The organism is Mycobacterium sp. OTB74, from assembly GCF_029892685.1.
In the GTDB taxonomy this organism is placed as follows: Bacteria; Actinomycetota; Actinomycetes; order Mycobacteriales; family Mycobacteriaceae; genus Mycobacterium.
On record NZ_JARXVD010000015.1, the window covers coordinates 57,672 to 158,524 of the forward strand.

At 65.4% G+C, this 100,853-nt stretch carries 108 protein-coding genes and 1 pseudogene; 31 read left to right on the forward strand and 78 right to left on the reverse strand.

All coding sequences use genetic code 11. The features are described 5' to 3' along the window. The first annotated feature begins 45 nt into the window (after window positions 1-45). From M2432_RS19360 to M2432_RS19370, 3 genes are all read left to right on the forward strand, one after another. Window positions 46-360: a DUF3349 domain-containing protein gene (locus tag M2432_RS19360; protein ID WP_280828451.1), complete on the forward strand. Its 315-nt coding sequence runs from the start codon at window positions 46-48 to the stop codon at window positions 358-360. Window positions 361-407: 47 nt separating this feature from the next. Further along, window positions 408-1,502, forward strand: a complete 1,095-nt coding sequence (menE, locus tag M2432_RS19365; RefSeq protein ID WP_280828550.1) for an o-succinylbenzoate--CoA ligase — start codon at window positions 408-410, stop codon at window positions 1,500-1,502. 96 nt (window positions 1,503-1,598) lie between these two features. Further along, a complete protein-coding gene (locus M2432_RS19370; RefSeq protein ID WP_280828452.1) occupies window positions 1,599-3,131 on the forward strand; it encodes a DUF4407 domain-containing protein in 1,533 nt (510 codons plus the stop codon). 57 nt (window positions 3,132-3,188) lie between these two features. On the opposite strand, the gene M2432_RS19375 is transcribed toward M2432_RS19370, so the two are convergent. The 3 genes from M2432_RS19375 to M2432_RS19385 form a co-directional block, all read right to left on the reverse strand. After that, window positions 3,189-4,310, reverse strand: a complete 1,122-nt coding sequence (locus M2432_RS19375) for a nitronate monooxygenase (protein WP_280828453.1) — start codon at window positions 4,308-4,310, stop codon at window positions 3,189-3,191. 65 nt (window positions 4,311-4,375) lie between these two features. Then, on the reverse strand, window positions 4,376-5,152 hold the full coding sequence (locus M2432_RS19380; RefSeq protein ID WP_280828454.1) for an S-methyl-5'-thioadenosine phosphorylase: 777 nt from the start codon (window positions 5,150-5,152) through the stop codon (window positions 4,376-4,378). 3 nt (window positions 5,153-5,155) lie between these two features. Next, a complete protein-coding gene (locus M2432_RS19385; protein WP_280828455.1) occupies window positions 5,156-5,416 on the reverse strand; it encodes a hypothetical protein in 261 nt (86 codons plus the stop codon). 127 nt (window positions 5,417-5,543) lie between these two features. On the opposite strand from M2432_RS19385, the gene M2432_RS19390 reads away from it, so the two are divergent. Continuing rightward, on the forward strand, window positions 5,544-6,416 hold the full coding sequence (locus M2432_RS19390; protein ID WP_280828456.1) for a 1,4-dihydroxy-2-naphthoate polyprenyltransferase: 873 nt from the start codon (window positions 5,544-5,546) through the stop codon (window positions 6,414-6,416). Window positions 6,417-6,429: 13 nt separating this feature from the next. On the opposite strand, the gene M2432_RS19395 is transcribed toward M2432_RS19390, so the two are convergent. Then, window positions 6,430-6,735, reverse strand: coding sequence for a DUF4229 domain-containing protein (locus M2432_RS19395; RefSeq protein ID WP_280828457.1), 306 nt, complete (start codon window positions 6,733-6,735; stop codon window positions 6,430-6,432). A gap of 47 nt (window positions 6,736-6,782) precedes the next feature. Between M2432_RS19395 and M2432_RS19400 the strand changes: the two genes are divergently transcribed. After that, the gene (locus M2432_RS19400; RefSeq protein WP_280828458.1) at window positions 6,783-6,929 is read left to right on the forward strand and encodes a hypothetical protein; all 147 of its coding nucleotides are present in this window, start codon (window positions 6,783-6,785) and stop codon (window positions 6,927-6,929) included. Window positions 6,930-6,949: 20 nt separating this feature from the next. Here M2432_RS19400 and M2432_RS19405 read toward each other — a convergent pair whose 3' ends face one another. The 9 genes from M2432_RS19405 to M2432_RS19445 form a co-directional block, all read right to left on the reverse strand. Then, window positions 6,950-8,008 carry a MinD/ParA family protein gene (locus M2432_RS19405; protein WP_280828551.1) on the reverse strand — a complete coding sequence of 353 codons (1,059 nt, stop codon included), beginning with the start codon at window positions 8,006-8,008 and terminating at the stop codon, window positions 6,950-6,952. Window positions 8,009-8,118: 110 nt separating this feature from the next. Next, a complete protein-coding gene (gene ccsB / locus M2432_RS19410) occupies window positions 8,119-9,123 on the reverse strand; it encodes a c-type cytochrome biogenesis protein CcsB (protein ID WP_280828459.1) in 1,005 nt (334 codons plus the stop codon). Beyond that, complete coding sequence (locus tag M2432_RS19415) at window positions 9,123-10,622, reverse strand: cytochrome c biogenesis protein ResB (RefSeq protein WP_280828552.1); 1,500 nt, start codon at window positions 10,620-10,622, stop codon at window positions 9,123-9,125. Before M2432_RS19415 ends, ccsB begins: the two co-directional genes overlap by 1 nt. Before the next feature lie 107 nt (window positions 10,623-10,729). Next, the gene (locus M2432_RS19420; RefSeq protein ID WP_280828460.1) at window positions 10,730-11,494 is read right to left on the reverse strand and encodes a cytochrome c biogenesis CcdA family protein; all 765 of its coding nucleotides are present in this window, start codon (window positions 11,492-11,494) and stop codon (window positions 10,730-10,732) included. Further along, window positions 11,491-12,081 (reverse strand): TlpA disulfide reductase family protein, encoded by a 591-nt coding sequence (locus M2432_RS19425; RefSeq protein WP_280828461.1) that lies wholly within the window; start codon window positions 12,079-12,081, stop codon window positions 11,491-11,493. The genes M2432_RS19420 and M2432_RS19425 overlap by 4 nt, the downstream gene beginning before the upstream one ends. Continuing rightward, entirely contained in the window at window positions 12,078-12,686 is a 609-nt protein-coding gene (locus M2432_RS19430) for a histidine phosphatase family protein (protein ID WP_280828462.1), read from the reverse strand. Before M2432_RS19430 ends, M2432_RS19425 begins: the two co-directional genes overlap by 4 nt. Next, window positions 12,683-13,987, reverse strand: coding sequence for a glutamate-1-semialdehyde 2,1-aminomutase (gene hemL / locus M2432_RS19435; protein ID WP_280828463.1), 1,305 nt, complete (start codon window positions 13,985-13,987; stop codon window positions 12,683-12,685). The genes M2432_RS19430 and hemL overlap by 4 nt, the downstream gene beginning before the upstream one ends. Window positions 13,988-14,200: 213 nt before the next feature. Then, a complete protein-coding gene (locus M2432_RS19440) occupies window positions 14,201-14,587 on the reverse strand; it encodes a nitroreductase/quinone reductase family protein (protein ID WP_280828464.1) in 387 nt (128 codons plus the stop codon). A gap of 2 nt (window positions 14,588-14,589) precedes the next feature. Further along, window positions 14,590-15,918: an aspartate aminotransferase family protein gene (locus M2432_RS19445; protein WP_280828465.1), complete on the reverse strand. Its 1,329-nt coding sequence runs from the start codon at window positions 15,916-15,918 to the stop codon at window positions 14,590-14,592. Window positions 15,919-16,043: 125 nt separating this feature from the next. On the opposite strand from M2432_RS19445, the gene M2432_RS19450 reads away from it, so the two are divergent. Then, complete coding sequence (locus M2432_RS19450) at window positions 16,044-16,424, forward strand: nitroreductase family deazaflavin-dependent oxidoreductase (protein WP_280828466.1); 381 nt, start codon at window positions 16,044-16,046, stop codon at window positions 16,422-16,424. Here the strand turns inward: M2432_RS19450 and M2432_RS19455 are convergent. The 15 genes from M2432_RS19455 to M2432_RS19525 all read right to left on the reverse strand — a co-directional run bounded on the left by M2432_RS19455 (window position 16,407) and on the right by M2432_RS19525 (window position 27,769). Next, window positions 16,407-17,036, reverse strand: a complete 630-nt coding sequence (locus M2432_RS19455; RefSeq protein WP_348536322.1) for a maleylpyruvate isomerase family mycothiol-dependent enzyme — start codon at window positions 17,034-17,036, stop codon at window positions 16,407-16,409. The two genes, M2432_RS19450 and M2432_RS19455, sit on opposite strands and share 18 nt — an antisense overlap. Window positions 17,037-17,041: 5 nt before the next feature. Continuing rightward, window positions 17,042-17,518 carry an SRPBCC family protein gene (locus tag M2432_RS19460; RefSeq protein ID WP_280828468.1) on the reverse strand — a complete coding sequence of 159 codons (477 nt, stop codon included), beginning with the start codon at window positions 17,516-17,518 and terminating at the stop codon, window positions 17,042-17,044. Beyond that, window positions 17,508-17,870 (reverse strand): metalloregulator ArsR/SmtB family transcription factor, encoded by a 363-nt coding sequence (locus M2432_RS19465; RefSeq protein ID WP_280828469.1) that lies wholly within the window; start codon window positions 17,868-17,870, stop codon window positions 17,508-17,510. The genes M2432_RS19460 and M2432_RS19465 overlap by 11 nt, the downstream gene beginning before the upstream one ends. Window positions 17,871-17,926: 56 nt before the next feature. Next, complete coding sequence (locus tag M2432_RS19470; protein WP_280828470.1) at window positions 17,927-18,538, reverse strand: helix-turn-helix domain-containing protein; 612 nt, start codon at window positions 18,536-18,538, stop codon at window positions 17,927-17,929. Further along, the gene (locus M2432_RS19475) at window positions 18,522-19,391 is read right to left on the reverse strand and encodes an oxygenase MpaB family protein (protein WP_280828471.1); all 870 of its coding nucleotides are present in this window, start codon (window positions 19,389-19,391) and stop codon (window positions 18,522-18,524) included. The genes M2432_RS19470 and M2432_RS19475 overlap by 17 nt, the downstream gene beginning before the upstream one ends. Before the next feature lie 137 nt (window positions 19,392-19,528). Continuing rightward, window positions 19,529-20,740 (reverse strand): acyl-CoA dehydrogenase family protein, encoded by a 1,212-nt coding sequence (locus M2432_RS19480; RefSeq protein WP_280828472.1) that lies wholly within the window; start codon window positions 20,738-20,740, stop codon window positions 19,529-19,531. 10 nt (window positions 20,741-20,750) lie between these two features. Continuing rightward, on the reverse strand, window positions 20,751-21,002 hold the full coding sequence (locus M2432_RS19485; protein ID WP_280828473.1) for a hypothetical protein: 252 nt from the start codon (window positions 21,000-21,002) through the stop codon (window positions 20,751-20,753). Continuing rightward, the gene (locus M2432_RS19490) at window positions 20,999-21,496 is read right to left on the reverse strand and encodes a DUF3093 domain-containing protein (RefSeq protein WP_280828474.1); all 498 of its coding nucleotides are present in this window, start codon (window positions 21,494-21,496) and stop codon (window positions 20,999-21,001) included. The genes M2432_RS19485 and M2432_RS19490 overlap by 4 nt, the downstream gene beginning before the upstream one ends. Then, the gene (locus M2432_RS19495; protein ID WP_280828475.1) at window positions 21,493-21,897 is read right to left on the reverse strand and encodes a hypothetical protein; all 405 of its coding nucleotides are present in this window, start codon (window positions 21,895-21,897) and stop codon (window positions 21,493-21,495) included. The genes M2432_RS19490 and M2432_RS19495 overlap by 4 nt, the downstream gene beginning before the upstream one ends. Window positions 21,898-21,908: 11 nt before the next feature. Beyond that, the gene (locus tag M2432_RS19500; protein ID WP_280828476.1) at window positions 21,909-22,343 is read right to left on the reverse strand and encodes a hypothetical protein; all 435 of its coding nucleotides are present in this window, start codon (window positions 22,341-22,343) and stop codon (window positions 21,909-21,911) included. Further along, entirely contained in the window at window positions 22,340-23,320 is a 981-nt protein-coding gene (gene hemB / locus M2432_RS19505; RefSeq protein ID WP_280828477.1) for a porphobilinogen synthase, read from the reverse strand. The genes M2432_RS19500 and hemB overlap by 4 nt, the downstream gene beginning before the upstream one ends. A 31-nt stretch (window positions 23,321-23,351) precedes the next feature. Beyond that, complete coding sequence (locus tag M2432_RS19510) at window positions 23,352-25,049, reverse strand: bifunctional uroporphyrinogen-III C-methyltransferase/uroporphyrinogen-III synthase (RefSeq protein WP_280828478.1); 1,698 nt, start codon at window positions 25,047-25,049, stop codon at window positions 23,352-23,354. A 3-nt stretch (window positions 25,050-25,052) separates the two neighbouring features. Continuing rightward, on the reverse strand, window positions 25,053-25,988 hold the full coding sequence (gene hemC / locus M2432_RS19515; RefSeq protein ID WP_280828553.1) for a hydroxymethylbilane synthase: 936 nt from the start codon (window positions 25,986-25,988) through the stop codon (window positions 25,053-25,055). A 37-nt stretch (window positions 25,989-26,025) separates the two neighbouring features. Beyond that, the gene (locus tag M2432_RS19520) at window positions 26,026-27,396 is read right to left on the reverse strand and encodes a glutamyl-tRNA reductase (protein ID WP_280828479.1); all 1,371 of its coding nucleotides are present in this window, start codon (window positions 27,394-27,396) and stop codon (window positions 26,026-26,028) included. 130 nt (window positions 27,397-27,526) lie between these two features. After that, window positions 27,527-27,769, reverse strand: a complete 243-nt coding sequence (locus tag M2432_RS19525; RefSeq protein WP_280828480.1) for a glutaredoxin family protein — start codon at window positions 27,767-27,769, stop codon at window positions 27,527-27,529. Between the two features lie 93 nt (window positions 27,770-27,862). On the opposite strand from M2432_RS19525, the gene M2432_RS19530 reads away from it, so the two are divergent. Together M2432_RS19530 and M2432_RS19535 are read left to right on the forward strand one after the other, a co-directional pair. Next, a complete protein-coding gene (locus tag M2432_RS19530) occupies window positions 27,863-28,687 on the forward strand; it encodes an HAD-IB family hydrolase (protein ID WP_280828554.1) in 825 nt (274 codons plus the stop codon). Between the two features lie 151 nt (window positions 28,688-28,838). Further along, window positions 28,839-29,369 carry a MaoC family dehydratase N-terminal domain-containing protein gene (locus tag M2432_RS19535; RefSeq protein ID WP_280828481.1) on the forward strand — a complete coding sequence of 177 codons (531 nt, stop codon included), beginning with the start codon at window positions 28,839-28,841 and terminating at the stop codon, window positions 29,367-29,369. 95 nt (window positions 29,370-29,464) lie between these two features. On the opposite strand, the gene M2432_RS19540 is transcribed toward M2432_RS19535, so the two are convergent. The 9 genes from M2432_RS19540 to M2432_RS19580 form a co-directional block, all read right to left on the reverse strand. Next, entirely contained in the window at window positions 29,465-30,529 is a 1,065-nt protein-coding gene (locus M2432_RS19540; protein ID WP_280828482.1) for a lysophospholipid acyltransferase family protein, read from the reverse strand. A gap of 33 nt (window positions 30,530-30,562) precedes the next feature. Beyond that, window positions 30,563-31,684: an SDR family oxidoreductase gene (locus M2432_RS19545; RefSeq protein ID WP_280828483.1), complete on the reverse strand. Its 1,122-nt coding sequence runs from the start codon at window positions 31,682-31,684 to the stop codon at window positions 30,563-30,565. 39 nt (window positions 31,685-31,723) lie between these two features. After that, window positions 31,724-31,825 carry an AURKAIP1/COX24 domain-containing protein gene (locus M2432_RS19550; RefSeq protein ID WP_003402602.1) on the reverse strand — a complete coding sequence of 34 codons (102 nt, stop codon included), beginning with the start codon at window positions 31,823-31,825 and terminating at the stop codon, window positions 31,724-31,726. A 229-nt stretch (window positions 31,826-32,054) separates the two neighbouring features. Beyond that, the gene (locus tag M2432_RS19555) at window positions 32,055-32,306 is read right to left on the reverse strand and encodes a helix-turn-helix domain-containing protein (protein WP_280828484.1); all 252 of its coding nucleotides are present in this window, start codon (window positions 32,304-32,306) and stop codon (window positions 32,055-32,057) included. Window positions 32,307-32,445: 139 nt separating this feature from the next. After that, window positions 32,446-33,309 (reverse strand): pyrroline-5-carboxylate reductase, encoded by an 864-nt coding sequence (gene proC / locus M2432_RS19560; protein WP_280828485.1) that lies wholly within the window; start codon window positions 33,307-33,309, stop codon window positions 32,446-32,448. A gap of 9 nt (window positions 33,310-33,318) precedes the next feature. Further along, window positions 33,319-34,155, reverse strand: a complete 837-nt coding sequence (locus M2432_RS19565; protein WP_280828486.1) for a thioesterase family protein — start codon at window positions 34,153-34,155, stop codon at window positions 33,319-33,321. Between the two features lie 29 nt (window positions 34,156-34,184). After that, window positions 34,185-35,030 carry a sugar phosphate isomerase/epimerase gene (locus M2432_RS19570; protein ID WP_280828487.1) on the reverse strand — a complete coding sequence of 282 codons (846 nt, stop codon included), beginning with the start codon at window positions 35,028-35,030 and terminating at the stop codon, window positions 34,185-34,187. A 6-nt stretch (window positions 35,031-35,036) separates the two neighbouring features. Next, a complete protein-coding gene (locus M2432_RS19575) occupies window positions 35,037-36,149 on the reverse strand; it encodes an FUSC family protein (protein WP_280828488.1) in 1,113 nt (370 codons plus the stop codon). Beyond that, window positions 36,146-37,132: a Ppx/GppA phosphatase family protein gene (locus M2432_RS19580; protein ID WP_280828489.1), complete on the reverse strand. Its 987-nt coding sequence runs from the start codon at window positions 37,130-37,132 to the stop codon at window positions 36,146-36,148. The genes M2432_RS19575 and M2432_RS19580 overlap by 4 nt, the downstream gene beginning before the upstream one ends. Window positions 37,133-37,166: 34 nt before the next feature. On the opposite strand from M2432_RS19580, the gene M2432_RS19585 reads away from it, so the two are divergent. Beyond that, window positions 37,167-37,973 carry a hypothetical protein gene (locus M2432_RS19585; protein WP_280828490.1) on the forward strand — a complete coding sequence of 269 codons (807 nt, stop codon included), beginning with the start codon at window positions 37,167-37,169 and terminating at the stop codon, window positions 37,971-37,973. An 18-nt stretch (window positions 37,974-37,991) separates the two neighbouring features. Here the strand turns inward: M2432_RS19585 and regX are convergent, their stop codons facing one another. The 6 genes from regX to M2432_RS19615 form a co-directional block, all read right to left on the reverse strand. Then, the gene (regX, locus tag M2432_RS19590) at window positions 37,992-38,678 is read right to left on the reverse strand and encodes a two-component sensory transduction protein RegX (RefSeq protein WP_280828491.1); all 687 of its coding nucleotides are present in this window, start codon (window positions 38,676-38,678) and stop codon (window positions 37,992-37,994) included. Further along, window positions 38,675-39,889: an ATP-binding protein gene (locus tag M2432_RS19595; RefSeq protein ID WP_280828492.1), complete on the reverse strand. Its 1,215-nt coding sequence runs from the start codon at window positions 39,887-39,889 to the stop codon at window positions 38,675-38,677. The genes regX and M2432_RS19595 overlap by 4 nt, the downstream gene beginning before the upstream one ends. Window positions 39,890-40,013: 124 nt before the next feature. Next, window positions 40,014-40,757, reverse strand: a complete 744-nt coding sequence (locus M2432_RS19600; protein ID WP_280828493.1) for a phosphoglyceromutase — start codon at window positions 40,755-40,757, stop codon at window positions 40,014-40,016. Window positions 40,758-40,971: 214 nt separating this feature from the next. Next, window positions 40,972-41,478: a YbjN domain-containing protein gene (locus M2432_RS19605; RefSeq protein WP_280828494.1), complete on the reverse strand. Its 507-nt coding sequence runs from the start codon at window positions 41,476-41,478 to the stop codon at window positions 40,972-40,974. Window positions 41,479-41,509: 31 nt separating this feature from the next. Next, the gene (mshA, locus tag M2432_RS19610) at window positions 41,510-42,784 is read right to left on the reverse strand and encodes a D-inositol-3-phosphate glycosyltransferase (protein ID WP_280828495.1); all 1,275 of its coding nucleotides are present in this window, start codon (window positions 42,782-42,784) and stop codon (window positions 41,510-41,512) included. A gap of 58 nt (window positions 42,785-42,842) precedes the next feature. Further along, window positions 42,843-44,135, reverse strand: a complete 1,293-nt coding sequence (locus M2432_RS19615) for an ROK family protein (protein ID WP_280828496.1) — start codon at window positions 44,133-44,135, stop codon at window positions 42,843-42,845. Window positions 44,136-44,389: 254 nt separating this feature from the next. Between M2432_RS19615 and M2432_RS19620 the strand changes: the two genes are divergently transcribed. Continuing rightward, on the forward strand, window positions 44,390-45,157 hold the full coding sequence (locus M2432_RS19620) for an SDR family oxidoreductase (protein ID WP_280828497.1): 768 nt from the start codon (window positions 44,390-44,392) through the stop codon (window positions 45,155-45,157). Here the strand turns inward: M2432_RS19620 and M2432_RS19625 are convergent. Together M2432_RS19625 and M2432_RS19630 are read right to left on the reverse strand one after the other, a co-directional pair. Beyond that, window positions 45,132-46,442, reverse strand: coding sequence for an Ig-like domain-containing protein (locus M2432_RS19625; RefSeq protein ID WP_280828555.1), 1,311 nt, complete (start codon window positions 46,440-46,442; stop codon window positions 45,132-45,134). The genes M2432_RS19620 and M2432_RS19625 overlap by 26 nt on opposite strands. A gap of 48 nt (window positions 46,443-46,490) precedes the next feature. Next, the gene (locus M2432_RS19630; protein ID WP_280828498.1) at window positions 46,491-47,546 is read right to left on the reverse strand and encodes a UDP-N-acetylmuramate dehydrogenase; all 1,056 of its coding nucleotides are present in this window, start codon (window positions 47,544-47,546) and stop codon (window positions 46,491-46,493) included. 26 nt (window positions 47,547-47,572) lie between these two features. Between M2432_RS19630 and M2432_RS19635 the strand changes: the two genes are divergently transcribed. The 4 genes from M2432_RS19635 to M2432_RS19650 all read left to right on the forward strand — a co-directional run bounded on the left by M2432_RS19635 (window position 47,573) and on the right by M2432_RS19650 (window position 50,952). Next, the gene (locus M2432_RS19635; protein WP_280828499.1) at window positions 47,573-48,079 is read left to right on the forward strand and encodes a DUF2505 domain-containing protein; all 507 of its coding nucleotides are present in this window, start codon (window positions 47,573-47,575) and stop codon (window positions 48,077-48,079) included. A 195-nt stretch (window positions 48,080-48,274) separates the two neighbouring features. Further along, on the forward strand, window positions 48,275-49,129 hold the full coding sequence (locus M2432_RS19640; RefSeq protein ID WP_280828500.1) for a class I SAM-dependent methyltransferase: 855 nt from the start codon (window positions 48,275-48,277) through the stop codon (window positions 49,127-49,129). A 39-nt stretch (window positions 49,130-49,168) separates the two neighbouring features. Next, window positions 49,169-49,978, forward strand: coding sequence for a carbon-nitrogen hydrolase family protein (locus M2432_RS19645; RefSeq protein WP_280828501.1), 810 nt, complete (start codon window positions 49,169-49,171; stop codon window positions 49,976-49,978). Then, the gene (locus M2432_RS19650) at window positions 49,975-50,952 is read left to right on the forward strand and encodes a DUF2993 domain-containing protein (protein WP_280828502.1); all 978 of its coding nucleotides are present in this window, start codon (window positions 49,975-49,977) and stop codon (window positions 50,950-50,952) included. Before M2432_RS19645 ends, M2432_RS19650 begins: the two co-directional genes overlap by 4 nt. 70 nt (window positions 50,953-51,022) lie before the next feature. Here M2432_RS19650 and deoC read toward each other — a convergent pair whose 3' ends face one another. The 6 genes from deoC to M2432_RS19680 all read right to left on the reverse strand — a co-directional run bounded on the left by deoC (window position 51,023) and on the right by M2432_RS19680 (window position 55,021). Then, the gene (gene deoC / locus M2432_RS19655) at window positions 51,023-51,694 is read right to left on the reverse strand and encodes a deoxyribose-phosphate aldolase (protein WP_280828503.1); all 672 of its coding nucleotides are present in this window, start codon (window positions 51,692-51,694) and stop codon (window positions 51,023-51,025) included. Next, window positions 51,695-52,141 carry a DUF2599 domain-containing protein gene (locus M2432_RS19660; protein WP_280828504.1) on the reverse strand — a complete coding sequence of 149 codons (447 nt, stop codon included), beginning with the start codon at window positions 52,139-52,141 and terminating at the stop codon, window positions 51,695-51,697. Window positions 52,142-52,144: 3 nt separating this feature from the next. Beyond that, entirely contained in the window at window positions 52,145-52,429 is a 285-nt protein-coding gene (locus M2432_RS19665; RefSeq protein ID WP_280828505.1) for a DUF2516 family protein, read from the reverse strand. Between the two features lie 43 nt (window positions 52,430-52,472). Beyond that, window positions 52,473-53,102, reverse strand: a complete 630-nt coding sequence (locus tag M2432_RS19670; RefSeq protein ID WP_280828506.1) for a heparin-binding hemagglutinin — start codon at window positions 53,100-53,102, stop codon at window positions 52,473-52,475. A 48-nt stretch (window positions 53,103-53,150) separates the two neighbouring features. Beyond that, window positions 53,151-53,648 (reverse strand): helix-turn-helix transcriptional regulator, encoded by a 498-nt coding sequence (locus M2432_RS19675; protein ID WP_280828507.1) that lies wholly within the window; start codon window positions 53,646-53,648, stop codon window positions 53,151-53,153. A gap of 101 nt (window positions 53,649-53,749) precedes the next feature. Then, the gene (locus tag M2432_RS19680) at window positions 53,750-55,021 is read right to left on the reverse strand and encodes a DUF445 domain-containing protein (RefSeq protein WP_280828556.1); all 1,272 of its coding nucleotides are present in this window, start codon (window positions 55,019-55,021) and stop codon (window positions 53,750-53,752) included. 149 nt (window positions 55,022-55,170) lie between these two features. Between M2432_RS19680 and M2432_RS19685 the strand changes: the two genes are divergently transcribed. Then, entirely contained in the window at window positions 55,171-55,902 is a 732-nt protein-coding gene (locus M2432_RS19685; RefSeq protein WP_280828557.1) for a TetR/AcrR family transcriptional regulator, read from the forward strand. Further along, window positions 55,892-56,752, forward strand: a complete 861-nt coding sequence (locus M2432_RS19690; protein WP_280828508.1) for a polyphosphate kinase 2 family protein — start codon at window positions 55,892-55,894, stop codon at window positions 56,750-56,752. The genes M2432_RS19685 and M2432_RS19690 overlap by 11 nt, the downstream gene beginning before the upstream one ends. 53 nt (window positions 56,753-56,805) lie before the next feature. Here the strand turns inward: M2432_RS19690 and M2432_RS19695 are convergent, their stop codons facing one another. The 4 genes from M2432_RS19695 to M2432_RS19710 form a co-directional block, all read right to left on the reverse strand. Then, window positions 56,806-57,678, reverse strand: coding sequence for a cyclopropane mycolic acid synthase family methyltransferase (locus M2432_RS19695; protein ID WP_280828509.1), 873 nt, complete (start codon window positions 57,676-57,678; stop codon window positions 56,806-56,808). A 164-nt stretch (window positions 57,679-57,842) separates the two neighbouring features. Next, a complete protein-coding gene (locus M2432_RS19700) occupies window positions 57,843-58,703 on the reverse strand; it encodes a 3-hydroxybutyryl-CoA dehydrogenase (protein WP_280828510.1) in 861 nt (286 codons plus the stop codon). Window positions 58,704-58,834: 131 nt separating this feature from the next. Next, complete coding sequence (gene aceA / locus M2432_RS19705; protein ID WP_280828511.1) at window positions 58,835-60,127, reverse strand: isocitrate lyase; 1,293 nt, start codon at window positions 60,125-60,127, stop codon at window positions 58,835-58,837. Between the two features lie 279 nt (window positions 60,128-60,406). After that, the gene (locus M2432_RS19710) at window positions 60,407-61,183 is read right to left on the reverse strand and encodes an acyl-[acyl-carrier-protein] thioesterase (RefSeq protein WP_280828558.1); all 777 of its coding nucleotides are present in this window, start codon (window positions 61,181-61,183) and stop codon (window positions 60,407-60,409) included. A gap of 122 nt (window positions 61,184-61,305) precedes the next feature. Here M2432_RS19710 and ramB point away from each other — a divergent pair, with 122 nt between their 5' ends. The 6 genes from ramB to M2432_RS19740 all read left to right on the forward strand — a co-directional run bounded on the left by ramB (window position 61,306) and on the right by M2432_RS19740 (window position 67,261). Continuing rightward, a complete protein-coding gene (ramB, locus tag M2432_RS19715; RefSeq protein ID WP_280828512.1) occupies window positions 61,306-62,721 on the forward strand; it encodes an acetate metabolism transcriptional regulator RamB in 1,416 nt (471 codons plus the stop codon). A 39-nt stretch (window positions 62,722-62,760) separates the two neighbouring features. After that, window positions 62,761-63,975: a DUF4185 domain-containing protein gene (locus tag M2432_RS19720; protein ID WP_280828513.1), complete on the forward strand. Its 1,215-nt coding sequence runs from the start codon at window positions 62,761-62,763 to the stop codon at window positions 63,973-63,975. Window positions 63,976-64,089: 114 nt separating this feature from the next. Next, on the forward strand, window positions 64,090-64,383 hold the full coding sequence (locus M2432_RS19725) for a type VII secretion target (RefSeq protein ID WP_280828514.1): 294 nt from the start codon (window positions 64,090-64,092) through the stop codon (window positions 64,381-64,383). Between the two features lie 4 nt (window positions 64,384-64,387). After that, window positions 64,388-65,992 (forward strand): DUF4185 domain-containing protein, encoded by a 1,605-nt coding sequence (locus M2432_RS19730; protein WP_280828515.1) that lies wholly within the window; start codon window positions 64,388-64,390, stop codon window positions 65,990-65,992. 44 nt (window positions 65,993-66,036) lie between these two features. Beyond that, on the forward strand, window positions 66,037-66,531 hold the full coding sequence (locus M2432_RS19735) for a hypothetical protein (RefSeq protein WP_280828516.1): 495 nt from the start codon (window positions 66,037-66,039) through the stop codon (window positions 66,529-66,531). A gap of 181 nt (window positions 66,532-66,712) precedes the next feature. Next, window positions 66,713-67,261, forward strand: coding sequence for a carboxymuconolactone decarboxylase family protein (locus M2432_RS19740; protein WP_280828517.1), 549 nt, complete (start codon window positions 66,713-66,715; stop codon window positions 67,259-67,261). Between the two features lie 78 nt (window positions 67,262-67,339). Here the strand turns inward: M2432_RS19740 and M2432_RS19745 are convergent, their stop codons facing one another. Genes M2432_RS19745 through M2432_RS19755 form a run of 3 tightly spaced genes read right to left on the reverse strand, consistent with a single transcriptional unit; the run spans window position 67,340 to window position 69,542 of the window. Then, window positions 67,340-67,612 carry a hypothetical protein gene (locus tag M2432_RS19745; RefSeq protein ID WP_280828518.1) on the reverse strand — a complete coding sequence of 91 codons (273 nt, stop codon included), beginning with the start codon at window positions 67,610-67,612 and terminating at the stop codon, window positions 67,340-67,342. 4 nt (window positions 67,613-67,616) lie between these two features. Next, window positions 67,617-69,011: a dihydrolipoyl dehydrogenase gene (gene lpdA / locus M2432_RS19750; RefSeq protein WP_280828519.1), complete on the reverse strand. Its 1,395-nt coding sequence runs from the start codon at window positions 69,009-69,011 to the stop codon at window positions 67,617-67,619. Window positions 69,012-69,020: 9 nt separating this feature from the next. Beyond that, window positions 69,021-69,542 (reverse strand): DUF779 domain-containing protein, encoded by a 522-nt coding sequence (locus tag M2432_RS19755; RefSeq protein WP_280828520.1) that lies wholly within the window; start codon window positions 69,540-69,542, stop codon window positions 69,021-69,023. 62 nt (window positions 69,543-69,604) lie between these two features. On the opposite strand from M2432_RS19755, the gene M2432_RS19760 reads away from it, so the two are divergent. Beyond that, a complete protein-coding gene (locus tag M2432_RS19760) occupies window positions 69,605-71,629 on the forward strand; it encodes a prolyl oligopeptidase family serine peptidase (protein WP_280828521.1) in 2,025 nt (674 codons plus the stop codon). Window positions 71,630-71,697: 68 nt separating this feature from the next. Here the strand turns inward: M2432_RS19760 and M2432_RS19765 are convergent, their stop codons facing one another. From M2432_RS19765 to M2432_RS19830, 14 genes are all read right to left on the reverse strand, one after another. Next, on the reverse strand, window positions 71,698-73,158 hold the full coding sequence (locus M2432_RS19765; protein WP_280828522.1) for a hypothetical protein: 1,461 nt from the start codon (window positions 73,156-73,158) through the stop codon (window positions 71,698-71,700). A gap of 920 nt (window positions 73,159-74,078) precedes the next feature. Further along, entirely contained in the window at window positions 74,079-75,089 is a 1,011-nt protein-coding gene (locus M2432_RS19770; protein WP_280828523.1) for a Vmc-like lipoprotein signal peptide domain-containing protein, read from the reverse strand. Between the two features lie 131 nt (window positions 75,090-75,220). Next, a complete protein-coding gene (locus M2432_RS19775) occupies window positions 75,221-76,087 on the reverse strand; it encodes a hypothetical protein (protein ID WP_280828524.1) in 867 nt (288 codons plus the stop codon). Between the two features lie 53 nt (window positions 76,088-76,140). After that, the gene (locus M2432_RS19780; protein WP_280828525.1) at window positions 76,141-76,431 is read right to left on the reverse strand and encodes a WXG100 family type VII secretion target; all 291 of its coding nucleotides are present in this window, start codon (window positions 76,429-76,431) and stop codon (window positions 76,141-76,143) included. 9 nt (window positions 76,432-76,440) lie between these two features. Beyond that, window positions 76,441-76,746 carry a type VII secretion target gene (locus M2432_RS19785; protein WP_280828526.1) on the reverse strand — a complete coding sequence of 102 codons (306 nt, stop codon included), beginning with the start codon at window positions 76,744-76,746 and terminating at the stop codon, window positions 76,441-76,443. A gap of 131 nt (window positions 76,747-76,877) precedes the next feature. Beyond that, on the reverse strand, window positions 76,878-77,726 hold the full coding sequence (locus M2432_RS19790) for a hypothetical protein (RefSeq protein WP_280828527.1): 849 nt from the start codon (window positions 77,724-77,726) through the stop codon (window positions 76,878-76,880). A gap of 32 nt (window positions 77,727-77,758) precedes the next feature. Next, entirely contained in the window at window positions 77,759-78,622 is an 864-nt protein-coding gene (gene ppk2, locus M2432_RS19795) for a polyphosphate kinase 2 (protein ID WP_280828559.1), read from the reverse strand. Window positions 78,623-78,686: 64 nt separating this feature from the next. After that, a complete protein-coding gene (locus M2432_RS19800) occupies window positions 78,687-80,204 on the reverse strand; it encodes an aldehyde dehydrogenase family protein (RefSeq protein ID WP_280828528.1) in 1,518 nt (505 codons plus the stop codon). A gap of 77 nt (window positions 80,205-80,281) precedes the next feature. After that, complete coding sequence (locus tag M2432_RS19805) at window positions 80,282-81,556, reverse strand: hypothetical protein (RefSeq protein WP_280828529.1); 1,275 nt, start codon at window positions 81,554-81,556, stop codon at window positions 80,282-80,284. A 443-nt stretch (window positions 81,557-81,999) separates the two neighbouring features. Then, a complete protein-coding gene (locus M2432_RS19810) occupies window positions 82,000-83,568 on the reverse strand; it encodes a hypothetical protein (protein ID WP_280828530.1) in 1,569 nt (522 codons plus the stop codon). A 304-nt stretch (window positions 83,569-83,872) separates the two neighbouring features. Further along, window positions 83,873-84,451 carry a PA-phosphatase gene (locus tag M2432_RS19815; RefSeq protein WP_280828531.1) on the reverse strand — a complete coding sequence of 193 codons (579 nt, stop codon included), beginning with the start codon at window positions 84,449-84,451 and terminating at the stop codon, window positions 83,873-83,875. Then, complete coding sequence (locus M2432_RS19820) at window positions 84,448-84,981, reverse strand: mycothiol transferase (protein WP_280828532.1); 534 nt, start codon at window positions 84,979-84,981, stop codon at window positions 84,448-84,450. The genes M2432_RS19815 and M2432_RS19820 overlap by 4 nt, the downstream gene beginning before the upstream one ends. Window positions 84,982-85,007: 26 nt before the next feature. Next, a complete protein-coding gene (locus M2432_RS19825; RefSeq protein ID WP_280828533.1) occupies window positions 85,008-85,391 on the reverse strand; it encodes a VOC family protein in 384 nt (127 codons plus the stop codon). Between the two features lie 96 nt (window positions 85,392-85,487). Then, window positions 85,488-86,084, reverse strand: coding sequence for a hypothetical protein (locus tag M2432_RS19830; RefSeq protein WP_280828534.1), 597 nt, complete (start codon window positions 86,082-86,084; stop codon window positions 85,488-85,490). 151 nt (window positions 86,085-86,235) lie between these two features. On the opposite strand from M2432_RS19830, the gene M2432_RS19835 reads away from it, so the two are divergent. Both M2432_RS19835 and M2432_RS19840 read left to right on the forward strand, forming a co-directional pair. Further along, window positions 86,236-87,957 carry an amidohydrolase family protein gene (locus M2432_RS19835; RefSeq protein ID WP_280828560.1) on the forward strand — a complete coding sequence of 574 codons (1,722 nt, stop codon included), beginning with the start codon at window positions 86,236-86,238 and terminating at the stop codon, window positions 87,955-87,957. A gap of 192 nt (window positions 87,958-88,149) precedes the next feature. Next, window positions 88,150-88,542, forward strand: a complete 393-nt coding sequence (locus M2432_RS19840; protein ID WP_280828535.1) for a pyridoxamine 5'-phosphate oxidase family protein — start codon at window positions 88,150-88,152, stop codon at window positions 88,540-88,542. A gap of 71 nt (window positions 88,543-88,613) precedes the next feature. On the opposite strand, the gene groL is transcribed toward M2432_RS19840, so the two are convergent. From groL to M2432_RS19855, 3 genes are all read right to left on the reverse strand, one after another. Next, window positions 88,614-90,239 carry a chaperonin GroEL gene (groL, locus tag M2432_RS19845; RefSeq protein ID WP_280828536.1) on the reverse strand — a complete coding sequence of 542 codons (1,626 nt, stop codon included), beginning with the start codon at window positions 90,237-90,239 and terminating at the stop codon, window positions 88,614-88,616. A gap of 230 nt (window positions 90,240-90,469) precedes the next feature. Further along, window positions 90,470-91,300, reverse strand: coding sequence for an LLM class F420-dependent oxidoreductase (locus M2432_RS19850; protein ID WP_280828537.1), 831 nt, complete (start codon window positions 91,298-91,300; stop codon window positions 90,470-90,472). Window positions 91,301-91,346: 46 nt separating this feature from the next. Continuing rightward, complete coding sequence (locus tag M2432_RS19855; protein ID WP_280828538.1) at window positions 91,347-91,907, reverse strand: TetR/AcrR family transcriptional regulator; 561 nt, start codon at window positions 91,905-91,907, stop codon at window positions 91,347-91,349. A 99-nt stretch (window positions 91,908-92,006) separates the two neighbouring features. On the opposite strand from M2432_RS19855, the gene M2432_RS19860 reads away from it, so the two are divergent. Next, window positions 92,007-92,912 carry an SDR family NAD(P)-dependent oxidoreductase gene (locus M2432_RS19860; protein WP_280828539.1) on the forward strand — a complete coding sequence of 302 codons (906 nt, stop codon included), beginning with the start codon at window positions 92,007-92,009 and terminating at the stop codon, window positions 92,910-92,912. Here the strand turns inward: M2432_RS19860 and M2432_RS19865 are convergent. Next, window positions 92,909-93,700: a polysaccharide deacetylase family protein gene (locus M2432_RS19865; RefSeq protein WP_280828540.1), complete on the reverse strand. Its 792-nt coding sequence runs from the start codon at window positions 93,698-93,700 to the stop codon at window positions 92,909-92,911. The two genes, M2432_RS19860 and M2432_RS19865, sit on opposite strands and share 4 nt — an antisense overlap. Window positions 93,701-94,009: 309 nt before the next feature. Next, window positions 94,010-94,708: a M24 family metallopeptidase gene (locus M2432_RS19870; RefSeq protein WP_280828541.1), complete on the reverse strand. Its 699-nt coding sequence runs from the start codon at window positions 94,706-94,708 to the stop codon at window positions 94,010-94,012. 26 nt (window positions 94,709-94,734) lie between these two features. On the opposite strand from M2432_RS19870, the gene M2432_RS19875 reads away from it, so the two are divergent. Then, complete coding sequence (locus tag M2432_RS19875) at window positions 94,735-95,229, forward strand: cupin domain-containing protein (RefSeq protein ID WP_280828542.1); 495 nt, start codon at window positions 94,735-94,737, stop codon at window positions 95,227-95,229. 726 nt (window positions 95,230-95,955) lie between these two features. Here M2432_RS19875 and M2432_RS19880 read toward each other — a convergent pair. After that, window positions 95,956-96,876 (reverse strand): annotated as a pseudogene (locus M2432_RS19880) (nitrilase-related carbon-nitrogen hydrolase); the annotation flags it as partial. A gap of 195 nt (window positions 96,877-97,071) precedes the next feature. Here M2432_RS19880 and M2432_RS19885 point away from each other — a divergent pair. The 4 genes from M2432_RS19885 (at window position 97,072) to M2432_RS19900 (ending at window position 100,725) form a co-directional block, all read left to right on the forward strand. Further along, window positions 97,072-97,458, forward strand: a complete 387-nt coding sequence (locus tag M2432_RS19885; RefSeq protein WP_280828543.1) for a hypothetical protein — start codon at window positions 97,072-97,074, stop codon at window positions 97,456-97,458. A gap of 54 nt (window positions 97,459-97,512) precedes the next feature. After that, window positions 97,513-97,899, forward strand: coding sequence for a hypothetical protein (locus tag M2432_RS19890; protein WP_280828544.1), 387 nt, complete (start codon window positions 97,513-97,515; stop codon window positions 97,897-97,899). Continuing rightward, complete coding sequence (locus M2432_RS19895; protein ID WP_280828545.1) at window positions 97,896-98,807, forward strand: NAD(P)H-binding protein; 912 nt, start codon at window positions 97,896-97,898, stop codon at window positions 98,805-98,807. Before M2432_RS19890 ends, M2432_RS19895 begins: the two co-directional genes overlap by 4 nt. A gap of 196 nt (window positions 98,808-99,003) precedes the next feature. Continuing rightward, window positions 99,004-100,725, forward strand: a complete 1,722-nt coding sequence (locus tag M2432_RS19900; RefSeq protein WP_280828546.1) for a DEAD/DEAH box helicase — start codon at window positions 99,004-99,006, stop codon at window positions 100,723-100,725. Window positions 100,726-100,853: the final 128 nt, after the last annotated feature.

Sequence of the window (100,853 nt, forward strand, 5' to 3'; positions counted from 1 at the left end):
CGAAGTTGACAACCGATACGCCCCGGCACTTTTGGAGGTGACGCTGTGAGTGCATTTCTGACCAAGATCATGGCGTGGCTGCACGCCGGATACCCCGAAGGCGTGCCAGGCCCCGATCAGGTCCCCCTACTCGCCTTGCTGGCCCGGCGCCTGTCCAACGATGAAGTCAAAGCCGTCGCAAGAGATTTGATCGCCCGCGGCGAGTTCGACCACATCGACATCGGAGTACTGATCACGCAGATCACCGACGAGTTGCCGCGCCAGGAGGACATCGAGCGGGTCCGGGAACGCCTCGCCGCCAAAGGCTGGCCGTTGGACGACCCGCGCGACGCCGGTGACGAGGCCGGAGGCCCGGCATAGCCGTCCTGCGCGCGGTCAGTGTGCACTCCGGGGCAGCTGCCCTTGACCTGACACCCAAGTTGCAGCGCGCACTTGAGGGTTCGAATGCGTTGCTGCCGTTGCCTATTGACGACGAGCGTAGGGCCGCCCTGTTGTCGTCGACACTGCGAGTGGGTGAGCCCATCGCCGACGACATCGCGATCGTGATGGCCACCTCAGGCAGTACCGGCTCCCCCAAGGGAGCATTGCTTTCGGGATCCGCACTCGCAGCGAGCGCGGCCGCCACCCATGACCGACTCGGCGGTCCGGGGCGCTGGCTGTTGACGCTGCCCACGCATCACATCGCGGGGCTACAGGTGCTGGTGCGCAGTCTGTACGCCGGCACCACTCCGGTGGCCCTGCCTCCGGACTTCGAGGCGAGCGAACTTCCTTCTGCGGTAAAGAATTTGGGGTCCGGCCGCCGCTATGCATCGATGGTTTCGGTGCAGCTGGCCAAGGCACTGGCCGACCCGGCGGCCGCCGCTGCGCTGGCCGAACTGGACGCCGTACTGATCGGTGGCGGCCCGATACCGCCTGAGCTGAACGAAAGCGCCTTGGCCGCAGGGGTTTCCGTAATCCGCACGTACGGGATGAGCGAAACCGCCGGCGGCTGCGTCTATGACGGGCTGCCATTGGACGGCGTGCGGTTACGACTCGGGGACGACGGCAGGATCGCCCTCGGCGGGCCCACGTTGGCGTCGGGCTACCGCAACCCAGTGGACCCCTCGCCGTTCAGCGACGGCTGGTTTCTCACCGATGACATTGGCGCCGTGGATGATTCGAGAACACTGCAGGTGCTGGGACGGGTTGACGACACCATCGCCACCGGCGGACTCAAAGTGTTGCCGGTGCTGGTTGAATCGGCCTTGGCAAGCCATCCGTCGATCGCCGAGTGTGGGGTGTTCGGCGTCCCCGACGAACGGCTCGGGCAACGCGTCGTGGTGGCCGTCGTGCTCGCCCCGGGTGCGGCCGCCCCAACCATTGCCGAACTGCGCCAACACATCTCGCTCACTCTGGCCGCAACAGCCGCCCCGCGCGAAGTGCACGTGGTGGCCGAGTTGCCCCGCCGCGGCATCGGCAAGCTGGACCGCCCGGCGCTGGCCGCCCGGTTCGGTCAAAGCTGACCGCGGGTGATGCCGATCACATGACCGGCGTCTGATTCGGCGACCAGGACGGCTCTCTGGGACCCTGAATGAGCACCAGAAGACTGGAGTTCTCCCATGGCTGCCCACAGCACGAACGATGACAACCCCGCGGTTGCCGCGCTGACCTGGACCGGCGGCTTACTGGCCTGGCTGGTGGCGGCTGCCGTCGCGGTGCCGGCGACGGGCTGGCCACTGGCGCTCGTGCTGCCGATTACGTTGGTCTTCGGGCTCGTGGTGGTCGCGGCCATCCGGAGCACGGTCGGCAGTGGCCGCAGCATGGTGGGACGGGTGCTGCTGGCCGTCTCGGTCGGAGTTCTCGTCGGCGAGTTGTGCGCAATGACCTTGTTCACCAATGCCATTTCGCAGCGCCTCGAAGGTGAAGCCGCGGCCCGTACCGCGGGCGTCCCGTCCGTCGCCGCCGCAGGCGCCAGCCTTGAGGCGCTGCGGACCAGCCGCGGGACCCTGGACGCTGCCGTCAACTCCGCGCGGCAACGCCGCGACGACGCCCAAGTGGTGGCCCGCTGCGAGTACCACCCGACGTCGTCATGCGCACAGCAGCCGATCACCGGCGTTCCAGGCGACGGTCAGATCACCCAAAACGCCCAGGAAGTGCTCGGGCAGAATCAGCGTGAGCTGGATTCCGCGCTGGCCGCCAGGGACCGGCAGGGTCCTGCCCTGGACGCGCGGATCGCCGACGCCGAACGTGCGCTGACGCAGGCCCGGGGCGCCGCTGTCGCCGGATCGGATCGCGGGTTCGGGACGCGATGGGTGGCAATGGACGCTTACACCCTGAGCACCCCGGCGACGCTCGCGGCTCGCCTGGGGGTCGTCAGCGGGTGCATCCTGCTGTATCTGCTGCCCATGCTGCTGCACGCCCGCGACGATCGGACCGTCCGCGACCGCCATTCTGATTCTCGGCTGCGCGCTGAGCTGCGCGCCGACACCGACATCGCGGTCAAGCAGGCACAGGCCCGGGCTGCGGCCGAGATCATGAAAACCGAGCACCAATTGACCGCCATGCGGGTCGCTTTGGAGGCCGACGCCGAGATCCACCGCGAATACCACCGTCAGCGCGTGGCCGATGCGCTGGCCGTGGCACCCGCGCAGTCACCCGTCCAGCCGGCGGAGTTCCTGGGACCGACCGCCGCTGCTCCTGAGGCACCGGCCGTCGTCGAGGCACCTGCCCCGGATGCTCCGGCCTTGCCCGCACCCGTCGAACAGCCGGCGGAGAATCTGCCGGTCCCCGTCGCGCCAGAGACCTCGAACTCCCCTGTTCCGGGGCTGCCCGACCTGACCCGCGTCGCCGCCCGGTGGTTGCGGCCGTTGGCCCCACTGGTGCCACCGGTGGTCACCCGAGCCATCGACACCTCGACGCAGCAATTGCGTTCGGCGCAAAAGGTTATTGAGGAATTCGAAGAGATCACCTTCACTCTGAGGCGGACGCTGCGAGTGACGGTGAACGACACCGCCGACCAGACACCCGCCACCACCGGTGATGTGGCCCCCGATGCCACTGTCCGCGCACAACGACCGGCAAGCTCAAGCGGGTTGGAATCGCCGGCCGACCGGCCGCAACTTGAATCCGGCCGCCTCGCCATCGAGCCGTAACGCCGCGATTTATGCCCGATTTCGGGCGCTGAGCGCACACAATCGTGCACAAATCACTCAAGGCAGCGAGTTGGTCAGCCGCTCGGTAGCGGCCAGGTAGTCCTCGATGAATTCACGCACCACCTCGCGCGCAGGTTTGACCTTGTTCATCATCCCGACGCCTTGCCCCACGAAATAGGTGGCCAACTGCTGGGCCCCTGGATGCCCTTGCGCGGCAAGTCGATCGACGCGCCGTAGCACCGGCTCGCTCAGCATGTTCTGCAGCGGCAACGGAAGTGGTTTGCGGCCACCGTCATTCGGCGCCCAGGCCGCGGTCCAGTCCGAAACCAATTGGCGGGCAGGCTTTCCCGTCCGGCCCGCCGACCGCACGGTATCCCGCGAAGATGCAGCGAGCATCTTCTGCTTGGTGACCGGCTCGGTCTCGGCTTCCTCCGTGGTCAACCACACCGACCCGGTCCAAGCGCCGGCCGCGCCCATCGCCACCACCGCGGCCATCTGCCGCCCGGTGACGATGCCTCCCGCGGCCAGCACCGGGACGTCACTGCCGGTAGCCGCGACCGCGTCGATGACCTCCGGGACCAGCACCAACGTCGACACCTCGCCGCAGTGCCCACCGGCCTCGGTGCCCTGCGCGATGATCACGTCCACCCCGACGGCAACCTGCTTGACGGCGTGCTCCTTGGCTCCGACCAGCGCGGCCACCGGTATCCCCCGGTCGCGGGCAGCCTCGATCATGTAGTCCGGTGGCACACCCAGCGCGTTGGCGATCAGCTTGATGGGATGGCCCATGGCCACTTCGAGCAGTTCGCGCCCGGTGTCACCGGACAAACCCGACCCCCCGGTCCGGGGCTCCTCAGGCTCGATGCCGTGATCGACGAGCAGTTGGGTGACGAAATCGCGGTATTCGCCGGGGATTCGGTCGACCAGCTGCCCGCGGGGCAGGTTCTCACCCTTGCCCTCGAATTTGGCCGGCACGATGATGTCCGCGCCATAGGACTTACCGCCGACGTGCTCGTCGATCCAGGCCAGTTCGCGGTCGAGTTGTTCAGGGGTATATGCGGTGGCGCCCAGCACTCCGAAACCGCCGGCATTGGTCACGGCGGCAACCACGTCGCGACAGTGACTGAATGCGAAGAGCGGAAAGTCGATACCGAATTGCTCGCAGATGCCCGATGCCATGGCACCCATTATGTGATTCCGGCGTGCCGCGTCATACAGGGCGTGACGATGCGCGCCCAAAGCGCTCAGGGCAGGGCGAAGGGCAGGTCCACTCCGGTGTGGGCCAGGCAATGCGTGCAGCTGCGCTCGGCGTCGACCCGGCTGATCGCGTCCCGCAACGACTGTTTGAACGCGGGCATATTGCGCTCGAACTCGGCGAATACATCGACCGCCGTCACGCCGCCGCCCGCTTCGATGCCGGCATCCAGATCGGTGACCAAAGCTATTGGTGCATAACATATTTCCAGTTCACGAGCCAGTACCGCCTCGGGATACCCCGTCATGTTGACCAGGGTGAACCCCTGCGAAGCGAACCACTTGCTTTCAGCGCGGGTGGAGAACCGCGGCCCCTGAATCACCACCATGGTGCCGCCGTCGGTGACGCCGGGTTGCGCGGCCGCGGCAGCCCGCAACGTCGGGCAGTACGGGTCGGCGAACCCGACGTGAATACCGCTGGAATCGAAATAGGTATCGGCGCGGCCACTGGTGCGGTCGACGAGCTGATCGGGCACCACAACCGATCCGGGGCCGAGTTCTGCAGTCAGGCTGCCGACCGCGCATGGCGCAAAAATCCTCCGCACCCCCAACATCCGCAGCGCCCACATGTTGGCGCGGTACGGCACGGTGTGCGGCGAGAACTCATGGCCGGTCCCGTGTCTCGGAAGAAACGCCACTTCGTGCCCGCCGATGGCGCCGACGGTGATCGCGGCACTGGGCGGTCCGTAAGGCGTATCGAGCGTGACGCTACGGGCGTCGTCCCCGAAGAACGTGTAGAAGCCGCTACCGCCAATTACTCCGAGCATGGGTTATTCGGCGTCGGTCTCCGCTCCCGGCGCCCGGTCTGCCTCCAGGTCGTCAGCCTCGTCCCGGTCCAGCTGTGCACGGGCCTGACGAGCGCTATCCCGGATGGCGAACGCATCGGTTGCCAACCCACCGATCGAGGTCGCCACGTCCTTGACCGCCCCGATGATGATGTTGGTGACCTCGCCAACGGTGGACGTCACCGCTTCAACGGATTCCTGCAGTACGTCCTTGCGGATCTCGTTCTTGCTGATTCGATCCTTCATGCCGATAAGTGTAGGGCCGTGCGACGATGGGGCGAGCGAAGCGACGGGTAGATCACACTGGGGCGAGCGAAGCGACGGGAAGATCACATCCGGTCACGCGACGCACCGAGAACATGGAAGGACGCGGGTGGCCAGTCTTGCGCAATGGGTAGAGGGCGCCCGCCCGCGGACCCTGCCCAACGCCGTTGCACCGGTGCTCGTCGGAACCGGAGCCGCGGCCTGGCTTGGTTCCGAAGTGTGGTGGAAAGCCGCTCTGGCGCTTGTTGTTTCGTTGGCGCTGATCGTCGGCGTCAACTACGCCAACGACTACTCGGACGGCATCCGGGGCACTGACGACGATCGCGCCGGGCCCGTGCGGCTGGTCGGCTCCAGGCTGGCGTCGCCCAGGGCAGTGCTGGCCGCAGCAGTGATAAGCCTGGGCGTCGCCGCTGCGGCAGGATTGGCATTGGCGCTGGTGAGCGAGCCGTGGCTGATCGCGATGGGCGCGGCTTGCATCGCGGGCGCCTGGCTGTACACCGGCGGCGCCAACCCCTACGGCTACCGCGGTCTTGGCGAGGTCGCGGTATTCGTGTTCTTTGGTCTGGTCGCCGTGCTCGGCACGCAGTTCACCCAGGCCCTGCGGGTCGACTGGGTAGGTGGCCTGCTGGCGGTGTCGATCGGAGCGCTGTCCTCAGCGGTGTTGGTGGCCAACAACCTTCGCGACATCCCGACCGATGAGACCTCAGGAAAGATCACGCTGGCAGTGCGCCTGGGCGACGCGCGTACCCGGGTGCTCTACCAAGCTCTGGTTGCGCTGCCGTTCCTACTGACCGCGGTGCTGATGCTGGCGACGCCATGGTGTGCGGTCGGGTTTTTGGCGCTGCCACTGGCAGTGCGAGCGGGCCGCCCAGTGCGGTCCGGACTTACGGGTCGCGAGCTGATCCCGGTGCTGCGGGACACCGGGATGGCCATGCTGGTGTGGGCGGTACTTCTGACGACGGCTCTGATAGTCGCGCGCTGACGCCCAGCGGGTGTCAGTTGTCGGATTCGTCGCCCTGCAGGCGTGCCCGCAGCTGGTCTCGTTCGGTGCGGCGACGCTCGTCGACCGCCGCAACTGACGCGGTGGCCCGGCGGCGCAGCGGCGCGAACAGCCAGATACCCAACGGCATACCCAGCACGATCGCGAACAGCAGCGCAACCATAAGTGGAAGTTGGTGGATGCCCAGCAGCAGTCCGGCGCCATAGATGACGCCGGTCAGCGCGGCGACAAGCACCAGCCGCGCCGCGGCATAGGCGGCGACATCGAGCAGCAATCGCGGCCAGGACGGAGTATCAGACACAACCCGAGCCTACCGACGGCGCGTATATTCGATGAAAGGAGGTTTCCGTGCAGTTTTTGCTCCTCAGCGCTCTCATCGCGCTGCTGGCCTACTTGGGCTGGCGGGTCACGCGTGCTTCGGCCACTCGTACCGGCAGCACCCGCGTCATCGGACCAGACGATGATCCGGAATTCCTGCGTCGACTCGGCGGCTGAGGCAGGCTGAGCCACACCCTCTAAAGCGCCAGTGGGAAGCCGTCGGCTACCGCACCGGCCAACTCCAGCAACGCATCTCGCGTCTCCGGGCGCAGCCGGTCCAGGCTGATCTCGGCGCCCTCCTCCAAATGCGGGTCGAACGGCACCAGCCGCACCGACCTGCAACGCCGGGCGAAATGGTCAACCACCTTGCGCAGATCGACCTTGCCTGACCGCGGCCGCACCGCGTTGATCACGGCGATCGCGTTGCTCACCAAATCCTGATAACCGTGCGCCTCAAGCCAATCCAGCGTGGCCGATGCGCTGCGGGCTCCGTCCACCGAGCCCGAGCTGATGACGATCAGCACGTCTGCGTGCTCAAGTACAGCACCCATTGCCGAGTGCAGCATGCCGGTGCCGCAGTCGGTGAGCACCAGCCGGTAATACTTCTCCAGCACCGCGAGCGTCTGTGCGTAATCCTCCGAGCTGAATGCCTCGGATACCGCCGGATCGCTCTCCGACGCGAGCACTTCCAGCTGACTGGGTCCACGTGACGTGTAGTTGCGCACGTCGCTGTAGCTGGTGATGCCCTCCGCGTCGCGCAGCAGGTGACGCACGGTCGCCGGGGTCTCCAGTGGCACCTTCTGGCTCAAGGTGCCGCGGTCGGGGTTGGCGTCGACGGCGATCACGCGGTCGCTGCGGATCGACGCGAACGTCGCACCAAGGGTCGCGGTGATGGTCGTCTTGCCCACGCCGCCTTTGAGCGACAGCAGCGCAATTCGGTAGCAGTCCCGCAGCGGTTGGTTCACCTGTGCGGTAAGGCCCTTGTGCTCCAGCAATTTCCGTGGCTCACCCGGATTCACCAAGGTTCCCGTGGCGTAGTACACCCACTTGCGCCAGCCGCTCGACGGTGCGCGCCCGGGTCGGGTCAGCAGTGCAATGGTCTCCGGGTCCACGGTGCGGGTAACGGGCGGTTCCGGCGCTGACGGCTCTGGCGACTCCGAAGGCTCGGGCGGCCCCGACGGCTCTGACACCTGTGATGGCTCTGCTGTCGCGGTTGGCTCGGGCGTGCCCGACGTCTCCTCCGCGACTACGGGCACAACCTCAACCGAGTCCAGGACGATCTCGGCAAGCTCCGCGGGGCCGAATACGACGGCCGGAGAAACAAAGTTTCTGAATCGGCCCTGTGCCCGGAACGACGGGGTCAAGCTCAACCCACCCCGGCGTAGGAATGCAGGCCGACGGTCACCAGATTGATGAAGAACAGGTTGAACACCATCGCCACGAAGCCGACGACGTTGATCCACGCGGCCTTCTTGTCCCGCCAGCCGGCGGTTGACCGGGCGTGCAGGTAAGCGGCGTACACCACCCAGGCCACGAACGACACCGTCTCCTTGGGGTCCCAGCCCCAGTACCGGCCCCAGGCCTCCTCGGCCCAGATGGCTCCGAAGATGACGCCGAAGCCGAAGATTGGGAATGCGAAAATGGTTGTCCGGTAAGCGATGCGGTCCAGGGTCTGGGCATCGGGCAGGCGACTGACGATGCGGGCCAGAGTGCCGTCCCGACCTGGCTCGGCCAGCGGCGACATCTTCAGCAGAAACAGGATGCTGGCGACGCCGGCGACCAGGAACACCCCGGAACCGAGGCTGACCACCGACACATGGATCGGCAGCCAGTACGACTGCAGCGCGGGCATCACCGGAGCGGCATTGGTGTACAGCCACTTACCCGAGACCGCCAGCAGGATCAGCACCGGAACCAGCACGAACACCCACAGCGCCCGGAACTGCGGCTTGCGCAACACGATTGCCGCCGCGATCAGCCCGCTGAAACTGGTCAGGTTGATGAACTCGTACATGTTGCCCCACGGCACCCGCATGGTGGCCCAGCCGCGCAGCACGATGCAGGCGAACAGCATGGCAATGCCGACATACACCAGCGACAGCCCGACTCGGCCGATCCGCTCATCTACGCTGCGCGTGGGCTCCTCTATCACCACACCCGGGGTGGTGCTGTTGGCGCCGACGCCTGCGGCGCCGCCGACGCTTGCCCCTGCCATCTGCTCTTCGCGCGAGCGCTCATCGGCCTTGCGGCCCCGGCTGTAGGCCAGCTCAACGGCCAACAGCAGCAGGGCGGCGACCAAGACGACCACCGACGTGGTGAACGCCCAGTCCGAGTACCGGGCCAGCCCGATGTCGATGTGCTCTGTATTCACTATGCCTCCGCCTCGGGACCCACCAGCCGCGCGGTGAGCCGCTCGAACTCATCGCCCCACCCCGAGTTGTCGGAGCGGGCCAGGCCGCCGAGCTCGACGCTTACGCTACCCGGCTGCACTGGCTCGATCCGAATCCAAATCCGGCGTCGGCGCACCACGAGCGACACCAGTAGCCCGGCCATCATGGTCAGCGCGAACACCAGCACCCACGCCTGGGCCGGGTCGTGCGACACCTGCACGTTGATGAACGGCACCGCGCCGTCGAACCGGACGACAGTGCCGTCGTCCAGCTTGGCCTGCTCCCCAGTCTTCAGGTTCACCCGGGCCTGCTTGGTCAGCCGGTGTTGTTCGATCATCTTCGGGTCCAGCGAGAACAGCGATTGCGGGCGGCCGGTGTCCAGGCCGGTGTCGCCGCGGTAGATGTCCACGGCGACGGCCGGCGAATTCAGCGCCGGGAAGCTCGAAGACAGCAGCTTGCCGTCCATTTCGGCGGTCGGCGCGAACAGCCCCTGGATGGCGATCTGGTGCTTACGGCGCTCCCGTTCGTCCGGATAGGTGCCGCCAGGCGGGTCGACGCGCACCACACCGGAAGACAGCAGCGTCAGCGGGCTGTCCGGACGCCATTGCACCGTCGAGGTGCGGCTCTGCCCGTTCGGGAAGGTGACGGTGAAGGTCGGCGCGTAGCCGTGCCCTTGCAGGTAGATGCGGTCGCCACCGATGCGCAACGGGTGGTTGACCTCCAGCCGGTAGGGCCGCCAGGTGTCGGTGTTCAGGTCGGCGCCGTCCTGGTAGTCCACGTTGGCCGCGAACATGGTGGCCTGACCGCTGGGCAGGTAATGGGCGTCGAAGTTGTGCACTCGCAGGCAGGTGGGGTGCAGCGAGGTGCCGTCGACGACGTTTCCGGCCCGGAACGAGTCGAAGGCGGCGGGCGAGGCTGAGCAGAAACCGGGCCCGCCGTCGGCAATGACGATGACGTTGCCCTCGTAGCCGAACATCTTGCCCGCGGCCACCGCGACCAACAGGCCCAACAGCGAGAAGTGGAAGACGATGTTGCCGAACTCGCGCAGGTAGCCCTTTTCGGCCGATATCTCGGTGACACCGTCCTCGGTGCGGGTCACCTGCCGCCAACCCTTCAACCTGGCCGACATCCGTCGCGCGACTGGTTCCGGTTCACCGGGCAGCTCGGTCTCGAAGTGTTTGGGCAGCCGGGCCAGGTTGCGCGGCGCCGGCACCGGAGTGGCCCGCAAGCTGCGGATGTGCTCGATCAGCCGCGGGGTCAGGCAGCCCACCAGCGAGATGAACAGCAGCACGTAGATGGCGGTGAACCAGAAACTGGAGAACACCGAGAACGCCTGCACCTTGTCCAGCCAGGGACCGATGGTCGGATGCTTGGCCAGATACTCGTCGACCTTGCCTGCGTTGAGCGAGCGCTGCGGCAGCAGCGCACCAGGAATGGCACCGAGAGCCAGCAGGAACAGCAGCACCAACGCGGTGCCCATGGACGTCAGGCTCCGCCAGGTGTTACGGAAGAGCGCGAGCAGGCGCTTCAGCACCCCTGGACGCTGCGTTTCGGGGGCCTTAGCGCCAGGTCGCGAATCGACTTCGGTCATATCGGCAGCCTCACATCGCTGACAAAGGCGTCGCGCACCCACGAGGTGAAGTCGTTCCACACCCCGGTGACCAGCGCGGCGCCGACGGCGATCAGCAGCAACCCACCGAACACCTGGATGGCCCTGGCATGCCGCCGCAACCAACCCAGCCCCTGCACCGCGCGGGCCGAGCCGAAGGCCAACAACACGAACGGAATTCCCAGGCCCAGGCAGTAGGCGATGACCAGAGCCACGCCACGGGCCACGCTGGCGCCGTCGCTGGCCGATGCCACCGCGATCACCCCGGTGAGCGTGGGGCCCAGGCATGGCGTCCAGCCCAGCCCGAACACCGCACCCAGCAGTGGAGCGCCCACCAGCGTGGACACCTGACGCGGGGTGAATCGCACCTGCCGCTGCAGTGCCGGGACCAGCCCGACGAACACCAGACCCATCACGATCGTGACGACCCCGCCGATGCGTTGCAGCAGAAGCTGATTGGTGATCAGCGTCGTGGTCAGGCCCAGCACCGCCACGGCACCCATCAGAAACACGGCGGTGAACCCGGCGACGAACAGCGCGGCCGCCCCGGCCACCCGCCAGCGCTTGCCCACTGCCCCGTTACCGGAGTCGTCAACCCCGACCACCGCGGCCAGATACGACAGATAGCCCGGCACCAACGGCACCACACACGGCGAGGCGAAGGACACCAGTCCGGCCAGCAGGCTCACCCCGATCGCCACCAGCACCGGTCCGGCGGCGACGGTTTCGGCAAAACCGGTCATGCGCCAGCCTCTTTGGCCAGCCGCTCGACAACGGGTTTGAGGTCCTCGGCCAGCAGCTCACGCAGGAACACCGCCGCCACCCGGTGCTGACGGTCCAGCACCAGGGTCGACGGGATGACCGTGGTCGGGTACTTGCCGCCGAACGCGATCATGGTGCGCATGGCCGGGTCATAGATCGACGGGAAGGTCACCTTGTGGTCGATGGTGAAGTCCAGCGCGGCCTGGCGGTTGGCGTCGCGGACGTCGATGCCGAGGAACGCGACGCCCTGGTCCTTGGTCGCGTCGTACACCTTCTGCAGTTCGGCGATTTCCGAACGGCAGGGGCCACACCACTGACCCCAGATGTTGATCACCACGACCTTGCCCGAAAAGTCTTCCAGCGAAACGGTTTTCGACGGGTCAGACAGCAGCGGGCCGCGCACCGGACCGGGCTTGCCCCGGCTGGCCGGCGGGTCGTAGCTGATATCTGTCTTGCCGCCCGGCGCCACGAATTCGAACGTGCCACCCTGAGCGACGGCGTCGTCACCGGTGGAACAGCCCGCCAACAGCGCAGCCACCGATAACACCACCGCGACCAGAGTCCTCACTGTCCGGCCAGCTCCGAATACGCCCAGCCGACCATGCGCTCGTCGTGGAAATAGAACGACGTCACCGACGCCAGGTTGCACATCCGCCGGGTTGGGAAGTGGTGTAACTGCTTTCCGAGCATGGCGCGCCGCAGGGTTTCCACCGGCAATTGATGGCTGACGCACACCGCCTCGTGGCCGGCACCGCGGGCGCGGGCACGGTCCAGTGCTCCGGTCATCCGTGCTGCAATGTGACCATAGGGCTCGCCCCACGACGGGGTCCGCGGGTCGCGCAGGTGCCACCAGTTACGCGGGTCGCGCAGGGCTCCGTCCCCGGGTGAAACTCGTTGCCCTTCAAACACATTGGTCGACTCGATCAGTTTCGGATCGGTGTCGATTGGCAACCCGTGCCTGGCGGCGATGGGCGACGCGGTCTCCTGGGCGCGCTCCAGCGGCGAGGCCACCACATAGGTGATGTCGCGTTCGGCCAGCCAGCCTGCGACGGCTTCGGCCTGCGCGCGGCCCTTGTCGGAAAGGTGATACCCGGGCTTGCGGCCGTAGAGGATCTTCTCCGGGTTGTACACCTCGCCGTGCCGCATCACGTGCACGATCGTCTGCTCGATCATGCAGGCTCCTGAGCTTGGGCGGCCGCACGGGCGGCGCCAGGCAGGGCGTCGGCGATCCGCTCGAACGCCGCGTCGTCGAGGGCAGTCGAGACGAACCAGGTCTCAAAAGCGCTGCACGGCGGGTAGATACCGGCATCGAGCAGGCCGTGGAAGAAGGCCGGGTAACGCCAGGTTTCGGTGGCCTTGGCCGAGTCGAAGTCGGTGACCTGACCGTCACCGAAGAACACGGTCAAGAAGTTGCCCGCGCGCGAAATCTTGTGTGCCACAGACGCTTCGGTGAGCGCATCGGAGATCAGTCCGGACAGCCGGTCGGCGTTGGTGTCCAGCGCGGCATAGACGGCGTCATCTGCGGCACGCAGCGTGGCCAGGCCCGCGGCCATGGCCACCGGGTTACCCGAGAGTGTGCCGGCCTGATAGACCGGGCCCAGCGGGGCGAGCCGCTCCATGACTTCGGCGCGGCCACCGAATGCCGCGGCGGGCAGGCCGCCGCTCATCACCTTGCCGAAGGTGAACAGGTCTGCGTCGACGGGATCGATGCCGTACCAACCGCCTCGGCTGACCCGAAAGCCGGTCATCACCTCGTCCATGATCAGCAGCGCGCCGGCGTCGGCGGTGATCTGTCGCAGTGCCGCGTTGTAGCCGGGCGCCGGCGGCACTGTACCCATGTTGCCGGGGCTGGCTTCGGTGATGACGCACGCGATCTGGTCGCCGAGCTCGGCGAAGGTGGCCCGCACCGCATCCAGGTCGTTGTAGGGCAACACGATGGTATCGGCAGCGGCCGCGCCGGTGACACCGGGCGACGACGGCAGGCCAAGCGTCGCGACACCGGAACCCGCGGCGGCCAGCAGCGCGTCGCTGTGACCGTGGTAGCAGCCGGAGAACTTCACGATCTTGGGCCGGCCGGTGAAGCCGCGAGCCAGCCGGATGGCGCTCATGGTGGCCTCGGTACCGGAGTTGACGAAGCGGATGAGCTGCACCGGAGCCACCCGGTCGATGATCTCGCGGGCCAACTCGGTCTCGGCGGGCGTCGGCGCTCCGAAGGACAGGCCGTTGGCCGCGACAGTCTGCACCGCTTCGACCACCGCGGGGTGGGCGTGACCCAGGATCATCGGGCCCCAGGAACACACCAGGTCGACGTAGCGGTTGCCGTCGGCGTCGGTCAGCCAGTAGCCGCTCGCGGAGGTGATGAACCGCGGCGTACCGCCGACTGAGGAGAAGGCCCGCACCGGCGAATTGACCCCGCCAGGGATGACAGTGGACGCGTCGGCGAACAGTTTCGCGGAGACGTCGGTAGAAACCATGACCACCAGTGTCCCAGGCGTGCGCGAATGGACCAACTACAGGGCGTAGTCGAAGGCTGATACCGCCCTTGGGCCGCCGCGGCGGGCGCAGTCATCCCACGCGCCGCCCGACCTGGCGCCGACGGTTGTGTCCGCCTCTGTTGCCTGGAACAGCGACGCAAGTGGCAGACGTGACAACAGTGCCGCACGCGACCCAGCAGACCCGGCGCAGCCCTACTTCTGCAGCGTGAGCTTGAACACCGGATGGTCGACATCGTCGGGCAGTTGCTGCCAGTAGCCCTCGACCACCTTGCCGGCCAACGGCCGGTACACCGCGATGATCGGCGCCCGCTGTTCGACCGGCACCTCGCCGGCCAGATAGTTCACCTTGCCGAGAGCCACCACCGGATTGGCCCGGACGTTTTTCACCCACGCCGATTCACCGCGGGTGGACACCAGGTACTTCACCCCGTCCACCTCCGGAACGACGACCGGGATGCGCTGCAATTCGCCATTGGAGGCTCGGGTGACCGTCAGCGTCTCGCTGCCACCGGCACCGGTGACCCGCGCGATGCGGTTGAAGACGTGAACCACGAACCACGGCGGCTTGAGATAGGCCATGACTACACCCCTGACAGTGCGTCGTCGAGGATGTCCAAGCCTCGCTTGGCATCGTCGATGCTGATGTTGCAGGGCGGCACCAGGTGGAAGCGGTTGTAATTCATGAACAACAGCAGACCGCTCTTCTTGGCGCGCGTATTGATGGCGCCCATCTCCGGCGAGCTGCCGCCGTAGGGTGCCAGCGGCTCCTTGGTCGCGCGGTCCTTGACCAGCTCCACCGCCCAGAACACCCCCAGGCCGCGGACGTCGCCGACGATGTCGTGCTTCTCGGCCAAGGCAGCCAGGCCCGGACCGAAGACGTCGGTGCCGATCATCTCGGCGTTCTCGACGATCTTCTCGTCGTGCATCGCGGTCAGCGTTGCCACCGACGCGGCGCAGGCCAGCGGGTGACCCGAGTACGTCAGCCCACCCCCGTACGGCTTGTCCAGGAAGCGGTCCAGGATCTTGTCGCTGACGATGACACCGCCGAGCGGCACATAGCCGGAGTTGACGCCCTTGGCGAAGGTGATCAGGTCAGGGCTGACGCCAAAGTTGTCCAGCGCGAACCACTTTCCGGTGCGCCCGAAGCCGGCCATCACCTCGTCGAGGATCATCACGATGCCGTGCTGGTCGCACAGTTCGCGCACGCCCTGCAGGTAGCCCGGGGGCGGCGGCATGATGCCGACGGTGCCGGGCACCGATTCCAGGATGATCGCCGCGAACGCCCCCGGACCTTCGAACTCGATGACCGAGCGCAGATGCGCCAACGAGCGTTCCGTCTCCTCCTCGGGTGTCTGCGAACCGAACTGGCTGCGGTACAGGAACGGGCCGAAGAAGTGCGTGGTGCCTGCGGTGCCGTAGTCGTTGCCCCAACGCCGGGTGTCACCGGTCAGGTTGACCGCCAGCTGAGTGCCGCCGTGGTAGCTGCGGTAGGTGGACAGCGTCTTGTAGCGGCCGGTGTACACGCGGGCCATCCGGACGGCGTGCTCGACGGCGTCGGCGCCGCCATTGGTGAAGAACACCCGGTTGAACCCTTCGGGGGCCACCTGGCAGATCAGATCGGCAGCGGTGGCGCGGGCCTCATTGGCGTGCTGCGGTGCGATGGTGCAGAGCTTGGCGGCCTGCTCGGCGATCGCGGCCACCACCTTTGGGTGCTGGTGGCCGATGTTGGTGAACACCAGCTGGCTGGAGAAGTCCAGCAGCCGGTTGCCGTCGCCGTCGACGACGTAGCTGCCCTCAGCGCCGGTGATGACCAGCGGGTCCAGATTGCCCTGCGCGGACCACGAGTGGAACACGCGACTGCGTTCCAGGTCGTAGATCCGACGGGCGTCGGGATTTGTGGGCGCGGGCATGGATCCCTCCTTGAGGCTGAAACCTGGCGGGCCGCTTGCGCGACGCCGATGTCGCCGTGGCCGACTGTCGCTGAGGTTACTCGCTGGCCTAGCCATCACTTGCCGCGATGACGGACGATGGCGACATGCAAATGCCACAGTGGGTCGCACGACTGAACCGATACACCATTAATCCCGTGATGCGGCTCTGGGCCGGCTGGGCGCCCGCCATGGGCATTATGGAACACGTCGGACGTAAGTCCGGCAAGACTTTTCGTACCCCGCTGACGGTGTTCAGCACCGACGACGGGGTCGCCATCTTGCTGACCTACGGGCCGAACCGGGACTGGCTCAAGAACATCACCGCCGCCGGCGGTGGGCGGCTGAAGCGTCACGGCCACACGTTCGATGTCACCGAACCCCGGATGGTCACCCGCGCCGAAGCCGCCGGACAGGTCACCGGCCTCGGACGGTTTGCGTTCCCGCACTTGCCTTTTGACTACGCGGTGCTACTCCACCGGGCCTGAGCTCTTCAGGTTCTGACGCAGCCGGTCAAGGCCGGGCCCGCTGAGTTCCTCCAGCGCGCTCAGCCGGGCGCCCATCGCCATCAGCAGCGACTCGCCGGGACCGCTCACCAGCGGACCGCTGCCGAACGACCAGTCGACATCGGTGGCCGCCAGCCGTACTCCCCTGGCCCGCCACGCGCCGCGCATCAGCGGTGCGTACCGCGCGAAATCGAGCACGGCGCACAGCCGCCCGTCCGGGATGGCCCGCGGTATCCCCAGTGGGCGGCGGATGTCCTGCTGGTGCACCATGCCGTCGACCAGCGCGATCATGCCGCCGAAGCCGGCGGTGAACCCGTGCGGGTCGGGGTGACGCTGGACCATCTGACACAGCTGCTCGGAGGTCCAGTCGCGATACAGGTTCAGCACGCGGGCATTGATCCGGCCCGGGATGAGCCCGCCTCGCACGAATTGCCAGACGGTCTCACCCCGGCTCAGCTCATCGAAACCGAAGGCATGCGCGGCCACGTCGCGCACCCGCCAGCCCGTACACAGCGATTGTTGGTCCCACTGCTCGGGAGTGAGCCCGGACAGCAGTTCGACGAAGTCCGCGCGCTCGGCCCGGGCCAGGTCCATTGTCGTCATGAAGCAGCCGCGGCCTCGGCAAACCGCTCCAGGGTGTTGGGCCAGCCACCGGGCGAATCAAGGATGCCGCGCATCTGCTCTGCCGCATCGCCATACCGCTCCAGGTTGGTGTGCCGTAGGTCAACGCGGGTGTGGCCTGGCCCTTCGGCGGTGAAGGTGATCTCGACGTCGGTCTGGAACTCCGGGTCGAACTTCCAGTCCGCGCCAATCTGCCACAGCAGCACCACTTTTCGCGGCGGTTGCCAATCCGCTACCCGACCCCACTGGCACTCGGTACCGTCGGCACCGCGTTCATACCAGCGGCCACCGGCCCGCGGTTCGATGACCACCGCTTCGAAGGGCGAGCCGCCGATCGAATGTTCAGCCGGCCAGTAGTCGGTCATCCTTTCGGTGAACAGCTCGAATGCCTGTTGTTCCGACAGCGGCACGGTCACCGATCGGAAGACCTCCACAACGGTCGACTCATTGCTCATCTTGCTCATCGTTGTTCCCCAGTTCTTTGTCGAGTTCTGCATCGCGCTGCGCCTGCGCAGCCAAAATGGCGAAGTTGTCCAGCGTGGTTTCCCAGAACCGGTCGAGGTAATCCCGCACCGCCATCAGCCCCGCTTGATTCACCCGGTAAACCCGGCGAGTGCCGGCCACTTGCTCCACCACCAGCGCGGCTTCCTTCAGCACCCGCAGGTGCTGCGAGACCGCCGGACGGGACACCGGCAGCCGGTCTGCCAATGCCCCTACGGCACTGGGGCCCTCGACGAGGATCTCCAGAATCGCCCGACGCGTGCGGTCTCCCAGTGCGTCGAGAACAGCGTCGGCAGTCGGTGGCATATTGGTAAGTCTCCACTAACGGTAAGCATTGGTCAACCGTTAGTGGAAACTTACCCTCAAGGAGAAGTGGTCGCCTTCGTCGACTGCGCCCGCAGCGCCGGCGGCAGGCTGGGTAGGAAGTGCCGGGCCGCGAAGGCACGGATGTCCTCGGCGGTGTCCAGCGCCTCGACGCTCGGCAGCATCAGCGCCATCGCGGCGTACCGCAGGATGGTGTCGGCCAGATCGTTGACGGCCTGTTCGCCGATCCGGTCGGCGAACCCCGCCGGGAAGATGACCCGCAGGGCTGTGGCCATCCGGTCGACCGCCGCAGAGTAATGGCGGTGCGCCAACTCCAGCAGCAGCGCCGGCTCGTCGACCATCAACTGGTTGAGCACCCGATGCCTGCGGAACCGCAAGATCGACAGAGTGAACGCTTCGACGTACAAATCCGATTGCGGCGCAGCATTTTTCAGCTCGTCAGCGATATCGGCGAACAACTCGGTGTTCTCCCGCTCGACCACAGCAGCGACCAATTCGTCACGGTTGGCAAAACGTCGGTAGATGGTGGTGCGGCTGACCCCTGCCCGTTTGGCGACATCGTCCAGCGCGACCCGACGGATGCCGTGCCGTTCGAATTCCGCCAGGGCTGCATCGAGGATGACAGCCGTCGCGTCAGTGGCCGTGGGCATAGCCCACTTGCGCAAACTTGTTGTACCGCACCGACATCGGCAACCGGTCCCACATCCAGTTGACCGGCTTGGAGCGCCACGCCGCGGCGAACAGTTGGTAGGCCCGCTCCTGCCGGTCGGTCCACGGCAGCTCCAGCATTTCGCGCGCCTGGGGCGGCAGACCGCCGGTGGTCAGGAAAGCCGCGACCGGGTTGAACACCGGCGCGACCATTCGCCACGCCACCGGGTTTACCGCCTTGGGCTTCGGAAAGCCCTTGGTGACATAGCCGACGCCGTATCTGGCCGTTTTATGTGGTACCGCAACATCATTCAGCATGTGTGCCCAGTACTGCTCGAACTCGGCATAGGTCGCCGGCATCGGGCGTTCGCTGACGCCGTAGCGGCGATACCAGGTCTTTGATTCGAGGTAGATCCGTTCCTTCTCGTCGTCGGTCAACCGCTTGACGAAGGTGTCGGCGAAGTACAGCACCTGCTCGACGAAAGTGGCGTGGGCCCAGTAATACGTCTCCGGGTCAAGGGCATGGTAACGGCTCCCGTCGGGCATGTCGCCCTTGATGTTGTGGTGGAAGTCGCGGACCTGGGTGCCGGCCTGAGAGCCGGAGCTGTCGTCGTCCGAACCATAAACGGTGCGGAAGATCGGCGGCAACGACCGCTTGATCCGAGCCGAGGTGTCGGCGAAGAACACGGAATGGTCCAGCACTCCCTGCCCAAGTTCGGCCAGCATGTTCTGCAGCACTGCGGGCCGCGGGCCGATCAGGAACATCCGGTTGTCGCCGAAGTACTTCCACACCAACGAATCGGGCCCCAGCGGGAGGGCGTCGACCAGCTCCGACTGTTCCACAGTTTCGGTCATGCGGACAGTGTTACAAATTTTGCACTTTGTAGCAATGGGGCATACCCCACCCATATACACGCGAGCGTGCGTGTCGGCGGCCGACTCCCCCGCAAGCGGGAGGTACCCCCAGCACGGCTCGCGGAAAAAGGAGGGGTCTACTTCACCGGCAGGCCGGTGAGCGCCCGGCCCATCACCAGCCGCTGAATCTCACTGGTGCCCTCGAAGATGGTGAAGATTTTGGCGTCGCGGTGCATCCGCTCGACGGGATAGTCCCGGGTGTAGCCGTTGCCGCCGAGGATCTGGATGGCCTCGTCAGTGACGTAGACCGCCGCCTCACTCGCCACGAGCTTGGCCATGGAACCCTCGGCATTCAGGAACGGCTTGTTGTTGCGGGCCATCCACCCGGCCCGCCACACCAGCAGCCGGGCGCTGTCCACCTTGGTCTTCATGTCGGCGAGCTTGAACGCGATGGCCTGGAAGTCGCCGACCGGCTTGCCGAACTGCTCGCGCTGCTGGGCGTACTCCAGCGCATACTCGTAGGCTGCCCGGGCGACACCGAGCGCCATGGCGCCGACCGTCGGCCGGGTGCGCTCAAAGGTCTTCATCGCGGCCTGGCCCGCCGAACTCTTGCCTTCCCGAGTACGGGCGATCCGCTCCTCGAACTTCTCCCGGCCACCGATGATCAGCCGGCCCGGGATCCGAACGTCGTCGAGCACCACCTCGGCGGTGTGCGAGGCCCGGATGCCGTGCTTACGGAACTTCTGTCCCTGACTGAAGCCCTTGGTGCCCGGCGGGATGATGAACGTCGCCTGGCCCCGCGACCCCAACTCGGGGTACACCGAGGCCACCACGATGTGGACGTTGGCGATGCCGCCGTTGGTGGCCCAGGTCTTGGTGCCGTTCAGCACCCACTCGTCGGTGGCCTCGTTGTAGCGCGCCTTGGTGATGATCGCCGAAACGTCCGATCCCGCACCAGGTTCGGACGAACAGAACGACGCGAGCTTGACGTCGTCGGCCGTGCCGAACATCTGTGGCAGCCACTCACCCATCTGTTCCGGGGTGCCGGTGGACGCCAGCGACGCCGCCGCCAGCCCGGTGCCCATGATGGCCAGCGCGATGCCCGCATCACCCCAGAACATCTCTTCGAACGCCGTCAGCATGCCCAGCCCACTCGGCTCAGCGGCCTGGGTGGCGAAGAACTCCATCGAGTACAGGCCGACCTTGGCGGCCTCCTGGATCAACGGCCACGGGGTCTCTTCGCGCTCGTCCCACTCCTCGGCCGCAGGCCGGATCGTGTTGACAGCGAATTCGTGGACCCAGTCTCGGACCTCGATGACATCGTCGGAAAGTTGGAGCGAAAACGACATGGAGGCAACCCTACTGGCTGCGCCGTAACCGCCCGATCCCCAGCACCGCGAGAACCCCGGCGACCATCGCCAGGAACAACGAAAGCGACAGGTTGGCCGGGTCGTACAGGACCGAGGTCTTCGTCGGTTCACCTGCGATCACGGGCTGCACCTGGGCAACCGAGGACGCGGCCAGCCAGCTCCACACGCACGCGACCGCCGCCGCCAACGCCAACAGCAGCTCGGCAGCCGCGATGATCCGACTGCGTTGTCGCCCACTCACTCGTCGTCCTCCTCGACCGTCTGTGTGCCCAACTCTTCGAGTTGCGCGCGCAGCGTGCGGTGCCGCCGTGCCCACGCCTGGGCGGTGCGCTCTCCGCTGAGTCTGAGCCCGATACCGGTGCGCCCGCGTGGCACTCCGGTCAGCTCGCCGAGCGCCCGCGACGACTGCCAGCGCGGCGTTGTCGAACCACGGGCCTCCGGGTACAGCGAGACGATGGTGTCGACGCGGATGGACTCCTGACCCTGACGCAGGTACTCAGGCGTCAGCTCGACTGAGGTGTGGATACGTGCGGCCTTGACCTGGATGAACATGAACCCCGTCACCACGACCAGGAAGGCCACCGGCACCAGCGGATCGACCCGGTGCGCAGACCACACCTGCATCCCGGCCAGTGATACCGCTGAAAAGGGACCGAGCGCCAGCCACCACCAACTGGCACCGGGCTCACTGAACAGGATCTGTTCGGCCTCCGCCTCTACGGGTGTATCCGTCACGTATCGGCCTCTCCGTCAAACCACTGCTGAGCCACCGGCCGAGTGATCGACACCGTCCCGGCGATCGATAACGCCATCACCACCACCAGCACCAGCAACCCCAGTGGATCGGTCCCAAACGCCAACAGCAGCAAAACGATCAGCAGCACCGTGCCCATCGCCAATGCGGCCGCAGCGCGGCGGAAACGGGCATCTCCACGGCGCGCCCTACCGGCCAGGAAACCCTGGCTGAGCCCGACCACGACCAAGAGGCCACCGATTGCCCGGAACTGTATGGGGATGTTGAGGCTGAGCTGCCACAGTCCCAGCGCGGCCAACAGCACCGCGCCCGCCACCCAGCACCAGAAAGCCACCGTGACGGCCTTCGGCCGGGCGGGCGGGACGGGTGTGGGCTCGTTCATGGTCGGCCAGCCTAACGGGTGAAGAACTTGGTCGAGTCCGGTCGGTGCAGCAGGTACACGCCACCTCCGATCAGGACCGAAGCGCCGATAGCGCAGACCGCATAACCGACCGCCGCGGCAGCGCCGCCGAAATCGCCGAACAGGCCGGAGGCCAGAAAGACGATGGTGAACGCCGATCCGCCGGTTAAGATGCTGCGCGCCCATCGATAGCCCTGGCGCAGCAAGACCAGGAACGTGACCACCAGCACCGCGACCACGAACACCATCAGGCCCGACGACACATAGATCACGCCCGGACTGGCCGAACCGTGGCCCGACGCTGCGGTTCGGGCCGTCGTCACCAGACTGATCACGTAGCCGATGACTGCCAACGGCAGCGCAGCGAGCCAAAGCCACACACCGGTGTCGACGTCGTGCGGACGCTGCGGGTCCAGTTGTGTGTTCACCGCAGCCAACCGGCGACGTCGGTCGCCCAGTAGGTCAGGACGATATCCGCACCCGCGCGCCGGATGCTGGTCAACGACTCCAATACCGAAGCCCGCAGGTCGATCCAGCCATTGGCGGCGGCCGCGCTGATCATCGAGTACTCACCCGAAATCTGGTATGCCGCAACAGGAACCGGCGATATCTCGGCGGCTGCGCGGACCACGTCCAGGTAGCTCATGGCGGGCTTGACCATCACCATGTCGGCACCTTCGGCAATGTCCAACTCGATCTCGTGCACCGCCTCGCGGCCGTTGCCCGGATCCTGTTGGTAGGTGCGACGATCGCCTTCAAGACTGGACCCCACCGCTTCGCGGAACGGCCCGTAGAACGCCGACGCGAACTTGGCGGCATAGGCCAGGATCAGCACGTTCTCATGACCCGCGGCGTCCAGCCCGTCGCGGATGGCCGCTACCTGGCCATCCATCATGCCGCTCGGCCCCAACACCTGAGCACCCGAATCAGCCTGTGCTACAGCAAGTTTCACGTACTGCTCATTGGTGGCGTCATTATCGACCCGGCCGGCCTGATCCAGCACCCCGCAGTGCCCGTGGTCGGTGAACTCATCCAGACAGGTGTCGGCCATCAGCACCGTGGCGTCACCCAAATCCGAATTCAGTTCGCGCAGAGCCAGATTCAGGATGCCGTTCGGATCGACGCCCTGGGACCCGGTGGCGTCCTTGTCCGAATCGCACGGCACACCGAAAAGCATCAGCCCGCCGACACCGGTCGCTACGGCTTCGGCCGCCGCATGGCGCAGCGAATCCCGGGTGTGTTGCACCACCCCGGGCATCGACTCGATGGGCCGCGGTTCGGACAGCCCGTCGGCGACAAACATGGGCAGCACCAGATGCCGTGGCTCCAGCGATGTTTCAGATACCAAGCGCCTCAGGGCCGGGGTGGCCCGCAAGCGCCGGGGCCGATGCCTGGGAAAGGACAACAGCAATGCCTTCCTTCTGCGCGGAGCGCGCTTAGCGGCGACGGCTCTTCTTGCGCGGCGGCGGCAGTGCACCCTCGGCGCGCAGTCGAGCGGCATGCTCGGCCAGCGCCTCCACCAGTGGGCCGACCGCCGCTGTCTCCGGCTGCACATCCACCCGCAGGCCGAATTCGGCTGCAGTTTCAGCAGTTTTCGGGCCGATGCAAGCAACGATGGTGCGGGCGTGCGGTTTTCCGGCGATACCGACCAGGTTGCGCACCGTCGAACTCGAGGTGAAGCAGACCGCGTCGAAGCCGCCGGTCTTGATCATCTCGCGGGTGTGCGCTGGCGGCGGGGCAGCCCGCACGGTCCGGTAGGCCGTCACATCCTCGATCTCCCAACCGCGTTCGCGCAGGCCCTCGGCCAGCGTCTCGGTTGCGATGTCGGCACGCGGCAGCAGCACACGGTTCACCGGGTCGAAAATCTCGTCGTACTCGGGGAATTCGTCCAGCAGCCCCAGCGAGGACTGCTCGCCGGCCGGCACCAGCTCGGGGTTGATGCCGAAAGAGCGCACCTTGTCCGCAGTCGACTGACCGACGCAGGCGATCTTCACGCCGGAGAAGGCCCGGGCGTCCAGACCGAACTCATTGAACTTCTCCCACACCGCGCGAACGGCGTTGGTGGAGGTGAACACCACCCACTGGAAGCGTCCGTCGACCAAGCCCTTGACCGCGCGCTCCATCTGCGCGGGGCTGCGCGGCGGCTCGACGGCGATGGTGGGCACCTCGATGGGCGACGCACCGTGACCGACCAGCCGGTCGCTCATCTCGCCGGCCTGATCCTTGGTGCGCGGCACCAGCACGGTCCAGCCGTACAGGGCGCGGCTCTCCCACCAGTTCAGCTTGGCGCGGTTGGCGACGGTCTTGCCGATGGTGACCACCAGCGGGCCGGCCAGCGGACCGGCGGGCTCTGGACCGACCGGCTTGTCCAGCACGGCCTTGTCCAGCAGCCCGGCCAGCGTGGTCTCAATCGAGCGCTGCTGGCAGGTGGTGCCGTTGGCGGTGACGACGCACGGCGTGCCCTCGGTCAGGCCGAACTCGATCAGGGTCTTGGCGGCCTCCGGCAGGTGCGACACCGTCGCATGCAGAATCAGCGGGCCCGGCGCGGCGGCCAGCGCAGCCCAGTCCACATTGGGGTCGCGGACGTCGGCAACGGTGTGCGAGGAACCCAGCGGCAGGCCGGCGTAGGTGGGCACAGCAGTCGCTGACGGCAGGCCCGGCACGATCTCGAAGTGCGCCTGGGTCTTGGCCAGCGCGTTGATCTCGGTGATCACCGCATCGATCGACAGCGGGTCACCGGCGACCAGCCGCACCACATCGGCGCCGGAGCGGGTCTCGGCGATAAGCTGCTTGGCCACCTCAGCCGGATCACCCAGCGCCGGGCGCACATCCACGCCGTTGGGGAACGTCATGGTCGGCACCGAAGACACAGTCGACGTCTCCACTGCGTCGCCCGTGTCCGCAGGGGACTCGGCAGCCGCCTCGGCCGCATCGACCGGCTCGGGGCCGGACGCCGGCGGCAATTCGATACCGATCAGGGCCAGCACCGCTTCGGGCACATCATGGTCGGTGAAAACCAACGCAGCATTAGTCAGTACGTTGCGCGCACGCGTCGTCAACAGCCCCGGATCACCAGGCCCGGAACCGACGAAGGTGATGCGGCCGGGCTTGTGCTTACGCACTCGGGTCGTCATCTCTTACTCCCGCTCTACAGTCCGCTGGTCCAACACATCGCGCGCTCCCAGCTCGAACAACTCCGCGGCCACCGAGAGCGCCAGCTCCCGTGCCCGTTCGGGTGTACCGATACCGGACGCACGGATCACGTCGGACCCGTCCAGCGCCGCCACGCAACCGCGCAGCGACAGCTCTTCGAAGACCCGGCCGTCCTCGTCGATGGATTCGACCACTTCAGCGATCGCACCCACCGGCGCGGAACAGCCCGCCTCCAGTTCGGCCAACAGAACTCGTTCGGCAGTGACCGCGGCGCGCGTATCGGGATGGTCCAGCTTTCCCAACAGCGTCACCAGATCGGTATCACCCACGCGGCACTCGACCGCGAGGGCACCCTGGGCCGGCGCTGGCAACATCTGCACCGGCTCGAGGCTCTCGGTGACGGCATCGAGTCGCCCGATGCGGGCCAGACCCGCCCGAGCGACGACAACCGCGTCGAGATCACCACTACTTACCCTGTTCAACCTGGTATCTAGGTTGCCTCGTAGGGGGCGAATTTCCAAACCGAGACCCAGTGCTCTAAGCTGTGCCGCCCGTCGCGGGCTTGACGTGCCGACCACAGAGCCCGCCGGCAACTCCCCGAGCACCATTCCGTCGCGTGCCACCAACGCGTCTCGCGCATCTTCCCGGGGCGGGATGGCGGCGATCACGAAGCGCTCATCGGGAGCAGTCGGCAAATCCTTATAGGAATGCACCGCGACGTCGATGCGGTCATCGGCCATGGCCTCACGCAACTCGGTGGTGAAGATGCCGATCCCGATCTCAGCTACCGGTGCCTGCGAACGGTCGCCATCGGTGCTGATGACAACGAGTTCGGCGGGCTGGCCGAGAGCTATCAACGCATCGCGGACGGTACCGGCCTGAGTGGTAGCCAGAAGGCTGCCCCGGGTGCCGATCCGCACTGCGGTTTTGCGGGTCGAGGGATTACTCACCAAACGTCTACTCAGCCTCGCCGTGATCGAATTGCGGCTCTATGGCCGCCAAATCTGTTGTCACCAAAGGTAATTCACCACCGGAGACCGCGTCGACGGCCTGCGGGTCGAGCTCGAACAGCTCGCGCAGCGCTTCGGCGTAGCTGTCGCCACCGGGCGCGCTGGCCAGTTGCTTGACCCGCACGGTCGGAGCGTGCAGCAACTTGTCGACAACGCGCCGGACCGTCTTGGCCACCTCGTCGCGGTGTGCGGCGTCCAGCCCAGGAACCCTGTTGTCCAGCCGCAGCAGCTCGGCCTCGACCACGTCGGCAGCGCGCTGACGCAGCGCCGTGACGGTCGGGGTGACCTCGGCCATCCGCTGGCCGGCCAGATAATTGGCAACCTCAGCAGCGACGATCGAGCGGGCCGCATCGGCGTCGGACGCAGCGGCCCGGGCCGACGGCTCACGCTGGATGCGGTCCATATCGATCATGGACACACCGGGCAGGCCGGCGATCGCGGAGTCGACGTCGCGCGGCATGCCCAGGTCGCAGACGGCCAGCGGGCGGTTCTCCGACCGGCCGGCCAAACCACGGTGCGCGTCGGCCAGGGACACCACCGGGCGCACCGCGCCGGTACACGCGACCACCACGTCGGCGTTGGCCAGTGCGGCGGAAATGCCGTCCAAGGTGTACGCCTGGGCAGCGACGCCCTGCGCCGTCAGGTTTTCCACCATGCGCTCGGCATGCGGCAGCGTGCGGTTCACCACCTCGACGCGGGCGATGCCCGCACGGGCCAGATGAGCGGCAGCCAGCGCGCCCATGGAGCCTGCGCCGATGATCGCGGCGGTCCGCCCGGCCAGAGAAGTCAGCTTGGCCTCGGCCATATCCAGCGCGACCGACACCACCGAGGCGCCTGCCGCGTCGATGCCGGTCTCGGAATGCACGCGCTTGCCGACCGATAGCGCCCGCTGGGACAGCTCATGCAGCGTGCGGCCGACGGCCTGATTGGCTTCGGCACTGGCGTAGGCACGCCGCACCTGGCCCAACACCTGGGCTTCGCCGATGACGGCCGAATCCAGGCCGCTGGCCACCGCGAACAGGTGCTCGACAGCGGCTTCGGCGTAGCGCACATAGGCGTATTTGGTCAGATCGTTCAGCGACATGCCCGACCGCTCGGAGAGCACCGAGCCGATCACCGACAGCCCGCCGTGGAAGGCGTCGACAACCGCGTAGACCTCGACCCGGTTGCACGTGGACAGCACCATGGCCTCGGTGACCAGAGACGATTCCAGCAGCTGCTCGACCATCTTGGCTTGTTCGGCTTCGTCGGTGCTGAGTTGTTCAAGCACAGAAACTGGCGCACTGCGGTGCGAAACCCCGAAAAGCAGCACGCTCACGGCTTGATTACACCTCTCCCCGTCGCTTCGTCGGCCCAAGGAACGTCGTCAAAGGTAGCCGCTCACCAGCCTGCTCACCAAATCTGCTATATGACTGTGGACCCGCCCGTACGACGAGGTCAACCCGCGCTCAGCTGGCCAGATCGGCGCGCAGTTGCTCCTCATCGACTTCCCAGTAGCTGTGCTCGACATCGTCGAGCAACACCACCGGCAGCCGATCGCCGAATTCGGCACGCAACGACGGGTCGCCACTGGCGGCTGCGGCGTCGACGTCAACACTCGTCAGGGCGAAGCCAAGTTCATCGGCAAGCACCGCCAGTTGCCCGGCCGCGCGCTCGCACATGGTGCAGCCGGCGCGGGTGAGCAAGGTCACGCGACTTTGTCCTTGTGGCCGACGGTCCGCTGAACGTGTCACGCGTATCAGTATCGCGTGACTTAGTGTTGACGTGTGTCCGAGTCCAGCCGCGTGACCACCGACGAGCCCGCGGATGAGGGCGCGCCCGTCGTCGCCCCGCCGCCCCCTCCGGACCTGACCGCGGCGGCGTTCTTCGACGTCGACAACACCCTGGTGCACGGATCCTCGTTGGTGCACTTCGCCCGCGGCCTGGCCGCCCGCGACTACTTCACCTACTCCGATCTGGCCCGCTTCGGCTACGCGCAGGCCAAGTTTCAGCTGACCGGCAAGGAGAACAGCGACGATGTCGCAGCCGGCCGGCGCAAGGCGCTGTCGTTCATCGAAGGCCGGCAGACCGCCGAGCTGGAGGCCCTCGGCGACGAGATCTACGACGAGATCATCGCCGACAAGATCTGGCAGGGCACCCGGGCGCTGGCGCAGATGCACCTGGACGCCGGGCAGCAGGTATGGCTGGTCACCGCCACACCCAAAGAGCTGGCCGAGACCATCGCCCGCAAGCTCGGCCTGACCGGCGCGTTGGGCACGGTCGCCGAGTCGGTGGACGGCGTGTTCACCGGGCGGCTGGTGGGCGACATCCTGCACGGGGTCGGCAAGGCTCACGCGGTGCGGCAGCTGGCCATCCGCGAAGGGCTGAACCTGCGCCGGTGCACGGCCTATTCGGACAGCTTCAACGACGTGCCCATGCTGTCCCTGGTGGGCACCGCCGTCGCGATCAACCCGGACGCCGCGCTGCGCGATGTGGCCCGCGAACGAGGCTGGGAAATCCGGGACTTCCGCACCGCCCGCAAGGCCGCACGGATCGGGGTTCCGTCGGCGCTGGCACTGGGTGCGGTCGGCGGTGCGCTGGCCGCCATGGCGTCCCGCAAGGGCACCTAAACCCGGTTCTCTCCCCGTCCAAACGGACAAACGGGCCGCGATGTACGGAGTAGCCCCGACCATGTTGTCGATCTCGACGCCAGCCGCCGCGGCCGGCCCCAGGCCCGAAGCTGACCAAAGGCCCAGACATTCGCTGATAGGCTCACGCGCCATGGGCATTGCGGACGACATCATCGGAACCCACTACCGGTATCCGGACTACTTCGAGGTCGGCCGCGAGAAGGTCAAAGAGTTCGCTGCAGCGGTCCAAGACGACCACCCGGCGCACTTCTCGGAGGAGGCCGCAGCCGAGTGCGGTTCTGATGCCCTCATCGCGTCGTTGACGTTCATCGCGGTCGCCGGCCGGCGGGTCCAGCTCGAACTGTTCGACAAGTTCGATGTGCCGATCAACCTCGAGCGCGTACTGCACCGCGACCAGAAGCTGATCTACCACCGTCCGATCAAGGTCGGCGACAAGCTGTGGTTCGACTCGTACCTGGACTCGGTCATCGAGTCGCACGGCACCGTGATCAGCGAAATCCGTGCCGAAGTCACCGACGACAACGGCGAGCCGGTGATGACCAGCATCGTCACCATGCTCGGCGAGGCCTTGCACGATGGCGAGGCCGGCGAGGTCAGCGCCCAGATCGCCGCAGCCCGCGACGCCGCCATCGCGAAAATGGTTGCCGCACAAAACAGCTAACGTACAAAAAGGGGCCGCTCACCACGCGTGAGCGGCCCCTTTTGTACACGTTTCACGGCGTCTTGCTGCACAAACGCGCACGCTCGCGCAAAAAGTCAGATGAAGGTTCCGCGGCGGTTGGCCAGTAGTTGGTACAGCGTCTGCTGAATGGTCGCGCGCACCTGATCGGTCAACTCGAAGGTGATCATCGGGTCGTCAGCCGCGGTCTCGTCGTAATCGGCGGTTTCGATGGGCTCGCCAAACTGGATGTACCACTTGGACGGCAGCGGCAACATGCCGACCGGACCCGCCAGCGGGAACAGCGGCGTCAGCGGGAAATACGGCAGGCCGAAAAGCCGGGCCAGCAACTTCACGTCGGCGATCATCGGGTAGATCTCCTCGGAACCGACGATCGAGCACGGCACGATGGGCGCCCCGGCACGCAATGCCGCCGACACGAAGCCGCCACGGCCGAACCGCTGCAGTTTGTAACGGTCCCGGAATGGCTTACCCAGGCCTTTGTACCCCTCAGGAAACACCGCGGTCAGCTCGCCGGCGGCCAGCAACCGATGTGCGTCGCCGGTGCAGGCCATGGTGTGACCGGCCTTGCGCGCCGCCTGCCCGATCATGGGCATGTCGAAGACCATGTCGGCGGCCAGCAAACGCAAGTCGCGGTGCGCCGGATGCTTGTCGTGCACGGCCACCGAAGTCATGAGCCCGTCGAACGGCAGCACACCGGCGTGGTTTGCCACGATCAATGCTGCGCCCTCGGACGGCAGATTCTCGATGCCGGATACCTCAACCCTGAACCACGAGTTGAACAGCGTCCGCAGCAACGGCAAGAAGACCGCGTTGTTCAAGTGCGGGTCGAAGCCGAACTCGTCGACCACGTAGTCACCGGCCATCCGCTTCTGAATGAACTCCGACGCGTCGGCGATTCTTTTGGCCAGTTCGTTGGGCGTGTCGGTGCCATGGCCACTCGATGCGGCGAACCGATGCTCGTCGATCTCCCGGACCACGGCAGCGATCTGCTCGGCCGAAGCCCGGCTGCCCGGGTCACTCAGGAGCGAGGGATGTCGCAGCGAAGCTGCCCGCTGTGCGGCCTTCCGCTGCGCCGCACTGCGTGACGAATTCGAGTGCAGCGGAATCACTTTCGCTTTTGATTCGCCGGCCACGTCCACTTCTCCCCAATTAATAAGCTCAAGCTGGCTTCGTCAGCGCCCCCACCGCTGCGCTGCGGCCACCGCGCGACGTTCCACAGAGCCTACCCAACCCGGGTCAATGATGGGAGTCAGTCCACGTCCAGAGACGTAGTCGTCGAAAGCCTGCAAGGTGGTCCACTTGGGTTGGTACCCGAGATCCTTGGACATCCTCGTGGTGTCCATCACCCGGCCGTAGCTCAGGTAGTTGAGCTGTTCACGATCGAGCTCGATGTGGGTCGTCGCCCGGCGGAATGAATCGAACGCTGCCAGCGCCGTGCGCGGCATCGGCAGCGGAACGCGTCCGGACCGACGGATCGCCTGACTCATCATCATGACGCCGCTAGCACCGATGTTGAAGGTTCCGGCGCGGCCGGCCATCGTGGCGCGCTCCAGGGCCCCCAGAGCGTCCTGCTCGTGCAACAACTGCAAACGTGCGTCGTGTCCGAGCACCGATGGCACCACCGGCCCTGCCAGGTACCGCGACAGCGCGGTGTCCATGGCCGGACCGATCATGTTTGCCAGCCGCAGGATGGTCATGGCGATGTCGGGGCGGCGACGGGCCAGGCCTCTGGCATAACCCTCGATGTCGATGCTGTCCCGGGCGAAGCCCTCCCCCGGCGGGCGTCGAGAAATGCTGTCCTCGGTGAACATCACCGGATCACGCGGGTTGGACCCGTAGACCTCCGACGTCGACTTGAGGATGACGCGACGCACCGACGGTGCCTTCTGACAGGCCGCGAACAGTTGCATCGCGCCCATGACGTTGAGTTCTTTGAGCGTGGCCCGCCCGCCAGACCGAGGTGCGTACGAGGCCGCGGCCGCATGCACCACCGTGTCGACATCGCCGTTTCGGATCACCTTGGCAATAAACGGGTTCCTGATGTCGGCACGAACGAACTCGGCACGCCCCATCCGGCGCAGCATGTCCTTACTCGGCGTGACCGCATCAACTGCGATCACCTGCTCGATCAGGGGGTTCTGAGCCAACCTGGCAGTCAGAAAACCGCCCAGGAACCGGCATGCCCCGGTGACCAGCACCACCTTCGGGTGATGCACTGTCCCCGGGGTTTCTGCACCGGAATCTGATCCATTCGGCGCAGTGGGCCGGCTGCCTTGACGTCCGTCGGCTTCCATCCCGTCAGCCTAGTTGGCGACGCAGATGTGCGCTGCGGACTACTTACCGAGTTTTCTGCGCTGGACCCGGGTGCGACGAAGCAGCTTGCGGTGCTTCTTCTTCGACATGCGCTTACGCCGCTTCTTAATGACTGAACCCATGGACCTTGAAGTCTCCGCTACCTAGACGTCGATCTGTGAAGATCGGTGAAACCAACCCGGCTACTTTACCCGGCGAGGTTTCCAGCCACGAAAACGCCTGCTGAGTGCAGCTGTCCAGCCAGCGCGCAGCAGCGAACGGGGACCCAGCCGACACTCCCGTGCCGGCCCGTCCCGGAGCCTGTCGAACGCTGTCCCGGCTCACCGGCTCAGAGCCGGCGAGGCGGTCGCCTCAGACTGCGTCGTGGTACGAGGACTCAAGCAGGTCATGCACGGCCTTGGCGTGCACGCGAAATGATCGGCCGACACGCACAGCCGGCAACTCACCGTTGTGGACCAGTCGGTATACGGTCATCTTGCTGACCCGCATCAAGCTCGCAACCTCGGCGACTGTCAAAAACTGCGCCCGCGGCTGATCACCAGCGTCGCGTGCGGTTTTGCCACTGGCACTGTCTCGTGCCGATGGCCCGTTCATAGACGTCATCGCAACCCAATCAATCAGGCACGGCCAGCTCCAGCGGCTTCCCCTCCGCTGGCACCAACGCGCGCTTACATCGAGGAGAATAGCGTGGCCAATGGGGTTATTGCGACGGGTGTGGGGATATCAATTTGAAATCTTAGAACTACTCGGTTGTAATTCTCAGCTGCTCAGACCGTGTTTTTGCGGCCTCGACCGCGGCCGCAGCCGCGGCCCGCAGTCCCCCACGCTCCAGTTCCCGCAGCCCAGCGGCGGTGGTGCCGCCAGGAGAGGTGACCGCGGCCCTCAGCTGGGCGGCGCTGGCATCCAGCGAATCTGGACCTGTGCCCTCGCCCGAGGTTTCGATCCGATCCAGCAACATTGCTGCCGAACCGGCCATCGTTTGTGACACCAATTCGGTCGATACCGCCCGCGGCAGGCCCGCCGCGACGCCGGCGTCGATCAGGGCCTCGGCCATCAGGTAGAAGTACGCGGGCCCCGAGCCCGACACCGCCGTCACCGCATCCATCTGGGATTCGGGCACCCGCACCACGCCGCCGACGGCGCCGAAGATCAAGGACACCTCGTCGAGCTGATCGACGGTGGCAAAGCGCCCCGCAGACAAAGCACTGACACCCGCCCCGACCAGCATGGGCGTATTGGGCATGACCCGAACCACCGGCGAACCGGCCAACAGCTTCGACTCGTAGTAGCTGGTGCTCACCCCTGCGGCCACCGACACCAAAACCTGCTCGACGCTGTCGCGGGCCGCTTTCGCGGCGACCGCGGCAACCTCTGTCAGCACCGCCGGCACTGCGTCCGGTTTCACCGCGATGATCACGTAGTCGGCATTTTCTGCGGCATCACGCACATCGGTCACCCGCACCGAATAGGTGTCAGCAAGCTGCTTGGCCCGGTCCGGATAGGTCTCGGCCACCACCAAGTCCTTGGCTTGCCGTCCCGCCCGCAGTAGCCCCGAGAGCAGGGCCTCGCCGATATTTCCGCCGCCGATGATCGCGATTCTCACCACCGGCACAGCCTACGGTGCCGGGACCATCGCCAATTGCCGAGATTGGGCGATGATGCGTCCCAGGCCGTCGACCACCACGTGGTCCTCGTCGAACCATTCCTGGCCGATCTGGGTGGTCGTACACATCACCCGCAGCCAGCCGTCGGCCGGGATGGCCCGCAGGTACGCCGTCAGCTGGATGGTCGGCGCCCAACCCATCCGGTTCACCCCAAAAGTCACCGGAGCCGAGACATCACTGCACATCAGCGCGAACAGCAGGTCCGGTGCAGAGTCCTTGGGCCGGACCCAGTACTCGAAGACAGGAGGGCCCCCGTCGGCCCGCGGCTGCATGGTGATCAACGACGGCCGGATATCGCAGCCGTGCGCCAGGTGCACGATGTCCGCCATCGGATGCCCGGGGCCGATCGGCTCCAGCCCATTGGGCGGCTCTGGCGTCATCAACGGCACCACCGGGTTGGCCGACAGCAGCGGCGCGGCGTCGTCAGGTGTCCCGAGTGTCACCGCCACACGCACCGCTGTGCGCCCGCCCTGGGTCAGTTCAACGTCGGCCAGGCTTACCCTCCGGCCGCGCTTCCTGATGCTCACCACGACGTCCATAGACCCCGGATCGGGTGCCCACAGAAAGCTTCCGGAAACCGCGACCGGTTCGGCACCCCCGGGGACCGAATCGCCGAGCGCGGTTCTGGCCCCGTTCGCGCACAGCGCCAGCATCGCCCCGCCGTGGATCTTGGGGCCGATGGTCCAGTGCTCGTTCAACTCGCCGCGGAAGAGGTGACGGTCGCCGTCTGGGTCGGACTCGATCGGTGTCAGTGCCATCGCATGGGTGAACGACGTCGACCCGGCCATAGGGCTTCCTCCAGAAATTTCTCGGCCGCTCAGCGCATCAGATGCGTGCGCGCGAATTCCAACGACTCGACCAGCAACGCCTCGCGTTCGGCATTGTTCCGTGCGGCCGAGGTGGTCACCTCGAGGATGACGTGACCGGAGAACTCGCTCGCGGCCAGCATCTGGCAAATCTCGACGGTCGGCTGGGTGCCGCGGCCCGGCACCAGGTGCTCGTCGGTGGACGCGCCGTTGCCGTCGCAGAGATGCAGGTGCACCAGGCCCTCGCCCATCCGACGGGCCATGTCGATGGCGTCGGTGCCTGCGGTGGCGCTGTGCGACAGGTCCAGCGTGTAATGCGCGTGATTGCCGTCCAACGGGTCGAAGGAGGGCGCAAACGCCGAGATGCCCGCACCAGGTGCGCCGCCGCGCTTGCGCATTCTCTCGATGGACGGAGCGCCGGTTCCGAAAAAGCGGTCGGCCCGGAACGGGAACATGTTCTCCACCGCGACCAGCACCTCGCTGGCTGCCTCAAGTTCGACAACCTGGTCGGAGAAGCCCTCGGCGTACCGGCGCTGCCAACGAAACGGCGGATGCACCACCACGGTCTGGGCGCCGAGTTGCTCGGCGGCGCGCACGCTGCGTTCCAGTTTCGGAATCGGGTTGGGGCCCCAAACCCGTTGGGAAATAAGCAAACACGGCGCATGCACGCTCAGCACCGGCATGCCATAACGTTGCGACAGGACCTCGATGGCTTTGATGTCCTGGCTTACTGTTTCTGCCCACACCATGAGCTCGACGCCGTCGTAACCCAGGCGGGCGGCGTATTCGAAGGCCGCCTCGGTCCGCAAGGGATAGACCGAGGCGGTGGACAGACCGACCTTGATGGCGGGGCGCACAGGGCGTCAGCGGGCCAAAAGTAACGCCAGCGGGCCGAACGTCACCATGCCGCCGACGAGCATCGCGATCAGCGTGCTGGACAGGTCGTGGCTCTTGCGCACCACCCGCACGCCGGCCACCAGACCGAGGATGACCAGGCCGGACAGCACCAGCGCGACGATCATGTTCCACTTCCACAGCTGATCGAAGGCGAAGAACATGCCGGCGCCGAACGCGACGGCCAAGACGCTCTGCCCGACAGCCCACGCCTTGGGGGCCAGGTCCGTGCGCCGGTGTTCGGCCTGATCCGCTTCGCCGATGCCGTATTCGTCCCCGTGGTGCTCGAATTCGTCGCCCTCGGTGAGGTCATGTTCGAGGTCGCCGTCCAGATCGAACTCGTGGCGCTCGACGTCGGCGTCGCTGGCAAAACCCCCGAACAACGAGTCGTAACCGGAACTGCGGCCGGCCCGCGACGTCCCACGGGGGCTACCTGCACGAGTGTCGGCGGAGACCGACGCGTCGTCATCATCGTGCTCGACATCATGGTCATCGAACTCGACAGCGGGCAGGACGCCGGTCAAATCGAACAGATCGGGGTCGTCCTCAGCGCCGGCACCGACGTCCATGGCCTCGTCGACCGGATCAGGGCTCATCTCCTCGGCGGCGCGCACCGACTTGAAAGACGACCATCGTCCGGTGCGCTTGCGCGGCGCGACGAACTCCACCGGTTCGGCTTCGACTTCACGTTGCCGCAGGTGGGCGTCGTAGTCCGCCTCCACCGGATCGGGTTCTTCTTCAGGTGCCGCGTCTTCATGCGGGACCACAGGCAGCAGGTCGGTATGGTCCCCGTGATCGCCGTCGTCTCGGACACCGTTTCTGATGCCCGGGCCCTCGGCCTGGCTCTCGGTGGAGTCGTCGACTTCGCTGCGCTCTGCCTGCTCCAGTTCGGTCGGCGCACCGAGCGACAAAGAGTTCACGACGGGGATCTCGCCGGTGAGTTCGGCAACCGAGACCGAATCGCTGTTGCCGCGCCGACGTCGGCGACGCCCTCCCACTGGAGGTGCGCCGATGGTTCCGTTCTTGGCCAGAAGCTCTGCGACCGAGATCGGTCGCGTCCCAGCGAACTCTGAATCTGTCATCGTCTATTGCCTTTGGCGGCAGCTAAGCCCGCGAACGTCTCCACCAAGTCGCTTCCGTCGGCCTCACTGTCGAGTTTCCGCAGAATGACACCCTCTCGCAAGGCCCAAGGGCAAATATCCACGGAGTCGAGCGACAGCGCCCGCATGCTTGCTTCGGCCACCAACGCGCCGGCCACAATCTGTGGCGCGCGCTCGGCACTCACCCCTTCCAACTCGGCTCTGTCGGCCGTGGTCATCCTAGAGATGAAAGATATGAGCTGTCTGAGGCCAGCAGCTGTCAAAGTCCTTGTCACTCGCGGTCCGGCACCTGAGGGCGCCGCGCCGGTCAGCCGCGCCAGCGACCGGAAGGTCTTCGACGTAGCGACGGTCAGGTCGGGCATTCCAGACGACAATATCCTCGACGCCGCGTCGGAAAGCTCGGTATCAAGCCAGTCGCGCAGCATGCCCACCCGCCGCCGGCCGGGCGGGTCGTCCTGCAGCCATTCACGGGTCAAACGGCCCGCACCCAGCGGCAATGACAGCGCCACGTCGGGTTCTTCGTCGATACCGCTGGACAGTTCCAGCGACCCGCCACCGATGTCGAGGTTGATGATCCGGCCTGCGCTCCAGCCGTACCAGCGGCGCACGGCCAAGAAGGTCAACCGCGATTCGTCGACGCCGGAAAGCACCTGCAGCTGCACGCCGGTCTCGGCCCGGACCCGCGCCAGGACGTCGTCGGAGTTGGTGGCGTCCCGGACTGCAGATGTGGCGAACGCCATAAGTTCCGCACACCCCGAACTGGTGGCGATCTTGGCGAATTCGTCGACAGTGTCGACCAGCTTGTCGGCGCCCTTGCGGGTCAACTTGCCGGAGTTGTCGATGGCCTCGGCAAGGCGCAGCGAAGCCTTGGTCGAACTCATCGGGGTCGGATGACCACCCCGGCGCGCATCGACCACCAGCAGATGAACCGTATTACTGCCAACGTCGAGCACGCCCAATCGCACGCAAACCACGGTAGCCGGTCTACCGTTGCACGCTGTGACCGCATCAGAGGTAAGCGCTGCCGGAAAGACCGGTTCCGGCGAGGTCGGGCTGGACTTTGCCCGCGAATGGGTGGAGTTCTTCGATCCTGAGAACTCGGAGCATCTGATCGCGGCGGATCTGACCTGGCTACTGTCCAAGTGGACTTGCGTTTTCGGTACCCCGGCCTGTCGCGGCACCGTCGAAGGACGGCCGGACGACGGCTGCTGCAGCCACGGCGCGTTCATGGCCGACGATGACGACATCGCCCAGTTGGAGGAATCGGTCAAGCTGCTGACCGACGAGGACTGGCAGTTCCGGGACAAGGGTCTGGGCCGCAAGGGCTACCTGGAGATGGACGAGTACGAAGACAAACCCAACTTGCGGACGCGCAAGTACAAGGGTGCGTGCATCTTCCTCAACCGGCCCGGTTTCCCCGGCGGGATCGGCTGCGCGTTGCACAGCAAAGCGCTCAAGCTCGGTGTCGAGCCGCTGACCATGAAACCCGAGGTCTGCTGGCAGCTGCCGATCCGCCGAACCCAGGAATGGGTGACCCGGCCCGACGGCACTGAAATTCTGCGGACGGCTATCACCGAGTTCGACCGCCGCGGCTGGGGTGAGGGCGGGCACGACCTGGCTTGGTACTGCACCGGCGACCCGGCTGCGCACGTCGGCGCCAAGGCGGTGTGGGAGTCATACGCGGCCGAACTGACCGAGTTACTCGGGGCGAAGGTGTACGCCGAACTGGCCAAACTGTGCCGGCGCCGGGCCGGCCTCGGGCTGGTCGCGGTTCACCCCGCGACCAAGGCGGCCGAGAAGAAGTAGTCGGGGACCGGTCCCCGACTAGCCCTCCAACTTGTAGCCCAACCCGCGCACCGTCACCAGGTGCACCGGGTTGGCCGGGTCTGCCTCGATCTTGGAGCGCAGTCGCTTGACGTGCACATCCAGCGTCTTGGTGTCGCCGACATAGTCGGCACCCCACACCCGGTCGATCAGCTGGCCGCGGGTCAGCACTCGCCCGCTGTTGCGCATCAGGTACTCCAGGAGGTCAAACTCCTTGAGCGGCAAGGTGATCGGCTCACTGTTCACCGACACGATGTGCCGCTCGACGTCCATCCGCACCGGGCCGGCCTCGAGCACGCCATCCGGGCCACCCCCGTCGTCGGATTCGCCGCCGCGGCGCAGCACCGCACGGATCCGGGCGATCAGTTCCCGAGCCGAATAAGGCTTGGTGACGTAGTCGTCAGCACCCAGTTCCAGCCCCACGACCTTGTCGATCTCACTGTCCCGCGCGGTGACCATGATCACCGGGACGCTGGAACGGGCCCGCAGCTGCTTGCATACGTCGGTGCCGCTCATGCCAGGCAGCATCAGGTCCAGCAGCACGATATCGGCTCCGGAACGGTCGAATTCGGCCAACGCCGAGGGGCCGTCGGTGACGACGGTGGCTTCGAAGCCCTCCTTGCGGAGCAGGAAAGCCAGGGGATCAGCCAGGGACTCCTCGTCCTCCACGATCAGCACGCTGGTCATTGGTTCTGACGCCCTCCTAATGATGGGACCGAATGATCATCCGACGCTGCAACGTCGGTGTCGTCCGAGTCGAGACAAGCCGGGATCGACAGCGTGAAAGTCGACCCGGTGCCCGGCTGACTCCACAGCCGGATGGTTCCATTGTGGTTGGCCGCAACATGTTTGACGATGGCCAACCCCAGCCCGGTACCGCCGGTGGCCCGGGACCGCGCCTTGTCGACGCGGAAGAATCGTTCGAAAACCCGCTCCTGGTCGGCTTTCGCGATGCCGATACCGCGGTCGGTCACCGCGATCTCGATATTGTCGCCGCGCCGGCGCCGACTGATCGACACCTGAGAACCCTTGGGCGAGTAAGCAATCGCGTTGGACACCAGGTTCGCCAGGGCGGTGGACAGCAGCGTTTCACTGCCCAGCACCTGGTAGCCGTGCGGCGTATCGGTGGTGATCGCGATGTCGGCGTTGTCGGCGGCCACCTTATGTCGCGAAACCACCTCCGCCACAATGGAATCTACGTCGACAGCGGCCAGATCCGGCAGCGGCTCGGCACCCTGCAGCCGGGACAGTTCGATCAACTCACCGACCATGTTGGCCAGGCGGTTGGACTCGGTGACGATCTTCTCGGCGAACCGGGTCACTGTCTCCGGGTCCTCCGCGGACGCCAGCAGCGCCTCCGCCAACAGGCCCATGGCACCCACCGGCGTCTTGAGCTCGTGGCTGACGTTGGCCACGAAGTCGCGCCGGCTGGCCTCCATGCGGGCCTGTTCAGACTGGTCGTCGACGTAGACCACCGCGAACCGGCCATCCTGTTCAGTCAACTGACGCACCTGGCCCCGGATGGACAGACTGGCGCGGCCGTTGCGCCGCTTGGCCGGGGCGAGCGCGAACTCCACGTCTTCGCCGGTGGCCAGGGTGCGCTGGGCTGCTGCCCAGGCCTGGTCCTCCAATAAGCGGTCGCGCACCAGGCCCAGCTCGCGGGCCCGGCCGTTCGTGTAAACCACATCACGATAAGTGTCGACAACAGCGATCCCGACCGGCGACAGCGACACGATGTAAGCGAACATCTGTGACAGCGTCATGCCGGCCTGCTCTGCCGCGCGGCGCTGCCGGCGTTCGATCAGCCGGGGCGCGAGCAGCACACCCGCCACGATTCCGGTGACCAACGCAAGCAATGCCGTGACTGCCACCAAAGGCAGCGCAGACGACACACTCACGTGCGAAATCGTACGCATTGGGTGAACGTCATCCCAGCAACGTGCGGCCAGATTGGGACACGTCACACAGACAAATCCAGGTATTCGGCTGGTGTTTACCCGCGTTCACCCGACGTTTGCTGAGCTAGTTCTTCTTGGCGCCTTGGGCCGCCACTGCAGCGGCACCGGCCGCGGCGGCCTCCGGGTCCAGGTATTCGCCGCCCGGGATGGTCGGATTGAGGTCTTCGTCGAGCTCGTACCGCAGTGGGATGCCGGTCGGGATGTTGAGGCCGGTGATCTCGTCCTCAGACATACCGTCGAGGTACTTGACCAATGCCCGCAACGAATTGCCGTGCGCGGCGATCAGCACCGTCTTGCCGGCCCTTAGATCGGGGACGATGGCCTGCTCGTAGTACGGCACGAACCGCTCGACCACATCGGCCAGGCATTCGGTCAACGGGGCCTCGATTCCCGCGTACCGCGGGTCGCCGTCCTGGCTATAGGTGCTGCCCTTTTCGATCGGCGGCGGCGGGGTGTCATAGCTGCGCCGCCACGCCATGAACTGCTCCTCGCCGTATTTGGCGAGGGTCTCGGCCTTGTTCAGGCCCTGCAGAGCGCCGTAGTGGCGTTCGTTGAGGCGCCAATCGCGATGCACCGGAATCCAGTGCCGGTCGGCGGCGTCCAGCGCCAGGTTCGCAGTGTTGATCGCCCGGCGCAGCAGCGAGGTGTACAGCACGTCGGGCAGCACGCCCTGCTCGGCCAGCAGCTTGCCACCGCGAACGGCCTCAGCCCGGCCCTTGTCGGTCAGGTCGACGTCGACCCACCCGGTGAACAGATTCTTCTCGTTCCACTGGCTCTCACCATGACGAAGCAGGATCAAGGTCGACATGGGCTCGATCTTCTCACGTGCAGCTTTGCCTAACGAAAGTGGGCGAAAGGGCCACTCCAGAGGGCCTGCCGGCAACCGTTTCGTCCGTCCCGACGAGCGGGCCAAGCCGGGAATGACGCTGCTCACCCGGCAACTTCGTGCCGCAGGAGGGCCGACCCGCCGGACGCCATGCCAGCCCTGGAAGGGCGGTGTAACCCGAGGCCGCTACTTGGCCCTACTCCGGGCGCAGGTGCTCGAACGCTTTGAGGTTCGTCAGCGACTCACCGCGGGACAGTCGCCACTCCCATTCCTTCTGAATGGACGTCCGAAAACCCAGCTCAAGCAGGGTGTTGAAGTCGAAGTCGACGGCCTCGATGACCTGGCCCAACAGCCGGTCGATCTCCTCGGGCGTCACCGCGTGCAGCGACACGCGGCCCACCAGATAGATGTCCCCGACGTTGTCCAGCGTGTACGCCATGCCGTACAACCGCCGATTGCGGCGCAGCAGGTATTTGTAGACGCCCTCGAAATTCTCGTCCGGCTGGCGGCAGACGAACGCCTCCAACCGCACTCCGTGCGCACTGATGCTCAGCAGTGTGTTGGTCATCAGCCGACGCTCACCGGGCAGTGCTACCGCGATGCCCGGCCGGCCGTTGACGCCACCATCGTGATGGGAGAACTCCAGTTCATGCGCGCGCAGCGTGTCCACGATCAACTGCTCGACCTCGGCGGCAGAGCTCATGCGCGATCCGCCTCCGCTACTCGCTGATCACTCATGCGCGCACTCCCCTTCGCATCGAGAATCGACGGGCCCTGCGCGACAACGCATCCCTGCGTGGTCGACGACCCCGATAATCGGAAATCGCCCGGTTGTAACTGGCCAGCAGTGCATCGACGGTGTGCGCCCAGGAGAACTCCGAGGCGTGCCGTAATGCGCCGTCCCGCAACGTTTCTGCGCGGGCCAGCGCCGACCTCAGAGCCACGGCCCAATCGTCAGGATCATGGGAGCCCACCAGCACCCCACTGACCTCGTCACGCACTGCCACCGGCAGACCGCCGACCGCGGCCGCCACCACCGGTGTCCCACAGGCCTGCGCCTCCACTGCGACCAACCCGAAGGATTCCGAATAGCTGGGCACCGCAACAACATCCGCGGCCCGGTAAACATTGACCAGGTCCAAACGCGACTGCGGCGGCAAGAACATCACACGGTCAGCGATACCCAGTTCACCGGCCAACGAAACCAGCCCGTCCGGTGCCGCCAGGCCACTGCCCGACGGTCCACCGGCCACCAGCACGCGCACTCCAGGCATCTGCGCCGCGGCGCGCAGCAATACGTCCGGCGCTTTCAACGGCTGAATCCGTCCGATGAAGGCGACCACCGACTCATCAGCTGAAAGCCCAAGTGCGGCACGGGCTTCGCCCTTGTCGCCCGGCGTGAACACGGCTAGGTCGACTCCGGGGTACACCACGTCGATTCGGGACGGGTCCGCATGGTGCAGCGAAACCAGTTGCTGCGCTTCATCTTCGGTGTTGACGATCAGCCGGTCGGCAGCGTCCACCACCTGCTGCTCACCGACCGCACGCAACGCCGGCTCGGGGGTATCGCCCTGCGCCAACGACAGATTCTTCACCGCGGCCAGAGTGTGTGCGGTGTGAACGAGGGGTACCGCCCACCGGTCAGAGGCCAGCCAGCCGACCTGACCGGACAGCCAGTAGTGCGAGTGCACGATGTCGTAGTAGCCAGGCTCATGGTTGGCTTCGACGCGCAGCACTCCGGCGGTGAACGCACACAGCTGGGTCGGCAGGTCGTACTTGTCCAGCCCCTCGAACGGGCCGGCAACCACGTTTCGCACCAGCACCCCGGGTGCCACTCGCACCACCGGCGCATCGCTGGACGAGGTGGCTCGGGTGAAAATCTCCACCTCGACGCCGCGGCGGGCCAACTCCAGCGCACTCTGCAGGACGTAGACATTCATACCGCCGGCATCGCCGGTGCCGGGCTGGGCTAGCGGCGAGGTATGGACCGACAAGACGGCGACACGCACACCTCCATCCTTGCACCGGTCAGGTTCTGGCCTCGTGGCCGGTGGTCCAAGCTGGGGTTTAGGCGCCGCGCAGGGCCCGCCGCATTGCACCGATCGGGTCGGCGTACAGGCCGCCCAGCGACACCACGCCGGCACCCGCTTCCTGCACCCTGTTGCCGAACGTCGTCATCCGGATATTCCGGGCGCCCAGCACACTGCGGTCCGCGAAAGCCTTGTCGACCAGCGGAAAGCCCTCGGGGTATTCGGTGAACGCCTGCCCGCCGACCACCAGGTCGTCGGGGTTGAGCAGGTCGCGCAGCAAGGCCACCGCCTCACCGAGGACCCGGGCACGCTCGGCAAGCAACTCGACGGCCGCGGTGCTGCCGGACCGGGCCGCACGCAGCACCGAGGCGAGAGTCGACGTCGGCCCTTCAGCGGGCACGATGCGCTGCTTGCGGGCCGCGTTCAGCACCGCCTCGTCGCTGACCGTGGATTCCAACCGTCCGGTGCCGCCGAGCAGCTCCGAGAACACCGGCAGTGCCGAAATGGTGCCCGGGCCGCTGAACGGCGAATGCACCTTGCCACCGATCGACAGCGCATAGCCGACCGTCTCGCGGGCGTACACATAGAGGCTTGTTGCACTCTCGGTCGCGGCCGCTGACCGGCGCGCGCCGAGCAGCAACTCCGCACCCGCCATGGCGTCCACGTGCGAAGCCAGGGACACCGGTAGCCCCAGCCGCTGGGCCAGCACCGGCCCGACGGGTGCGTCCGCCCAGCCCAGCCGTGGATGGTCGAGATGACCGGTCGCACTGTCGACCACGCCACCGGCTGCCACACCCACCCACAGCGGCCGGCGCCGGTGCCAGCGGCTCAGGTAGCGCAGCGCGCTCTCGGCCAGCGATGACAGCGCCGTGCTCTGGTTGCCGCGCGGCGTGGGGGTCTCGACCACGTCCAGCGTGCGGCCGAACAGGTCGGTGGCAACCATTGCCGTGCTCCGCGCACCGATGTGCAGGCCCAGCGTCAGGAACGGTTCGTGGTTGACCTCGACGGGGACCCGCGGCCGACCGATCGCCCCGGATACCGCCAGGTCGGCGCGTTCCCGCAACACCCCGACGTCGAGCAACGCGGTGACCTGGCGGTTCACGGTGGCGATGCTGAGCCCGGTGGCCTGCGCAATCACGTCGCGGGCGATGGGGCCACGCAGGCGCGCCGCTCCGAAAACAGAGCCGGACGCAGCGTCGGCAACCCGCAACGACGGCGCGACGACGTGGTGCCGCGCGAGGAGCGCGCGTTTGGCGTGCGCGGCAGAACGGATGCCGGAAGGGGTAGAAACGCCGGCGGCGGGAGAAACGACAGTGGCAGAAGTACGCATTGAGTGTCCTAGGGAAAGAAGTCGGGCGGTGGGTCTGCGGGCCACACCTGGCGACATCTAGGACAGCGGGAAGCGTCCGGTCTCAGTCAGGCGCGGCGAAAAGCGCGACAACAACACGAACGCCGCAACGCGACGACGGATGCCTGACTGAGATTCACGAGGAGGAATTTAGCACGCCCACAACGCCGTACGACGATCGAGCAGCGAGGGACGAGTCGCGTTGAGGAGTGCGGCCAATGACTAAGGTCGGTCACATGTCATCCGCAGAACACCCCGTCCGCGTCGCTGTGGTCACCGGTGCCAGCTCAGGAATTGGCGCCGCCACCGCGAAAACCCTTGCCGGCCTTGGCTTTCACGTGGTCTGCGCAGCTCGCCGAGCCGACCGGGTCAGCGCCTTGGCGCAAGAAATCGGCGGTACCGCCGTTGTCGCTGATGTCACAGACCAGGCTTCGGTCGACGCGTTGGCGGCCCGCGCCGCCCAACTGGGTGCCGTGCACGTGCTGGTCAACAACGCCGGCGGCGCGAAGGGTCTGGCACCGGTTGCCGAGACCGACCTGGCGCACTGGGACTGGATGTGGCAGACCAACGTTATAGGCACCTTGCGGGTGACCCGGGCACTGCTGTCGGCACTGATCACCTCCGGTGACGGGTTGATCGTCACAGTCACCTCGATCGCCGCGCTGGAGACCTACGACAACGGCTCGGCCTATATCGCCGCCAAGCACGCTCAGGGCGCCATGCATCGCACGCTGCGCGGTGAGCTGCTCGGAAAACCGGTGCGGCTCACCGAGATTGCGCCCGGCGCGGTCGAGACCGAATTCTCGCTGGTGCGCTTCGACGGTGATGAGGCGCGCGCAGACGCGGTCTACCAGGGCATCACGCCGTTGGTCGCGCAGGATGTCGCCGAGGTGATCGGTTTTGTGGCGTCCCGCCCGCCGCACGTCGATCTGGACCAGATCGTCATGCGGCCTCGGGACCAGGCGCCCTACAGCCGGTTCAACCGCCGGGCAGCATCGCAGTAGAAGTCGAACTCGACGAAGTGGAGCTCGAGGTCGCCGGGCCCTGCGGCGGCGGCGTGGTGGTCGTCGTCGGGATGCCCGAGTAGGTCGGCGCATCGGTCGGGGTGACCGGTACGCTCTGCGGGATCGAGGTGGCCGGCGGCGCCGCGTTCGGCCACGGCAGTGCCGACATGGACACCCAGGTGTCCCAGTCGACGGCCCAGTCCCACAGGTCACCGTCGGCATAGGACAGCTGGATGGAGGTTCCGGTGACCTCGACCGGGTCGCCGTAGATGGCGGTGTGGAAGTACTGCTGCGCGTTGTCGGTGGACAGGTTGATACACCCGTTGGTGACGTTGGTGTTGCCCTGCGCCCCGGAGCTGGCCGGGTTGGCGTGGATGAACTCGCCGTTGTTGGAGATACGCACCGCCCAGCGCTCGTGGATGTGGTCGTAGCCGGCGGCCGGGTTGGACATCCAGAAGTCGGCGTACTTCTCGCTGACCACGTGCGTGCCGCTGCGGGTCACGTTGCGTGGCTTGTCGGCCTCGCCGTAGCTGCACGGGAAGTCGAACAGCACGCCACCGTCGGTGATCACCTGGATGCGGTGGCTGGCCGCGTCGGCCTTGACCACCTGGCGGCGGCCGATGGTGATGTCCAGCGTGGAGTCCTGCGCACCGTACGCGCCATCGCCAAAGGGGATGCCGTACAGCTTCGCCGAGACGCTGACCTTTGTCCCGGCCGGGTAGTACTCGCGGGTGCGCCAGTGCATGCGCGAGCCCTCGCGCTCGTCGGGCAGCCATGCCCAGCTGCCTTCGACCGGCGGCTCGGTCGTGACCTTGACGTTGCGTTCGACGGAGGCCTTGTCGGTGACCGACGAATCAAACTGCAGGATGATCGGCGCGGCGATTCCGACGGTCTGCCCGTCAGCGAGCTGGAACTGTGCGTTGACCTGCTTGGACGGGTTCACCGTGGTGATGGTGCCGGCCACCGGTACGGCCTTGCCGTCACGGCCGACGACCGAGCCGTCCCACTTGTAGGAGACGCCGTAGCCGAGCGGCTCGGTGGTGTTGAACGAGGTCCGGTCCTTGTTCAGGACGCCGGCGACCTGCTTGCCGTCGGGGTTGGTGAGCGTCACCTTCTGGAACCAACCGTCGGCGACATCGACACCGATCGGGGCGGTGGGCACCACATCGGTGGCATCGACAGCCGGTCGATAGGTGATTACCGGGCCCGCAGCGGCCGGTGCCTCGGTCGGATGCCCCGAGGTCTCAGAACACGCGGCGAGTACACCCGATGCACCCACCGCCATCGCAGTGAGGAGCTGTCGCCGGTTGACTGTCACGTGTATTGAAGATACCTACAGCGAACAGCCAATTAGGCATGGCTCAGGTGTGAGATCGATCCCGAAGGCCGATTTGACCCCGTCCCGGACGGCACGGGCCAGGGCCAACAGGTCGGCGCTGGTAGCAAATCCGCGGTTGGTCAGCGCCAGTGCGTGCTTGGTCGAGAGCCGCGCTGGCGCACCGTCACCGGGGTAACCCTTGCAGAATCCGGCCTGCTCGACCAGCCAGCCGGCGGCCAGCTTGACCCCATCCTCCGCCGGGTAGTTGGGCACCGGGCCACTGTGGGTTTCCTGGATACGCGCAAACACCGCGTGCGCGACAACAGGATTGGTGAAGAACGAGCCGGCGCTCCAGGTGTCGTGGTCAGCGTCGTCGAGCACCATGCCCTTGCCTGCGCGCAACTCCAGGACGGCCTGGCGAACCTGAAGCGGGTCGGCGCGCTGGCCAGGCTTGACGCCGAGCTTGGCAGACAGTTCGCCGTAGCGCAGCGGCGCGCTGCGGCCGGCGGGGTCCAAAGTGAACTCGACCTCCAGCACCACCGCATCAGATGAGTTCTTCAACACACTGTGCCGGTAGCCGAAGCCCAGCTGGGCGGGCTCAACCCAAGCGTCTTCGCCGGTCCGCCGGTTGTAGAGCCGAACCCTGCTGATGGTGTCGGCGACCTCGGCCCCGTAGGCACCGACGTTCTGCACCGGCGTCGCACCTGCCGTACCTGGGATGCCCGAGAGGCACTCCAGCCCACTCAGGCCGTGCGCCAACGAGGTGACCACGACGTCGTCCCACAGCGCGCCGGCCTCGGCGCGCAGGAGGTTGCCCTGGACTGTGATCTCGGTGTTGGCCAGCAACACCACGGTCAGGTCTATGGCGTCGTCGGCGAGCAGCACGTTGGAGCCGCCGGCCAGCACCAGCACATTGTCGATGTCACTCAGCGCTTTCAGCGCAGCAACGATCTTGTCGGTGGTGTCGCACCTCACGAGCCGTTTGGCGACGGGCCCGACCCGGAAGGTGGTCAGCGGCGCCAACGGCACGTCGTGCGCGACCGTCACGCCACCGATATCCGAACTGACCACGGCCGCTAACGGTAGCGTGGGCGGCTATGCCCCGGTCCTTCGACATGGTCGCCGATTACACCGGCACGGTCGATGAGGTGCACCGGGCCTTCTTCAACAAGGCCTACTGGCTGGCCTTGATGGCCGATTCCGCCGCCAGCGTCGCCACCCTGGACTCGATAACCGATGACGGCCACGGCGGCGTGGACGTCGCTACCAGTCAGACCATGCGTGCCGACGGCCTGCCCGCCGTGGCCACCCAGTTCCACCGGGGCGATCTGAGCGTGGTCCGCGAGGAACACTGGGGCCCGCTGGTCGACGGGCGGGCGACGGGCACGGTGCATGCGCACATTCCCGGCGCGCCTGCCACCGTCTCGGGCACCTCCCTGCTGGAAGCGTCCGACAACGGCGCTCGGATGTATCTCACCGCTAGCGTCGAAGTGCGTATCCCGCTGGTCGGCGGCAAGATCGAGGGGCTGATCGGGCACCTGGTCATCGATCTGATTCGGATCGAACAGGAATTCACCAACAAGTGGATCGCCGACGGGCACTAAGGCCTGCGCCCCGCGCGAGAACCACCACCGTTTTAACGTCCGTCACTTCAGCACCGATCTGTCCACCAGCACCCTCTTCCGGAACGTGATACCGAGTTCCGGATGTGGGTTGGGCACCTTTGACCGGTGCTGAAGTGACGGATGTGACCTCCGGCGGGTCCCCGCCCACGCGAATACCAGCCCTAGACTCGGACCATGAACTCGCCCGTCGGCCAGCCACGGGGCACATTGGTCGGCCAGCCACGGGGCACATTGGTCGGCCAGCCACGGGGCACATTGGTCGGCCAGCCGACGCGTGGGACCACGGGCTACAACCGACTCCGTCGCAGCGACCGCTGGCTGGTGCATTCACCACAGGTACGCACCGCATTGGCCGCCGCGGCCGACCCCCTGGTGATCGACCTGGGCTACGGCGCCCTGCCGGTGACGACGCTGGAGCTGGCCGGCCGACTACGCCGGATCAGACCCGATGTGCGGGTGGTTGGCCTGGAGATTCACCCCGAGCGGGTGCGGCTGGCCCGCGAACTGGCCGGAGACGCCGCAGAATTCGCCCTCGGCGGGTTCGAATTGGCCGGCTACACCCCGATTTTGGTGCGGGCCTTCAATGTGCTGCGGCAGTACGACGTCGCCGACGTACCCGCGGCATGGGCGCAGATGCAGTCCCGGCTGGCCCCCGGCGGCCTGCTGGTCGACGGCACCTGCGACGAACTCGGGCGGCGCTGCTGTTGGGTACTGCTCGACGCCGCCGGGCCCGTCAGCCTGACCCTGGCATGCGACCCTTTCGCCATCGAGCGACCCTCCGATCTTGCCGAGCGGTTGCCGAAAGTGCTTATCCACCACAATGTTCCAGGCCAGCCTGTGCACGACTTACTGCGGGCCGCCGACCGCGCCTGGGCGACGGCGGCCGGACATGGGGTGTTCGGCCCGCGGGTGCGTTGGCGCGCGATGGTGGAACTACTTGTTGCCGAAGGCTTTCCGATTGCACCACCACGGCGACGCCTGCGTGACGGCGTGCTGACGGTGCCATGGACGGCCGTGGCGCCAGTCTGAGGACGGGCGACCTGGGTCAGCTGGCGCTACCCTGCGAGTATGCGAATCGCCTTGGTGCAGATCAACACCGGCACCGACCCGTCGGCAAACCTGAAACTCGTCGACGAGTACACCGCCAGCGCCGCCGCTGCCGGAGCCCGCCTGGTGCTGTTCCCGGAGGCCACCATGTGCCGATTCGGGGTGCCACTGGCGCCGGTCGCCGAACCGCTGGACGGGCCGTGGGCCACCGCCGTCCGCGATATCGCCGCACGTCAGGGCGTCACGGTCGTCGCGGGCATGTTCTGCCCGTCGGGTGACGGCCGGGTGACCAATACCCTTATCGCCACTGGTCCCGGCGTCGAGGCGCACTACCACAAAATCCACCTGTACGACGCGTTCGGGTTCACCGAATCAAGAACGGTCGCACCGGGTTTCGATCCGGTCGTGATCGACGTCGAAGGTCTCAAGGTGGGCCTGAGCACCTGCTATGACATTCGTTTCCCCCAGCTGTTCCTGGAGCTGGCCCGCCTCGGCGCGCAATTGCTGACAGTGCACGCCTCGTGGGCGTCCGGTCCGGGAAAGCTGGACCAGTGGACGTTGCTGGCCCGCGCCCGCGCGCTGGACACCACCAGCATCGTGGCCGCCGTCGACCAGCCCTATCCCGGCGACGAACTCGCCAAACAGGGACCGACCGGTACCGGAGGCTCACTGGTGGCCTCCCCGACCGGGAACATTGTCGCCCAGGCCGGCAGTGCGCCCGAGCTGCTGATCGTCGACACCGACCTCACCACCGTCGACCAGGCACGGGACAGCATCGCAGTACTGCGCAACCGCACAGATTTCGCCCGTAAGGCAGAATCGCGGAGGTGACTGATCCCTGGGCCCGTCCGGCCAACGACGAAGCTGCACCATCCGCGGAGTCCGAGCTGCCTTTAACACCGGCACAGACACCAGCACCGGCGCAACAAGGCCAACCGGTCTACGCCCAATCCGCGGAGCCCCCGCCCGGCCACGCCGCACCGGCAACCGCAGTGCTGCCCACGCAGCACGCCGCACCGCAGGAGATACCGGCCACCGACCCGTCGGCCAAGAAGCCCAGGGGTGGCGGCATCAAGCGCTTCTTCAGTGACCCGCTGTCGCTGATCCTCATCATCGTCATCGCCCTGGCGCTCGCCGTGGCCGGCGTCATCGGTGGCGAGGCGTACGCCCGCAACCGCGGTGACTCGGTGGTGGCGCAGGCGGTGCAGTGTGTCGTGCAGGACAAGGTCGACGTGTCATTCGGGGCACGGCCGTTCCTGTGGCAGGTAGCCACCGGCCATTACGACAACATCTCGGTGAGCACAGCCGGTAACCAGATCCGGTTCGCCAAGGGCATGAAGGCCCAAATCTCCATCGACGACGTCAAGCTGAACAAGACGGCCAACTCGTCGGGCACCATCGGTGCGCTCAACGCGACCGTCACCTGGTCGGCCGACGGCATCAAGCAGACCATCGCCAACACGGTCCCCGTGCTGGGCGGGCTGGTCAGCGACGTCAGCACCGACCCGTCGTCGGGAACCATCCAGTTGCAGGCCCCGCTGACCAAGATCGTGGCCAAGCCGACGGTTGTCGACGGTGGCGTCTCGTTGAAGGTTCTGCAGCTGAGCGGCCTGGGCGTGATGCTGCCGCACGAGTCCATCCAGCCCGCCCTGGATGCGTTCGCCGCGCAGTTGACCAAGGACTACCCGCTGAACATCCACGTCGACAGCGTCCAGGTGACCGATACCGGCGTGATCGCCAAGTTCTCCACCCAGAACGCCACCATGCCGCTGGGTACTCAGGACGCCTGCTTCTCTGGGCTCTGACCCTTCAGCCAGACAGCGATTTGTACACGATTTTCCGCGCTAACCGCGGATGTTCGTGCACAAATCGCGGCTAACCCAGCCCGTCGAGAACCGCGCGCGTCCCGGACAGGCCGAGTCGGGTGGCACCCGCATCGAGCATGGCCACGGCGTCGGCGGCAGTGCGGATTCCCCCGCTGGCCTTGATGCCCAGCCCGCGGCCCCCGACCGTGGCAGCCATGATCTGCACCGCCTCGACCGAGGCTCCACCGGCAGGGTGGAAACCGGTGGAGGTCTTCACGAAATCAGCACCCGCGTCTGCCGCGGCCAGGCACACGTCGACCAGGGTCTGCGGGCTCGCCAGCGTCAGCAGAGCGGCCGATTCGACGATCACCTTCAGCACCGCGCCGGGCACGGCGGCCCGCACCGCCGCGATGTCGGCGCCTACCGCGCTGAAGTCACCGGCGACGGCCGCGCCGACGTCGATCACCATGTCGACCTCGTGCGCACAGGCTTGGACTGCCTGCGCCGCTTCGGCCGCTTTGATCGCCGAAACATGCTTGCCCGACGGGAATCCCACGACAGTGGCGATCAAGATCTTCGCGGGCACGTCGACCGCACCGAGCATCGACGGCGATACGCACACCGCACAGACCCCGAGTTCGGCTGCCTCTCGACTGAGCGCGGCGACGTCAGCGGTGGTCGCTTCGGGCTTGAGCAGGGTGTGGTCGACCAGTGCGGCCACCTGTTCGCGCGACCAACTCATCTAAAAGGGCTCCTCCGCATCGCCTGGGTTGCAGCGTGTCCGCACCATCGTCTGGTCGTCCACGACGGGCCGCCAAGGCTCCAGGTTCCAGCTGGTCTTGCCCGGTGAGGCGGCTTCGGCAAAGTACCAGTGGCACAAGAACTGCGCGCGCATGCCAGGGGTGGCGGCGTCCGGGGCGTCGGCCAGCACCTCGGACCACGCTTCGTCGCCTTGCTTACTTATCGGCCCGGAGGCCAGGCGGCCGGCCCGCGTGGGGTACACCCGCAAGCTGGACTTGTGGCCGCCGTAGGTCACCCATTGGGTGTGATCGATGTACGGCGGCGCCGGAACCGGTTGTGGAGGAACCGGTTGCGGAGGCTGGGCCTCAGCGGGCGGCGCGGTGACTAGTCCGGCGGCGAATCCGCTGATGCATAGTGCCGAGAGCCCGGCAGTCAACCAGCGGTACACGGGTTACCGCGATTTCCCTTGCACTTCAAGAAGTTTGGGCCGCACGTCGACCAGATAGACGCCGGCGGCGCAGGCCGCGATGGCTGCCCCGACGGGCGGGCCGATGAAGTAGCCCAGGACGGCGGCGCCACCGAGGATGGCCAGCCACACCGGCTTGGTCAGCTTGTCGACCGCCGTATAGGCATCCGAGCGTTGTAGGGAGGCATGAACAAACGCGTAGACCGTGGTGACGAGCACCGCGATCTGCAATACGAAAAGGACGTAACCCACAAGGCCCTGAAGCTGCACGCTCTCAAGCCTATGTGGGTTACGTCCTTGACGTCGAACCTACTTACTTCTGGGTGACCTTCTTGGCCGGAGCGGCCTTCTTGGCCGGAGCCTTGGCAGCGGCCTTGGCCGGGGCAGCCTTCTTGGGCGGAGCCTTGGGAGCAGCCTTGGCTGGGGCAGCCTTCTTGGCCGCAGCGTCGGTCTTGGCCGGCAGCTCGACGCCCACCAGCTTGGCAGCGCGCTCACCCACGGCGCGGGTCTGCGAAGCGACGGTGCCCAGTGCTTCCTGGGTCAGCTCTACTGCCTGGTCGGTGACGCTCTCGACGCGGTCGACGGCGCTCTCGATGGCAGGCTGGTTGCGCAGGCGCTCCAGGGCGGCCTCGCCACGCTCGACCAGCTTGTTGTAGGTGGCGGTGGCGTTCTCCGCGTAGCTCTCGGCGGCCTTGCGCAGCTCGTCGGTGCTCAGCTTCTCGCGCAGTTCCTCAACCTGGGTGGGCAGCTCTTCCTGCAGCTTGGTCAGGCGGGCACGGCCCTCTTCGACGCGCGCATTGGCGTCGCTGCGGGCCTCTTCGGCACGCTCACGCAGGCTCGCAACGATCTCGTTGACGGCGGCCAGGGCCAGGTCTGCGGCGCCGACGGCGGCGAGCAGCGGGGCTTTGAGGTCTTCGATGGTGGGCTGAGTGTTCTCGGCCATGTTCAGTGTTTCCTTTCTGGATTACTTCAGCGGTCAGTCGGCCAGGGATCAGTCTTCGATCCGCTGGTGAGTGTCAGTTGTGGTCTGCTCCTCACGTGCGGCTGTCAGTTCGGGCTGGTCAGGAGGATTTTTCGGAGCGGCCTCGTCGTTGGGGCCAACCTCCTCGACTGGGCGGGCAAGCGCCTCGTTCTGCTGCCGGAACGAGGCGTAGATATCCAGCAGCACCTGCTTCTGCCGTTCGGTGATCGCCTCGTCGGCGATGACTGCGTCGCGCACCTCACCTGCTGAGCTCGGCTCCAAAATCCCGGCTCGCACGTAGAGCACCTCGGCCGATACCCGCAGCGCCTTGGCGATTTGGTTCAGCACGTCCGCGGAAGGCTTGCGCAGTCCGCGTTCGATTTGGCTGAGGTAAGGGTTGCTGACGCCTGCTTTCTCGGCCAATTGACGGACCGAGACCTGCGCTGCTTCACGCTGAGCACGAATGAAGCTGCCGATGTCTTGCGCGGCGTTGGACACGACGGCTGCGAGGTCTCCATCCTGCGCCATGTCCGGCTCCTGAGGTGTCTGTGCTGCGTGTTTGGTATCCGCAAGCGCTATAAACCACCGTACGACCGGGTGCTAACTATTGCAAGCAGTAGCTAGCACACCTAGAAAGCCAGTTGCGCCAGCGAATAGATCACCAGTCCGGCCAGCGACCCGACAACCGTACCGTTGATCCTGATGAACTGCAGGTCACGGCCCACATACAGCTCAATCCGGCGGCTCGCTTCTTCCGCATCCCAACGCTCGATGGTCTCGGTGATGATCGCTGTGATCTCCGTCCCGTACTGCGCCACGAGGTGCTTTGCTCCACGAATCAGCCAGTCGTCGACCTTGTCCCGTAGATCGGCGTCGTCCCGTAGTGATTCCCCGATCCGGACAACTGAATCGGCGATCCGCGTACGCAGCGCCGACGACGGATCGTCGACGGACTCCAGGATGATCCGTTTGGCGGCAGTCCACGCCGTCTCAGCAGCCCGCGCGACCTCATCGCGCGCCATGATCTGTTCCTTCACCCGCTCGGCGCGCGCAATGGTGTCCGGGTCGTGCTGCAGATCGCCGGCGAAGTCGAACAGGAACTTGGTGGCCGACCGGCGCAGTTCATGGTCGGGGTTGCGCCGCACCTTGTCGGTGAAGTCCATCAGCTCGCGGTGGATGCGGTCACCCACCAGGTGATCCACCCAGCGCGGCGACCAGGTCGGCGAGTCCCGCTCGATCACGCGCTCGATGATCTCGCCCGCATTCAGCGACCACTGGAACGCCCGGTCGGCCAGCATCTGCAACAGCGCCTCCTGCCGCCGTTCGGCCAGCAGGCTCTCCAGCACCCGGCCGATCGGCGGACCCCACTGCGGTTCGGCGATGCGCTTGACGATCATCCGGTCCAGCACATGCTGCACGTCCTCGTCGCGCAGCATCTCCACCAGTACCCGCAGCGCCGTCGAGGCCTCGCTGGCCACCCGGGTGGCATGGGTCGGCTCGGACAGCCATTTACCCACCCGTCCGGCAACCTGTGCGTCCCGCAACTTGGTCTCGATCACCTCGGGCGACATGAAGTTCTGTCGTACGAAGGTGCCCAAGCCCTCGCCCAGTTGGTCCTTCTTGTGTTTGATGATCGCGGTGTGCGGAATCGGCAATCCCAACGGATGGCGGAACAGCGCTGTAACGGCGAACCAGTCAGCCAGGCCACCGACCATGCCTGCCTCGGCCGCGGCACGCACATAGCCGATCCACGCCGCGGGATGCGGCCCGGTGTGGGCCTGCAGCAACGTACAGAGCGCGAAGATCAGCGTCGCACCGAGAAGGAAACTTAGCGCAACAAACTTCATTCGGCGCAGGTCACGACGCCGCTCGTCGTCCGCGGCCGCGTCGGCCCCGGCGATGGATTCGGCGAAACTCGGGCGCGAATCGCGCTGCGCGCCTGGTCTCGAATTGAGTCCAGCGCCCGCACTCGGTCGGTGTGCCACGCCTTCCATCATCCTGCATGGCTCTGACCGATGCCCCGTATTATCAAGCTGATCTAGCGGAACGGATGACGGCGACAGTGGCACAGCAGAACGCACCAGCCGCGGCAAAAGCCGATGGGCGCAAACGACGCTGGCACAAACACAAAGTCGACCGCCGCAACGAACTGGTGGACGGCACTCTTGAAGCCGTCCGACGCCGTGGCAGCAACGTCAGCATGGACGAGATCGCCGCTGAGATCGGCGTGTCGAAGACCGTCCTCTACCGCTACTTCGTCGACAAGAACGATCTGACCACCGCGGTGATGATGCGCTTCGCACAGACCACGCTGATCCCCAATATGGCCTCCGCGCTCACGTCAAACCTCGACGGCTTCGAGCTGACCCGGGAGATCATCCGGGTGTACGTCGACACCGTGGCCGCTGAACCCGAGATCTACCCGTTCGTGATGGCCAACAGTTCGGCCAGCAAGAGCAAGGCGGTCGCCGACTCCGAGCACATCATCGCGAGGATGCTCGCGGTGATGCTCCGCCGACGTATGGCGGAAGTCGGCATGGACACCAGCGGCGCCCAGGCCTGGGCGTTCCACACCGTCGGCGGCGTCCAGCTGGCAACCCACTCCTGGATGTCCAACCCGCGAATGACCGCTGAGGAACTGATCGACTACCTGACCATGCTTTCCTGGAACGCCTTGTGCGGCATCGTGGAAGTGGGCGGTTCACTCGCAATCTTCAACTCTCGGCCGCATCCCTCCCCCGCACTGCCTCGGCACCTGCTTGACTCATCCGGTGACCACTGACCTTCCATCGCTGTGGACCCATGAACCGCATCGCCACTTGGAGTTCCGCCCCGGCAAGCGCGTGACCGATATCGATCCGGATGCCACGCCCGGCTTCCGCGGCGATAAGTCCGACGCTCCGGACCTACAGGAGCAGCGCAATGCCCGATTCGCAGAACTGCAGGAGATGCTCTACGCGTCCAGCAAGTCAGGCGACTCCCGCGCGGTGCTGCTGGTGCTGCAGGGCATGGACACTGCAGGCAAGGGCGGCATCGTCAAACATGTTGTAGGAGCTGGCAATCCACAGGGCATCCGGTACACCAGCTTCGGCAAGCCCACTCCCGAGGAGTTGTCGCACCACTACCTGTGGCGGATTCACAAGGCGCTTCCGCCGGCCGGACACATCGGGGTTTTCGACCGGTCGCACTACGAGGATGTGCTGGTGGTCCGGGTTCACAACCTGGTGCCACCTAACGTCTGGGGTGCCCGATACGACGAGATCAACACATTCGAACGTGAATTGCTCGACACCGGAACGACTCTGATCAAAGTGGCGATGTTCGTCTCGCTGGACGAGCAGAAGCGCCGACTTCAGGAACGACTCGACCGGCCGGACAAATACTGGAAGTACAACCCCGCCGATATAGACGAGCGCCTGCTGTGGCCGTCATACCAAGAGGCTTATCAGGCCATGTTGGACCGCACGTCCACCGAGTACGCACCGTGGCATGTGGTGCCGTGCAACCGCAAATGGTATTCCCGGCTGGCCATCACCGAGCTACTGATCGAAGCGCTCGAGGGTCTCGGATTATCTTGGCCCGCGGCCACTTTCGATGTCGAGGCGGAGAAGAAGCGGCTGGATCAGGCCTGAGTGCGCAAACGGAAGCCGCCCCCGACGGCGTCGGGGGCGGCTTCCGCGAAGAACTACTTGACCAGCGTGAACTGGCCGATGTTGGTGATACCGCGACGGAAGAAGTCCGCGCAACCGGTCAGGTACTTCATGTAGCGGTCGTAGACCTCCTGGCCCTGCAGGGCGATGGCCTCGTCCTTGGCCGCCGCCAGGTTGGCCGCCCACATGTCCAGCGTGCGCGCGTAGTGCGGCCGCAGCAGGTGTGTGCGCTCCAGGGTGAAGCCCGATCCGGCAGCGAGCTGTTCGATGTCCTCGACGGCCGGCAGCTGCCCACCGGGGAAGATCTCTTCGCCGATGAACTTCATGAACTTCAGGTCGCTGATGGTGAGCTTGATGCCGTTCTCACGGAAGAACTGCTGGGTGTGCGCCAGGATGGTGTGCAGCAGCATCCGGCCGCCGGCGGGCAGGATGCTGTAGGCGCGCTCGAAGAAGATCGGGTACCGCTCAGCCTTGAAGGCTTCGAAGGCGCCAATCGAAACGATGCGGTCGACCGGCTGGTTGAACTCTTCCCAGCCCTGCATCCGAATCTCGATGCTGCGGTTGGTGTCGATCTTGGCAAGCCGCTCACGGGCGTACTCGGACTGCTCCTTGCTCAGCGTGATGCCGATGACATTCACGTCGAATTTGGTGATGGCGCGCTCCAGCGCACCACCCCAGCCACAACCGATATCGAGCAGGGTCATACCGGGCTTCAGGTCCAGCTTGCCCAGCGCCAGGTCGAACTTGGCGTTCTGAGACTCCTCGAGGTTCATGTCCTCGCGCTCGTAGTAGCCACAGGTGTAGCCCATGGTCGGTCCCAGCCACAGCGCGAAAAACTCGTTCGAGATGTCGTAAATCGACTGCGACTCTTCGTAGTACGGGGCAAGATGAGTATCGGCTTGTGCCATTTCGGTATCTATCCTTTGCGCTATTTTCCGCTGGCGTGGGCGGCGTTACCGCGGTGTGCTGTGGCGAAAATTGCCAAACACGCACGTGCCCAGACGGGCCCAGCGAAATTCAACCCGCTCGCAAGGTTAACGAAATTTGGGGCCAGGCTCCAATCCGGAACCTGTCAATATCTATAGAAGCCTTTGCCGGATTTCTTACCCAACTGCCCGGCCTCGACCATCCGGAGCAACAGCGGCGGGGCAGCGTAAAGAGGCTCCTTGTATTCGTCGTACATCGAGTCGGCGATCAGCTTCATCGTGTCGAGTCCTACCAGGTCAGCGAGCTTTAGCGGGCCCATCGGGTGCGACAGTCCCGCCACCACAGCGGTGTCGATGTCCTCGACGGTGGCAAAACCCGACTCGGCCATCCGGATGGCCGCCAGCAGGTAAGGCACCAACAGGAAGTTAACGACGAAGCCCGAGCGGTCCGAAGCGCACACAACCTTTTTGCCCAGCGTGTGGCCGGCGAAGGCTTCGACCCGAGCGGCGGCCTCGGGGTTGGTGGTGACCGAGGAGATCAGCTCGACCAGCGGCAGCACCGGCACCGGGTTGAAGAAATGAAGACCCAGCACCCGCTGCGGGTTCTTGGTGGCCGCGGCGATCCGCATGATCGGGATGGACGAGGTGTTCGACGCCAGCACCGCGTCGGGGTCCGTGATGATCTCGTCGAGTTGGGAGAACACCTTGGCCTTGACGTTGACGTCCTCGACGATGGCCTCGATGACCAGCTGGCGGTCGGCCATGTCTTTCAGATCGGTGGTGAAGCTCAGCCGGGCCAGGGCCGCGTCGCGGTCAGCCTCGGTCAGCTTGCCCTTCTTGACCGCGTTGTCCAGAGACTTGGTGATCCGCTCACGACCGGCGGTGGTCAGTTGCTCGGTCGGCTCGAACGCCAGGACCTGTGCGCCCGACTTGATACAGACCTCGGCGATGCCGCCGCCCATCTGCCCGGCCCCGATGACCCCAACTCGTTCGATTGCGTTGCTCACCCTTGTCCTCTCGGATCGTCTCGTCGCATCTGAAGATATGCGACAGGCCCCGCCCAAGAATTCTGAGCGGGGCCTGTCGTGTCAAGCCGTACTGCTTAGTGGCTCCGGCCTATCGGTTCCACTTCGCAAGCTCAGTGGAACTGGCCCTCTTCGGTCGAGCCCTTCAGAGCTGCGGTCGAGGTGTTCGGGTCCACGGTGGTGGCGATCTTGTCGAAGTAGCCGGCACCGACCTCGCGCTGGTGCTTGGTGGCGGTGTAGCCACGGGCCTCAGACGCGAACTCGCGCTCCTGAAGGTCGACGTAGGCGGTCATGCCCTCGCGGGCGTAGCCGTAGGCCAGGTCGAACATCGAGTAGTTCAGCGCGTGGAAGCCGGCCAGGGTGATGAACTGGAACTTGAAGCCCATGGCACCCAGCTCCTTCTGGAACTTCGCGATGGTCGCGTCGTCCAGGTGCTGCTTCCAGTTGAAGGACGGGCTGCAGTTGTAGGCCAGCAGCTGGTCCGGGAACTCGCTCTTGACGGCCTCGGCGAACTTACGGGCGACCTCCAGGTCCGGCACACCGGTTTCCATCCAGATCAGGTCGGCGTACGGGGCGTAGGCCTTGGCACGCGCGATGCAGGGCTCGATGCCCTTCTGGACGTTGTAGAAGCCCTCGGAGGTGCGATCGCCGGTCACGAACGGCTTGTCGCGGTCGTCGACGTCCGAGGTGATCAGGGTGGCGGCCTCGGCGTCGGTGCGGGCGATGACGACGGTCGGGGTGTTCGCGACGTCAGCGGCCAGACGGGCCGAGGTCAGGGTGCGGATGTGCTGCTGGGTCGGGATCAGCACCTTGCCACCGAGGTGGCCGCACTTCTTCTCCGAAGCCAGCTGGTCTTCCCAGTGGGTACCCGCGGCACCAGCGGCGATCATCGCCTTCTGCAGCTCGTAGACGTTCAGCGCGCCACCGAAGCCGGCCTCGCCGTCGGCGACGATCGGCACCAGCCAGTTGTCGACGCTCTTGTCGCCCTCGACGCGGGCGATCTCGTCGGCACGCAGCAGCGCGTTGTTGATTCGACGGACGACGGCCGGCACCGAGTTCGCCGGGTACAGGCTCTGGTCCGGGTAGGTGTGGCCGGACAGGTTCGCGTCACCGGCGACCTGCCAACCCGACAGGTAGATGGCCTTCAGGCCGGCGCGGACCTGCTGCACGGCCATGTTGCCGGTCAGGGCGCCCAGGGCGTTGATGTACGAGTCGTCGCCCTTGTTGACGGCGTCCCAGAGGATCTCGGCGCCACGACGCGCAAGGGTGTTCTCCTCGACGACGCTGCCCTGCAGCTCCTCAACCTGAGCGGCGGTGTAGTCGCGGGTGATGCCCTTCCAGCGGGGGTTGGTGTCCCAGTCCTGCTGAATCTCAGCGGCGGTACGTGGCTGACCGACGTTCGACATGGTGGCTGCTCCTTCGTGTGCCCGCGTCGCTTGGGCGCCAAGATTCAAGCTGATTGTTAACGCTTCGGCGACTTCGCTTATGTGCTGAAACGACGATGGCATAGCACATACGTGCAGGTCCAGCCGTTTCAGATGCCAACTTTCGCCAAGGAGCATGGCTAACTTGCAAAGTTTGCAAATTTGCTAACCGGCTTAACCGGTTCAGTTATTACCGTCCGGTAACACGTTTTCGCTGGTCAGTACGCCCGTACTGTTAAAACTTCCGAGGTTCCCCCGGGGTCACAGGGCGAAGATGCAGGCGACCGCTTTGACCTCGTCGCCGACCACATATGTGAGCGTTATAACAGCGCGGTCAGCGAGCTCCGGACCGAATTTGTCCGTCGATCCGGCGGGGTGTTCGTGGGTGATGATCTCCAGCCGCTCGCCTAACGCCACCGCGGCATCGTGCTCGATGGTGACTCGCACCGGCGCCTTGAGCAGTTCCGGGCGGTGGGTTTGCAGATAGTCCTCGACCACCGACCAGTACACGGAGTTGTTCATGTGGTCGAACATGTCGATGTCGCTGACGCGAACCGGGTAGTCGACAGTACGGGTGGCATCGTCGCGGCCGCCGGCCTTCAGGTAGGACTTCCAGCGCAGCCGGTCGGTGGTCGCTGTCCGCTTCAAACCGGAGACGAAATCGTCCGAGATACGGGACGGACCGCGCGTCTCGCGGTTGATGTTGATCCAGAACGCCTCGGACTCCATGAGCCCGCTCTTCCGCCCGTCTATGCGCACGCGCATCTCGCACCAGCGGTTCGAGGTGCCCGAACACCAGCGGCGCAGCCGCAGCCGGTCCTGGAAGTTGATCGGCTCGATCAGGTCGACCATGGTGCGCCGGACGATCCACAGCGGGTGAACGGCCTCGTAGCCGAGCTGACACAGCTGGTCGGAGCCGACGTCCTGGATGTGCCGGCAGGCCGCATCGAACCGCAACCGGCCTTCGCGGTCCACATCGGCGCCCCGCAGCGGCCAGCCGGTATCGAAGACGTCGGGATGTCCTTCGGGGACCGGCATCAGCGTCTTGGCCACGCCAGTGGTTGCTTCTGCGGTATCGCTCGCCACGGCCCGATACTGCCACAGCACCGATAAAGCCAATTCTGCAAAGGTGAAATTCACAATGTTGCTATTGTGGCTGGGTGGCGAAGACATTCGTTGGCTCGCGCGTGCGTCAACTCCGGGGAGAACGGGGTTTTAGCCAGGCCGCACTGGCCCAGATGCTCGACATATCTCCTAGCTATCTCAATCAGATCGAGCACGACGTGCGGCCGCTGTCTGTGTCGGTTCTGCTTCGCATCACCGAGGTGTTCGGGGTCGACGCCACCTTTTTCGCCTCCCAAGACGACACCCGGCTGGTCGCCGAGCTGCGCGAAGCCACCATGGACCAGGACCTCAACCTCGACGTCGATATCGCCGAGATCGCCGACCTGGTCAGCACCCACCCGACACTGGCCCGCGCCATGGTGAATCTGCACCGGCGCTACCGGCTGGCCACCACTCAGCTGGCCGCGGCCACCGAGGACCGGTTCTCCGACGGCAGCGGCAGCGGGTCTATCACCATGCCGCACGAGGAAGTTCGCGACTACTTCTACGAGCGCCAGAACTACCTGCACGAACTGGACACAGCCGCAGAGGATTTCATCGTCCGCATGCAGATGAGCCGGGCCGAGCTGTCCCGCGAATTGGCCGAACGGCTCAGCCGGGTGCATGGAGTACGGATCGTGCAGCGACTCTCCCTCGGCGACAACGTGTTACACCGGTACGATCCCGAGACCAAGACGCTGGAGATCGGCGGATACCTATCGTCGGGGCAGTACGTCTTCAAGTTGGCCGCCGAGTTGGCGTACCTCGAGTTCGGCTCTTTGATCGATTCGTTGGTGGCGGAAGGGAACTTCACCAGCGAGGAATCGGTGACGCTGGCCCGAATGGGCCTGGCCAACTACTTTGCCGCCGCAGCAGTGCTGCCCTACGCCCAGTTCCATTCCGTCGCAGAGGATTTCCGCTACGACGTGGAGCGGCTGTCAGCCTACTACTCGGTGAGTTACGAGACCGTCGCGCACCGGCTTTCGACGCTGCAGCGGCCGTCGATGCGTGGGGTGCCGCTGTCGTTCGTCCGGGTCGACCGGGCCGGAAACATGTCAAAGCGCCAGTCCGCCACCGGCTTTCATTTCTCGTCCTCGGGCGGCACCTGCCCGCTGTGGAATGTGTACGAGACGTTCGCCAACCCGGGCAAGATGCAGGTTCAGATAGCCCAGATGCCCGACGGGCGGCACTACATGTGGGTGGCCCGCACCGTCGAACGCCGTGCGGCGCGGTACGGCCAACCGGGAAAGACGTTCGCCATCGGGCTCGGATGCGAACTGCGCCATGCCCATCGGCTCGTCTACTCCGAGGGCCTGGACCTGTCCGGTGGGGCGGCGACGCCAATCGGCGCGGGCTGCCGGGTGTGCGAACGCGACAGCTGCCCGCAGCGGGCATTCCCCGCGTTGGGGCGGGCACTGGATCTCGACGAGCACCGCAGCACGGTCACGCCGTATCTGGTGAAGAAGTCCTGACTCACGGACAAGTAGCGGTCAGATCCATACGATAAGCGGGTGACCAACCCGCTGGAGCGCGCAGCCGCCGCCGCGAAACAGTTCCTGCACAATGTGGCCGACGGGGTTTCGCATGGCCTGGCCGGCCCACCCAGCGAAGACGCCCCCGGAATACCGTCAACCATGTACCCGCTGGCTGCGAACATGTCCGGCAACAGCCCGGGCAACGGACCGGCATTGGCACCCGGGACAGTGAAAAACCTCGGCCCGATCGCAGGTACCGGCGCGCAGCCCGGCATCAGCTCGATCGGGGCGGCTGACCTCGGCGAGATCGTCACATTGCCCAACGGCCGCCTGGTATCGGTGTTCGGCGACTCTTTCAAGGGCAATCGCGTCGGTGGCCCGGACAGCGACCACTACCGCTCGGTTGCGGTGCCGATCGCCGGCTGGGAGAACGACGGCCGCGCCATCTACGGCACGCCCTTCAACGGCACCGGCGGCCCAGGTTCGCCGAACATCCTGTTCCCGCCGCCAAACAACGCGCTCATGCTCGACCCCAACACCAATACCCTGCCGGCCGGTTCAATTCTGGTTGGCGACACCACGTACATGATGGTCGCGGGAACCGCAGCGCTGCATGTCACTGCCGGTTCCTGGCTGGTCCAGGTCACCGACGATCCGGCCGACGGCTGGCACTCGACCCTCGGCTCGTGGCGAGCGGGTGATGCGCCGAACACTCCGAGCCAGATCAGTGGGTACTTGGCCGCTGACGGCATGGTCTACATCGTCGGCGACGCCTTCAACCGAAGCCAGGGCGTCACCCTGTACCGGGTCGACCCGGCCACCGTCACCGACCGCAACTCATGGCAGCCGTGGACCGGAACCAGTTGGGGCGCACCGGGAAACGTGCCTCAGGTCGTCAGCGGGCAACAGACGTTCGGCGAACTCAGTATGCGCCAGGTCGGCAGCTCGACGGTGCTGTCCGGATTCAACAGCACCACGCACGTCTGGCAGGTCGAAGTCCGGGTCGCCGCCGACCCGACGCAACTGTTCGCCGCTGGAACACCGGTTGTTGTTGCCGCACAACAGCACACGCCGACGGACCCCAACTTCGTCTTCCAGCCCTACGGCGGCTACATCGTGCCCGGATCGACGCTGACTAACATGAATCTTCTTGTCAGTCAATGGAATACCGGTAACGATGCGAATGGCGTGCCGCTCGGAGCGCCGTACGACACCCAACAGATGGTCCTCAATGTCGCGAGCTCGAATTGATCGCTGATTGCGGCCGTCCGCACAGGAGACAATCCATTCTGTCCCCCAACAAGATCCAGTTCGCGTCTCAAATTGGCGTAATCTACCCCGGCTTACCGGGCATATGCTCGATTCGTGACCTCTCCGAACCTGCGCGTCGATACAGCGGCGCTGCTCGCACTGGCAGGCCAGCTGGATACCCTCGGAGCCACCTTGAAGCCTGGTGCGGCCAGTGCGCCGGCCGGTCCCGCCGGGCAGCCCAGTGCCATTGCGGTAGGTGAGGTGTCAGCCGGCGTCGATCACGTCGACAACGAATGCTCTACCGCCCTCAAAAATTTCGGCACTAATCTGACTACGGCCGCGTCCGCTTACGAAAGCACCGATACCGCCGGTGCCAGCTTCCTGCACAAAACGATGCCGGGCCGCTAAGGCCATGACCACAGCATTGGCCACGCCGGTACCGACCCGCCCCCAGATCGAAGAGTGGAACACGGACTGCATAACTAGCGCTGCCACCGCATGGGAGCAACGTGCGGCCGCACTCAAAGACGCCTTCGCCAATGCGCAGCACGGACTCGATTCCACGTCCTGGGATGGCCCGGCATCCACTGCGGCCCGAGCACGGATGGCCGCCGATGTCGCGAAAGTCCGCGCCGCCGTGGACCAGCTCGAGCACGCCCGGTCCACCGCGACGAAAGGCGCGCAGTCCATTGCTAATGCAAAGCATCATGCGCAGCAGGCCATCAGCGACGCCGAGGACTGGTTCTTCTCCGTCAGCGACGACCTGACCGTGACCGACCGACTGCCGCGCATCCTGGGTGCACCGATGCTCCTCATCCGCGACCTGATGTCGAAGACATTTCAGGCCACCATTCGCGCCCGCGCGCTGGCACTCGCCTCGATCGACATTCAGGTGGCAGCCGCCTTGAAATTGTTTGCAGCCAAGCTCGACGGTTTCGAGCTTGGTAGCGGGCCTGGCGGCAGGGGTGATAACCCCGCGGTGCCACCGCATGGGGTCAAGAATTTGGGCCCAATCGCCGGTACGGGAGCGCACCCAGGCATCCCGGGCATCGGCGCCGCTGACCTCGGCGAGATCGTGGAGTTGCCCGACGGGCGACTGGTAGCGGTGTTCGGCGATTCGTTCACGGGCGACAAAGTCGGGCCCGAAGACCAGCATTATCGCTCAGTGGCTGTGCCAATCATCGGCTGGGACAAGGACGGCAAACCCATCTTCGGCCAACCGTTCAACAAGATTGGAAAGCCCGGCACGCCGGGCATCTTGTTCCCGCCGCCGCCAGAAGCGCTCAACAAAGACGAGAACACCAACCCGCTTCCCGCAGGCTCGTTCACGGTCAACGGCAAGACGTACATGCTGGTCTCTGGCACCTCAGGGTTGAAGCCGACCGCAGGTTCCTGGCTGGTCGAAGTCTCCAACGATCCGTCCCAAGGCTGGAAGGCTGTTCCTGGGACATGGAAGGAGTGGAAGCCTGGCGATCCGACAGGTGCGCCGACGCAGATCAGCGGCTACCAGGGCAAAGACGGCATGGTGTACATCGCAGCTGATTCCTTCGACCGTAGCCAAGGAGTCAGCATGTACCGCGTCGACCCGGCTGATGTCACCAACCGCGACAAGTGGCAGCCGTGGACCGGGCAAGCGTGGGGGCAGGCTGGGCAGGTACCGGCGGTCGTAAGCCAGCGACAGAACTTTGGCGAGTTGAGTTTCCGGGAAGTCGACGGGCATCCGGTGCTGTCGGGATTCAATAGCACTCCCGGCGTAAATCAGGTCCAGATCCGCGTCGGAGATGACCCGACCAAAATGTTTGAAGCCGGCCGGCCGCCGATCATCGCCGCACAGCAGGACCAGCCCGGCACACCCAATTTCGTCTACCAGCCTTACGGTGGATACATCATGCCAGGATCATCGCTCGATGACTTGAATGTCCTTGTCAGTCAATGGAATACCGGAAAAGATGCTAGCGGCAACCCACTGGGAGCGCCCTACGACACTCAACAGGTCCAAGTCAACGCCGCACCGTAACGCGCTCAGTCGGGGACGCGATAGGCATATCAGGAGGGATTCAAATGAGAGCAGTTATCGGAGCGCTCGCCATCGCCACGACGCCGATCCTGGCTGGAGTAGCCAGTCTGCCCGACTCCCACGCCGACACACCGAAATTTCCCGATATGAGCAAGTACACGGCGGTCAATGTTGCCGATTACGAAGTCGACGCCTCCACGCCAGGCATCCAAGCCACCATGGTCATGTTCCTCACCCCGGACAACATCACCTGCAATTTCATGAATCCACCATCTGCCGGTTGCACCGGAAACAACTTCCCATCAGTCCCACCGGTGGTAAACGGAGTCAGCGCCATTGCAACCGACGCCCCTTTGAGCGCGGGAGATTCTGGGCTCCCCCACTCACCCAACCTCAAAACCCTGCCGCCATTCCACACGATCACCGTCAACGGCGTCACCTGCGGAGTAGACAACGCGCGAACCACCGCGTGCAAAGACACCCAGGGCCGCGGATTCGTCTTGTCCCCCAACGGGTCTGGCTGGCTGCCGCATATCTGAGACCGGCATCAGACTCTCGGCATAAGCGTTTCTGCAACGTGGTACCGCCGGTGATACCACATTCCAGGAACAGATATGAGGGCGCGAGCCGATGCTGAAGTTGCAGCTGTGATTTGAGGTATCCAGTTCAATACACCGGCACAACACCCAACCAGCGCGCTCTGTGACAGACTCGGAAACCGTGAGCACCACTGAGCCGGCACGCATCGAACCCGGCGGATTCCGCGAACTCGGCCCGCTGAACTGGGCCATTGCCAAGCTTGGCGCCAGGGCCATCCGAGCGCCGCGATTCACGCTGTTCAACGTCCTGGGCCAACATCGCCTGCTGTTCCTGGCGTTCCTGCCGTACTCAGGTGTGCTGCTGGGCCGCGGCAAGCTGTCGCGTATGGACACCGAGCTGGTGATTCTGCGGGTCGGGCACCTGCGCGACTGCGAGTACGAGCTGCAGCAGCATCGCCGACTGGCCCGCAGCCGAGGCCTCGATTTCGAAACGCAGGCCCGCATCTTCGAGGGTCCGGACGCCAAGTGGCTGACCGACCGTCAGCGGGTGCTGATCACCGCCACCGACGAATTCGTCATCACCCGGTCCATGTCGGACCAGACGTGGGCGGCGCTGACCAGATTCCTGGACCGTAAGCAGCTCATCGAATTCTGCTTGCTTGCAGGCCAATACGACGCTCTGGCCGCCACAATGGCCACCCTGCGGGTGCCGCTGGACTTTCCGGACTGAGTTCGCTCGCCGAGACTTCGGTTTTTGATGCGACACGCCGGGACGGACGTCAAAAACCGCAATGTTGGCGACAACCGCCTAAAGGTACGTCACCCCGAGCACCCACAACGTCATCAGCACGGGCGCTATCGGCAGACACCACAGGAACGCGGCCGTCGTAATCATCTTGCGCTCCTGGAACTTCCGCGCAAAGTACACCGATGCGCCAGCCCCGACCGCCACCAGAGCGGACACCACCAGCACCCAGGTGCTGACCTCGTCCATGTCCATCGCCAGCGAGATGGCCGCCAGCCACAATGTGTGGCCGACGACCAAACCGCCTATCGCGGCAAGGATATTCGCGCGCTGCACCGGCTCAGAAGTTGATCATGTGGCCGGTCAGGCCGTGGAAGCATTCCTGCAGCGCCTCCGACAGCGTCGGGTGGGTGTGCACGTTGCGGGCCAGCTCATTGGCAGTCAGATCCCACTTCTGGGCCAGCGTCAGCTCGGGCAGCAACTCCGACACATCGGGTCCGATCAGATGTCCGCCGATCAGTTCGAGGTGCTTCTTGTCAGCGATCAGTTTCACGAAACCCGTCGGGTCCGCCAAGCCGTGTGCCTTGCCGTTGGCGGTGAACGGGAACTTGGCGACGACGACGTCGTACCCCTCGGCCTTGGCCTGCTCCTCGGTGAGCCCGAAACTGGCAACCTGAGGCTGGCAGAACGTGGCGCGCGGCATCATCCGGTAATCACCCAGCGCCAAAGTCTCTGCGCCGGCTATGGTTTCGGCGACGACGACGCCCTGGGCCTCGGCGACGTGGGCCAACTGCAGCTTGCCGGTGACATCGCCGATGGAGTAGATGCCGGGCACATTGGTGCGCATGTAATCGTCGATGGCGATGGCCCCGCGGTCGGTCAGCGCCACACCGGCCGCCTCCAAGCCGTAGCCCTCGATGTTGGGGGCAAAGCCGATGGCCTGCAACACCTTGTCGGCCTTGAGCTCCTCGGTCTTACCGTCCTTGCTCACGGTGACCTTGACCGTCGAGCCGTCGTCGGCGATGCCTTCGACCTTCGTGCCGGTGAGGATCTTCACGCCCAGCTTCTTGTACTGCTTCTCGATCTCCTTCGAGACCTCGGCGTCCTCGTTCGGCAGGGCGCGCGGCAGGAACTCGACGATGGTCACCTCGACGCCGTAATTCTTCAGCACGTAGGCGAATTCCATGCCGATGGCGCCGGCCCCGGCGATGATGATCGAGCCCGGCAGCTCGCGCGAGAGGATCTGGGTTTCGTAGGTGACCACGTTCTGGGACAACGAAGTGCCCGGCACCAGGCGGGTCGACGACCCGGTGGCGATGATCGCGTTGTCGAACGTGAGTTCCTCACTGCCACCGTCGTTCAATTTGACGGACATCGACTTGGGTCCGGTGAACATCCCGTAGCCGTGGACCTCGGTGATCTTGTTCTTCTTCATCAGGAAGTGGACGCCTGCGACGCGGCCGTCAGCGACCTTGCGACTGCGATCGAAGGCGGCACCGTAGTCGAAGGTGGCCTCCCCGCTGATACCGAAGGTCTTGGCTTCCTTGTTGAAGATGTGCGCCAGTTCCGCGTTGCGCAGCAGCGCCTTGGACGGGATGCACCCGACATTCAGGCAGACGCCACCCCAGTACTTCGGTTCGACGATGGCGGTGTTCAAGCCCAGCTGGGCTGCGCGAATAGCGGCGACATAGCCGCCGGGGCCGGCTCCGAGAACGACGACGTCATAGTGGGTCACGCCCCTACCCTAGTGGGCGTCCGCAGTCGGGGTGACGATATGTGTCCCGGCGACCGGTGGCCGCGAACCGGCCGCGAACTGTGCCCCGGTGATGGGCGCCGTCTTTGCCAGCTGTTCGTTCTCAGCCGAGGTGAACGCGCGGCCACGGGACAGGAACCGCATGCCCTCGGGCGTCTCGAGGCTGAATCCGCTGCCCCGGCCCGGCACGACGTCGATGATCAGCTGGGTGTGCTGCCAGGCCTCGAACTGCGGGCCCGAGATCCATACCGGCACCGTGCCACCGACGTCGAAGACAGCCAGTAGGACGTCCCGGTCGCCGACGATGAAGTCGCCGTCCGGGTAGCACATAGGCGATGAGCCGTCGCAGCAGCCTCCGGACTGGTGAAACATCAACGCGCCGTGGCGTTCCTGCAAAGTTGCCAGCAGGTCTGCCGCGGCGGCGGTGATCAGCGCCCGCGGCGGGGTAGCGTGACCCGGTGGTGTCGCGAACCTGACGCCGACGCCACAGGCCTCGACCGGATCAGCAGCCATCACACCCTCATTTCATGCGGTTCCTGCACCTCACGCTACGCGTGGCGGCAACAATGGGTGCCGTGACTTCACTCCCCCCCGTCGCTGCGCTCGCCCCGGATCCTTACCTGTGGCTCGAAGACATCACCGGCGATGACGCCCTGAACTGGGTACGTCAACACAACGAGCCGACAGTGTCCGACTTCGGCGGCGAGCGTTTCGAGCAGATGCGCGCAGACGCCCTGGAGATCATGGACACCGACACCCGCATCCCGTACGTGCGGCGGCGCGGCGAGTACCTCTACAACTTCTGGCGCGATGCCGAGAACCCGCGCGGACTGTGGCGGCGCACCACGCTGGAGAGCTACCGCTCCGATGTTCCCGAGTGGGACGTGCTGATCGATGTGGACAAGCTGGCCGCCGAGGACGACGAGAATTGGGTGTGGGCCGGCGCCGAGGTCATCGAACCCGACCTGACACTCGCGCTGATCAGCCTGTCACGCGGCGGTGCCGACGCCGCAGTGGTCCGTGAGTTCGACATGACCACAAGGCAATTCGTCGAGGACGGGTTCACCCTTCCGGAGGCCAAGTCCAGCGTCGGCTGGGTGGACGCCGATACGGTGCTGGTGGGCACCGACTTCGGGCCTGGTTCGCTGACCGAGTCCGGCTACCCGCGGGTGGCCAAGCGCTGGCGCCGTGGGCAGCCGCTGTCCGAGGCGGTGACCATCTTCGAGGGCGAGATTTCCGACGTCGCTGCCGGCGCTGGCTACGACCCGACGCCGGGTTTCGAAAGACTTTTGGTGTCAAGGTCTTTAGACTTCTTCAACAAGGAACGCTTCGAGCTGCGTGGCGACGAGCTGATCCGGATAGACGTCCCGTCCGATGCCGCTATCGGTATTCACCGTGAATGGCTGTTGATCCGGCCACGTGTCGAGTGGACGGTGGGCGACGTCAGCTACCCGCCGGGCACGCTGCTGGCTGCCCGTTACGACGACTACCTGGCCGGAAATCGTGATCTCACCGTGGTTTTCGAGCCTGACGAGCACACTTGCCTGCAGTCGTCGGCATGGACGCGGGACCGGCTGATCGTGGTGACACTGGCCGATGTGGCCAGCCGCATCGAGTTGGTCACCCCGGGCACCTGGGAGCGCGAGGAGATCGTGGGCGTGCCACCCAACGCCACCACCGTGGTGGTCGACACCGACGAGTACGGCGACGAAATCTTCTTGGATTCAAGCGGTTTCGACAGTCCCTCGCGCCTGTTGTGGGGTCATGCGGGGGACGCCGTCACCGAGATCAAAAGTGCACCGGCGTTCTTCGACGCCTCCGACATCGAGGTGACCCAGCATTTCGCGGTGTCCGACGACGGCACCAGGATTCCTTATTTCGTTGTGGGACAACGTGGTACGACCGGCCCGCAGAAGACGTTGATGAGCGGGTATGGCGGGTTCGAGTCGTCGATGTTGCCGGGCTACGCCGGGGTGCTCGGCCGGCTGTGGCTGACCCAGGGCGGTACCTATGTGCTGGCCAACATACGCGGTGGCGGTGAGTACGGGCCGAGCTGGCACACCCAGGCCATGCGCGAGGGCCGTCATCTGGTGTACGAGGATTTCGCTGCCGTGGCAGCCGATCTGGTGCGGCGCGGCATCACCACGGTGCCGCAGCTGGGCGCCGAGGGCGGCAGCAACGGCGGCCTGCTGATGGGCGCCATGCTGACCCGCTACCCCGAGCTTTTCGGCGCGCTGGTCTGCAGCGTGCCGTTGCTGGACATGAAGCGCTATCACCTGCTGCTGGCCGGAGCGTCCTGGGTAGCCGAATACGGCGACCCGGACAACCCCGACGACTGGGAGTTCATCTCCAAATACTCGCCATACCAGAACATTTCAGCTGACCGGCAGTACCCGGCGCTGTTGATGACCACCTCGACCCGTGATGACCGAGTTCATCCGGGGCACGCCCGCAAGATGACCGCGGCACTGGAGGCGGTCGGGCATCAAGTCAGTTATTACGAGAACATCGAGGGTGGACACGGTGGCGCGGCGGACAACTCGCAAGCCGCGTTCAAAGCGGCGTTGATGTACGAATTTCTGCTCCGCACACTGGGTTAGGAGCGCGATTTGTGCACGTTTTTCCGCAGTGTGCGCGGAAAAACGTGCACAAGTTTCGAGCTCGGGCGTTATGCGCCCAGTGCCGGGTTTCCGGCATCGATGAGGATGGCGGCCAGGTGTCCCCAGTACAGCCATTCGTTGATCGCTGCGCGTTGGGCTGCCACGAATGGAGCCGTGTAGGCCTCATATAAGCCGAGGGCTTCACGATGTCGGGCGTAAGTGGCCAATGCCGCCAAATGCGCTGTCCGGTAACCTTCGCCGGTCGTCTGAGTCAATGGTGTCAGCGCATCCATCCACAACATGGTCCCTGCTGAGGCATTCGGGGCCACCAGCTGAACGTGCTGGGGCGGCAACGCCGCGTGCAACTCGGTGTCCGGCCAGGCTGCCACTCGCGCCGCCACCTCAGGAGCCACGACCTCTAACCGGGAGCGGCCCTGCATGGTGCCGTCGGCGGGAATGTCGTCGTCGACCAGCGTGCGGGTGTTCATGCTGCCCTTGAACGGCTCGACCTCTTCTTTGGTGCCGATGATCGCCCTGATCGTCTTGCCGTGGAACTGCGCCCAACCCTGCAACGCCAAGAAGGGGTACTTCACCCACCGCCCGCGCTCGCCAGCCGGAATCGCCTCATCAGCCGAGACGAACATGACCTGCGACGGCAATTTCATCCCGTCCGGTATGTACCCCACCCCATAGGAATTGGCTGCCAGGATCTGCCCCTCGGTGGTGACCCCGACAGCCCACATGAACTGCCAAGCGCCCACCGGGATCGACGGCGGGGCATGCAGCGCCGCGGCGATCCGCACCGCCACCTCAATATCGGCATCAGCGCTGCCGGCCGGACGACGCACCAACCCAGCCCGAGCTGCCGCCGCCATCGCATCCTTTTCGGCGCGCGCCGGACTCACCGGAATCGGCGCCGCAGCCGCTGCAGCCTGCTGCTGTTGATTCGAGCTCATCGGGGCCATACCCGGACCCAGCGGCCCACCACCTGCGCCGGGTTGGGCCACCGGAGCGGCCGGAGCCGGAGTCGGGGGCGGCCCCAACGGCGCCGACGGGGCGGCGCTGACCGGTGCGGGCGCAGGAGCCGGACCTGAGGACGCCGGGCTGGCGACCGGGGCAACACCGCCGGTCGCTCCACCACCGGTGGATGCACCGCCACCGCTCGACGGAGCAGGTGCGTTGGTCGGGGCGGCCGGCTGCGCGGCAGCCAGCGGCTGACCAGCCCCAGTGCTCGCAGCCGGTGCCATGGGTTGCTGGGTTTGCGGAATCTGAGGAACTTGCGGAGTCTGTGTCCCCTTCAGCGCATCACCGAGCGGATTCGGCTGAGCCGCACCGGCAGGGGCACTCGGCACCGCCCCGACAGGGCTGCCGGGTGTTGCTGCGGCGGCGGACTGTGGGCCGCCGCCACTGCTGAGCGGTGCGATCCCGCTGGCTGCGGGGCCTGAGCTGCCACTGGTACCGCCGCCACCGGAGGTGCCGCCGGAATTACTGCCCCCGCCTGGGGACACAGCGGCGGCAGGCGCGGCCACCGGGGCGGTTCCTTGACCGGTAGCTCGTGCATCAGGAGTCGCCGGCCCTGCAGGAGGCGGCGGTTTCGCTGGCCCACCCGGAGGCGGCACCGGCGGAGTAACCGCGGCCGCCGGGGCAGTTCCTTGACCGGTAGCTCGTGCATCAGGAGTCGCCGGCCCTGCAGGAGGCGACGGTTTCGCTGGCCCACCCGGAGGCGGCACCGGCGGAGTAACCGCGGCCGCCGGGGCAGTTCCTTGACCGGTAGCTCGTGCATCAGGAGCACCCGAGACTGGATCGCCCGGGGTTGAAGGCAACACACCGCTTTCGGGAAGATCTGTCGACAAACCATTTGTCACTAGACGGTCGGTATCGAAGGGCGGCCGGAAGTCACCCGCCCTCTGTACCGCTCCAGCCGCAGTGCTTACGTCGCTGAGATTTTGGGTGTGGCAGCCCGATATCTCGCTTTTGATCATATTTTGAAGGAGTTGAACGGCATCTTGGTCTTGCGCCGAGAGCTGCCTCAGCTTATTTTCGGCTTTCTCTATTACCTCTTGAGCTTGTTTGACGCGGTCTGCAATTTTCTGCTTTGTGGAATTAAATAGGTTAGCTACCTGCTCGTTCCAGTACGCCGCATTCGCAAGAAAATTCTCCTGCGCAGTAATGGCATTAGTTAAAGTGGATCCCATGTTATCAGCGGCGCCCGCAGCGTCACCAGACCAGATACCACCGCCGCTTTTGAAGGTATCTCGTTGTTTGGTGCTCCACGGCGTAAAGGTGCCACTCCTCAGGGTTTGCAGGGCAGTCGTGTACTGCTGCGCGGCACGCAGGAATGCGAACTCATCCCCTTCAGGCCAGGCTCCACCTTGAATCATTTCTTCCGCGTGAGACCCGGAAGGGCGCGGCACGTTCGTCAACCGGACTCGGGTATCCGTCGGGGGCATCAGTTAGCCCCTGCGGCATCGCACGCCGCATCGATCAGGCCGGGAACCCTACCCATGGGGGCGAATAACTGGATGTCCGATTGGGTATACGTAGGTATGCCAGCAACGAATGCGCGACCGTACTGCGCGGCGAGCACACCAAGGTCCTCCACGACCGGGTTTGAGCTCTGACGACCAAGCTTTTCGTACTGATCAGCAAAACTATTCAGTACCGGCATTACCGCTTGATTCTCTGCCTTATCCTGATCGGACCAACTACTAGCTGGAACATTCGGGTCTGCATTGCTCCAGACCGCATAAGCAGGGTCTGAATTAATTCTCTTTATTGCGCTGGCCCAATCCGAACACTGGGCATCGACGGTTGGCATGAATCGCGATGGATTCGACGGGTCGCCAAGGGGCGCGATATGGGTAGGAGGCGATGCCGCAGATACCAACGGCCCCCGCGCCGCCGCCACACCGTAAGTGATCGCTCCGCAAACGCCATTTACCACAAGAGTGATAGTGGCTGCCGTATTCGACAAAGGTCCATCGTTTGCAGTATAAGTTGGAATCTTATCTGCCAATGCACGTGAGTACGCTATAAATTGCTCGTACAATTCACGCATTACCCGATGGGGTGTTAGCTTAACCAACGGGACCGTTTGGTCGGCGGCGCTGCGATAGGCTTGTGCAGCGGCTTGATACTGAGACTGCTGTTCTGGGCTCCATGCCGTAGCTGGCATCGACCGATCCCGATCATTCCAACCGTTCTTCGCGATATTTGCCAACGTCGCCGACACCGGCCCCCACGGCGCACAAGAGGGATCCTCGGTAATAATCCCAACCGGCCCAGTGTCATTCGCGCTGGCGATGCCGGAATTGTTCCCGGCCACAGACCCACCGCCAGCAGCATTGCCACCAGTGTTCTTGGTGCATGACACCGCCACCACAGCCGTCACTGCGACCACCGCAACCAGGGCCACCACGCCTAAAATCCACTTACCGGCGCCACCCTTCTTCGGCGGCACCGGAGCAGGCCACTGCTGCGGGGCGAACTGCCCCGGCCCACCGGGCATACCGCCCGGATACCCCGGGCCCTGCGGCCACTGACCAGGCTGCGGCTGTTGAGGACCCCACGGACCGGACGGCGGTGGCTGGGTCACAGATTCTCCTCCACGGTGCTACGAGTTGGTGCGCTATGGCGCGGCCCCGGCGGGGCAGCTGGCGGTGTCACGGGTGACGCGTGCGACGGCGGGGGCACCGGCGCGCTGGGACCATGACTCGGCCCGGCGGCGGCGTGCTTGCCTCCGACCGGCGCCTTAGGTTGTTCATGGGCCGGGCCAGCCTGCGGCGGCTTATTCTTTTCGTCCGGCTTGTGCTCGTCAGCTTTGGACTCGTCCGGCTTGGTGTGCTCGGGCTTGTCTTTCTCGCCGGGTTTGTCCTTACCGGCCTGGCCAGCCATCTGCTGCACCTGCTGAGCGACTTGCTGCCCGACCTGCATCGCCATCTGCGGAATCTGCCCAGCCATTTGCGGGATTTGCCCGGCCATTTGCGCCACCTGGCCAGCCATTTGCCCGAGCTGCCCAAGCTGACCCATCGCTCCGCCGGCACCGCCAGCCCCTGCTGGACCGCCCGGACCGCCGTTCATGGCCGATGCTGGCCCGCCCTTAGCCGCAGCACCAGCCGCGCCGCCAGGCGCACCAGGTACACCGCCTGCAGCAGCGGCGGCGGGATCCTCGAACTTGTTCTTCAAAATGTCGTCAGCGGCGTGCTGATCAGTGCTGGCGTACGTCGAGGCCGCGCCGGACACGTTCCCGGCGTAAGCCCCGGTGTCCTTCTTCAGCGCGGGCAATCCATGCGTCACTGGGTCGGCGAATTGGGGAACTGTCGCCGCTGCCGTCTGCGTCAACTGATCAGAACCAGTCGGAATATAAGGAGCAGGCGCTGCCGGAACAGCATCTGACGCCCCCTGGAACGCCTGACCGGCCTGGCTTAACTGCGCAGTATCGACCTTCAACGTCGACATCGAAATACCCTCCCTACGTCAATGAGACGGATCGGCCCACCCGGCACCGACGCTCAGGCGAACTTGCCCTTGAGGGTGTTCTCTGCCTGCTGCATCGAATCGTGCCCGGCCTGTATGGACTTGATCAGCTTGCTCAACGCCTCGACAGCTGCATCGGCCTTGGCTGACCACGCCTTTTCGGCATCCTGCCAACCTTCACGACCACTGCCGTTCCAGACATCACTACTGACCAACTGAATGCGGGCACGCTGCGTCGTCACCAGGCCGTGCAGCTTCTCATGCTCGGAATTCAGCTGACCGATGGCCGTCTCGATATCAGCGAAATGCCACTCCTGCTCAGACACCGCTGCCCCTCAGATTTTCATCGAATTGGTCAGACCCGCTGCGGCCTGCGTATCGGTGCCCTCATAGGAGGCAACCGCGGTCTGCAGCTTCTCGGTGATGCCTTGGTGTTCTCTGCACAAGTCAGCCATCGCCTGCGTGTAGCTCTCCAGCGCCACCTTCACAGCGTTGCCCGCTTCACCCTTGAGCGCGGTCCCCAACGACTGGGTGACAATCCCCACCGTCTGCGCGTGCGACTGCAGCTGATTTACCGTGTCATCCGCCTGCTGCAGCTGATAGTGCAGCTCCGCAGTGTTGACTTTGAGTACATCAGCCATGCCGCCCCCCTTCGCGCAAAACAGTCCAGGTTGGATACTACCGGCGCAGAACAAGGCCACCGACGGTAGTTTTCAGCAGGCCCGGACTGGCGCGGACCGCCGCAATCGCAGCAGCGGCGACCCGCCCGACCTCACGTCCGTCGCCGCAACAACCCACCCAGCACAGCGAATAACACGCCAAGCCCGACCAAGCCACCGCCGATGGCCAGCGCGATGTTCAACCAACGGTGCGCGTCCGTGGTCGCCTGGTCGACCATGACATCGGCAATCAGGCGGACGTTCCCACTGGTCCGGTTCAGCGCATCGTTGATGTACCGGCGGCCGACCTCAATGCCAGCCCAGCCCGCAGCTCCCACCACCAGCGACGAAACACCCAGCGCAGCAAAGGCTTTGCTGCGCGACCGAGCACTGCCCAAAGTCAGCAGCGCCAGCAGTCCGGTCAGCACGCAGGCCCCCACACGGGCCCACGGCCCCCACGTCGTCAATTTGCGCAACTGCCCCGGATGCAGCGATCCAGCCGAATCCGTCAGCGGCACTTCGAGTTTCGAAGGCACCTTAATACCCATGGAGGTCAGGGTCGCGCGGAACGAACTGTCCTCGAGCATCGGTGACACGTCCATGGTCCAGCGCCCGGCAGCGTCTGCGTGGGCCGCGGTGTCGGTGAACAACCAGTCGTGCGCGAGCCCGTTCGCCATCCCGAACTGGTTGGGGAACACGTCACTGGCGGTGTATATCCCGGCGGCACTGGACATGGTGTCCGTGCTCAGGTCGTATCCGGCTTTTCCGGCGAGCTTGTTCAGTTGGATTCCCAGCTCACTGGCCATCGCCGATTGCAGCTGGGGGTCCTTGGCTGCCGCGGTGGCCAGCGCCGTGTAACCGCTGCGACTGACGATCGCCTGCTGGGCCCACGACACCGGCACCGTCACAGCCAATGCAGCAGTGGTCAGCAGCCACAGAAGCAACGTCGCAATGAACCGCACCGGCGCCTCCTAAACAGGACTGCACCGCCAGTTCACTCGGCCAGCGCGCGCCCCACGATCAACGGGTCGGCCTGGCCGACCACCTCATGGTCTTTGTTGTCGTAGTTAAATTTACCGAGAACATGCCGCATCGCGTTGATTCGCGCGCGCTTCTTGTCGTTGCTCTTCACCACAGTCCACGGTGCGATCTCGGTGTCCGTCCAGGCGAACATCTCCTGCTTGGCCGTGGTGTAGGCATCCCATTTGTCCAGCGACGCCAGGTCAGTGGGCGAAAGTTTCCACTGCCGAACCGGGTCTACCTGCCGAATGGTGAAGCGGGTGCGCTGCTCTGCCTGAGTCACCGAGAACCACAGCTTGGTCAGGCTGACGCCGTCGTTGACCAGCATCTGCTCGAAAAGTGGTGCCTGTCGGACGAATTCGGCGTGCTGCTTGGCAGTGCAGTACCCCATGACCCGCTCCACGCCGGCCCGGTTGTACCAAGACCGGTCGAACAGCACGATCTCACCGGCGGCCGGCAAGTGGTGGACGTACCGCTGGAAGTACCACTGGGTGCGTTCCTTTTCGGTCGGCTTCTCCAGCGCAACCACCCGTGCACCGCGCGGGTTCAGGTGCTCCATGAACCGCTTGATGGTGCCGCCCTTGCCCGCGGCGTCCCGGCCCTCGAACACGACGACGTGCCGCAGACCGTTGGTCTGACTCCATTTCTGCAGCTTCAGCAGCTCGATCTGCAGCAGCCGCTTCTGCTCTTCGTACTCCTGCCGGTCCATACGTGCCTCGTACGGGTAGCCCTCACGCCAGGTGTCGACCACCTCGCCACTGGGCAGCAGCAGCAACTCGGGGTCGTCATCGTCGTCGTCACGGACGGCGTAGTTGGCAGCGGTGGCGGCGTCGAGCATCACCGACCGAAAATATCGACTAGTGCGTACAAACCAGTGACGTAACGGTAAACGGCCGGTGGCGTTACTTCGCAGTGCGCCGCGGACGGATCAATGACACCTTGGTCAGCAGGTTGTTCATCCGCGCCAGGGCCTTCATCGAGTTGTTGTAGTAGTTGCCGCCGGCACCGCTGCTGGTGCGCGGCTCCACCAAGGTCTCCTGCCGGCAGTACTTGCGCATACCGTCGGCGCCACCGAAGCGCGCCCCGATACCCGAGGTCTTCCAGCCGCCCATGGGCGCGGTGGTGCACATCAGGTTGGCCAGCACGTCGTTGATGTTGACAGCACCGCAATCAAGTTGCAGCGCAACATCTTTCGCACGCTGAACATCACGGGAGAAGACGGTGGCGGACAACCCGTACTGGCTGTCGTTGGCAAGCCGAACAGCTTCGCCGACGGTGGCCACCTTCATGATCGGCAGCGTCGGGCCAAAGGTTTCCTCGGTCATGCAGGCCATCGAGTGGTCGACGTTGACCAGCACAGTGGGCGGGTAGAAGCTGCCCGGACCGTCAGGACGCTTGCCGCCGGTGAGGGCCGTGGCTCCGGCTGCGACGGCCTCATTGACGTGCCGCTCGGTGATGGCCACCTGGTTCTCGTCGATCTGCGCGCCGAAGTGGTAGCCCTCGCCCGCGCCGACCTTGAGGTTATGCACCGCCTTGACCACCGCGCCGACAAACGCGTCGTAGGCCTCCGCCAGCACGTAGACCCGTTCGACAGACACGCAGGTCTGACCGGCATTGAACATGGCGCCCCACACCGCGGCATTGGCGGCCAGCTCTATGTCGGCGTCCTCCAGAACGATCATCGGATCTTTGCCACCGAGCTCCAGGCTGACCGGGATCAGCCGGCTCGCCGCCCGCTCCATCACTTTGCGGCCGGTCGCGGTAGACCCGGTGAACTGGATGTAGTCGGAGTTGTCGATGACGGCCTCAGCCACCTCCCGGGCACCCTGCGCCACTGCAAGCACCTCGGGTGCGCCGCAGTCAGCCCAGCCGCGAAGCAGTAGCTCGGCTGTCAGCGGGGTGCGCTCGGAAGGCTTGAGCAGCACCGCGCAGCCAGCGGCCAGTGCGCCGATGGCGTCCATGAGCGCGTTGGCGATCGGGTAATTCCATGGCGCAATCACCCCGACAACCGGGCGCGGCCGGTAGTGCACGGTGATCTTCTTGATCGACAACATGGGCAGCGGCGCGGGGCGGAGCTCCGGCGCGAGCGCCTTGTCCATGGTTTTGACCACATACGAGATGATCAGGTTGGCCATCGGGATTTCGGCCTTGGCGTCGACCATCGACTTGCCGGTCTCTTCGACCAGCAGCGACTCGATCTCGTCGCGATGGTCCCCCAGCCAGACCGCAAAACGCGCCAGCGCCTTGGCCCGGCCCTTGGGTCCACGCGCTTCCCACTCCCGCTGCGCAGCACGTAGACCTGCGGCGATGCGCGGCACTTCGGCCGGCTCCGTCCAACGCACGGTGCCTGCAACGGCACCCGTAGCGGGGTTGAGAATGGTGCCCGATTCGGACGACTCGACGTCTGGCATTGCGGTCATGTCGCCATGGTAGCTATAGGTGTGACGCAGATCGCACCCGGGCTTGACGGGTGTCAAGCCCGGGTGCGGCCGCTGTGTTACTTGCCCTTGGCAGCCTTGGCCGCGGTCTTGTCAGCTTTCACGGTCGACTTGTCGGCTTTGACCTGAGCCTTCGCCGAGGAAACCGCCTGCTTGTCCGCCGCGAGGGTCTGAGCCGAGGCTCCTGCCGTCTTGTCGGCCTGCAGCTGGCTCTTGGCCGTCGTCAGGGTGGTCTTTGCGGTGCTCAGGGCAGTTTTATCCGCCGCCAGCGCGGACTTGGCGGCCGACAGCGCGCTGGTGGTCGACGACGCGGGAGTCGTCGCCGCACCGGATGTGGTGGCGGCAGTGGACGTAACAGCAGCGGTGGACGTAACAGCAGCGGTGGTCGTAACAGCAGCAGTGGACGTCACGGACTTGGTGGCGTTGACCGCAGCGGTGGAGGTAGCAGCGCCAGAGGTCGTGGCGCTAGCGGACGACGGGAACGCCGCATTGATTCCGAAATTCAGGGTGCTTTCCAGATACGCGACGTTCTTGGCGATCGCGTTGAAGACCGGAGCGGTGGTCGCGGCCGGCACGGCGTTGGCAAGCGTCGTCAAGACCAACTGGACCGCATCCAGCGGCGTGTTGACCAATTCATTGAGCCCGGTCGCGATGCCACCCACGTCGCCCGTTCCGAGAGCTTTCAACAGGCCGCTGTCCAGGTCTGTTAATCCTTGACTGAAATTACCGCTGATCGTCGCGGGCTCGCTTTCAACCAAGCTGACCAGCGAGTCGGCCGCATTGAAATCCGGGATGCTGCTCGCGTTGGGCACACCCATCAGACCGGCCAGCAGCGCCTCTGCACCGTTACGCCATTGATTGACCATCACGTTGTCGCGGAACTGGATAAGCGGGGGCTGGTTGGTGGGGTCGACATTCCACCCGGCGCTGGGCATGACACCGCCGAATAGGGGCGACAGGCCCTGTGCCAGACCAACGATCAGCGGGTCGGCGATGTACTGCGGCGCGTCGACAAGCTGCTTGAGCTGCTCATAGGCACTGACGTTGTCGCCATTCGCCAAGTCGAGCCCAACGATGAGGGCCGCCACCGGCGTGTCCAAGAAACTGCTCCCCAGCCGATTGGCGGTCTCGGTCACCAGTGCGATGCCCCCCAGCTGCCAAAGGTCGGCCGTCGCGGTCGTCAGATCGATCCGGGCGTTCTCCAGTCGCGGCAACGCCATCGAAGAGATCGCCTTCGGCATGGCTTCGATTGCAGGCACCGAAGCCACTGCGACCGCAGCCGCACCGAACAGAGCCATCCCGGCTACGAATGTGCGCGTACCACGAAATTCCATCGCTGTTTTCCCTCGACCAGTCGGGCTGCCTGTCCACCCGATCGGAACAGCAAATTACGCCTGGTTCAGAGTTGCCGCAACCGGAACGCTTCAATTGGCGATTGGACCCACCCAGCGCTGGCTTAACCAGCAAATACGCGCGTCAATTATTGCGATCGCTTACGTCGGCCGGTCAACCCCGGCGTAGTTGCGGCAAATGAGCTCTGCTGCAAATCCCCTGCTGACCGCAGCAACACCCGACGAGGTCGGCTACCCGCGTCGCAGAACCAGCCGTCGGGCATTACAGCAACTAGCCGACAACTCGCCACCTCGATAAGCGCGCATGAATAGGGACCCAGGTTGTGCAAATGCTGCAAACACGTCCACTAGGAAGCGTGGTCGCAGCACTCGGCCAGCAAACAACTGCGGCAGGTCATCGCTGACCTCGGCGCAGCGGTCTGCTCCTACTTGGAACCGCCGCTCGCACCGCCGCTGCTGGAAGCCCCGCTCGAGCTGCTGCCGGCGCCCTCGCCAGCTTTGGTGCCGGCGGAGTCATCGGCGGATGTGTTGGCCTTGGACTTCGGCTGGAAAGCCTTGTTCACGTTCTTGACCGCGTCACCGACAGAGGACTGCAGCTTCTTCCACGGCTTCTTGGTGTCGGAGTCGGCTTTCTTCTGCGACTTGGCCGGAGTCTTGGTGTCTTTCGTCTGCGTGTCGGACTTGGTCTGACCATCAGTCTTGGTCTGACCGTCAGTCTTGGTCTGCTGGTCACTGCTGGCCGAGGTGTCAGTCTTAGCCGACGTTGTGCTGCTGGCGGGGGTGTCCGTCTTCGCAGGCGTATCCGTCTTGGTCGAGTCGCTGCTGGCAGGAGTATCCGTCTTGGTCGACGAGCCAGCGCTGGCCTCCGTCTCGCTGACTGTCTTCGTCTCGCTCGCGGTCGCCGTGAGCGCAGTCTGCGGCTCGGTAGCAGCCACCGACTTCGCCTGCGTCTGCGTGGCGGCCAGCGCCTTCACCTCCGACTCCACTGCCGACTGCGCCTTGGCGGCCGCAGCCGACAAAGCGGTCGACAAAGCGGTCGATACAGAGGTCGTTGCAGCGGTCGACGTGGAGTCGATCGGAGTGCCCTCGCTGTCCACCGCCACGCCGATCAAACCGGCGAATGCCTTACTGACGTCGATGGTCGCTTTGAGCAGCACGTTGTCACGGAATGACGACAAGGCGCCGTAGTTGGTCGTCGTGTCGTTCCCACCGAGCACCGCAGGCAGTCCCTTCGCCAACGAGTCGATGATGGGATCAGCGGCCCAAATCGGGGTATAGATCAGGTCCTGCCCGTAGAGGTACGCGGTGGTCTTGTCACCCAAGGCGAGAAGAGCCACGGTGCCCAGAACATCAGTAGGGATGTCCGTTCTGACCGCCTGGACCACCCGGCTCAACGACTCCCAAGTGCCAGAGATGAACCCGGCGGCATAGTTGTCGTTAGCGACATTGGGGTCGACCCCGAGCGACGCCGCCAGCATCGCGTCCACCTGGTTGCGCAGGTTGATCAGCTCAGTGTTGCGGAATTCCATCAGCGCGCCGTCGACTCCGGTGACGTGCTCGTTGCTGCTGGTGCGAGGGTTGCCATCGGTGCCGCCGCCCAACACCTCAGGCAAGGCCCGTGCGACGAGCTCGACCAGTGGGTCGACGACGTACAGCGGCGCATCGACGATCTGGCGCAGCTGCGAGTACAGCCGGACGTTGTCACCGCTGAGAGCCGCCATGCCCAGGACGATCGGGATGAACGGCAACTGGACGACCTGCTCGACGACGCGTGAAGCGAATTCCACCTCCACGTCACCAACACCCATATCGATGAAGGTGAAGTAGTCGTACGGGTTCGTCGAGGCAGCCGCGGTCAGTGTCACGTCCGAGTTGACGGACCGCATCGATACCGACGCGGCGATCGGCGGCACAGCGATCGGTGTGATCGCGATGACGCTGGCGCCTACGATCGCCACACCGGCAGTCAGACCGCACGTGACACGGTTCTTCATGGCTTGGAGTCCCCTTATCCTGTGAGGCAGTTCACCTCGACTGGTCAGCAAACTACGTGGTGCAAAGCATTTTCTCAAGTGCTTCCCAGCTAATATTTGCAGGCGCGGCAAAAGGCAAGGTCACACTGACGATCGGCGTTGCTCACTTTTGCATATCCCCAGGTAATTGGCCTATTTGCGACCGACTCACATCCATACCAGATCTCAGGCAGTTATCCACAGAAACGACCTGATTCACAGAGTTTGATGTGGACATGCCGCTACAGCTACTTGACTGCAGCAGGCCCTGCCGTGGATCCACTGTTCACTGCTTTGGCGACGGCGGGTCAGACTTCAGGAACGCGACTCCCCCCAACAACCCCGCGACACACACCAACGATGATCCGAACAGGAGCGCCCCGACGGTGTCGGTGAAGTAGTGGTAGGTCATTGCCTGGCCCAGCATGCCCAGCGTCACGAAGAAGCCCGCCAGCACCCGCGACCACAGCGCCGCTCCCGCAGCTAGCAGAACCATGCCCAGCACCGTCACCATCAACGTTGTGTGACCGCTGGGGTAAGCGAGCGCGCCTTCCTTGTTCCGGCCGAAAAAGTGCTTGAAGCCGCGTTCGATGTACACGGCCACCTGCGGACACAGCGCCATCACCACCGCCAAACGCCATCGCTTGCGCCACAACGTGATTCCCACGGCGACCACCAGAATCACCGTGAGCACGCGTGGGTCGGTGAAGAACAGCAGCAGACCGGAGTATGGCTCGGTGGCTCGTCCAGTCCGCTGAAACGCGTCATCGACCGGCGTCGACGTCTTGCCCACCGCAAGGCCGAGCAGAACCATCGCCAGCAGTCCGACTGGCGGCCACCAGCGGACGAACTTCTGAACCGTCATCGCCCGGGAGCGATCCCCCGGACGTACGCGGCCTGCCCTAGGTGCTGGGCGCAGTCGTCGACGATGCTGACCAGGCGAGCACTCGCGGTCACCGGCGGGTTCCAGCGACGATCGACGATGCGCTCCAGTTCGTCGGGTGTGACGGTCGCCAGGTACTCCAACGTCACCTGATGCACCGCGCGGTAGTAGCCCACGAGCAGCTCTACCGGCGCACGCACCTTGCCGACATCCTCAGCGGTGTGGCCGTACCCGATGTCGTAACCGGGATCGTCTTTGTGCGGCAGATCGAGCGCGAACCGCTGCTCCCAGCCCTGACTGGTCCACACCTGCTCGATGCCGGCGACGTCGCACAACTGCAGGTCCTGGCACCGGGCGCTGTGCCAGAGCAGCCAGGCGATGCTGTTGGCTTCGGGTGTCGGACGCCAGGAGGACACGTCGTCGGTCAGCCCGTCGGTCACCTTGTCGACATGCTGAATGAGTCGGGTGAACGAGTCGCGTAGCAGTTCCCGCGCCGCAGCGGTGTCAGCCATGGCGCCGACGCTACCGGACCCGGGCGTCAGCCGACCGCGCCATGAAATACCGCCTCCACATTGTTGCCGTCGGGGTCGCGAACAAAGGCCCCGAAGTAGCCCGGGTGATATTCGGGCCAGAGCCGGGGCGCGTGCAATGACTCGGCACCGAGTGCGACCGCCGCGTCATGGAAGGCCGCCACTGAATCGGCATCCTTCGTATGGAAGGCCACGTGCACCTCCCGGTTGGGCCCCGAGGCGTCCCCCGCGCCGGCATCGGCAATCCAGAATTCCGGCCTGCCCTCGGTGCCGTAGCCGATCGCGACATCGAAATCGAGTTGGCGGCTGTACCCAAGCACGCCGAGCACGGTGTCGTAGAACTCTTTGGATTTAGCCCAGTCACTGCAGTTGATGCCCAGATGGTCGATCATGACACCGATCGTGCCACTAGGCACCGACAGCACTGGAGCGGTGAACCTCGAGGGCCCACCGCTCTAGTGAATTATTCAGTTGTCAGCCAACATGATTCAGTTGTCGGCCAGGGTCCGGTACAACGCCTTCTTGGCTTCCGCGACCGCCGCCTGCAGCGTCGCTACCGCCGCCGCGAGGTCCGCCTTCTGGGTGTCGTTGCCGGTGAACTTGATCGTGCGCGCCAGGCCGGCGAGCTCGAACAGGTCCTTGCGCAACTTGATTACGTCGCCGAACTTCGCGACCTGACCAAGGAACGCCTCAACCGTTTCACTGGTGATGCCGCGCCAGGTCAGCAGTTGCTCACCGAACTCGGTCAGAGTCGCGACACCGTCTTCAACGGTGACCACACCCCGACCGGACAGCAATGTCAGAACGAACTGGACCTTGTCCACCGGCGGCGTGAACGCGCCGTCCGTGATGTCCGAAACCCGTTGCGACAGTTGCTCAGCGGTGGCGGGGCCTTCCTGTAGTAGCGCAGCCGTCGCAATCGCGGCACGCTTGATACGTCCCTTGAAAAAGTGATGACCAGCACCTGGTCCGAAGCCACCGCCGAAGCCGGGACCGCAAGCGCCCGGACCACCGAACCCAGGACCACCGAAGCCCGGGCCGAACCCGGGACCGCCGAAGCCTGGTCCACCAAATCCACCAAACATCTCAATTTCCTTTCGTAAGTTCGATGCATCTTGTACACATCACGATACATCGTTATTCCAGTGCCTAGCGAGGCTAAGCTTCAACTCCTAGACAACTCACAGGACCGGCGGCGGGTGCCCGTCGTACGTTGGTGAAATGGAGGCGGCCGACATGACTTATGACACCGTGATTCGCGGCGGATTGATCGTCGATGGGCTTGGCGGCGAGCCCTACATCGGCGACGTCGCAGTTCAGGACGGGTTTATCGCCGCAGTCGGGACAGTCGAAGGAACAGGTGCACAGGAGATCGACGCCACCGGCCTGCTCGTCACACCGGGCTTTGTCGACCTGCACACCCACTACGACGGACAGGCCATCTGGTCCGAACGGATGACCCCGTCTTCTGCTCACGGCGTAACCACCGCCGTGATGGGCAACTGCGGCGTGGGCTTCGCACCGTGCCGACCGGACGATCACGACGTGCTGGTCGACGTGATGGCAGGTGTCGAGGACATCCCCGGCGTCGTCATGGTCGACGGGTTGCCCTGGACCTGGGAGACCTTCCCCGAGTTCCTCGACACCGTCGAATCGCGCCGCCGGGATATCGATGTCGCCGCGTTCCTGCCGCACTCGCCGCTGCGGGTTTACGTCATGGGCCAGCGCGGCGTCGACCGGGAACCGGCCACTGCCGAAGACCTGGCCCTGATGCGCAAGCTGGCCGCCGAAGCCGTCGAGGTCGGCGCATTGGGCTTCGCGTCATCGCGACTGACCATTCACAAGACTTCTGGCGGAGAACCGATCCCGAGCTACGACGCCGCGCAAGAAGAAATCGAGGCAATCGCCCGCGGCGTGAAGGACGGCGGCGGCGGGTTGATCCAGTTCGTCCCTGATCTCTTGGCCGGCGACTACGAGCCGGCGCTGAAGACCGTGTTCGAGGTCGCGGCCCAGGTCGGCTTACCCGTCACCTTCACCCTGGCCATCGGCAACGCCGGCCCGGCTACGTTCGAAGACGCGCTGCGCTTGGTCGAGAAGGAGAATGCCAACGGCGGCAACATCAGCGCACAAATCTTCCCGCGGCCTATCGGGTTGGTACTCGGACTCGAACTGTCCGGCAATCCGTTCGTGTTGTACCCGTCCTACCGGGAGATCGCGGAGTTGCCGCTGGCCGAGCGAGTCGCCGAGATGCGCAAACCCGAAGTGCGCGAACGCATCCTGAACGACACCCCCGCCTCCGACGGCCATCCGCTGATGATCGCGGTGCAGGCCTGGGACTACATCTTCCCACTGGGCACACCACCGAACTACGAACCGGCACAGTCGGATTCGATTTCCGCTCGAGCCGCGGCACGCGGAGTCAGCCCGCTGGAAGAGGCGTATGACCGGCTGCTTGACGACGACGGCCACGCCATGCTGCTGGTGACACTGGCCAACTTCCGGGACAACTCGCTGGATACCGTGGCCGAGCTGATCCGCCGCGACGACGTCATCCTGGGGCTTGGAGACGGCGGCGCACACTACGGAATGATCTGCGACGCTTCATTTCCCACGTATCTGCTGACGCACTGGGTGCGCGACCGGGCGTCGGGCCGGTTGTCGGTGGCCGATGCGGTGCGCGAACTAACCTCGATACCTGCTCGAGTCGCCGGCCTGGCCGACCGCGGTCGAATTGCAGTGGGCTACAAGGCCGATCTGAATATCATCGACCATGCCGCGCTGACGCTGCACAAGCCCGTCGTAGCCCACGATTTGCCGGCGGGCGGACGACGACTGGACCAGACCGCAGACGGTTACGTGGCCACGATCGTTTCCGGTGAGGTGATCGCAGCCAACGGTGTCCCCACCGACGCCCGGCCGGGCAAGTTGGTGCGTGGACGGCAGGCCGCCCCGGCCTGAGCTGGCGCATCTGCCCAGTGCCGCCGCGCCACGGATGGCCGCCGCATTGCCCGCCTCTGTGCGACAACCGCTGTGCAACAGCGGTTGTCGCACAGACGCGGGCAAACCGTGACCCCACAGTTTGTGGTTACCAGTGTGACGACTGTGGCGGCACGACTACTGCGGCTCGGCGATGCGATCTATCCTGGCGATATGAGTGTGAAGGTGGATCTCGACCAGTTGGCCGACGCGCTGGCCGACTTTACGTTCGCTTACCTGATCACCGTCGGCGATGACTTCCGCGCCCATACGGTGGCCGTCGATCCGGTGTTCGTCGACGGCGTCCTCAACGTCGGCGCTGCAGGCCGCCACACCCGCGCCAACCTGGCCGGGCACCCCGTCGTCTCTGTCATCTGGCCGCCTCGAGAGCCCGCCGGCTACTCGTTAATTGTCGATGGCACAGGCGAACTCGTCGACGAACAGGTGCGCGTCGTCCCGACCCGCGCGGTCCTGCACCGCAAAGCGACGGCTGACTCCCCCACTCCGAACGCCCCCAGCTCGGCCGACAACTGCCTGCACGACTGCGTCCCCATCGAAAAGGGCTGAACCAGCGACCGAAGCAGACACGAAAAAGCCCCGACTCGCCAAGCGAGCCGGGGCTTTCGCGAAAGCAGGACTTAGAAGTCCATACCGCCCATGCCACCGGTCGGGTCGCCAGCAGCTGCGGCGGCCTTCTCCGGCTTGTCGGCGACGACGGCCTCAGTGGTGAGGAACAGCGCCGCGATGGACGCCGCGTTCTGCAGCGCCGAGCGGGTGACCTTGACCGGGTCGGCAACGCCGGCGGCCAGCAGGTCTTCGTACACGTTGGTCGCGGCGTTCAGGCCGTGACCGGCGGGCAGGTTTGACACCTTCTCGGCGACGACGCCCGGCTCCAGACCACCGTTGAAGGCGATCTGCTTCAGCGGAGCCGACAGCGCGACACGCACGATGTTGGCGCCGGTGGCCTCGTCACCCTCGAGCTTCAGCTCGTCGAGCGCCGGAGTCGACTGCAGCAGAGCCACGCCACCACCGGCGACGATGCCCTCTTCGACGGCTGCCTTCGCGTTGCGAACGGCGTCCTCGATGCGGTGCTTGCGCTCCTTGAGCTCGACCTCGGTGGCAGCGCCGGCCTTGATCACCGCAACACCGCCGGCCAGCTTGGCCAGGCGCTCCTGCAGCTTCTCGCGGTCGTAGTCGGAGTCGCTGTTCTCGATCTCGGCACGGATCTGGGCAACACGGCCCTGGATCGCGTCGGCGTCGCCGGCGCCCTCGACGATGGTGGTCTCATCCTTGGTGATGACGACCTTGCGGGCGGTGCCCAACAGGGTGATGTCAGCGGTGTCCAGGGACAGACCGACCTCTTCGCTGATGACCTGGCCACCGGTGAGGATCGCCATGTCCTGCAGCATCGCCTTGCGACGGTCGCCGAAGCCCGGGGCCTTGACGGCGACGGACTTGAAGGTGCCACGGATCTTGTTCACGACCAGGGTCGACAGGGCTTCGCCCTCGACGTCCTCGGCGATGATCAGCAGCGGCTTGCCGGACTGGATGACCTTCTCCAGCAGCGGCAGCAGGTCCTTGACGGTCGAGATCTTCGAGCTGACCAGCAGGATGTAGGGATCCTCCAGGACGGCTTCCTGACGCTCGGCGTCGGTCACGAAGTAACCCGAGATGTAGCCCTTGTCGAAGCGCATGCCCTCGGTGAGCTCCAGCTGCAGGCCGAAGGTGTTGCTCTCCTCGACGGTGATGACACCCTCGTTGCCGACCTTGTCCATGGCCTCGGCGATCAGGTCACCGATGGACTGGTCACCGGCCGAGATACCGGCGGTGGCAGCGATCTGCTCCTTGGTCTCGACCTCCTTGGCGGACTTGAGGAGGCTGGCGGTGACTGCTTCCACAGCCTTCTCGATGCCGCGCTTCAGGCCGAGCGGGTTGGCGCCGGCAGCGACGTTGCGCAGACCTTCGCGAACCAGAGCCTGGGCCAGAACGGTGGCGGTGGTGGTGCCGTCGCCAGCGACGTCGTCGGTCTTCTTGGCGACCTCTTTGACCAGCTCAGCGCCGATCTTCTCGTACGGGTCCTCCAGCTCGATCTCCTTGGCGATGGAAACACCATCGTTGGTGATCGTGGGGGCGCCCCACTTCTTCTCCAGGACGACGTTGCGACCCTTGGGGCCCAACGTCACCTTTACGGCGTCGGCGAGGCTGTTCAGGCCCCGCTCAAGGCCGCGACGGGCCTCTTCGTCATACGCAATTGTCTTGGCCATTGCGAGGTGATTCCTCCGGTTGGGAATTGCACGTCTGTGGTCAGGTCCGGTGCCCGCGACGGACGGCTGGAGGTGTGCTCCGCACCTGCGGCCCCAACCTCACCTTGCTGACCTGGCACTCACCGGTCGCGAGTGCCAACTGCATTTTTAGCACTCGACCATGGTGAGTGCAAGGTCGTTCACAGTGAGCGAAGCGGCCTCCAGCGAAGACGACAAGGCCGGAAATCGGTCTATGACCGGTATCGCTGCACCTGCGCCGCGTAATCGTCGAGCAGGCGCAGTGATTCGTCCTTGCCTACCGACGGCAGCATGAGCCCCAGCTGGCCGAACCCGAGCTCTTCGGCCACGCGCCAATAGTCGGCATCCGCAGGAGCACCGAACATCGCCAGCGGCACGTCATGGCCGGCACCTTCACGCAGTTGTCCGATTCGCTTGGCCAAAGCCTCCCTGGGCGACGGGTTCGAAATCCAGCCCGCGCCATGGCGGATCACCCGCTTGACCGTGGCGTCGGAGTTGCCGCCGATGAAAATCGGCGGATGCGGCTTCTGGACCGGTTTGGGCCGGCAGTAAGACAGCTCAAAGTTGACGAGCTTGCCGTGATACTCAGCAGGTTCGGTGGTCCACAGCGCCTTGATCGCTTCGATGCTCTCGTCCAGCCGGGTGCCACGGGTCTTCGGATCCGTGCCGTGGTCGCGCATTTCCTCAAGGTTCCAGCCGGCTCCGACGCCGAACACGAAGCGTCCGCCAGAAATGAGGTCGATACTCGCGGCTTCTTTGGCGGTGTGGATCGGGTCGCGCTGGATGAGCAGGGCGACCCCGGTGAACAGCTCGATCTTGGAAGTCACTGCCGCCGCAGCAGCGAGAGTGACGAAGGGGTCCAGCGTGTTGTAGTACACCGACGGGAGTTCGCCGCCATTGGGGTACGGGCTTTCCCGGCTCACCGGGATATGACTGTGCTCGGCGATAATGAGCGAGGCAAAGCCCCGTTCTTCGATGGCACGCGCAAGCGATACCGGATCAATGCTGTCGTCATCGACGAAGGTGGAGATCCCGAATTTCATGTGGCCGACGCTACGCCGGAGGGCACCCACCCGCTCGACCAAATGGTCAGCGTGGACGCAGTCCGTCCAGCATCATCTCGATGACCCGATCGGCCGCATCCGGGTTGTAACGCTGCGCCGCCTGACACGCCACCAACAAAGCCTTCGCCTCCGGAACCGTGACGTCCGAGCGGACCGAGCCGGCCTGCTGAGCCGCCCGCAAGAGTTCGCCGAGCAGGTTCAGGAAATCGGCCTCGACGCCGGGCACCACGGTGTTTATGTCGACCCCAAGGCCGGCGAGGGCCTCGACGAGCCCCTGGTCGGTGTCACCCCATCGGACCATCAACCGCAGGAACTCGAAAAACGCCTCACCGTCGTCGGCCGACGCCACCAGCGCCCGGCCGGCGTCCGTGATGTGTCGCAAGCGGTCCTCGATCACTGCGCGGTACAGGTCGTCTTTGGTTGGGAAATGCCGGTAGACCGTGCCGGCACCAACACCGGCCCGCCGGGCGATCTCGTCTATCGGCACCCCAAGACCCTCGTCGGCGAAGGTTTGATACGCGACTTCCAGCACCCGAGCGCGGTTGCGGGCCGCGTCGGCTCGCAGCGGCCGGGCCGGTTTCGTCATGTCGCGCTCCTGGGAATGAACTAAGCGGGGCGCACGTTCCGTATAGGCGAAGTATCCGGGGCGTCCGCCCCGATTACCCCAGCCTACCGAGGAATCCTCATGACCAAGTGGACAACCGCCTACATTCCCGACCAGACCGGACGTACCGCAGTCATCACCGGCGCCAATACCGGACTCGGCTTCGAGACCGCAGCTGCGCTGGCCGCCAGGGGCGCACACGTCGTCCTTGCCGTCCGCAATCTCGACAAAGGCAAGGACGCCGTCGATCGCATCCGGCAAACCACTCCCGAGGCCGACGTCGTACTGCAGGAGCTGGACCTCAGCTCACTACAGTCGGTCCGGGAGGCAGCCGACGCGTTGCGGGCCAACTACCCGGAAATCGACCTGCTGATCAACAACGCCGGCGTGATGTGGACCCCCAAGCTGACCACCGTCGACGGTTTCGAGATGCAGTTCGGCACCAACCACCTCGGCCACTTCGCGTTCACCGGACTGCTGCTCGACCAGTTGCTGACGGTGCCCGGCTCCCGCGTCGTCACGGTGAGCAGCCTGGGCCACCGGATTCGCGCCGCCATCCACTTCAACGACCTGCAATGGGACCGCAGCTACAACCGGGTTGCGGCGTATGGCCAGTCCAAACTGGCCAATCTGCTCTTCACCTATGAATTGCAGCGGCGGCTGACCGGGGCGGAAACCGTGGCGCTCGCCGCGCACCCCGGCGGGTCCAACACCGAGCTGGCGCGGCACCTGCCATTGCCGGAATCAGTGGTGACGCCGCTGGTGGATCGGCTGTTCCAAAGCGCAGCGATGGGCGCATTGCCGACCCTGCGCGCCGCCACCGACCCGGCCGCGTTCGGCGGTCAGTACTACGGACCCGACGGCTTGCTCGAACAAAGCGGCCACCCCAAGGTCGTCGCATCCAGCGACCAGTCCCACGACACCGAGTTGCAGCAACGATTGTGGGCGGTGTCCGAGGACCTGACCGGGGTGACTTTCCCCGTCTAGTGCACGTCCCGGCCGGCCAGCGACACGAACTCCCAACCGGCTGAACGCATCTGCGGGATGACGTCCGCCAGTGCGGCATGGGTGCCGGATTCAGGGTGGTTCATGTGGGCGATTACGATCGCCCCCGGCGCGGCGCCGAGCATATTGGCGCGCACCTTCGCGGCGGGGGCGGTCGCACCGGCATCGGCGTCGACCGTGAAACCCAGTGGTTGTTCACCGAGTTCATGCACGATCTCGACAGCGACGTCGTCGTAATGGGCGGTGCCCGGCCGGAACCAGGTGGGTGCTCTACCGGTCACCGAGATGATCTTCTGGTGGTTGGCCCACACCTCGTCGACGACCTCGGCGGCCGACCGGGTACCGGCGATGCCGTAGGCCGACCGCCCGGTCACCGACAGCGGAACGTGCCGCGTGCCGTGATTGCCGATATCGAACAGTGGGTTCGCCGCCAGCTTGGAGGCTCGGTCAGGGTGCTCGTCGATCCACCGGCCGTTCAGGAACAACACGGCAGGCACGGCATTGGCTTGCAGGGTGTCCAGCAACGCGTCGTCGCAGCCGCCTCGACAGGCGTCGAATGTCAGCGCGATCTGGCGGCCCGCAGGCGAGAATGACCTGCCAACGCCAGGTAACGCCTCGCCCCACTGGGTGGGGGCGCGGCGGCTGTTGGCGCCCACCACGGCTTCCGGGTCCGGGATCGCGCGGGCCGGTGCGGACAGCACCAGCGAACCCGCAGCCAACGCGCCGACGGCCGTCGATCCGGCCGTCAGGAAAGCCCTTCTAGTCAACACAACGGCGCAGGCTAGGCACTGATTCTGAACAGAGAATGTCCAGCGGCTGTCAAAACACTGAGGAGCCTAGACACGGTTGTTCCGCGGCCTTTCCGCCTGTCCCCGCAACCGGGTTCGGACTGCCGGCGGCAGCATTGCTCGGCGCGTCGAGCTCCGTTGTGGCAGTTGCGATTTGGACCCGTCAACCTGAGTCGACATCGTCAACATAGGTTGACGCCCCGCGGGCGAACGATGTCCACCGCGCGTCAGAAACGACCCGCAACAGGAATTGAATCACCCTGAGTCGGGCCTCAGCCGTCGCTCACCACATCAGACACTTCGGCGCAGGTCCAACAACTCCTCGTGAAACCCGCCGAAGCGCCGGTCCGGATCAACCAGATGCACCTCGAGAATCCAATGGCATTGCCGGCCTGCGGAATCCATCCGGCGCATCGGCAGGTCCGACCCGAGCGCCACGTAGGACTCGACCTCACGGCCGTCGATCTTCTCGTGCGGGAACTCCCCGACCAGATGTCCGGCGATGGCACCACCGAACTCCCAGCCGGCCGCTCGGCTCAAACGCATCATGTGCACGAACAGCTGCGCTCCGGTGATGTCCGGGTGCGCATCGAAGTAAGCCTGCCCGGCCTCCCACACCCGCGGCAACTCGTCACGCAACGCGAGCTTGCGCGGATCATCGCCCAGCACATAGGTGCGGCCGAAGTCCGCTTCCCACTCCTCGAAGATCGGCCCCAGGTCGACGAAAACGATGTCGTCGTCGGCAATTACCCGATCCGGCGGGTTGTCCCGCGCGGTCGCCAGCGTGTTCTCGCCGCCGTGCACGATCCGCTTGTGCCAATGCCGAGAGACACCGAACAGTTCGGCGGCCAGATCGCGGATTTCGTCGGACACCTGCCGCTCGCCGACACCCGGGCGGATCAGCCCACGCTGTTCCACCGCAACAAAAAGCTCAGCCGCCTTATCCTGGGCGTCAAGAAGCCGCTCTGCACGTAGGTCCTCGCCAAACACCTTGACGATGTTAGCCAGGAGGCATCATGTCGCTGGTCGTGCCGCCCTATCCCCCTGCCCGCTACACGGACGCCAAGCCGGAAGTCAGCGCCACGCTGCGCCGCGGTACAGAGCCCGCCGACTACGACTCGCTCGGCCTGGTGCAGTACCACTACCTTGCGGACCAGAAGAAGACGGCCGGCGATTACGGGCTGTACCGCGTCGACATCGCCCCGCGCGGAGGCGGACCGGGCCCGCACTTTCATCGAGCCATGTCCGAGGCGTTCTTCGTGTTGTCCGGCACCATGACGCTCTACGACGGCAATGAGTGGGTGCAGGCCGGGCAGAACGACTTCCTCTACGTCCCACCGGGCGGCGTCCACGGCTTCCGCAATGACGCCGACGACCCCGCCTCGGTGCTGATGCTGTTCGCGCCGGGAGCGCCGCGAGAGGCGTACTTCGAGGGGTTCGGTCAGCTTGCGGACATGACCGACGACGACCGCCGGGAATGGTTCATCCGGCACGACAATTTCTTTGTCTAGACGCAGGCGCTATCGCCTGCTGTCTACTCGGGGGCCAGCTCAGCTCTCCGAGACGGGGGCCACGTAGCGCAATGACCACGATGGCACCAGACCGGGCACGTATTCGGTGCCGTCCCAAGGGGTTCCGCAGATGTGCAGATATGCGTACGGCGTCCCGTCGAACATCACCCACGCGCCGGCATCTCGGACTGTGCTCGGCAGCCCGTCACGAACGGCGTCGTAGGGCCAGATGATCATCCAGTGCGGGCCGATCGGAATTGCCGGACTTGTCTTGTCGGTCGGGTCGGTATTGCTGTGTTGTGTTGCGCCGCAAAGCATGTAGATGATGCCCGGAGCGGTATTGGTGGGTGCTGGCTTACCCGTCATGATGTCGGTCATCCACTGCAGCCCCATCGGGTCGGCACACATTGGCACATTCCCGATTTCGTTCTCGTTGCCCGGAAAGCACACCCAGTCGTTGGTGCCTTGACGCAACACCACAGTGCTTCCCTGGTGGTCCATTTCGACGACTGTGGCGTCTTTGGTGATCTGATACGGACCGGACGACATGGCGCGCGAAATCTTGGCGGCCAGGATCTGTTCATCCTTCGTGGCGGCTGGAGCCTGGCCATCGTGCAGCATGGTGATAGCGCTGTTGCTGTAGTTTCCGCGCGTGCCCGCGGGGTCGGTAGGAGCGGTCACCGCACTGGTGAGCACCGCGGGCTCGCCCCCGGAACCGGAAAACCGTTCGTGCACATGCGATGTCGCCGTGTGATCGATCTGCAGACTGAGCAGTTCGGGCCGGTTGTAATGTCCTCGGGCATCCATGAACGCCTTGCGCTTATCGATCAACTCGAAGTCCAAGTCGGCAATCACATACCCTTCCCCGGATCGGAGCGGCTCGCCGAGCGGTTCGCCCTGCGGCGAAATGATCGCCGTGAAGCAGCCACCGGACAGCGGACCAAGAGGGCCACCCGTGTCTGTCATCAACTGCGCCTGCTGATCACTGTCGAGCCATGCCGTCGCGCAGACCACGAACGCACCGGACTCCAGCGCGTGATTACGCACCTGCACCTCGGTCTGCCTGCTGAAGAGATCCCCGAAGATGGAGCCGGGAAACATCGCCGAATGAATCTGCTCACCATCGGCGATCAACGCGTATCGCGCCAACGGGTTGTAATGCTCCCAGCAGGCCAGCTGACCGATGCGACCCACAGCGCTGTCCACCGCCCGCAGTCCACTGCCGTCGCCCTGCCCCCACACGATTCGCTCGTGATAAGTGGGAGTGATCTTTCGGCGACATTGGATCAAGGTTCCGTCGGAATCGAAGAGCAGTTGACTGTTGTACAGGGTGCCGCCGTCACGTTCATTCACCCCGATGGACACCACCATGCCCGCCCGCCGCGCCGCATCCCCGATCGCACGCGTCGCAGCCGACGGGACCGTGACCGACTGCTCGATCAACCGGGTCTGCTCGGCCAACATCTCATAGGGCCGCTGCACGAACGAGAAATACGGATAGTAGGGCACGACCGTTTCCGGGAATGTCGCGAATTGCACTGCTTGGGTGGATAATTCGCCGATTTTGGCGACGACCTGTTCGACGGTGCCCTCGCGGCTGTACAACACCGGGCGCAGTTGAACAGCGGCGGCTCGGACAGTGGTCATGGCACCCCATCCCGTGATCGCGGACTCGATGCGAACAGTCTGTCCCCTGCGCGTCCCGACCGCGCAGTCTTTGCAGTAACCGATCGGGGCGCAATTTTGACGGTTGTTGCGCGGGGCGAGCCGATCGGCGCGATACTTGCTCGGTCATCGATCACCGGCGAGCGACCTCACCGGTCGAGCCAGGAAGGCGCCCGCGTGACGTACATGGGTGTGCCCTATTACCCGGAGTGGCTGGACAACCTGGCCGACGACGTCACGCTCGAAGCAGCGGCCATGGACGGCACAGCGCACGGCGCCGAAGCTGTTCGGACCATCTTGTCGCTGGCCCGCGAACAATATGAGCACCAGGAATTCAACTACGCAGGGCCATGCGGCGACAGCAGCTTCCTGGAGGACTACAGCAGCCGCGTCCGCGGTGTGCCCACGTTCGTCGTCGTCCTGGTCTCGTTCAATGACGCCGGACAGACCCAGCACGTCGTGGTCAACCACCGCCCGCGCAGCGCGATGCTGCAGTTCTCTCGCGTGATGCTGGAGAAGTTCGGCGGCACACCATATGAAAAGCATTGGCAGGGCACGCCTTAGCCACTGCGGTCGCCTTGACGAGATGCACGCCACCGCCAGAACGGAGAGCAGCGCATGACGTACCTGGGAAAGCCCTATTACCCGGCGTGGCTGGACAACCTGGCCGATGACGTCACCGGCGAGGGCGCCGCTTGGGACGGGGCGATCCAGGGCGCTGAGGCCGTACACCAGGTCGTCGTCACGGCCCGCGGCATCTATGAGTTCCAGGATTTCCACTACGCCGGTCCGTGCGGCGATTACGGATTCGTGGAGGACTACACCTCGGCGGTCCGCGGCGTGCCGCTGTACGTCAACGTCCTCGTCACCTTCGATGACGAAGGAAAAGCCAAGCGGCTCATCGTGAATCACCGTCCACGCAGCGCAGTACTGGAGTTGTCCCGCGCCATGCTCGAGGCGTTCGCCGGCACTCCCTTGGCCAAACACTGGGAAGGCACACCGTGACAGATCCGCTCTATCTGGTGACCGGGGCCGGTGGCGGCGCCGGCGGGGTGAGCCGGTTGGTGATCGAGCAGTTGCGGCAGCGCGGCCACCGGGTACGCGCGTTGGTGCACCGCGACGACGCGCGAGCCGACCCGCTGCGCGCACTCGGCGCCGAGGTCGTCGTCGGCGACCTCACCGAGCCGCAAGACGTGGTCGACGCCCTAGCCGGCGTGGACCGGATGTTCTTCTCAATGGGGGTCTCACCGGATTACCTGTGCGCGACCGTCGTCGTCTGCGCTGCGGCGCTGGAATCCGGCCGCCTCGAGGTGATCGCGAACATGTCCCAGATGACGGTCTCGCAGATGACGCTCACCAGCGTGGGCGAGTCCCGTCAGCATCGGCTGCACTACCTCGCCGAGCAGGTGTTGAACTGGTCGGGGCTGCCGGTGGTACACATCAGGCCGACCACGTTCCTGGACAATCCGATGTTCACCTGGCTGGCCGCGGCGGGGCTGCGCGAGCGCAATGAACTGGTGCTTCCTTTCGGCACCGGCCGCACGTCGCCCATCGCCGCGAGCGACGTCGCCCGCACAGTCGCCGCGGTGCTGGCCGATCCCGCCGAACGCATCGGCAAGATCTACGAACTGACCGGCCCGGCCAGCCTCGACATCGACGGCCTGGCCGCCGAGTTCAGCCGAGGTCTAGGCCGACCGATACATGGCACCGACATCGCACAGGACCAATGGGTGCAGGACAAACTCAAGCCGCTGGGTCTGCCCCCGCACGTCGAGCAGCACATCGCCACCATGGCCCAGCTGCACCGCGCCGGCCGGTACGACCGTGCCACCGACGACGTCGAAAAGATCACCGGGCAACCCGCGTGCAGCGTCGGCGACTACATCGCTGCGCATCCGGACCTGTTTTCTTAGGTGCGGCCCCATGACAACCATGGCGGACCCGCGCTTCATCGAGGTCGACGGCCTGCGGATCTCCGGCGGCTATCGCGCAGTCTGATCAACACGTCGAAGGGCACCATATTCCGGACTCTCCCCAGGACACGCCGATGAACGTGCGCGGCCGGAAGTTGCTGTCCTAGACTGCCCTTCGATCGGGAGGAGTCGAAGGGTGCGGGCATACGCAGCGCCCAGCACCCAGAACTTGCGGGGCTGGCAGCGTCGAGCTTTGGTGCGGTATCTGACCGCCAAACCACGCGATTTCTTGGCAGTCGCGACCCCCGGCGCAGGTAAGACCACCTTCGCGCTGCGGATCGCCGGCGAGTTGCTGACAGAGCGCACCGTCGACCAGGTGGTCGTGGTGGTCCCAACCGAGCACCTCAAGATCCAGTGGGCCGAGGCGGCTGCCCGCGTCGGCATGGCCCTGGACCCCAAGTTCAGCAACACGACCGGACACACGTCCAGCGACTATCACGGCATCGTCGTCACCTACGCCCAGGTGGCCAACCACCCGACCAAGCACCGGGTGCGCACCGAGAACCACAAAACGTTGGTGATATTCGACGAGATTCACCACGGCGGCGACGCGAAAAGCTGGGGCGAGGCCATCCGCGAGGCCTATGAAGATGCCACCCGACGCCTCTGTCTGACCGGTACCCCGTTCCGCAGCGATGACAGCCCCATCCCCTTCGTCAACTACGAACCCGACGGCAGCGGCCACCAGCAGTCGGTAGCCGACCACACTTACGGCTACTCCGACGCGCTGGCTGACGGCGTGGTGCGCCCGGTGGTGTTCATGGCGTACTCCGGCGAGGCCCGGTGGCGCGACAGCGCCGGCGAGGAGCACGCGGCCCGCCTGGGTGAACCACTCAACGCCGAGCAGACGGCCCGGGCCTGGCGTACCGCGCTGAACCCTGAGGGCGAGTGGATGCCCGCGGTGATCGCGGCGGCCGACAAGCGCCTGGGCCAGTTGCGCCAACACATTCCGGATGCCGGCGGCATGATCATCGCCACCGACCAGACCACCGCACGGGCCTACGCGAAGCTGCTGCACACGCACACCGGCGAAGAGCCCACAGTGGTGCTATCCGACGACCCGACCGCCTCGGATCGCATCTCGCAGTTCTCCCAGGGCAGCAGCCGCTGGCTGGTCGCGGTGCGCATGGTGTCCGAGGGCGTCGATGTGCCCCGGCTGGCCGTCGGGGTTTACGCCACCAGTGCGTCGACCCCGTTGTTCTTCGCGCAGGCCATCGGGCGCTTCGTGCGCCTGCGGCGGAAGGGCGAGACCGCCAGCATCTTCCTGCCGTCGGTACCGAACCTGCTGGAGCTGGCCAGTGAGCTGGAGCGGGAACGCAACCACGTGCTGGGCAAGCCGCACCGGGTGTCCGACGGGCTTGACGACGAACTGCTCGAGCAAGCCCAGAAAAAGGAAGACGAGAAGTCGGAGCTGGAGAACGGCTTCGAGATGATCGGGTCGGACGCCGAGCTGGACCAGGTGATCTTCGACGGCTCGTCGTTCGGCACCGCGACGGAGGCCGGCAGTGACGAAGAAGCCGATTACCTGGGCATCCCCGGCCTGCTTGACCCGACCCAGATGCGCGACCTGCTCAGCCGCCGGCAGGACGAGCAGCTGCAGAAGCGCAGCGCCAAGGCCGCCGCGAATCCGGGCGTCCCGGCGCCACCGATGACCACTCACGGCCAGTTGCGCGAGCTGCGCAAGGAGCTGAACCTGCTGGTGTCGGCATTCCACCACCGCACCGGCAAACCGCACGGCTGGATTCACAACGAGCTGCGGCGCCGCCACCCCGGACCACCCGTGGCCGCCGCCACCCGCGAACAGTTGCAGGACCGCATCGCCGCGATCCGGAGCATGCAGCGCGAGCTCGCCGGCTGAGGCCGCGAGTGTGAGGGCTGTGCGCGGAAAACCACGGCGGGTTCAAGGGATCGATGCAACACCCCTTCTGATTGAGGAGTGTTGTGGGTTCTCGACCGGGTTTGCGTGCGCGGATGCGGACGTTTTGG

Bases quoted from the DNA above. Each gene is read 5' to 3' on its own strand.
- M2432_RS19370 (WP_280828452.1), top strand. From the start codon at position 1,599: ATGGCTGCCCACAGCACGAACGATGACAACCCCGCGGTTGCCGCGCTG.
- M2432_RS19375 (WP_280828453.1), bottom strand. From the start codon at position 4,310: ATGGCATCGGGCATCTGCGAGCAATTCGGTATCGACTTTCCGCTCTTC.
- M2432_RS19380 (WP_280828454.1), bottom strand. From the start codon at position 5,152: ATGCTCGGAGTAATTGGCGGTAGCGGCTTCTACACGTTCTTCGGGGAC.
- M2432_RS19385 (WP_280828455.1), bottom strand. From the start codon at position 5,416: ATGAAGGATCGAATCAGCAAGAACGAGATCCGCAAGGACGTACTGCAG.
- M2432_RS19415 (WP_280828552.1), bottom strand. From the start codon at position 10,622: ATGGGCACCGCGTTGGTGCTGCTGTTCCTGCTGGCTCTCGGTGCCATT.
- M2432_RS19420 (WP_280828460.1), bottom strand. From the start codon at position 11,494: ATGACCGGTTTTGCCGAAACCGTCGCCGCCGGACCGGTGCTGGTGGCG.
- M2432_RS19430 (WP_280828462.1), bottom strand. From the start codon at position 12,686: ATGATCGAGCAGACGATCGTGCACGTGATGCGGCACGGCGAGGTGTAC.
- hemL (WP_280828463.1), bottom strand. From the start codon at position 13,987: ATGGTTTCTACCGACGTCTCCGCGAAACTGTTCGCCGACGCGTCCACT.
- M2432_RS19440 (WP_280828464.1), bottom strand. From the start codon at position 14,587: ATGGCCTATCTCAAGCCGCCGTGGTTCGTGGTTCACGTCTTCAACCGC.
- M2432_RS19445 (WP_280828465.1), bottom strand. From the start codon at position 15,918: ATGCCCGCGCCCACAAATCCCGACGCCCGTCGGATCTACGACCTGGAA.
- M2432_RS19450 (WP_280828466.1), top strand. From the start codon at position 16,044: ATGCAAATGCCACAGTGGGTCGCACGACTGAACCGATACACCATTAAT.
- M2432_RS19455 (WP_348536322.1), bottom strand. From the start codon at position 17,036: ATGGACCTGGCCCGGGCCGAGCGCGCGGACTTCGTCGAACTGCTGTCC.
- M2432_RS19460 (WP_280828468.1), bottom strand. From the start codon at position 17,518: ATGAGCAATGAGTCGACCGTTGTGGAGGTCTTCCGATCGGTGACCGTG.
- M2432_RS19465 (WP_280828469.1), bottom strand. From the start codon at position 17,870: ATGCCACCGACTGCCGACGCTGTTCTCGACGCACTGGGAGACCGCACG.
- M2432_RS19470 (WP_280828470.1), bottom strand. From the start codon at position 18,538: ATGCCCACGGCCACTGACGCGACGGCTGTCATCCTCGATGCAGCCCTG.
- M2432_RS19475 (WP_280828471.1), bottom strand. From the start codon at position 19,391: ATGACCGAAACTGTGGAACAGTCGGAGCTGGTCGACGCCCTCCCGCTG.
- M2432_RS19480 (WP_280828472.1), bottom strand. From the start codon at position 20,740: ATGTCGTTTTCGCTCCAACTTTCCGACGATGTCATCGAGGTCCGAGAC.
- M2432_RS19495 (WP_280828475.1), bottom strand. From the start codon at position 21,897: ATGAACGAGCCCACACCCGTCCCGCCCGCCCGGCCGAAGGCCGTCACG.
- M2432_RS19510 (WP_280828478.1), bottom strand. From the start codon at position 25,049: ATGACGACCCGAGTGCGTAAGCACAAGCCCGGCCGCATCACCTTCGTC.
- M2432_RS19535 (WP_280828481.1), top strand. From the start codon at position 28,839: ATGGGCATTGCGGACGACATCATCGGAACCCACTACCGGTATCCGGAC.
- M2432_RS19545 (WP_280828483.1), bottom strand. From the start codon at position 31,684: ATGGAAGCCGACGGACGTCAAGGCAGCCGGCCCACTGCGCCGAATGGA.
- M2432_RS19550 (WP_003402602.1), bottom strand. From the start codon at position 31,825: ATGGGTTCAGTCATTAAGAAGCGGCGTAAGCGCATGTCGAAGAAGAAG.
- M2432_RS19555 (WP_280828484.1), bottom strand. From the start codon at position 32,306: ATGACGTCTATGAACGGGCCATCGGCACGAGACAGTGCCAGTGGCAAA.
- M2432_RS19565 (WP_280828486.1), bottom strand. From the start codon at position 34,155: ATGGCCGGGTCGACGTCGTTCACCCATGCGATGGCACTGACACCGATC.
- M2432_RS19575 (WP_280828488.1), bottom strand. From the start codon at position 36,149: ATGACAGATTCAGAGTTCGCTGGGACGCGACCGATCTCGGTCGCAGAG.
- regX (WP_280828491.1), bottom strand. From the start codon at position 38,678: ATGACCAGCGTGCTGATCGTGGAGGACGAGGAGTCCCTGGCTGATCCC.
- M2432_RS19600 (WP_280828493.1), bottom strand. From the start codon at position 40,757: ATGTCGACCTTGATCCTGCTTCGTCATGGTGAGAGCCAGTGGAACGAG.
- M2432_RS19605 (WP_280828494.1), bottom strand. From the start codon at position 41,478: ATGAGCTCTGCCGCCGAGGTCGAGCAGTTGATCGTGGACACGCTGCGC.
- M2432_RS19615 (WP_280828496.1), bottom strand. From the start codon at position 44,135: ATGCGTACTTCTGCCACTGTCGTTTCTCCCGCCGCCGGCGTTTCTACC.
- M2432_RS19620 (WP_280828497.1), top strand. From the start codon at position 44,390: ATGTCATCCGCAGAACACCCCGTCCGCGTCGCTGTGGTCACCGGTGCC.
- M2432_RS19625 (WP_280828555.1), bottom strand. From the start codon at position 46,442: ATGGCGGTGGGTGCATCGGGTGTACTCGCCGCGTGTTCTGAGACCTCG.
- M2432_RS19635 (WP_280828499.1), top strand. From the start codon at position 47,573: ATGCCCCGGTCCTTCGACATGGTCGCCGATTACACCGGCACGGTCGAT.
- M2432_RS19640 (WP_280828500.1), top strand. From the start codon at position 48,275: ATGAACTCGCCCGTCGGCCAGCCACGGGGCACATTGGTCGGCCAGCCA.
- M2432_RS19645 (WP_280828501.1), top strand. From the start codon at position 49,169: ATGCGAATCGCCTTGGTGCAGATCAACACCGGCACCGACCCGTCGGCA.
- deoC (WP_280828503.1), bottom strand. From the start codon at position 51,694: ATGAGTTGGTCGCGCGAACAGGTGGCCGCACTGGTCGACCACACCCTG.
- M2432_RS19670 (WP_280828506.1), bottom strand. From the start codon at position 53,102: ATGGCCGAGAACACTCAGCCCACCATCGAAGACCTCAAAGCCCCGCTG.
- M2432_RS19675 (WP_280828507.1), bottom strand. From the start codon at position 53,648: ATGGCGCAGGATGGAGACCTCGCAGCCGTCGTGTCCAACGCCGCGCAA.
- M2432_RS19685 (WP_280828557.1), top strand. From the start codon at position 55,171: ATGACGGCGACAGTGGCACAGCAGAACGCACCAGCCGCGGCAAAAGCC.
- M2432_RS19695 (WP_280828509.1), bottom strand. From the start codon at position 57,678: ATGGCACAAGCCGATACTCATCTTGCCCCGTACTACGAAGAGTCGCAG.
- aceA (WP_280828511.1), bottom strand. From the start codon at position 60,127: ATGTCGAACGTCGGTCAGCCACGTACCGCCGCTGAGATTCAGCAGGAC.
- M2432_RS19710 (WP_280828558.1), bottom strand. From the start codon at position 61,183: ATGCCGGTCCCCGAAGGACATCCCGACGTCTTCGATACCGGCTGGCCG.
- M2432_RS19730 (WP_280828515.1), top strand. From the start codon at position 64,388: ATGACCACAGCATTGGCCACGCCGGTACCGACCCGCCCCCAGATCGAA.
- M2432_RS19735 (WP_280828516.1), top strand. From the start codon at position 66,037: ATGAGAGCAGTTATCGGAGCGCTCGCCATCGCCACGACGCCGATCCTG.
- M2432_RS19755 (WP_280828520.1), bottom strand. From the start codon at position 69,542: ATGGCTGCTGATCCGGTCGAGGCCTGTGGCGTCGGCGTCAGGTTCGCG.
- M2432_RS19775 (WP_280828524.1), bottom strand. From the start codon at position 76,087: ATGTCGACGTTGAAGGTCGATACTGCGCAGTTAAGCCAGGCCGGTCAG.
- M2432_RS19785 (WP_280828526.1), bottom strand. From the start codon at position 76,746: ATGGCTGATGTACTCAAAGTCAACACTGCGGAGCTGCACTATCAGCTG.
- ppk2 (WP_280828559.1), bottom strand. From the start codon at position 78,622: ATGCTCGACGCCGCCACCGCTGCCAACTACGCCGTCCGTGACGACGAC.
- M2432_RS19800 (WP_280828528.1), bottom strand. From the start codon at position 80,204: ATGACCGCAATGCCAGACGTCGAGTCGTCCGAATCGGGCACCATTCTC.
- M2432_RS19805 (WP_280828529.1), bottom strand. From the start codon at position 81,556: ATGGAATTTCGTGGTACGCGCACATTCGTAGCCGGGATGGCTCTGTTC.
- M2432_RS19810 (WP_280828530.1), bottom strand. From the start codon at position 83,568: ATGAAGAACCGTGTCACGTGCGGTCTGACTGCCGGTGTGGCGATCGTA.
- M2432_RS19815 (WP_280828531.1), bottom strand. From the start codon at position 84,451: ATGACGGTTCAGAAGTTCGTCCGCTGGTGGCCGCCAGTCGGACTGCTG.
- M2432_RS19820 (WP_280828532.1), bottom strand. From the start codon at position 84,981: ATGGCTGACACCGCTGCGGCGCGGGAACTGCTACGCGACTCGTTCACC.
- M2432_RS19825 (WP_280828533.1), bottom strand. From the start codon at position 85,391: ATGATCGACCATCTGGGCATCAACTGCAGTGACTGGGCTAAATCCAAA.
- M2432_RS19830 (WP_280828534.1), bottom strand. From the start codon at position 86,084: ATGTTTGGTGGATTTGGTGGACCAGGCTTCGGCGGTCCCGGGTTCGGC.
- M2432_RS19835 (WP_280828560.1), top strand. From the start codon at position 86,236: ATGACTTATGACACCGTGATTCGCGGCGGATTGATCGTCGATGGGCTT.
- M2432_RS19840 (WP_280828535.1), top strand. From the start codon at position 88,150: ATGAGTGTGAAGGTGGATCTCGACCAGTTGGCCGACGCGCTGGCCGAC.
- groL (WP_280828536.1), bottom strand. From the start codon at position 90,239: ATGGCCAAGACAATTGCGTATGACGAAGAGGCCCGTCGCGGCCTTGAG.
- M2432_RS19850 (WP_280828537.1), bottom strand. From the start codon at position 91,300: ATGAAATTCGGGATCTCCACCTTCGTCGATGACGACAGCATTGATCCG.
- M2432_RS19855 (WP_280828538.1), bottom strand. From the start codon at position 91,907: ATGACGAAACCGGCCCGGCCGCTGCGAGCCGACGCGGCCCGCAACCGC.
- M2432_RS19860 (WP_280828539.1), top strand. From the start codon at position 92,007: ATGACCAAGTGGACAACCGCCTACATTCCCGACCAGACCGGACGTACC.
- M2432_RS19875 (WP_280828542.1), top strand. From the start codon at position 94,735: ATGTCGCTGGTCGTGCCGCCCTATCCCCCTGCCCGCTACACGGACGCC.
- M2432_RS19890 (WP_280828544.1), top strand. From the start codon at position 97,513: ATGACGTACCTGGGAAAGCCCTATTACCCGGCGTGGCTGGACAACCTG.